The organism is Nostoc sp. C96, assembly GCF_059384975.1.
In genome coordinates this window covers 2,364,386-2,479,728 of the sequence record NZ_CM182020.1, presented here as the reverse complement: position 1 = coordinate 2,479,728, position 115,343 = coordinate 2,364,386, and the positions used below count along the sequence as shown (strand labels likewise).

The 115,343-nt window shown below is 40.1% G+C and carries 90 protein-coding genes and 1 pseudogene (1 of these 91 cut by a window edge); 42 read left to right on the top strand and 49 right to left on the bottom strand.

The window, feature by feature from the left end; genetic code table 11:
• The 3 genes from AC504W_RS10745 to AC504W_RS10735 form a co-directional block, all read left to right on the top strand.
• Positions 1 to 1,846, top strand: the 3' portion of a protein-coding gene (locus AC504W_RS10745) for a PAS domain-containing protein (RefSeq protein ID WP_494877715.1). The gene continues 635 nt to the left of window position 1, outside the view; the window shows 1,846 of its 2,481 coding nt (coding positions 636-2,481); its start codon lies beyond the left edge, outside the window; it ends in the stop codon at positions 1,844 to 1,846.
• 219 nt (positions 1,847 to 2,065) lie between these two features.
• The gene (locus AC504W_RS10740; protein WP_494877714.1) at positions 2,066 to 2,563 is read left to right on the top strand and encodes a response regulator; all 498 of its coding nucleotides are present in this window, start codon (positions 2,066 to 2,068) and stop codon (positions 2,561 to 2,563) included.
• Complete coding sequence (locus tag AC504W_RS10735) at positions 2,529 to 4,421, top strand: hybrid sensor histidine kinase/response regulator (RefSeq protein ID WP_494877713.1); 1,893 nt, start codon at positions 2,529 to 2,531, stop codon at positions 4,419 to 4,421. Before AC504W_RS10740 ends, AC504W_RS10735 begins: the two co-directional genes overlap by 35 nt.
• 46 nt (positions 4,422 to 4,467) lie before the next feature.
• On the opposite strand, the gene pyrR is transcribed toward AC504W_RS10735, so the two are convergent.
• The 3 genes from pyrR to AC504W_RS10720 all read right to left on the bottom strand — a co-directional run bounded on the left by pyrR (position 4,468) and on the right by AC504W_RS10720 (position 6,556).
• Positions 4,468 to 5,004: a bifunctional pyr operon transcriptional regulator/uracil phosphoribosyltransferase PyrR gene (gene pyrR / locus AC504W_RS10730; RefSeq protein ID WP_103124256.1), complete on the bottom strand. Its 537-nt coding sequence runs from the start codon at positions 5,002 to 5,004 to the stop codon at positions 4,468 to 4,470.
• Positions 5,005 to 5,085: 81 nt separating this feature from the next.
• Positions 5,086 to 6,045 carry an adenosylcobinamide-phosphate synthase CbiB gene (gene cbiB / locus AC504W_RS10725; protein ID WP_494877712.1) on the bottom strand — a complete coding sequence of 320 codons (960 nt, stop codon included), beginning with the start codon at positions 6,043 to 6,045 and terminating at the stop codon, positions 5,086 to 5,088.
• A gap of 67 nt (positions 6,046 to 6,112) precedes the next feature.
• Positions 6,113 to 6,556: an Rrf2 family transcriptional regulator gene (locus AC504W_RS10720; RefSeq protein WP_015113665.1), complete on the bottom strand. Its 444-nt coding sequence runs from the start codon at positions 6,554 to 6,556 to the stop codon at positions 6,113 to 6,115.
• Between the two features lie 657 nt (positions 6,557 to 7,213).
• On the opposite strand from AC504W_RS10720, the gene AC504W_RS10715 reads away from it, so the two are divergent.
• Positions 7,214 to 7,627, top strand: a complete 414-nt coding sequence (locus AC504W_RS10715) for an AbrB family transcriptional regulator (RefSeq protein ID WP_096575919.1) — start codon at positions 7,214 to 7,216, stop codon at positions 7,625 to 7,627.
• Positions 7,628 to 7,715: 88 nt separating this feature from the next.
• Here AC504W_RS10715 and AC504W_RS10710 read toward each other — a convergent pair whose 3' ends face one another.
• Positions 7,716 to 9,614, bottom strand: a complete 1,899-nt coding sequence (locus AC504W_RS10710; RefSeq protein WP_494879615.1) for a chloride channel protein — start codon at positions 9,612 to 9,614, stop codon at positions 7,716 to 7,718.
• 645 nt (positions 9,615 to 10,259) lie between these two features.
• Here AC504W_RS10710 and AC504W_RS10705 point away from each other — a divergent pair.
• Positions 10,260 to 10,640, top strand: a complete 381-nt coding sequence (locus AC504W_RS10705) for a hypothetical protein (RefSeq protein WP_494877710.1) — start codon at positions 10,260 to 10,262, stop codon at positions 10,638 to 10,640.
• Between the two features lie 431 nt (positions 10,641 to 11,071).
• Here the strand turns inward: AC504W_RS10705 and apcA are convergent, their stop codons facing one another.
• Positions 11,072 to 11,557, bottom strand: coding sequence for an allophycocyanin subunit alpha (gene apcA, locus AC504W_RS10700; RefSeq protein WP_494877709.1), 486 nt, complete (start codon positions 11,555 to 11,557; stop codon positions 11,072 to 11,074).
• Between the two features lie 699 nt (positions 11,558 to 12,256).
• Here apcA and AC504W_RS10695 point away from each other — a divergent pair.
• A complete protein-coding gene (locus tag AC504W_RS10695; RefSeq protein ID WP_103124259.1) occupies positions 12,257 to 12,658 on the top strand; it encodes a fasciclin domain-containing protein in 402 nt (133 codons plus the stop codon).
• Between the two features lie 203 nt (positions 12,659 to 12,861).
• On the opposite strand, the gene AC504W_RS10690 is transcribed toward AC504W_RS10695, so the two are convergent.
• Entirely contained in the window at positions 12,862 to 14,481 is a 1,620-nt protein-coding gene (locus AC504W_RS10690; RefSeq protein WP_494877708.1) for an ArnT family glycosyltransferase, read from the bottom strand.
• Between the two features lie 251 nt (positions 14,482 to 14,732).
• Here AC504W_RS10690 and AC504W_RS10685 point away from each other — a divergent pair, with 251 nt between their 5' ends.
• Both AC504W_RS10685 and AC504W_RS10680 read left to right on the top strand, forming a co-directional pair.
• Positions 14,733 to 16,337, top strand: coding sequence for a hypothetical protein (locus AC504W_RS10685; protein WP_494877707.1), 1,605 nt, complete (start codon positions 14,733 to 14,735; stop codon positions 16,335 to 16,337).
• 618 nt (positions 16,338 to 16,955) lie between these two features.
• A complete protein-coding gene (locus AC504W_RS10680; RefSeq protein ID WP_494877706.1) occupies positions 16,956 to 17,753 on the top strand; it encodes a sulfite exporter TauE/SafE family protein in 798 nt (265 codons plus the stop codon).
• Positions 17,754 to 17,777: 24 nt separating this feature from the next.
• On the opposite strand, the gene AC504W_RS10675 is transcribed toward AC504W_RS10680, so the two are convergent.
• On the bottom strand, positions 17,778 to 18,440 hold the full coding sequence (locus AC504W_RS10675; RefSeq protein ID WP_494877705.1) for a cadmium resistance transporter: 663 nt from the start codon (positions 18,438 to 18,440) through the stop codon (positions 17,778 to 17,780).
• Positions 18,441 to 18,463: 23 nt separating this feature from the next.
• Here AC504W_RS10675 and AC504W_RS10670 point away from each other — a divergent pair, with 23 nt between their 5' ends.
• On the top strand, positions 18,464 to 19,147 hold the full coding sequence (locus AC504W_RS10670) for a cadmium resistance transporter (RefSeq protein WP_494877704.1): 684 nt from the start codon (positions 18,464 to 18,466) through the stop codon (positions 19,145 to 19,147).
• Between the two features lie 555 nt (positions 19,148 to 19,702).
• On the opposite strand, the gene cysK is transcribed toward AC504W_RS10670, so the two are convergent.
• Positions 19,703 to 20,650 (bottom strand): cysteine synthase A, encoded by a 948-nt coding sequence (cysK, locus tag AC504W_RS10665; protein WP_494877703.1) that lies wholly within the window; start codon positions 20,648 to 20,650, stop codon positions 19,703 to 19,705.
• Between the two features lie 89 nt (positions 20,651 to 20,739).
• On the bottom strand, positions 20,740 to 21,195 hold the full coding sequence (locus AC504W_RS10660; RefSeq protein ID WP_096575894.1) for an RrF2 family transcriptional regulator: 456 nt from the start codon (positions 21,193 to 21,195) through the stop codon (positions 20,740 to 20,742).
• Positions 21,196 to 21,705: 510 nt separating this feature from the next.
• Between AC504W_RS10660 and cysE the strand changes: the two genes are divergently transcribed.
• Positions 21,706 to 22,440 (top strand): serine O-acetyltransferase, encoded by a 735-nt coding sequence (gene cysE / locus AC504W_RS10655; RefSeq protein WP_494877702.1) that lies wholly within the window; start codon positions 21,706 to 21,708, stop codon positions 22,438 to 22,440.
• Positions 22,441 to 22,709: 269 nt separating this feature from the next.
• Here the strand turns inward: cysE and AC504W_RS10650 are convergent, their stop codons facing one another.
• The 8 genes from AC504W_RS10650 to AC504W_RS10615 all read right to left on the bottom strand — a co-directional run bounded on the left by AC504W_RS10650 (position 22,710) and on the right by AC504W_RS10615 (position 36,462).
• Positions 22,710 to 23,723: a ferritin-like domain-containing protein gene (locus AC504W_RS10650; RefSeq protein WP_494877701.1), complete on the bottom strand. Its 1,014-nt coding sequence runs from the start codon at positions 23,721 to 23,723 to the stop codon at positions 22,710 to 22,712.
• A gap of 280 nt (positions 23,724 to 24,003) precedes the next feature.
• A complete protein-coding gene (locus tag AC504W_RS10645; RefSeq protein ID WP_494877700.1) occupies positions 24,004 to 24,225 on the bottom strand; it encodes a hypothetical protein in 222 nt (73 codons plus the stop codon).
• Between the two features lie 39 nt (positions 24,226 to 24,264).
• Positions 24,265 to 24,627: a hypothetical protein gene (locus AC504W_RS10640; protein ID WP_494877699.1), complete on the bottom strand. Its 363-nt coding sequence runs from the start codon at positions 24,625 to 24,627 to the stop codon at positions 24,265 to 24,267.
• A gap of 352 nt (positions 24,628 to 24,979) precedes the next feature.
• Positions 24,980 to 30,958, bottom strand: coding sequence for an nSTAND1 domain-containing NTPase (locus tag AC504W_RS10635; protein ID WP_494879613.1), 5,979 nt, complete (start codon positions 30,956 to 30,958; stop codon positions 24,980 to 24,982).
• 446 nt (positions 30,959 to 31,404) lie between these two features.
• A complete protein-coding gene (locus AC504W_RS10630; RefSeq protein WP_494879612.1) occupies positions 31,405 to 33,084 on the bottom strand; it encodes a hypothetical protein in 1,680 nt (559 codons plus the stop codon).
• Between the two features lie 32 nt (positions 33,085 to 33,116).
• On the bottom strand, positions 33,117 to 34,487 hold the full coding sequence (locus AC504W_RS10625) for a hypothetical protein (protein WP_494877695.1): 1,371 nt from the start codon (positions 34,485 to 34,487) through the stop codon (positions 33,117 to 33,119).
• A gap of 561 nt (positions 34,488 to 35,048) precedes the next feature.
• Positions 35,049 to 36,185 (bottom strand): AI-2E family transporter, encoded by a 1,137-nt coding sequence (locus AC504W_RS10620; RefSeq protein WP_494877694.1) that lies wholly within the window; start codon positions 36,183 to 36,185, stop codon positions 35,049 to 35,051.
• 85 nt (positions 36,186 to 36,270) lie between these two features.
• Complete coding sequence (locus AC504W_RS10615; protein WP_096575398.1) at positions 36,271 to 36,462, bottom strand: hypothetical protein; 192 nt, start codon at positions 36,460 to 36,462, stop codon at positions 36,271 to 36,273.
• A 361-nt stretch (positions 36,463 to 36,823) separates the two neighbouring features.
• Here AC504W_RS10615 and ftsH point away from each other — a divergent pair, with 361 nt between their 5' ends.
• The 6 genes from ftsH to AC504W_RS10585 all read left to right on the top strand — a co-directional run bounded on the left by ftsH (position 36,824) and on the right by AC504W_RS10585 (position 43,704).
• Positions 36,824 to 38,761 carry an ATP-dependent zinc metalloprotease FtsH gene (gene ftsH / locus AC504W_RS10610; RefSeq protein WP_494877693.1) on the top strand — a complete coding sequence of 646 codons (1,938 nt, stop codon included), beginning with the start codon at positions 36,824 to 36,826 and terminating at the stop codon, positions 38,759 to 38,761.
• A 380-nt stretch (positions 38,762 to 39,141) separates the two neighbouring features.
• Positions 39,142 to 40,422 (top strand): 3-phosphoshikimate 1-carboxyvinyltransferase, encoded by a 1,281-nt coding sequence (gene aroA / locus AC504W_RS10605; protein WP_494877692.1) that lies wholly within the window; start codon positions 39,142 to 39,144, stop codon positions 40,420 to 40,422.
• Positions 40,423 to 40,493: 71 nt separating this feature from the next.
• On the top strand, positions 40,494 to 40,940 hold the full coding sequence (locus AC504W_RS10600; RefSeq protein ID WP_494877691.1) for a DUF3598 family protein: 447 nt from the start codon (positions 40,494 to 40,496) through the stop codon (positions 40,938 to 40,940).
• Positions 40,941 to 41,057: 117 nt separating this feature from the next.
• A complete protein-coding gene (hisS, locus tag AC504W_RS10595) occupies positions 41,058 to 42,449 on the top strand; it encodes a histidine--tRNA ligase (RefSeq protein ID WP_494877690.1) in 1,392 nt (463 codons plus the stop codon).
• Between the two features lie 18 nt (positions 42,450 to 42,467).
• Entirely contained in the window at positions 42,468 to 42,917 is a 450-nt protein-coding gene (locus AC504W_RS10590) for an AAA family ATPase (RefSeq protein ID WP_494877689.1), read from the top strand.
• Positions 42,907 to 43,704 carry a tRNA(His) guanylyltransferase Thg1 family protein gene (locus AC504W_RS10585; RefSeq protein ID WP_494877688.1) on the top strand — a complete coding sequence of 266 codons (798 nt, stop codon included), beginning with the start codon at positions 42,907 to 42,909 and terminating at the stop codon, positions 43,702 to 43,704. Before AC504W_RS10590 ends, AC504W_RS10585 begins: the two co-directional genes overlap by 11 nt.
• Positions 43,705 to 43,763: 59 nt before the next feature.
• Here AC504W_RS10585 and AC504W_RS10580 read toward each other — a convergent pair whose 3' ends face one another.
• From AC504W_RS10580 to AC504W_RS10570, 3 genes are read right to left on the bottom strand one after another with little or no spacing between them, the layout of a single operon-like run.
• Positions 43,764 to 44,507 carry a maleate cis-trans isomerase family protein gene (locus AC504W_RS10580; protein WP_494877687.1) on the bottom strand — a complete coding sequence of 248 codons (744 nt, stop codon included), beginning with the start codon at positions 44,505 to 44,507 and terminating at the stop codon, positions 43,764 to 43,766.
• Positions 44,508 to 44,524: 17 nt separating this feature from the next.
• Positions 44,525 to 45,334, bottom strand: coding sequence for an alpha/beta fold hydrolase (locus AC504W_RS10575; protein WP_494877686.1), 810 nt, complete (start codon positions 45,332 to 45,334; stop codon positions 44,525 to 44,527).
• A 54-nt stretch (positions 45,335 to 45,388) separates the two neighbouring features.
• Positions 45,389 to 46,876 (bottom strand): amidohydrolase family protein, encoded by a 1,488-nt coding sequence (locus AC504W_RS10570; protein WP_494877685.1) that lies wholly within the window; start codon positions 46,874 to 46,876, stop codon positions 45,389 to 45,391.
• A gap of 136 nt (positions 46,877 to 47,012) precedes the next feature.
• Here AC504W_RS10570 and AC504W_RS10565 point away from each other — a divergent pair, with 136 nt between their 5' ends.
• A complete protein-coding gene (locus tag AC504W_RS10565) occupies positions 47,013 to 47,807 on the top strand; it encodes an aspartyl/asparaginyl beta-hydroxylase domain-containing protein (RefSeq protein WP_494877684.1) in 795 nt (264 codons plus the stop codon).
• Between the two features lie 81 nt (positions 47,808 to 47,888).
• On the opposite strand, the gene AC504W_RS10560 is transcribed toward AC504W_RS10565, so the two are convergent.
• Both AC504W_RS10560 and AC504W_RS10555 read right to left on the bottom strand, forming a co-directional pair.
• Positions 47,889 to 48,878, bottom strand: a complete 990-nt coding sequence (locus AC504W_RS10560; protein WP_494877683.1) for a DUF4437 domain-containing protein — start codon at positions 48,876 to 48,878, stop codon at positions 47,889 to 47,891.
• A 57-nt stretch (positions 48,879 to 48,935) separates the two neighbouring features.
• Positions 48,936 to 50,276 carry an aromatic ring-hydroxylating dioxygenase subunit alpha gene (locus tag AC504W_RS10555; RefSeq protein WP_494877682.1) on the bottom strand — a complete coding sequence of 447 codons (1,341 nt, stop codon included), beginning with the start codon at positions 50,274 to 50,276 and terminating at the stop codon, positions 48,936 to 48,938.
• 474 nt (positions 50,277 to 50,750) lie between these two features.
• Here AC504W_RS10555 and AC504W_RS10550 point away from each other — a divergent pair, with 474 nt between their 5' ends.
• Positions 50,751 to 51,149, top strand: coding sequence for a nuclear transport factor 2 family protein (locus AC504W_RS10550; RefSeq protein WP_494878628.1), 399 nt, complete (start codon positions 50,751 to 50,753; stop codon positions 51,147 to 51,149).
• Between the two features lie 20 nt (positions 51,150 to 51,169).
• Here AC504W_RS10550 and AC504W_RS10545 read toward each other — a convergent pair whose 3' ends face one another.
• A complete protein-coding gene (locus AC504W_RS10545; RefSeq protein ID WP_096575426.1) occupies positions 51,170 to 51,646 on the bottom strand; it encodes a hypothetical protein in 477 nt (158 codons plus the stop codon).
• Positions 51,647 to 51,871: 225 nt separating this feature from the next.
• On the opposite strand from AC504W_RS10545, the gene AC504W_RS10540 reads away from it, so the two are divergent.
• Positions 51,872 to 52,900: a 1-acyl-sn-glycerol-3-phosphate acyltransferase gene (locus tag AC504W_RS10540; protein WP_494878626.1), complete on the top strand. Its 1,029-nt coding sequence runs from the start codon at positions 51,872 to 51,874 to the stop codon at positions 52,898 to 52,900.
• Positions 52,901 to 53,607: 707 nt separating this feature from the next.
• Positions 53,608 to 54,657 carry an XDD4 family exosortase-dependent surface protein gene (locus AC504W_RS10535; protein ID WP_494879611.1) on the top strand — a complete coding sequence of 350 codons (1,050 nt, stop codon included), beginning with the start codon at positions 53,608 to 53,610 and terminating at the stop codon, positions 54,655 to 54,657.
• A 94-nt stretch (positions 54,658 to 54,751) separates the two neighbouring features.
• Here AC504W_RS10535 and rppA (AC504W_RS10530) read toward each other — a convergent pair whose 3' ends face one another.
• Positions 54,752 to 55,450 carry a two-component system response regulator RppA gene (gene rppA / locus AC504W_RS10530; protein WP_494877680.1) on the bottom strand — a complete coding sequence of 233 codons (699 nt, stop codon included), beginning with the start codon at positions 55,448 to 55,450 and terminating at the stop codon, positions 54,752 to 54,754.
• 76 nt (positions 55,451 to 55,526) lie between these two features.
• Here rppA (AC504W_RS10530) and hisG point away from each other — a divergent pair, with 76 nt between their 5' ends.
• The 4 genes from hisG to AC504W_RS10510 all read left to right on the top strand — a co-directional run bounded on the left by hisG (position 55,527) and on the right by AC504W_RS10510 (position 61,371).
• A complete protein-coding gene (gene hisG, locus AC504W_RS10525) occupies positions 55,527 to 56,171 on the top strand; it encodes an ATP phosphoribosyltransferase (RefSeq protein WP_096575432.1) in 645 nt (214 codons plus the stop codon).
• A gap of 246 nt (positions 56,172 to 56,417) precedes the next feature.
• Entirely contained in the window at positions 56,418 to 58,655 is a 2,238-nt protein-coding gene (locus AC504W_RS10520) for a GAF domain-containing protein (RefSeq protein ID WP_494877679.1), read from the top strand.
• A 17-nt stretch (positions 58,656 to 58,672) separates the two neighbouring features.
• Positions 58,673 to 59,098 carry a response regulator gene (locus AC504W_RS10515; RefSeq protein WP_494878624.1) on the top strand — a complete coding sequence of 142 codons (426 nt, stop codon included), beginning with the start codon at positions 58,673 to 58,675 and terminating at the stop codon, positions 59,096 to 59,098.
• A 5-nt stretch (positions 59,099 to 59,103) separates the two neighbouring features.
• On the top strand, positions 59,104 to 61,371 hold the full coding sequence (locus AC504W_RS10510) for a PAS domain-containing hybrid sensor histidine kinase/response regulator (RefSeq protein ID WP_494877678.1): 2,268 nt from the start codon (positions 59,104 to 59,106) through the stop codon (positions 61,369 to 61,371).
• Between the two features lie 72 nt (positions 61,372 to 61,443).
• On the opposite strand, the gene AC504W_RS10505 is transcribed toward AC504W_RS10510, so the two are convergent.
• Entirely contained in the window at positions 61,444 to 62,448 is a 1,005-nt protein-coding gene (locus AC504W_RS10505; protein WP_494878622.1) for an aspartate carbamoyltransferase catalytic subunit, read from the bottom strand.
• Between the two features lie 553 nt (positions 62,449 to 63,001).
• Here AC504W_RS10505 and AC504W_RS10500 point away from each other — a divergent pair.
• Positions 63,002 to 63,529, top strand: coding sequence for a YdcF family protein (locus tag AC504W_RS10500; protein WP_494878620.1), 528 nt, complete (start codon positions 63,002 to 63,004; stop codon positions 63,527 to 63,529).
• Positions 63,530 to 63,734: 205 nt separating this feature from the next.
• On the opposite strand, the gene AC504W_RS10495 is transcribed toward AC504W_RS10500, so the two are convergent.
• The 4 genes from AC504W_RS10495 to AC504W_RS10480 form a co-directional block, all read right to left on the bottom strand.
• Positions 63,735 to 66,131: a hypothetical protein gene (locus AC504W_RS10495; protein WP_494877677.1), complete on the bottom strand. Its 2,397-nt coding sequence runs from the start codon at positions 66,129 to 66,131 to the stop codon at positions 63,735 to 63,737.
• 1,755 nt (positions 66,132 to 67,886) lie between these two features.
• Entirely contained in the window at positions 67,887 to 69,239 is a 1,353-nt protein-coding gene (gene mgtE / locus AC504W_RS10490; RefSeq protein WP_494877676.1) for a magnesium transporter, read from the bottom strand.
• A gap of 606 nt (positions 69,240 to 69,845) precedes the next feature.
• The gene (locus AC504W_RS10485) at positions 69,846 to 70,202 is read right to left on the bottom strand and encodes a type II toxin-antitoxin system PemK/MazF family toxin (protein WP_015113711.1); all 357 of its coding nucleotides are present in this window, start codon (positions 70,200 to 70,202) and stop codon (positions 69,846 to 69,848) included.
• Entirely contained in the window at positions 70,202 to 70,474 is a 273-nt protein-coding gene (locus AC504W_RS10480; RefSeq protein WP_015113712.1) for a ribbon-helix-helix domain-containing protein, read from the bottom strand. Before AC504W_RS10480 ends, AC504W_RS10485 begins: the two co-directional genes overlap by 1 nt.
• A 678-nt stretch (positions 70,475 to 71,152) precedes the next feature.
• Here AC504W_RS10480 and AC504W_RS10475 point away from each other — a divergent pair.
• Complete coding sequence (locus AC504W_RS10475; RefSeq protein ID WP_494878618.1) at positions 71,153 to 74,407, top strand: phosphorylase b kinase regulatory subunit alpha/beta; 3,255 nt, start codon at positions 71,153 to 71,155, stop codon at positions 74,405 to 74,407.
• A gap of 259 nt (positions 74,408 to 74,666) precedes the next feature.
• Here the strand turns inward: AC504W_RS10475 and AC504W_RS10470 are convergent, their stop codons facing one another.
• The 5 genes from AC504W_RS10470 to AC504W_RS10450 form a co-directional block, all read right to left on the bottom strand.
• Positions 74,667 to 75,302, bottom strand: a complete 636-nt coding sequence (locus tag AC504W_RS10470; RefSeq protein ID WP_494877675.1) for an SAM-dependent methyltransferase — start codon at positions 75,300 to 75,302, stop codon at positions 74,667 to 74,669.
• Positions 75,303 to 75,344: 42 nt separating this feature from the next.
• Positions 75,345 to 76,700, bottom strand: coding sequence for an APC family permease (locus AC504W_RS10465; protein ID WP_494877674.1), 1,356 nt, complete (start codon positions 76,698 to 76,700; stop codon positions 75,345 to 75,347).
• A gap of 187 nt (positions 76,701 to 76,887) precedes the next feature.
• Positions 76,888 to 78,165 (bottom strand): sensor histidine kinase, encoded by a 1,278-nt coding sequence (locus AC504W_RS10460; protein WP_494877673.1) that lies wholly within the window; start codon positions 78,163 to 78,165, stop codon positions 76,888 to 76,890.
• A 19-nt stretch (positions 78,166 to 78,184) separates the two neighbouring features.
• Complete coding sequence (gene rppA / locus AC504W_RS10455; protein ID WP_494877672.1) at positions 78,185 to 78,865, bottom strand: two-component system response regulator RppA; 681 nt, start codon at positions 78,863 to 78,865, stop codon at positions 78,185 to 78,187.
• 295 nt (positions 78,866 to 79,160) lie between these two features.
• Positions 79,161 to 79,484, bottom strand: coding sequence for a YkvA family protein (locus AC504W_RS10450; RefSeq protein WP_494877671.1), 324 nt, complete (start codon positions 79,482 to 79,484; stop codon positions 79,161 to 79,163).
• A 218-nt stretch (positions 79,485 to 79,702) separates the two neighbouring features.
• Here AC504W_RS10450 and AC504W_RS10445 point away from each other — a divergent pair, with 218 nt between their 5' ends.
• Positions 79,703 to 81,880: an ATP-binding protein gene (locus AC504W_RS10445; RefSeq protein ID WP_494877670.1), complete on the top strand. Its 2,178-nt coding sequence runs from the start codon at positions 79,703 to 79,705 to the stop codon at positions 81,878 to 81,880.
• 70 nt (positions 81,881 to 81,950) lie between these two features.
• Here the strand turns inward: AC504W_RS10445 and AC504W_RS10440 are convergent, their stop codons facing one another.
• Complete coding sequence (locus tag AC504W_RS10440; protein WP_494877669.1) at positions 81,951 to 83,639, bottom strand: DUF3352 domain-containing protein; 1,689 nt, start codon at positions 83,637 to 83,639, stop codon at positions 81,951 to 81,953.
• Positions 83,640 to 84,081: 442 nt separating this feature from the next.
• Here AC504W_RS10440 and AC504W_RS10435 point away from each other — a divergent pair, with 442 nt between their 5' ends.
• The 4 genes from AC504W_RS10435 (at position 84,082) to AC504W_RS10420 (ending at position 90,329) form a co-directional block, all read left to right on the top strand.
• Positions 84,082 to 86,667 (top strand): M1 family aminopeptidase, encoded by a 2,586-nt coding sequence (locus tag AC504W_RS10435; RefSeq protein WP_494877668.1) that lies wholly within the window; start codon positions 84,082 to 84,084, stop codon positions 86,665 to 86,667.
• Positions 86,668 to 87,055: 388 nt separating this feature from the next.
• Positions 87,056 to 88,780, top strand: a complete 1,725-nt coding sequence (locus tag AC504W_RS10430) for an ABC1 kinase family protein (protein ID WP_494878617.1) — start codon at positions 87,056 to 87,058, stop codon at positions 88,778 to 88,780.
• A gap of 106 nt (positions 88,781 to 88,886) precedes the next feature.
• Positions 88,887 to 89,261, top strand: a complete 375-nt coding sequence (locus AC504W_RS10425) for a hypothetical protein (RefSeq protein WP_494877667.1) — start codon at positions 88,887 to 88,889, stop codon at positions 89,259 to 89,261.
• A gap of 288 nt (positions 89,262 to 89,549) precedes the next feature.
• Positions 89,550 to 90,329, top strand: coding sequence for a hypothetical protein (locus AC504W_RS10420; protein WP_494877666.1), 780 nt, complete (start codon positions 89,550 to 89,552; stop codon positions 90,327 to 90,329).
• 84 nt (positions 90,330 to 90,413) lie between these two features.
• On the opposite strand, the gene AC504W_RS10415 is transcribed toward AC504W_RS10420, so the two are convergent.
• From AC504W_RS10415 to AC504W_RS10400, 4 genes are all read right to left on the bottom strand, one after another.
• Positions 90,414 to 92,780 carry a two-partner secretion domain-containing protein gene (locus tag AC504W_RS10415; protein ID WP_494877665.1) on the bottom strand — a complete coding sequence of 789 codons (2,367 nt, stop codon included), beginning with the start codon at positions 92,778 to 92,780 and terminating at the stop codon, positions 90,414 to 90,416.
• A gap of 362 nt (positions 92,781 to 93,142) precedes the next feature.
• A protein-coding gene (locus AC504W_RS10410; protein WP_494873200.1) for an IS630 family transposase occupies positions 93,143 to 94,020 on the bottom strand; the annotation gives its coding sequence in 2 pieces (ribosomal slippage) (positions 93,143 to 93,688 and positions 93,691 to 94,020; 876 coding nt in all).
• Positions 94,021 to 94,314: 294 nt separating this feature from the next.
• Positions 94,315 to 94,623: a hypothetical protein gene (locus AC504W_RS10405; RefSeq protein WP_494877664.1), complete on the bottom strand. Its 309-nt coding sequence runs from the start codon at positions 94,621 to 94,623 to the stop codon at positions 94,315 to 94,317.
• A gap of 238 nt (positions 94,624 to 94,861) precedes the next feature.
• Positions 94,862 to 96,436, bottom strand: coding sequence for an alkaline phosphatase D family protein (locus tag AC504W_RS10400; protein ID WP_494877663.1), 1,575 nt, complete (start codon positions 96,434 to 96,436; stop codon positions 94,862 to 94,864).
• A gap of 110 nt (positions 96,437 to 96,546) precedes the next feature.
• Between AC504W_RS10400 and AC504W_RS10395 the strand changes: the two genes are divergently transcribed.
• From AC504W_RS10395 to dprA, 3 genes are all read left to right on the top strand, one after another.
• A complete protein-coding gene (locus AC504W_RS10395) occupies positions 96,547 to 98,001 on the top strand; it encodes an aminotransferase class I/II-fold pyridoxal phosphate-dependent enzyme (RefSeq protein WP_494877662.1) in 1,455 nt (484 codons plus the stop codon).
• Positions 98,002 to 98,028: 27 nt separating this feature from the next.
• Entirely contained in the window at positions 98,029 to 98,988 is a 960-nt protein-coding gene (locus tag AC504W_RS10390) for an Rpn family recombination-promoting nuclease/putative transposase (RefSeq protein ID WP_494877661.1), read from the top strand.
• Between the two features lie 110 nt (positions 98,989 to 99,098).
• On the top strand, positions 99,099 to 100,217 hold the full coding sequence (gene dprA, locus AC504W_RS10385; RefSeq protein ID WP_494877660.1) for a DNA-processing protein DprA: 1,119 nt from the start codon (positions 99,099 to 99,101) through the stop codon (positions 100,215 to 100,217).
• A gap of 11 nt (positions 100,218 to 100,228) precedes the next feature.
• On the opposite strand, the gene AC504W_RS10380 is transcribed toward dprA, so the two are convergent.
• On the bottom strand, positions 100,229 to 100,762 hold the full coding sequence (locus AC504W_RS10380; protein ID WP_103124716.1) for a hypothetical protein: 534 nt from the start codon (positions 100,760 to 100,762) through the stop codon (positions 100,229 to 100,231).
• 283 nt (positions 100,763 to 101,045) lie between these two features.
• On the opposite strand from AC504W_RS10380, the gene AC504W_RS10375 reads away from it, so the two are divergent.
• Complete coding sequence (locus AC504W_RS10375) at positions 101,046 to 102,119, top strand: DUF1350 family protein (RefSeq protein WP_494877659.1); 1,074 nt, start codon at positions 101,046 to 101,048, stop codon at positions 102,117 to 102,119.
• Positions 102,120 to 102,213: 94 nt separating this feature from the next.
• Here the strand turns inward: AC504W_RS10375 and AC504W_RS10370 are convergent, their stop codons facing one another.
• From AC504W_RS10370 to AC504W_RS10350, 5 genes are all read right to left on the bottom strand, one after another.
• Complete coding sequence (locus AC504W_RS10370) at positions 102,214 to 102,408, bottom strand: hypothetical protein (protein WP_494877658.1); 195 nt, start codon at positions 102,406 to 102,408, stop codon at positions 102,214 to 102,216.
• Between the two features lie 520 nt (positions 102,409 to 102,928).
• Positions 102,929 to 103,294 carry a photosystem II reaction center protein Psb28 gene (psb28, locus tag AC504W_RS10365; RefSeq protein ID WP_096575486.1) on the bottom strand — a complete coding sequence of 122 codons (366 nt, stop codon included), beginning with the start codon at positions 103,292 to 103,294 and terminating at the stop codon, positions 102,929 to 102,931.
• Positions 103,295 to 103,305: 11 nt separating this feature from the next.
• Positions 103,306 to 104,862 (bottom strand): serine hydrolase, encoded by a 1,557-nt coding sequence (locus AC504W_RS10360; protein ID WP_494877657.1) that lies wholly within the window; start codon positions 104,860 to 104,862, stop codon positions 103,306 to 103,308.
• A gap of 165 nt (positions 104,863 to 105,027) precedes the next feature.
• Positions 105,028 to 105,768, bottom strand: coding sequence for an RNA methyltransferase (locus AC504W_RS10355; RefSeq protein ID WP_494877656.1), 741 nt, complete (start codon positions 105,766 to 105,768; stop codon positions 105,028 to 105,030).
• A gap of 178 nt (positions 105,769 to 105,946) precedes the next feature.
• Positions 105,947 to 107,182: a PEP-CTERM sorting domain-containing protein gene (locus AC504W_RS10350; RefSeq protein WP_494877655.1), complete on the bottom strand. Its 1,236-nt coding sequence runs from the start codon at positions 107,180 to 107,182 to the stop codon at positions 105,947 to 105,949.
• A gap of 636 nt (positions 107,183 to 107,818) precedes the next feature.
• On the opposite strand from AC504W_RS10350, the gene AC504W_RS10345 reads away from it, so the two are divergent.
• Positions 107,819 to 108,262: a hypothetical protein gene (locus AC504W_RS10345; protein ID WP_494877654.1), complete on the top strand. Its 444-nt coding sequence runs from the start codon at positions 107,819 to 107,821 to the stop codon at positions 108,260 to 108,262.
• A 119-nt stretch (positions 108,263 to 108,381) separates the two neighbouring features.
• On the opposite strand, the gene AC504W_RS10340 is transcribed toward AC504W_RS10345, so the two are convergent.
• The 3 genes from AC504W_RS10340 to AC504W_RS10330 all read right to left on the bottom strand — a co-directional run bounded on the left by AC504W_RS10340 (position 108,382) and on the right by AC504W_RS10330 (position 109,943).
• The gene (locus tag AC504W_RS10340; RefSeq protein WP_494877653.1) at positions 108,382 to 108,711 is read right to left on the bottom strand and encodes a low molecular weight protein tyrosine phosphatase family protein; all 330 of its coding nucleotides are present in this window, start codon (positions 108,709 to 108,711) and stop codon (positions 108,382 to 108,384) included.
• A 286-nt stretch (positions 108,712 to 108,997) separates the two neighbouring features.
• A complete protein-coding gene (locus AC504W_RS10335) occupies positions 108,998 to 109,669 on the bottom strand; it encodes a hypothetical protein (protein WP_494879609.1) in 672 nt (223 codons plus the stop codon).
• Complete coding sequence (locus AC504W_RS10330) at positions 109,560 to 109,943, bottom strand: hypothetical protein (protein ID WP_494879607.1); 384 nt, start codon at positions 109,941 to 109,943, stop codon at positions 109,560 to 109,562. Before AC504W_RS10330 ends, AC504W_RS10335 begins: the two co-directional genes overlap by 110 nt.
• 296 nt (positions 109,944 to 110,239) lie before the next feature.
• Here AC504W_RS10330 and AC504W_RS10325 point away from each other — a divergent pair, with 296 nt between their 5' ends.
• The 5 genes from AC504W_RS10325 (at position 110,240) to AC504W_RS10305 (ending at position 113,016) form a co-directional block, all read left to right on the top strand.
• A complete protein-coding gene (locus tag AC504W_RS10325; protein ID WP_096575498.1) occupies positions 110,240 to 110,671 on the top strand; it encodes a DUF6006 family protein in 432 nt (143 codons plus the stop codon).
• Between the two features lie 171 nt (positions 110,672 to 110,842).
• The gene (locus AC504W_RS10320; RefSeq protein ID WP_494877651.1) at positions 110,843 to 111,352 is read left to right on the top strand and encodes a methylated-DNA--[protein]-cysteine S-methyltransferase; all 510 of its coding nucleotides are present in this window, start codon (positions 110,843 to 110,845) and stop codon (positions 111,350 to 111,352) included.
• Between the two features lie 235 nt (positions 111,353 to 111,587).
• The gene (locus AC504W_RS10315; protein ID WP_494877650.1) at positions 111,588 to 112,472 is read left to right on the top strand and encodes a TIGR02587 family membrane protein; all 885 of its coding nucleotides are present in this window, start codon (positions 111,588 to 111,590) and stop codon (positions 112,470 to 112,472) included.
• Positions 112,469 to 112,867 (top strand): TIGR02588 family protein, encoded by a 399-nt coding sequence (locus tag AC504W_RS10310; protein ID WP_494877649.1) that lies wholly within the window; start codon positions 112,469 to 112,471, stop codon positions 112,865 to 112,867. The genes AC504W_RS10315 and AC504W_RS10310 overlap by 4 nt, the downstream gene beginning before the upstream one ends.
• Before the next feature lie 26 nt (positions 112,868 to 112,893).
• On the top strand, positions 112,894 to 113,016 hold the full coding sequence (locus AC504W_RS10305; protein ID WP_494877648.1) for a hypothetical protein: 123 nt from the start codon (positions 112,894 to 112,896) through the stop codon (positions 113,014 to 113,016).
• A gap of 1 nt (position 113,017) precedes the next feature.
• On the opposite strand, the pseudogene AC504W_RS10300 reads toward AC504W_RS10305, so the two are convergent.
• Positions 113,018 to 113,876, bottom strand: a pseudogene (locus tag AC504W_RS10300) (acyl-CoA desaturase).
• 175 nt (positions 113,877 to 114,051) lie between these two features.
• Between AC504W_RS10300 and AC504W_RS10295 the strand changes: the two are divergent.
• Positions 114,052 to 115,269: a TetR/AcrR family transcriptional regulator gene (locus AC504W_RS10295; RefSeq protein ID WP_494877646.1), complete on the top strand. Its 1,218-nt coding sequence runs from the start codon at positions 114,052 to 114,054 to the stop codon at positions 115,267 to 115,269.
• Positions 115,270 to 115,343 lie beyond the last annotated feature (74 nt).

Below are 115,343 nucleotides of genomic sequence, written 5' to 3'. Positions count from 1 at the left end.
GCAAACAGACACAGAGTATGATGTGGAATTTCGCATTGTTTTACCTGACTTGAGTATTCGCTGGTTAGTTAGCAAAGGTGTAGTTTTTCGGAATGCGGCTGGGGCAGCAGTGCGAATGTCTGGGATAGTTATAGATATTACTAAGCGTAAACAGGCAGAAGCCGAACTGCGGCAAAGTGAAGAGCGATTTCAAATTATTAGCCGTGCAACTAACGATGTGATCTGGGATTGGAATTTGCTCACTAATCAAGTTTGGTGGAATCAAGGTGTACAAACACTGTTTGGTTATTCATTGTCTCAATTGAATGCTGATTTAAGCTGGTGGTACGAACGCATACATCCAGAAGATCAACACAGAATCGAGAGTGATATGTGGGATGCGATGAATCGCGGTCAACAATTCTGGTCGAATGAATACCGCTTTCGTTGTTATGACAATTCCTATGCCGACATTTTAGATCGGGCTTATATCATCTATGACCAGACAGGCAGCCCTGTACGGATGATTGGTGCAATGATGGACATCACAGAACGCAAGCGGGTACAGGCGCAACTACAATGGCAAAACTTGCGATCGCAATTATTTGCTGATATCACCTTAAAAATTCGTCAGTCTCTACAAATTGACGAAATTTTGCAAACCAGCGTCACGGAGGTACAAAAATTACTCCATACAGACCGCGTGTTAATTTTACAACTGCGCTCAAATGGTAAAGTTATCATCCTGAAGGAATCTGTAGTTTCTGGTTTAGCAACAGCAGCAGACCTGAAAATAATTAACCAGACAACTTTTGATCCAATGTGTCTGGCAAAATATGCTCAGGGAACGATTAAGGTTATTAGTAACGTCGACCAGGAGCAAGCTAACATCTCAATAGCTTATCTCCAATTACTGCAACAATGGGGGATCAAAGCCCAGCTCTCTGTGCCAATTTTTCTGCAAAATCAGATCTGGGGCTTGCTGGTAGTCCATCAGTGCGTCCATCCCCGTCAGTGGAACAACTGGGAAATTGAACTTTTACAACAACTCGCAGATCAAATCGGTATTGCATTAGCCCAAAGCCAAATTTTAGAAACAGAAACTCGTCAACGCCAAGAACTGATCCGTTCTAACGAAGAACTGCAACAATTTGCCTTTATCGCCTCTCACGATTTACAAGAACCACTACGGAAAATTAAAACCTTTAGTGAACGGCTGATTAGTATCTTTGGCGACGCTTTACCCGCACCTGCATCCGATTATCTAGAGCGAATGCAGAATGCCGTTGTGAGAATGCAGACTTTAATCGAAGATTTATTAACACTCTCACGGGTGACAACCAGAGCGCAACCTTCTATATCTGTGAATTTAGCGCAAATTACTCAAGAGGTATTGTCTGATTTAGAAGTGTTAATCCAGCAAACAGGCGCAACCATAGAAGTTAGAGATTTACCTACAATTCCTGCTGATCCTCTACAAATGCGCCAATTAATGCAAAATCTGATTGGCAACGCCTTAAAATTTCATCGTCCACAAATGCCACCCATTGTCAAAATCTATAGTCAATATTTCCATAATCAATCAGAGCAAGTTGTGGGCTGGGAACTTTGTCAAATTATCATTGAAGATAATGGGATTGGATTTGAACAAAAATACAGCGATCGCATCTTTCAGATTTTTCAAAGGTTACATGGTCGTCGAGAATACGAAGGTACAGGCATTGGTTTAACTATCTGCCGCAAAATTGTCGAACGGCATTTTGGCAAAATCACTGCTGAAAGTAAACCAGGACAAGGGACAAAATTTTTTGTAACTTTGCCGATGAATTCCCCTAGAGAATTTTTATTCCTAGAGAGGGATTACTAAAACTACTCAAAATAAGGTTTATTGAACAAATACAACCTTTAATTGCCAGCAAATGACAAAAAAAGCCACAAAATTAAACTCTTGAAAGCTAGACATAAAGGCTATTTTACTGCTGAATTCTGCCGTATATCCCCAACTAAATTCAAAATTGCGAATATGAGTTTTTTTCCCAACTTTAATTCATACTAATAACTAGATTGTAGAAGGAGAAATTACAGAGTGAAGGGTCGGCAAGCAACCGTGACTATCTTAATGGCTGATGATGATGATGATGACAGTATGTTAATCCGTGAGGCGATTATCGTCAGTAAATTGCCAATTGATTTACATGCAGTGAGTAATGGTGAAGAATTGATGGATTATCTCTGTCATCGTGGTCAATACGTTGATACCAGTCTGGCACCACGCCCAGGCTTAATTTTACTAGACTTAAATATGCCCAAAAAAAATGGTATTGAGGTACTTAAAGAAATCAAAACTGACCCCGAACTCCGACCGATTCCTATTATTGTCCTCACGACATCCACGGCAGAAGAAAATATTGATCACACTTACAGCTTGGGTGCTAATTCTTACATAGTCAAACCGATGACATTTTCTGCCTTAGTCGAACTTATGAAAACATTAGGGAAATACTGGTTTGAAACTGTGGAATTACCACTAGCAGTAGCTGGAGGAAAAAATGAACAAAAACCCAATCAGAGTTCTGCTAATTGATGATGACGAAGATGATTATATTTTGACTCGTGATTGGTTCGGTGAATTTCAAGCAGATGACTGTGAGTTGTCATGGGTGGATAATTATGCAGATGCAAAGCAGGTGATCGCTGCAAATCAACATGATATATATCTTGTAGACTATCGTTTAGGCATCCACAATGGACTGGAACTTTTACGTGAAGCCGTTGTCAATGGCTGTACTGCACCAATAATTTTGCTCACAGGTCAAGGTGATAGAGAAATTGACATCGAAGCCATGAAAGCCGGCGCAGCCGATTATTTAGAAAAAAGCCAATTAACAGCACCTTTATTAGAGCGTTCCCTTCGTTACGCCATCGAACGTAAACAAACAGAACAAAAAATCCGCGAACAAGCCGCATTACTAGATGTCGCTACCGATGCAATTTTTGTCCGCGATTTAGATGACCAAATTTTATTTTGGAACAAAGCCGCCGAAACTTTATATGAGTGGCGCAAAGACCAAGTAATTGGTAAAAAGACACCATCACTATGGCAAGAAAAAAACTTAGCTCGTTTGCAAGAAGCATTACGGTTATTGATGAAAAACGGCTCTTGGCAAGGAGAATTACACCAAATAACAAGATCCAATAAAAAAATTATTGTCGAAAGTCGTTGGACATTAGTGCGCGATTTTGCACATCAACCCCAAGCAATTTTGGTAGTAAATACTGATATTACTCAAAAACAACAACTAGAAGCACAATTTCTGAGGGCGCAAAGATTAGAAAGTATTGGCACACTAGCCAGTGGTATCGCCCATGACCTCAATAATGTTTTAGCGCCAATTTTAATGACCGCCCAACTTTTAGAATCACAGTTACAAGATGAGCGTTCTCGTAGACTAATACCAATATTAACGGCTAACGCCAAACGTGGGGCAAATTTAGTCAAACAAGTACTGTCTTTTACTCGCGGTATTGAGGGAGAACGCACACTTTTGCAGTTCAAGCACTTAATTCTCGAAATTCAGCAAATTGTCAAAGAAACCTTTCCCAAAACCATAGAAATTACAACTCGACTACCGCAAAACCTCTGGGTGATATCTGGTGATGCAACTCAACTACATCAAGTGCTGATGAATTTGTGCGTTAATGCCCGTGATGCCATGCCTAATGGGGGAATGTTGAAAATTACTGCTGAAAATCTTCTGGTTGATGAAAATTATGCCAATATGCACATTGATGCTAAAGTTGGCCCTTATATTGTTATTTCTGTGATTGACACAGGTCTGGGTATTTCTACAGAAATATTAGATCGCATCTTTGAGCCATTTTTTACGACTAAAGAACTTGGGAAAGGTACGGGACTAGGACTTTCTACAGTCCTGGGAATTGTGAAAAACCACGCTGGTTTTATCAGTGTCTACAGTGAAGAAGGGCAAGGTAGTCAATTTAAAATATATTTACCCGCACAGCAAGTTACAGAAACCCTGGAAGAACTAGAACCTGTATTTCCTAGCGGTAACGGAGAACTAATTTTGATTGTCGATGATGAACCTGCTATTCGGGATATTACCAAAACATCTCTCGAAAGCTACAACTACAAAGCCATCACAGCCAGCGACGGTATTGAGGCTATTGCTTTGTACGCCGAACATCGAGATGAAATTTCTCTAGTATTAACAGATATGGTCATGCCATCTATGGATGGTCTTACTACTATCCGCACATTGCAAAAAATTAACCCAGATGTCAAAATTATTGCCGTCAGTGGGCTGGCTTCTAGTGATAAGGTGAATGCCGCTTATGATATTGGGATTAAAGCTTTTTTGTCTAAACCTTACACAGCTAATCAGTTGTTAGAAGCAATTAGCTTGATTAAAAATCATAACTAAGAGTCAATAGTCAATAGTCAATAGTCAATAGTCATTTGTTCGTTGATTAATCTCCAATTAACTCCACTGCATCTCGTCCATCCAAATCTTGTAAATAAACTTTGACCACTTCTTCTTTAGCTGTGGGTAATTGCTTACCAACAAAGTCTGCTTGAATTGGCAATTCTCGATGACCCCGGTCTACCAACACAGCTAAACGAATGATTTCTGGTCTACCATACTCAGTCACAGCGTTTAAAGCTGCGCGAATTGTTCTCCCTTTGAAAATTACATCATCAACTAAGACAACGGTTTTTCCGGTTAGGTCAAAAGGGATATCGGTTTTGGCAGGAGTCCGCAAGCCAATTTTATCAAGGTCATCTCGATAAAAAGTAATATCTAAGGCTCCTACAGGCACGGTGACACCTTCTAGTATCTCAATTTGACGTGCCAATGATTCTGCTATAGGTACTCCTCTAGTATAAATACCCATAAGTACCAGTTGCGATAAATCACGCGTCCGTTCGACAATTTGCGAGGCTAGGCGGGTTAAGGTACGCCGCAAGTCTTCTGATGAGAGAATTTCAACTACTTTTGCACACATAAGGTATGGTCAAAGGTCAATAGTCAATAGTCAAAGGTCAACTTGAACTATAGACTATTGACCATTGACTTATTATTTCTATCATGACCTGTTTGGGAGACAGAATAATATAGCAATCGCTATTCCTAGCCACAATAAAAAACTATAGCGAGTTAATTGCAATGCCTGATCAATTGTTGTCGGTGTAATGGGGTAAATAGCATCTCCTAGCAATGGTTTTTCTTTAGCTACACCCCGATACCAATTTATCCCTCCCATCTGCACACCCAAAATCGCTGCATAAGCACACTCACTCCAACCAGAGTTGGGACTGGGGTCTAAAATGGCATCTCTGCGACATATCCGCCACACAAACAATGGTTTACCAGATAACAATGCCAAGGTAATTACAGTTAAGCGACAAGGTAGCCAAGTTAAATAATCTTCTAACCGCGCACAAAACCAACCTAAATAAGTGTATGGTGCTTCCTTATAACCCACCATTGAATCTAAAGTGCTGCTGGCTTTATATGCCAAAGCGAGAGGAACTGCACCTAAATTTGGTATACAAGCACCAACAATGGCATAAAAAAGCGGAGCCATCACTCCATCGGTAGCATTTTCGGTGACAGTTTCTAACACAGCACGCAAAATTTCTGCTTCTGATAAGTTTTGGGTATCTCGACCAACATAATTACTTAAAGCCTGACGCGCCGCTGATAAATTGCCGGCAATTAAGGGTTGTAAAACATCGGTTGCGGCTGTTCGCAAACTTCGTAACGCAAAACAGCTGGCGAGGATAATACTTTCTATAACTATTGCCAATATTGGATGTAACCATCCGGCAATTTGAACTGTTAACCAACCTATACAGCCACTACCAATGATTAAAATTATTCCCAGCCAAATTCCGGCAATTCTTTGTGTTATGGAATTTTGACATATCCGCAACCAAAATTTTGTGAGGCGAGAAATGATCCATCCCATCACTTGTACTGGATGAGGCCAACCCCAAGGATCACCTATTAAGAAATCTAAAATTGCGGCGATGATTAATGTCATACAATTTTGGATTTTGGATTTTAGATTTTGGATTGGATAAGGGTTGATTGGTGAGTTTGATCATTGACTAAACCACAAAACTCGCTTCTTCTCCTAACGATGCTTGCCAACTGCGGGCATCATAATAGAGATCTGCCAGTGTAATACTGTATAAAGCTTCTTTAAGTTTTTGATTGAGTCTTTGCCAGAGAGTGTATGTTACCCAATCTTCAGCCTGGATTGGTGTTGGATGACGGTCAGGAATATGGGTAATGGTTTCACCGACGGCTTCTAATATTTGTCCAATGGAGATTTCTCTTGGTTCTCTTGCTAGTTGATAGCCGCCAATGCTACCACGCATTGATTTAACTAACCCCGAACGACGCATTTCGATGAGCAATTTTTCTAAGTAAGGTGCAGGAATATCTTGGCGTTGAGCGATCGCTCTGACAGATACAGGCCCGTAATCTGGCTGTAAGCTTAAATCTAGCAATGCCTTGACACTGTAATGTCCTTTGGTAGTTAGTTTCATTATTTTTTAGTCAAGAGTCCATAGTCAAAAGTCTATAGTTAATCAATCAATAGTCCAAAACCTAGATTTTTGCATCTCCAGTCCGTAGTCGAAACTGTATATTCTCGAAGTAGAGAGTCAAAAATCCGTAGTTCTTAATCCCCATATTCATCGAGCTAATTTGAGATTTGAGATTTGGGATTTGGGATTGCATCTTCGGTACAAGACCCGTCGCCAGGGGACTTAACAAGTTTAAGAATGTCAATTTTAAATACTCAAGTTACATACACTTGTAGATACAGTCAATCTAAAATTGCAAATCTCAAATCCAAAATTGTTTGGCTATTGACTAATGACTTAAAGATCAGGGTTGCCTATCATTTTATGTTCCCAGAAGCAAGCTGACTGAGTAGATAAACTTTTATGCGTTAGTTTAAAAAACTTAAACAAGTATAGTTTAGCAGTTTTTCATTCACTATATATAGTGATCAGCATTGTCGATATCTAAACTATAGATTGTCTTGACATTATTGATAATTGTGCAACAATTCTGGCTAGGATTGTAATATACTTGGCTTGGTTGATATAAAAACTAAAGGATTTTGTTTCTATCAACTCAACCTCAGCTAAAATAAAATCGATTCAACTACTTCAACCATTCATTTTCCATCTAAGTTGATGCCTAAACAGAAAAAAATTGAACCTCTGGTCGGGGAAGAACTGCTCAAAAAAGTCAAAGAGCTAGAGAACCTTAGCAAAGAAGAAAAAGCCAAGCAGTGCGGCTACTATACCGTGACCAAAAATGGTATAGAGCGCGTCAATATGATGAAATTTTTAAATGCCCTCATTGATGCTGAAGGCATTCAGTTAGACAGTGCGCCCAATGCCAATGGACGTGGTGGACGCAGTGCCAGCTATCGTATTAGCGTACAATCCAACGGTAACTTACTGATTGGTTCAGCTTATACAAAACAGATGAATCTCAAACCAGGTGATGAGTTTCTGATCACTTTAGGGAAGAAGCATATTCGCCTGCGTCAAGTAGATCCAGAAGACAAAGAAGGTATTGAGGAAATAGAAGCCTCAGCATAGTAAATAGTCTAAAGTCAAGAGTCAAGAGTCAAGAGTCAAAAGTTGCAGTCGAAATAATGACCAATAACTATTGACCATTGACCAATAACTATTGACCATTGACCGTTGACTTTTGACTAAAAAAATATTGCTGGAGTGTTTTGCGGGTGAAGGCCAAATTGCATGTTAAGGCAATTTGCTCTTTTTCTAATAAACCTAAAATTCGTTCATGGTTGTCTCTAGCTACCACTGGTAACTGATGCAAACCACGTAAAGCCATGCGATCTAAAGCTTCAGATAAAGGTTCATCCCGCCAAGCATAAAGAATTTCAGTGGTGCAGATATCCATGATAGTTTGATTGGATAATTCACTCAAAATTTCTGTTGCAGAATTTTGGTAATTTTTCCAGCGGGCAAGAGAGCGATTAATATCTTCTAAAGAAATAATCCCGACTAATTGCTCGGCTTCATTAATTACTAAAGCACTGCGTGAGCGATCGCGGGTCATTTCCATCGCAGCTTCTAACAATCCTAAAGTTGCAGGCAATTTTTTGGGGCAGGAAAGCACAGCATCTTCTACCAAAATTTCCTGCACAATTTCTGCTTGCTCATCTTTCAAATCAGCCAAACCAAATTGTTGAAGTTTCGAGTTAGAGTTAATATTTGGTTTAATTTGATCAATTAACCACACACTTAAACCCACCGCTGCCATTAAAGGTAAAACAATGCGGTAATCACGAGTTAGTTCAAACAGCATTAAAATCGCCGTTAATGGCGCTCGCACACTAGCCGCCAGTACAGCAGCCATCCCCACCATTGCATAGGCTGGTGGTGCAGCCATATATGCGTCAATTCCCGGAGCGATGAGACACAAAATTTTGGCATAAGCCGAGCCAAAAGAGGCACCCAAAAACATGGCTGGGGCAAATAAACCGCCCACAAAACCACTCCCCGCACTAATAGCAGTCATGAATAACTTGACTACCAGCAAGGACAGCAATAGATTGAGGGAAAACTCCACATCCTGAAGCATGGCTTGGACAGTACCATAACCGATGCCTAAAATCTGCGGAAATTGCAAAGCTACTAGCCCTAAAATTACACCACCAATAATTGGATGAATTGACTTGGGAATACTTTTGAAAAACCCAAAGCCAGGAACCGAGCCAGCAAAGCAAGCTTTGGCTAACCGAATTAATTCTGTATAACTCAGAGAAATCAGACTGGCTCCCAAACCTAAGCCGAGATACAAAGGCAATTCTAGCGGGCTACGGACTTGGTATACAGGTAAGGCAAAGGCTGGTTGCGATCCCAAACCAATTTGGGCAATTAATGCAGCCACAACGGCGGCTAGTAGGACTACACTCACCGCTGAAGTGGCAAAAGATGTTGCCCCCATAACTACTTCTAAAGCAAAAAATACCCCAGCGATCGGTGCATTAAATCCAGCAGCTAATCCGGCAGCTGCACCAGCGCTTAAAAGTAATCGTTGGCGCTCTTGAGAGACTTGGAGAATGAGCGACAACAACATCCCGAAATTAGCACCAATTTCCACACTCGGCCCCTCCGATCCCAAAGAAGCGCCACTTCCCAAAGAAACAGATGCAGCAATCATCTTGGTGACAGGCCGTAAAGGTCGCTTGATTGCTGTTCCTTGGGAGGCTGCAATTAAAGATGACAAACTAGGGCCAAAATCTTGAGTGCGCCAGCGCATTAATCCGACAATTAATCCGCCCATAATGGGAACACAGGCTAAAGTCCAGCCTCCCCAAGCACCAATCACACTCATCAGATCTTCTAGCATCAGATGGTGAATTAGCTCAATTAAATAGTGAAACGTCACTACACCCATGCCAGTACCACCACCAATCAGTATGGCTAAAAACAGCACTACTGTTTCCGGTGTGGGTTGAAAACGGTTAATTAGATGTGTTAAGCGGTTAGAAGGTTTAGGAAATGCAGGTTGTTCCATTACCTTCCTTAAGTTGGTGGGAGGCAAGAGAGTCATTGAACGTTGGGGTAAATGTAAGAAAAAAACTTAAATCATTTATCTGTTACTTCTCATTGTGAGCCATTCTTGATCAACCAGACAAGTGAGTTAGATTTACTGGATTTATAAAGCTTTGATTAAAAAAATTTGTTGGGTGAAAATTTTCTGTGAGAACAAGTATATGAAAGAAAATTAATATTTAACGGTCGGCGATCGCTGGTATGGTACAAATTAGGAGTTTCGGAATTTTTTATAGATAAAATACAGTATCGATAAATTGAGTAGATGTACTATATGGGAGCAACCAACAGCAGTCATCTTCACTTAAATCTAGCTATACTCGTGTTGCGACCCTTGAGTTATTCCTGGTAGAACACTGGACGGATGATTGACTATGCCAATTTTAGATTTTAGATTGCTGATTTTAGATTTTTTTGGTTCACACTTCATCCCTAGTGGGCAGAACGAATCAAAAATCCAAAATTTAAAATCCTCTAGCCCTGTACTCTCATGGTTAGAGTCAATCTAAAACCCCAACATCCAAAATCCAAAATTGCTAGGCTAAGATTGTCATCCCCAACTAGCAAGCCTACTAAGCATTACTCAGAAATTCAATATAACTATTTTTATAGAGCGAGTAGATGGACTAGGCGGACAAGGTAAATGAATACACCCATCTTTGATAATCATTATGTTACTTGCCCAATTTGCCAAAGAAATGCTAGACCCAAACCAATCAAGACTTACATAGGTTTGTTTACCTGTCCGTATTGCCAGGAAAGATTAGTAGTCTGTCGTAGCGGTCATTATGTCCGTGATCCGTTTACTTTTAAGCAAATGATTCTGGCTTCGGCATTACGCCGCCAAAGCAGTCCTTTTGCCAGAATTATTCGGGATTTTTTACCGCTTAAACGCCCTTTAGTTGCCCTAGCACTTGGCGGTGCAGTTTTATTAAGTGCGATCGCCATGACTCAGCAACACACAAACCATGATGAGTCAGTGCTACCGAAAAACGAAAAACTCCAAGAAAGGAATCTGGATTAAGAATGTTGATTAGGTACTGGGTACAAGAAAATTTGATAGAGTGACGGCAACATTTTTGCTCATAGTCTAGTCCGAAATCATTCATGAACAACACGATACCCGACTGTTTTGAGCAGTCGGGTATCTATGTTTATCAATTTTCAAAAATCTATGTAGGGGTATAAGTTCCGTTTTTCCGCAAGTTACGGACGTTAGCTTTTTAGGGAGCCATTGCTTAGCAACCTAGGCATCGCCTACTACTCTCGTTCAAAAATCAAATATGATTTGTATATAGTTATTGACTTCACCCATCATATCTATTCGGGTCTTTTTTCTCCTTTTTTTTCTGAGGATCTTTTTTTTGTTTTTTGACTTCTCTATTACCTTTTTTTTCTTTTGACATAATTAATTTCCTATGGAGTGTTAGCTCAAGTAACAGTTGAAACCATTAACTACTGAAGACTAGCGATGAGGTAGTCAAAGTAACCACTGACTTCTTGAGAATCTTCTGATGACATCATTGAGATAGTGGCATTCTTCATTCCGCGAATACCTTCCACCACCCCTTCAATTGGAGTACCCAGAGACCGATACATTTCACGAGCGCCTATCACCCCAATCTCTTGGATAGGTGTGCTATCACCAGCGACGATACTGTAAGTGATCAAACGCAAGTAATAATCCATATCACGCAAGCAAGTAGCAGTCATTTCCTGACCGTAAGCATTCCCACCAGGTGAAACAATATCTGGACGCTTTTGAAACAGCTGATTTCCCGCTTGCTTAACTATGCGATCGCGATTTTCCGTTAAACTTTGAACCAACCGCAGACGGCGTTCACCACTCTTGACAAAGCTTTTAATCGGCTCTAGTTCTCCGGGGTTAAGATAGCGAGCGTCCGCATCTGCATTAAGAATTGATTTGACGATCAGGCTCATTATTAACGACTCCTTAAAAAATGAAATTATGTTCGTTACAATTACTAGTCAGCCTAGAAATAGCTACTAGTTAAAAGTTTTATTTATTTTGCATCAAAACTTATAAGCTGAGAGTTGTCAGCAAAAAAGTAATTATTTGGTGCTGATGAAAGTCCGTCCAAGCAATTACCAAATATTTAGAGTAACTGATATATCACCAAGGACTTTTCAAACAACCTCTTAACAAAGCTTATGTTCGCTGCTTTTAAATTTACTCAATATTGATTGGCATTACCTAGATAGATGTTGGTTGCTGAAATTTCGGTTTGTCAGTTTTCAATCTCAAAAACTGATGCCTGAAAATTAGCTGTAATTATTTTGAATTTCTCAAAGACTCCAACTTTTTATGACTTCTCTGGTCTCAAAACTTGGTTGTAATCCTCGTAATGTGATTTTTACTTGTTATTACTAATATATGTAGGTTATTTTTAACCTTACCTGTTTAGTATAGCAGTTATATTTTACTTTTTTTACAGATTAGATTTTTTGGCATTAATTAAGGAGAAAAGTAAAAAATAAAATTAGATTTTTCTGTATAAAATACATCCAGTAATCATGCAGCTTTCAATTTAATTTATGAGATAAATCTGTAGCAAGAAATACTATTTTTGAGAAAGTAGGCTATAGTAATGAATAGATTCCACAAACTAGGTAAAAACCTTGGCTGACATAATTGATACTGCCGTTAAGGCTGGTTCTTTCAATACCCTAGTTGCTGCAATCAAAGCTGCTAATCTGGTAGATACTCTCAAAGGTGCTGGCCCATTTACTGTTTTTGCACCTACTGATGAAGCATTTGCTAAACTACCAGAAGGCACAGTAGATAAATTACTTCAAGACATTCCAAAACTTACGAAAATTCTGACTTACCATGTCGTTTCCGGCAAGGTGCTTTCGGGTGAAGTGGTTAAGCTAAAGTCAGCTACCACAATTGAAGGTTCTGATGTGAAAATTGATGCTTCTCATGGTGTCAAAGTAAATGATGCAACTGTTGCCACAGCAGATGTTGCTGCTGATAATGGTGTGATTCACATTATTGATACTGTATTGATTCCTGCCTAAGTAAATGCTTAGATAGTAATGATGAATATGTGGGGCAGTGACTATTTATTTATGGTCATTGCTCCACATAATTTTAGATGTATTTTAGGCAAAAATTTTCTACATCATTACATTTTTAGTGAGGGTAAGGAATTGAATATTAGGGATTATGAAGCAGCAGAGAATGAAAATTTATCTATCCTCAAAAGTAATTTTTGCTCTTTTTATAAACGAGGCGTTTCTTTTGTAACGAGTTTCCAACCTTCAGCTTGATCAATAATCTTCATTGATTCTAGCTGGAGGTTGCGAAGAGCATCTGCATTGAGTAAAAAGTATGGTTTACTGTCGTAGTGCCAATAATATTGTAGTTCGTCCACCTTAGCAGGAATAATAGTGCGATCGCTATAAAAATCTAAGGAAGAACGATGCTGGGGAAAAGACGTATAAATCTTTTTCACGGCGGGATTAACACGGGATATCATCGTCGCTACAGGTTTGACTGGATAAGCTTCGGATAATTCCCAAGCCCAATAATTAGATTTCACTAATAAAAATAGTGAAATATAACTTCCCCAAAATAAAATCTTCAAAAATTGGTTGTCGCCGCGTTCTGCTAAAATTGCTGCCAAAATCATAGTTATACCAACTGCGGCAAAAATGAGTTGCAAATCAGTTTTTGGCGGTATACCCCAACTGAAATACATACTACTAGCAGAAGCAATCACAGCAAGAACAGATAAACCACCTACCCAACTACGGGGATAAGATGATAGTAAAGGTAAGTTTTCTGTCTCGGCTAACAGCGCCCCAAAAGCCAAAGCTAAACCAGGGTAAATGGGGAAGATATACCAAGGTAGTTTGGCATCTATGAGGGAAATACTTAACAAGTAAACTCCACACCATACCTGAATTAATTTAGCCCAACTCAGGTTACGATTTTCCCAGATGTAACCCACAGTTTGTGGTAAAAACAGTAACCAAGGCCATGTCCACTTCAAAAGCTCAAGAATGTAATACCAAGGTGCTTGGTAACTTTTGATGACAAATGTCTCAACTTGGTTGCGAGATTGATTCTGTAAGCCAACTTCTACAAAAGCATAACCATAATGCCAGAGTTGGGCAACATACCAACCCACAGCAGGCAAAATACCGATGCAGATACCTGTCCAGAAATAATAACTGGTAAGCAATCTGGGGGTATCCCAAAACAAAAATATCACGGCGATCGCACCGAGAAAAATGCCTAAAAAACCTTGAGTTAGGCAAATCAAGCCGAAACTTACACCTACTCCCAAGCAATAACGCAAATCACGCCGCGATCGCAATACGCACAGCATCATCACTAGCAAAAAACAGGCTACCACCCCATCTATCATTGCTAATCTGCCATAACGCACCACAGGCAGCATTGTCAAATAAATTAAAGCACTATAAATAGCCGCCCAACGTTGGCGAAATATTTCTCGACCAATGCAGTAAAGCAAAGGTATAGACAGTGCTGTTAACATTGCGCTGGGTAAACGTGTTGTCCACTCATTTACACCAACAACAGAGTACACCCCAGCAATTAACCAATGGGTCAGCGGTGGCTTGTTATAGTAAGGTTCGCCACCTAAAGTGGGATAAAGCCAACGCATGGAACCTGCGGGCGCACTCCAAATTTCGCGGGAAACTTGGGCGACAGTCCCTTCATCCCAATCTCGCAGTGGTAAGCCTCCCAAATTGATGCTAAACAGTAGCACCGCCGCCACCAGCAATACCAATATCCAGGCTCGATCAATCCATTTTTCCAGCGCACGATGCTGCTTTTCTCGATGACCCCAAATAAAGCTTCCTTGTTGCATATTCTACGATCATCATTTTACTTGCTAGTTTGACTGCATAGAGAGCAAAGTGCATCTCTAAATGTTGCACCCTATTACAACATTTGTCTTGACAATTACTAGATTCCCAGGTTAACTCAATTTTCTCTGATTAGCGATAATTTTTTTGACCAAGCATACTATTTTTTTCACTTTATTTAACACTCATTGGTTGATAAAAATGATACAACTGTTACCAAACAGGTGTGCAAATTACTCGTTAGGAAACATCAATGAATCTACCTTTTATACTAGATATAACAATTGGATTAATATTTATTTACTTAATATTAAGTTTATTAGCTTCAGAAATACAGGAATTAATTACAACAATCTTGCAATGGCGGGCTGTTCACTTAAAAAAATCCATCGAAATTCTCATAGCAGGAGATGTCAGTAAATCAGACGATGATAATGTACTTCAATTAGTCAATGACTTATATAATCATCCCTTACTGCAAAGCGTCAATCAAGAAGCCAAAGGATTTTTAACTGTATTACCTCGAAAGTTTATTTGGTTATTATCTTCTCTGCTAAATAAATTTACCCCACCCGGAGAAAAAAGAACAAAAAGTATTTTTGGCTATATTAGAAATGGTAAAGAGGATGTGAGAAAGCAAAAGCACAGTGCGCCTTCTTATATACCTGCTGATACTTTTGCTACAACTCTGATGGATACATTAGGATTGCCAAAGTTAGTCCAAAAATTAACAGAATCAAGATTGATAAATTTTACACATCAGCAATTAGATGAAATTCAAACTATCCTATCAAGATTATCAGCAAAAATAGATAATACTGATGATCATGTCAGACAGTTTTTAGAAAACACTCATGATGAGTTCAATAACACTGTAGAAGCTAGTTTCAAACTGATTATTGTCGATTTTCAGAAAGATAAAATAGATTTATTAACTAGTCTTAATCGTATGGCTAAGAGTTTTGATAAATATATCGGCTGTTTTGCAGCCGATATGCCTGATCATGAATTAATTAGTAATACTCTCCAGCGATTAAAAGTTTTAAGAGCCGATATTTTTGATGATATTGAACAGACAATCTGTTTAAAAGGCTTGCGTCCGAATATTAACGAAGTTGTGCAATTAATTAGTGTTGGTAGTGACATTCAGCAAGAGTTTATCAATGAGTTTCAAGATAAAGACAGCGAAGCATACCAGACATTTCAATACATCAGCCAAAGATTAGAACAGTTCAGTCAAAAACTACCGCCGTCTGTTGTAGGTAACATGGCGACATTAGCAAGACGCGCTCAACTCAAAGCCAAGTCAACGGAGGACGGCGTTAATATATTACGTCGAGAAATTGAGCAAACCTTCAATAATTCAATGGAACGAGCCTCTGGTGTTTACAAGCGTAATGCTAAAGGTGTGGCGCTGTTAATTGGTTTTGCGATCGCAATTCTCGCTAATGCAGATACATTTCACATAGTCAGTAGATTATCGAAAGACACAGCTATCCGCACAGCCATTGTGAATAATGCAGGACAAATTGTAGAAGTTAATACATCGCAAGATTTACAATCACTCAAAAAAGCTACCGACGAAGTTTTGACAGATATCTCTCTACCAATTGGCTGGAACCCAGTTAACCTAGACCAGCAACTGCCAAAAGCAACTAATAGTGGCAAATCTAGCATATCTTCTATCACAAACTACTTAACAATGGTTGCTGGTTGGTTCATCAGTGGAATTGCGATTTCGATGGGTGCGCCTTTTTGGTTCGACTTACTCAGTAAGGTGGTCAATGTACGTAATTCCGGTAAAAAACCCCCAGAGACTACTTCTAAACCGACTACTGAAGGAGAAAACACCTATTAGCACAGAATTGAAAAACATCAAACTTTAAAGCATCGATTCACTCATCAAAAACCTACACCTGTCAGGTAGCTCAACTCCCCTCTCCGCGTCGGAGCGAAAAGTTTGCGCGTCCGGGTTTCCCGGCGCAAAACTTTTCAAGACAGAGGGGTTGGGGGAGAGGTTCTTCCAGGATTACTAAATTGGTGTTCTAGCAGTCAGATGTGAAAAATCTGGGGGGAACAACCGTACCCTGCGGTAATGCTAAGAGCGAACGCCCATTCCTTTGGGGAACTATAGTGCAGAAAGTATTTAAAAAACATAAATTCCACTTATTTTAGTGAGAATTGGACAGATTTAATACCAAAAATTTTGGTAATTTTAGTCTAGCCGAAGTAAATCTGGTCTTTTCGCTACATATAGTCAGACTAGGCTAGACGTTTGATCATGTTTATAGGTAAAATACGGTAAACCAGTCGGCTTACAGTTCTTTGCTTAAAGCACTGTAAAAAATCTGTTCTTCATCTTCAACAAGGATTATCACTTACCACCAAGTGCTAGGCAAGGTACTTGGCGGTAGTTTCTCCTGCGCTGCTGTAGACAGATGTGATTTGACTAGCAAACCGCATTTTTGGAAGGAGTATGGATTATTTATTACTGCCAGTATTAAGCTTCTTGGTGGGCATCATTGTGGGTTTAACAGGAATTGGTGGAGCCTCTCTCATTACCCCAATGTTGATATTTATTTTTCAGGTTCCACCATCAATTGCCGTCAGTTCCGACGTTGTAGCCGCCACCTTAATGAAGGTAGTTGGTAGCGTCAAGCATTGGCAACAACAAACTTTAGACACTGAAGTCGTCAAGTGGTTGGCATTAGGTAGCGTTCCTGGTTCGCTATTTGGTGTAGGAATATTACACTACATCAAGCACACTGGAGAGCAGAACCTAGATAGTATTTTGCTGCACTTATTAGGAGTAACAATTTTATTAATTACTGTATTGGCGCTGGTACAACTTTTACTCTTAACTTTCTTTCCTAAGCTCACTTTGCCAGAACTGCCAAAGCTAGACTTAAACACCAATGTAGGGCGTTTTTTAACAATGCTTTTAGGGGCAATTTTAGGCTGTTTGGTAGGGCTGACGAGCGTCTCTTCCGGTTCTATGTTTGCCTTGGTACTAATAGGCTTTTTCCGTCTCGATGCACGTAAGTTAGTCGGTACAGATATTACACAAGCAGCAATTTTATTGTTCTTTACCTCCCTCGGACACCTTAGCTTAGGTACAGTTAATTGGAACTTAGTATTACCAATATGGTTAGGCTCTGTTCCTGGAGTATTATTAGGTGCAAAAATCTGCCAAATTACTCCTCAACGCCCACTGCGGTTTATTATTTATGCAATATTGATGATGGTGAGTTGGAAGTTAGTTTATCAAGCTTAGTGAATGTAAAATAGACAATCACTATTAACGATTAACCCAAGGTAATAGGCTAAATGTACCTCTTTCGTACATAATGAATAAACCTAAGCCAATTAAAATAAAAGGTACAATAATTTTACCGTAGCGACTCAAGAAATAAGCAATGGTAGTATGTTGGCTTAACCAGTAAGCAACAGTACACCAAACTCCTACCATTAAAAAGAATACAGTTAAAATTACTCCCAAGCTGGCAACATTTTGACCAGCAAATAAGGGAATATAAATACTAATATTATCTCCACCATTGGCAATTGTTACCGCTGCAACTTTATAAGTTTGGGGATGCAGAATACTCAAAATTAAAGATAATACAGAATTAACTGGTGAATGCTGTTTAAATTCAGTGTTTACTGCTTGAATTTCGATAGCTTCTTGTTCTCGATTGAGTAATTGCATTAAACCGATCGCTATTGGTAATATGCCCAATAATCCTATCCATTCTCGTTGTACAACCAAACCACCAAAAAATCCTGGTAAGCTGGCAATGATAATAGCTAAAAACCCCAGATACTGACCAAATATGATATGCCGCCGTCGAAAATTAACATCTACCTGAGAGAAGAGAAGTAGCAAAATCATGATGTCATCGATATTGGTAGCGCTGAAGGCGACTATCCCTTCAATAAAAGATGTACCTAGATTACTCATGCTGAATTTTTCGTCAAAAGTAAATGAATGAGTTAATTACTGCAATTAGCACAGGTGTAGTTGCATTTATCGCCACTAATATTGATGATATTGTGATTTTGCTACTATTGTTTTCGCAAACTAATGCTAATTTTCGACCGCAACATATTTTTGTGGGGCAGTATTTAGGTTTTATTGTACTGATAATTTTGAGTTTATCTGGTTTATTTGGCGGTTTTGTTATAGGGGCAAATTGGACGGGTTTATTGGGATTAATTCCTATTGCTATCGGTATTAGTAGTTTGATTAATCCTGAAGATGAATCACCAGAAGAGTTCGTAGGGGAAAATCTTCTATCTTCAGATGAGTATATTCCTAGTTTTATTGCACCCCAGAGTTACACTGTAGCGGCAGTAACTATTGCTAACGGTAGTGATAATATTAGTGTGTATATACCTTTGTTTGCTAGTAGTCAATTAGCGAATTTTTGGGTAATTATTGGAGTATTTTTTCTATTATTGGGAGTTTTATGTTACACAGCATATAAATTAACTCATCAAAAAGCGATCGCAGAAATTTTAACTCGCTATATTAATCATCTCATCCCTTTTATTTTAATGGGTTTAGGTATTTTTATTGTCTTAAATACTGGTGCTTTAAGTTTAATCAAATTAGCAGCAAGTTGTTGTTGCTTAATAGTTTTGATAAGAAAAGACGAAGCAAAGTAAGACTTGATACCTTTCAACTTTAATTTTGATACAAATAGACCGCAGGGAGCAGGGAGCAGGGAGCAAGGGGAAAGAATGAAAAATCTATGAATTTGTATCTTTTTTCGTGAAATGGTATGACTCTATACCTAATAGACCTCTTGCACGAATGTTATAAAACACGAATTTTAAGTCTCACGCAAAGGCGCAAAGGCGCAAAGAGTTACAGAAAATTCGCTTGTTTAGTAGGCATAATCTGATTTATGCAAGAGGTCTAATAAAATGAAACGAAAAACCAAGGGTTTAGAGCAGAACACAGGTGTATAAGTGTTTCAAGCCAGTACGCTCTAAACCCTGAAAACCATTATCAATAACTAACTTTGGTGCGTAAGTTCTAAACTTGTGATTAATCGGGAATTGGACAAAATTAAATTCATTGTTAGAGATATGGAACGAAGAAAAGTGTGTTTCATGAATTCTGTTGAATTATCGAAGGTAATTGTTTTAGATTTAGCCGTTACCTACTGTTTTTAAATGGATCTAAAGATATTAAATCAGGCATGAAATTTGATTCCCCTATTCACTCTCATCTAATTGTTGAAATAGCGGGGTGCTGAGGTAACGTTCACCGAAGCTAGGCTGTACCATCACAATCAAACGCCCAGCATTTTCTGGTCGTTTGGCGATTTCAATTGCAGCATATAAAGCAGCGCCAGCAGAAATTCCTGAGAGTAATCCTTCTTCTTTGGCTAAACGTCGGCTATAAGCCATCGCCTGTTCATCGGTTACTTGAATAACTTCATCTACTAGTTCTAGGCGGAAAATTGCTGGGATAAATCCTGGGCCGATACCTTGAATTTTGTGTGGCCCTGGTTTTCCGCCGATGAGTACAGGACTGTTGCTTGGTTCAACGGCGATCGCCTGAAAACTTGGCTTGCGCTTTTTAATAACTTCTGCAACTCCGGTAATCGTCCCACCAGTACCAACTCCCGCCACTAAGATATCTACTTTTCCGTCGGTATCAGCCCAAATTTCTTGGGCTGTGGTTTCGGCGTGGATTTTGGGGTTAGCAGGGTTACGGAATTGTTGCAACATATAAGCATCGGGAGTTTTGGCGACAATTTCTTCCGCCAGGGCGATCGCGCCGCGCATTCCTTCTACACCAGGAGTTAACTCCAGTTGTGCGCCATAGGCTTTTAACATTGCTCGTCTTTCTTGGCTCATAGTGTCGGGCATCGTTAGAATAAGATGGTAGCCTTTAGCAGCCGCCACCATTGCCAACGCAATTCCTGTGTTACCAGAGGTAGGCTCAACTAAAGTAGTTTTTCCAGGATGAATTAAGCCTGCTTCCTCCGCTGCTGTCACCATGCTGATGCCAATTCGGTCTTTTACAGAAGCAGACGGATTCATACTTTCTAGCTTCACGAGAATCTCTGCAACCGCACCAGCAGCTTGGGGAATCTTATTTAATCGGACTAAAGGTGTTTGTCCAATCAACTCCGTAATATCTTGCGCTATTCGCATAGTGACACTCCTTTTGTTAAAGACATTCAAAAATCAATGTTAGTGGTTAAAAAATTATTGACTCTGGACTATTGACCATTGACTATTGACTAGATGTAATACATTGGACTCTGCTGTAAACGAGCTTCTCTTTCTTGACATAAATCTTGGAGTGTATAGCGGCCTAAAACATCCATAGAAGCCACGTTAGCTTGATCCCAAATTTCATACACTAAACGTCTTTCTAATGTCGGCGCTTCAGAGTGTTCTTTCTCTTTGCGTTCGCCTTCTACTAAAGTAACAATCTCCAACACAGTAATTTGCCAAGGCTCACGAACCAACACAAAACCACCTTTTGAGCCACGTTGACTTTGTACCACACCTGCACGCCGCAAATTGGTGAGAATTTGCTCTAAATAGCGCTCAGGTATAGGTTGTTTAGAGGTGATTTCGCTCATAGTCAGAGGTACTTTTTTTTCATGGTGGTTAGCCAGTTCTAAAAGTGCTAGGAGCGCGTATTCAACTTTGGAAGACAGATCCAGGAGAGCGTAATTTTGGCTATTCAAGATTTGTACTCAATCAAAATACTACGGTTAATCGATGGCTTTTTCGCATTTTATGCGAAATTAATTTTGTCTTGGTGTTGGATGTGATAGCATCCGATTTATCAAAGACTAATAACCATAAACCTATCGCCTTACCGTAGATTATCTTACAAAATGCGGCAAATGAGTTCATCTTTCACAGGAATTATTTTGGTTTCGTGATTTTTACCGCATCTACCCAAAATCGGCCTCAGCCTTGACAAACAAAAAGCAGGGGGGCAGCGGAGCAGGGGAAGGAGGGGAGGCGGTAAGGGGGAAGAATTCAAGTTTTCCCCTGCCAACAGGAATACAAGCCCACGCCAGTTTGCTTAAGTCGAGCCACTCCGTTGTGGGCGTTCCCCCGTTGAAGGAAGTGGCGTGGGAAAGCCGCCCACGTAAAAGGCTCCTAAATTTATGTATGGGGTTTTCCCTCTCCCCTGCTTCCGGCAGTGACCCTATTTCTTCTCCCATCAACTACAACCTCAAAAGAGTATGCTATTAACTGACTTGCGAACAATTTATGAGCGCGACCCCGCCGCCCGTAACTGGCTGGAAATATTATTTTGCTATCCTGGACTCCAAGCTCTAGTGTTGCATCGTTTATCCCACTGGCTGTATAAAAAAGGTGTTCCTTTTCTCCCTAGGTTTATATCTCATCTCAGTCGGTTTTTTACGGGAATAGAGATACATCCTGGTGCAGTGATTGGTAAAGGAGTATTTATTGACCACGGAATGGGTGTGGTAATTGGTGAGACAGCAATTGTTGGTGATTATGCGTTAATTTATCAAGGTGTAACTCTTGGTGGTACTGGTAAAGAAAGCGGTAAACGCCATCCCACTATCGGTAGCCATGTAGTTGTCGGCGCTGGCGCGAAAGTTTTAGGCAATATTAATATAGGCGATCGCGTCCGTATTGGAGCCGGTTCTGTAGTGTTACGTGATGTGCCTAGTAACAGCACCGTTGTCGGGATTCCCGGACGGGTGACTCGGCAAAATAATCTAAATATTGATGCGCTGGCGCATCATAAAGTTCGAGACGTAGAAGCGGAAGTAATTCGCGCGCTATTTGAACGGGTTAAAAATCTTGAAAAACAGTTAGAACAATTAGAAACTCAGCCAGCATTAGAATTACCAACTGATGTACATAATGAACTGGAAATACTCTACAACAGTAAAATAAATAGCGATTCTGTAATTGAAGACTTTCTCGATGGTGCAGGCATTTAGTCAAAAGTAGAGGCGTGATTTATCACGTCTCTAAATATTTTTTGGCAAAAAATAAGGACGGGTAATCAAACCCATCCCATAAACATCACTCCTTAATTGTGCAAGACCAAATTTTAATTATCTCAATAACGCGATGTGCGACTTATTCTCAAAACCCCTCTCTAAACCTCTCCCCGCAGTGGAAAGAGGCTTTGAGTATTACTCCCCTTCCCTGGTAGGGAAGAAGTTGGGGGTTAGGTTTGAAATAAAGTTGCACACCGCGTTAAATATTAATAAATTAGAAAATCTGGGCCATAATTACCACTACCATCAGGTAAGGGAATTTGCATAAGTTTAACAGCAGAACCTTGCAAATTATACATTAGACCAATTGCTTGACCAAGTTTAGATTCATCGCCAGTAGTCCAGGCAAGTTCGAGGTTATCTAAGACTAATTTAAAAGCATTATTAAATTCATCTAAAAGTGTGCGAACTTCTTCAGATGGATTTGTCCAACCACCTTGAGGAACTTGCGCCATTGGGTATGTATCGGGAAAGGGAATAACCTCACCTGCATATTTCCACTGTCCATCAATTTGCTTTATTTCCCGACCCTGAAGAATTTCATCAAATTTATAATAATGGGCTAGTTGATCACCAAATCCTTCTGCATCTGGTGATAGAGAAGTTCCCTCTCCTTGTACTTTAATTTCGGTAATTGCTTTCTCTACATCAGCCAGTGTTTTTATCGCAAATAGTGCATGACCACCAACATCGTAACCACCATTAGTTAGCTGATTGTTGCCAGTCATAGTTGGCTGTAAATCTTGAAATGCTCCAAGGATGGCATCATAAAAAGCACCGATGGTAGCAAAGGTTTCTTTGGCAAAGCTAATAGGAATGGGATTTTCAGGAAGTTCAATTGGCTTACAAACTTCTTCTAAATAAGTTTTGCTTAAACCTGCTAAATATACAGTTAAACCAGGTCTTACACCTCCTGGCAAACCGCTGGGATAGCTTGGTAAAACTGTGCTGATTCTTGGTGTACCGCCAATAGTTGTTAACATATTGGCGACTAATCCCATGTGCAGCATTTCTTCCATCAAAATGCTGCGAATTAACCCAGCAGCAGACGCACCTAAATCTTTAATAGACCACCACGCACAAAGATATGGTGGTAAAGTAGCTAACTCTAGTTCTATAGCTGCATTTAAACTACTTTTGAGCCAATCAATATCTCTGTTTGCACTTTCAGTTTGTAAAAGCTCAGAAATTGAAGTGTTCTTGATTGTAGTGAAACTCATAGATGCGCCTTGACTATTTATTGTAAGAAATCAGTCAATACACGGAAATTACCGTATATTCCGGCTACAGGATAGCTTTAGCTTGATCATTCAGAGTTCAGTGATAGTACTGATAATTTGGTAGATTTAAAGTCAAGATTTATTGAGGACTGTGAATGTTATCGCACAAATGGCGATCGCTTTCTTCTACTGCCGGGTTATTCTGGAGATAATCTTGCGCCAAGCCCTTGTCCCCGGTTCAGCTTGAACATCATCAAGAATGGTATTATTTAACCCTGGTTCAAATCGCAAACTTACCTGTGCAGCTTGCATTTCCATTGATTGCTTTTCGCAATTTCGCCCCATCTATTAGCGCAATCAGTTTTTGTCGGGCTTCCATAAGTTCTTTTAACTCACGGTAAGGGGCGCGTTCTGACAATAATTTCTCAAATTGCTCTAAACCATATTGAATTTCGGCGTTAGTCAAGTCTCTATCTAGTTGATCACTAAATATATGCAGCATAAAAGGGGAGAGTTTTCCCCTTCTGTGTTAACAGTTGTATTAAGCCGCAGCCTCTTTTTTAGATTTTCGCATAGGACGCTTGCGATCGCTTCGACGAACGCCCCCAGCCATTTTGTACTCATTGCTATTCTTGCCATACTTGGCAGCTACACTGAGTAACGTATGTTCTATAAGTTCATTTAGTGACTTTTCTGCAAGTTCTAAAGCTTCTTGAGCCATATCTACAGTAGAAAGGCTAGAATTATATGCTTCTAATTTGTCTTGCGTTGTTTTGATAGCAGTTGCAAAGTATTCAATTGAAACTCCATTGCCTAAGTCTAAGGTAGAATTGATTGATTTTAAAGCCGCAATCCGACGTTGTGCTTTATCAAGTGTTTTAGAGCCGCGTTTTGGACGTGACATAAATTACTTTGCTGTTTTTAATGATGTGCCAGGATAAAAGCTGACTTCTAACCTGATCTGTACAGCACCAAGATAGACAAAACTCAAGTGACCTGACACCCGCAATATTCAGTATAAATTGAATTATTTATTACAAAAATGGTGAGTATACCTGTGTAAATTCTTGGTATTTGCCCAAATTCAAGAAACGTCCGCCCGGAATCAAGAAACAACTGCCCGAAATCAAGAAACGTCCGCCCGAATTCGATAAACGTCCGTCCAAATTCGATAAACGTCCGTCCAAATTCAAGAAACGTCCGCCCGGAATCAAGAAACGTCCGTCCAAATTCAATAAACCACTAAACGACCAGCTTTATTGAGCTAGAGAAATATCATTGCAGATTTTGCGATCGCTTCCTTCTACATCATCACTATTAGCTAAGTAATCTTTTACCCATTCACAAGCACTAGCCAGCAACTTATTTAAGTCAGTTTCTTCAATATTCCACAATCGCACAGTATTATCCCAACTACCAGAAGCCAGAGTTTTGCCATCGGGACTAAACGCCACAGTTGTAACGAGAGCCTCATGACCAAAATATGTGTTTAAAAGACGACCATCTAAATCCCAAAGTTTAACAGTTTTATCCTTGCTACTAGAAGCCAAAGTTTTACCATCAGGACTGAAAACTACACTTGTTACCTTTGATTCATGTCCTTTTAGAGTATGTAAAAGATTACCATTTAAATTCCAGAGTTTGATATTTTTATCATTACTAATAGAAGCAAGTGTCTGGCCATCGGGACTAAAAGCTATTTGTGTAATTTCACTTTTATCAGACAATGTTTTTACAAGTTTACCATTTAAATCCCAAAATTTGATAGTTTTATCATTACTAATAAGAATTAAGTTTTGACCATCAGGACTGAAAACTACTTGTGTAATTTCACTTTTATCAGACAATGTTTTTATAAGCTTACCGTTTAAATCCCAAAGTTTAATAGTTTTATCGCTACTACTAGAGGCAATTGTTTTACCATTAGGGCTAAGAGCAATGCTAGTAACTAAACCTTTATGCTCATCATTTAAATTTATATCTACTTTTTGTGAGTCATTGCCATGTGAACGCCAGAAAAAAATATTTTTGTCATTAGTAGCTGCGACTAAATGTTTACTATCAGCAGACAAAATTATTTTTGTAATTATTTTGGCATCTTTAAAAGATGGGGAAATAGAATTTACCAATGTTGGTTCTGTACCATCTAATTTCCAAATGTTAATACTTTTATCATAACCACCAGAGGCTAAAGTTTTACCATCCCGACTAAAAACCACACTTGTCACTGTGTCTGAATGCTTGAGAACTTGCCCAATTTTGTTTAGCTTCCAAAATTTAATGGTTTTATCTTTACTAGCACTAATCAACATTCTTTTGTAAGGATGAAAAACAACACTAGTCACTGCTGCTTGATGTCCTCGAAAAGTTTGCAGCATTGTGCCATTTAAGTTCCAGTATTTAACTGTGTTGTCTTCGCTTGTGGATGCAAAAGTGTTAGTTTTAGAATCAAAAACAATGCTAGTAACAGCCGCTTGATGCCCTGTTAAATTACGTATCTTTTTACCTTGCATATCCCAAAGTTTAATAGTCCCATCTACACTGCCAAAGATAACAGTTTTATCATCAGGACTAAAGACTAGACTTGTAACAGTCGCTAAATGATATTGAGGTTTAATCAATGATGGTGATAGTTTATTTTTCTGTACATTCCAAAGTTTAAGCGTGCCATCTTCGCTGCTAGAAACTAAAATTTTATCATCATGGCTAAAAGCAATATTTGTAACGGCTGCTTGATTATCTTTGATAGTTTGTAGTAACTCGCCTTGAAAATTCCAGAGTTTAATGGTTTTGTCTTTACTGGCTGTAGCTATAATTTTATTTTTGTGACTAAAAACAACACTGGTAATTGCATACTTATGACTTCTGAGAGTGTGCAACAAATTACCATTTACATCCCAAAGATTAATATTATTATCACTACCAGCAGAAGCTAAAATATAACCACCAGGACTATAAACAAGATTTGTCAGTGAATAGTTATTTTTTGTCAGCTTATGTATTAATTTACCATCTAAGTTCCAGAGAATGATTGTATTGTCAGTGCTAGTAGAAGCTAAAGTTTGATTATCGGGACTAAAAGCAATATTTGTAACCGCATATTTGTGGCCTGTTAATGTATGTAGAAGTTTGCCATTTAAGTCCCAAAGTTTGACTGTATTATCATCACTGGCAGAAGCTAAAATTTGACCATTAGGACTGAGAGTAACATGATTAACTGCGGCTTCATGTCCTGTAAGAGTATTTAAAAGTTTGCCATCTAAGTTCCACAGAATAATAGTATTGTCTCCACCTGCTGAGGCTAAAGTTCCACCATCAGGGCTAAAAGCAACACTATTAACATCAGCTTGATGACCATTTAAACTAGTTTGTAATTTTTCAGTATTTAAATTCCATATTTTAACAGTTTTGTTATCACCATAAGCCAGAGTTTGACTATCTGGACTAAAGGCTAATAAATCTGTAGCAATATTAATATCTTCACCGTTCTCTTGAGTATTAATTGGCGGCTTGAAAGTTTTTTGAAGTTTACTTTTTAATTGTTTTAAATCCCAAATTTTTACTACATGATCTAAGCTTGCAGAAGCTAAAGTTTTATTATCTGGACTAAAAACTACATTTGAAATTGTATTTTTCTGGGCTGCAATAAATTTAGTGATTTTTTTGGGTTCATCTTCTAAACTCCAAAGTTCTATAGTACTATCTTGAAGAGGAGTATCATCAAAACTAAAATTTGTATCTTTTGCCTTGGCAATTGCTAATATTTTACCATCTGGGCTTAGGGATACACTTGTAATAACTTTATTGCTTTCTTCCTCTATATTGTTTTCTTTCTCTATCAGCGATATTCCTTCTTTATCCAGTTCTTTTAAGTCCTTAATTTTGACATCAAACAAACCAGAAATAATTAATTTTTGACTATTAGGAGTAAAGCTAATTTTTGTAACAGTATCTTCCGTTAAAGTTTTATTTGAGATTAAATTTTTATTTTTATCATCTAAATGTTCCACGTTCCAGATTTTTACCTCACCATCTTCACTAGCAGAAGCAAGAATTTTTCCATCAGGGCTAAACGCAAGACTTGTAATAGTAGCTTGATGTTCTCGGATAATTTTTAACTCTTTACCGTGTAAATCCCAAAGTCTAATAGTTTTATCAACACTACCAGAGGCTATAATTTGGCCATTAGGGCTAAAAGCAATTGTTTGAATAGCAGCTTCATGTTTAATTAGGCGATTGCGTTCTTTAATTTGATATACTGCCTTTTGCAAAGCTTCGATAACTACAGGTTGAGATTGATCTAGCTTTTGCTTGCTTTTGCCTACATTAATTGTTTCTAGGATTTCTTTTAATGGTTCTGGAGGATGAATCAGTGATAATGGTTCGGAAAATAACAATTTAAAGTTATTTTGTGCCTGTCGTTTTTTACCTGCCTTAATTGCTAAAATAACTGACTTTAACTCTTGATGAGAATTAAACAGTGCCAAAGAATTTAAACTACTAGCCTTAGTTTCATTCAACTCTCCTTTGTGCCATAGGTCTAATGATTTAATTAGCAACCCTGTAATAATCAAGGTGATAATTGTACCGCCACTGATAATAAAGATTGTGGTAATATCCCGACGGCGACGATTGATTTTTTCTTTTTCTTGGCGTAAATGAAATGCTGCACAAGCAGAGACATATTCTGATTCAATTTGATTTAAAAATCCCGATTGTTGTAATAGTTCTTGGGCTTCTTGTAATCTACCGCCGCGATGGGCAAGATAATTTTCGTCTTTTTGTTGCTTATCCCACTCTAAAGCTGCTTGACGAATTGTTTCGCGCACTTGCAAACTTACACGGTTTTCATCTAACCATGTAATCAACCTCGGCCAGTAGCGAATTAAGGCTTCGTGGGCGACTTCAACTTCTTCTTGAAATGTGGCTGAGTCTACGCTAACTACTATCAGTCGCGCACCTTCACCAGCTAACCGCTTCAAGAGATTTTTAGTTAATGCTTGCTTGTCGCCAGCGGGAATTAATTCTTCTAAACCAACTCTGCGGCGTGTGTCTCTGCGCCTTTCACCTTGAACGGCGTTTTCATCTAAGCGAGTTAACCGGATGAAGATATTTTTGACTTGTTCTTGTTCATCCGCTGACAAACTATTGTAAACTTCATCGGCAGTTTGGGCGATCGCTTTCTGCACTCCCCCAATTGCTTCATATTCTAAAACCCGCAACCACCGCCCATGTCGGCGTTTCCACAACTCTAACAAAGCGTGTTGCAACAATGGCATTGCCCCTGGTTCGCCTTGCACATCATCTAAAATGGTATTACTCAAGCCAGCTTCAAAGCGTAAACCCACCTGTGCGGCTTGCATTTCCATCGCTTTTCGTAATTCCGCCGAGTCCATCGTCCCGATTAATTTTTGGTGAGACTCCATTGACTCTTTAAGTTGGCGGTAATTTGCACACTCACCCCAAAAATCTGCCCGCATGGTGACAACTACGGGTTGTTGCTTGGTTAAATTTAATAATTGCTGGATAAATTCTAGGCGCTGAGTTTCATCGCTACACAGAGTAAAAAGTTCTTCAAATTGGTCAACTACAATAATTGACGGTTGATTCTGCACCGCCGCTAAACTGACTTGTAATTGTTCCGTGGGGTTATTGCTGGGGGTAAGATAAGCCAAGGCTAAACCAGGTTGCTTTTCTTGCAGAGTAGGAATTAACCCCGCTAACACAACTGATGATTTACCACTACCCGACGCACCCAACACCGCCAAAAAGTTATGTTCAGTTAGTTTTTGTTGGAGTTGGGAAATTAATTGTTCTCGCCCAAAAAAGAACTCGCGGTTTTGTTGACGGAAAGGATACAGACCCAAAAATGGACAACGGCTATCGTAAACAGGTAATTGCTTATTTAAAGCAACAGCATTAAAACTCAAATCGAGAACTTCCAGCGCCAAATTGTTGACTTCAATTAAAGCTTGTTCCCGTTCCTGGTTAGCTTGGGGACTTAAAGTTGTGTTATCTGTGCCAAAAGTATTGATTAATTGTTGTGCTGGGGTGTGCAGCTTGGGGTAAAGTATAGGCGATCGCTCTAACAATAATTTTTTTAATTGTTCTAAACCAAACTCTATTTCTGCCGTTGTCAAGTTTCTATCAAGTTGGTCACTAAATAGCGGTCTTCCGCCCAACCGACTAAACAAAGCCGGAACTGTTACGTCTTGTCTTTCTGCTAAAGAAGCCGCCGCCTCTTGTAGCGCTGTGTCTACTTCCCCAGACTCTCGCAGTTGTTTATAAAAATGTTCTCCTAAAGCTTGGGCTGTCTTAACAGTGACTTTCTCTGTCATTGCTATGACTGCTGGCATACCCAAGTCTCGCACCAAACGCTGCCCTAAACCACCTAATCCTGCTTCCGCATCTGGATGGGCGCTTTCGCAAGTACAAAGAAAAGCAAAATGCGGTAGTCCCTTCGCGCCGCGTAATAAGCGCATTCTATCTAACAAGCGCGTGGCTGTAACTGGCTCAACTGTATCATCAGCCTTTGACCAATACAGAACTGTTTCGCCATTGTCTAGCAATTTGCCGTGACTAACAAAGTGTAGTAATGTATACTGCTTTGTTCTATCAGTTAATTGAGTACAAAGTTCATCTAAAGTAGGTAAACCAATCGCCCCATCAACATTTGCCAAGACATCACAGGGAATATCACCCAAGGCAGAACGCACACTTTTTACAGTAGCTTCCACATCAAACAAATCTAATTGATACTTTTTAGAATCCGAGGGACTTGCTACTAATACTAAAGCGCGTAAATCTCGCCGTCCAATAGGCGGAAAGCGGCGGTCTGTGGTGGCGGGAATATATAAAGAAAAAGGCACTCGCTGATCAAGTGCTAACATTTGCCAACCTTCATCTAAAGGAGCGCATAACCTTTCCCAGCGCAGAGTTCGCAGTTCTTTATCTACAGCTTCAATAAACAGCAAAACCCGCAAACAGTCGTCACTCTCGCGGATAGCAGCAGTAAAAGCATCACGGATTTCATCTTGGAATAAAGCTTTCCCCAAGAATGTGCCGTATTTTTGTGGTTGTCCCTGTAAGCTTAATAGTTGTTGTAAATCTGTCTCAGTTAGCTGGAGATTACCTTCCGCACGCAGTGGTAAAAGTATCCCTGGCCGACTATATTCGACCACAATCGGCCAGCTATCTCCTGATTTGCGTTGAATGATAATTTCAAAAGTGTTCATTTGAAGTGTCAAGGGTGAAATGTGAAGCGCAACTAAAATTTATCTTGGTGTTAGGTAAAACAATTGGAAGCATTTTAGCTCTGTCGTGCAACTAAAAAAGCTAGAGACAAAGAAGTTATCTAGCCCCTAGCTTTAGCCCCTAATACCATTTCTTGATGAAGATGCAATTTATTGGTTGTTGTAGAGACGTTGTATACAACGTCTCTACAATAGAACTTGGATAACTAACGCGATGTGCGACTTATTTTTGAAACCCCACTTCCATTCCTCTCACGCCAGTTGCTACAACGGGGGGAACCCTCCGAAGTTTGCTCAACGGGGGAAACCCCCGCACGCAACTTCTCTCCGCAACGGAGAGAGGCTTTGATTCTTGCTCCCCTTCTCTTGTAGGGAAGGGGTTGGGGGTTAGGTTTGAGATAAAGTTGCACACGGCGTTAACTTCTGAATTAACCCAATTTCTTCAGAGTCTCTAGTAAACTCATCACCGTGGAAACTGTGACTTGGAGTTTTTGAGTGCGATCGCCTGAAGTTTGATCAACGGCTTTGACAAACTGTTCTAGGGCTTGAGTTAAGTTTGTCTGAGCTTGTTGAAGTGCAGGTGTATCAGCGGATGTCTGCGTTGCTGTAGGTGCAGCAGGTAATTTGATCGATTCAATGACAGAGCGATCGCCTGTAGAATTATCACCAACAACTAGCCTAACTGCGGGGTCGCCAATAATTGCATAACTACGAGCATCATTATTAGCTGTCCACATTCCCGATAAACTGACAGGATTAGCCATCGCCCCATATTTAATTTCTTCCAATTCTGTACTTAAATCAGAAGATAGTTCAGCATAGCGTTCGTTGAAATATTCCACCGCTGACCCAACAGGGTGTCCTTCTAGTAGACGCTTTAAGGTACTTTGAAAAACTGCCAATTGCTTACCAGTTTTCTCCCAAACAAAAGAGCAACCCCAAGCCCGTTCTACGTGACCAATCACCGCCAAAGCGCCGCCATTAGGATGACTCAGCAACCGTCGAGGTAAAGGTGCGATGAAAGATTTAGGTGCAATTTCTAATCTTTGATTGGAATTTTTTTGATGAGCAAATTCATCCAGTTTAGGAGTCCCTGCACCATAACAAGCAAAGTGAAAAGCAATCAACCCTAATAAACGTGCATCTTTGCCAATATCATCAGCAGAAAAGTAAAAATCTTCGGGAATTGCTTCACGCCAAGTCAACGGGCCGGGCCAATCTTGACACAATAATGCTCCTTGGTGGCGGAGTTGCTTTTCATGACCGTTGGGAAAACCCATACCATGACTAGCAGTAAACAACAAAGCTGGTGTTTCTTCCCCACCTAATAATTTGCCTAAGCGAGCTTTAGTAGCTTCTTCAGCCAAAATACTGTTAACTGTCCACTCATTGTCTTTTTGCTCATTTAGCATCCACTCGGCTAAAGGCTGAATCAAGTTTTCCGCACTAAGTTTAGTAGCTTGGTCAGCGGCGTTATGTACCCCAAAAAAGCTGGCGCGGCGAGGTAAAGATAAATTAGTGGTTTCTGCTTGAACTACACTCCGGGCATACTGGGCATATTCCTCTAACGTATCAAAGTAAATCCGACCTACCGCATACTGTACATCCAGCTGATATTGAAAACGATAGGGAATCGCTTCTGGATCACCTACAATCATTAGATAATAAGGCATTTTTTCTGGGTCGGCTGGGCCTGGGCCAACGCTATGACGCGATAAAAATCCACCTTTTGATTCCCCTGGACGATAACCTTTAGGGCCTATGTATTCTTTATAATAATGCTCGTGTTTTTTCGTCGCTTGTCTTTGACGATGCTCTAATAATTCTTTGAGTGCTTCTTTAATTGCTGGGTCAGCATTAAAAGCAAAAATTACACCCCAACCTGTTTCTGCTAGGTTTTTTGGGTCTACCCCTTCCATTGGGGCAAAATGACCCTGTTGATAGCGCGGATCTTTTTGCTTAAGTTCATCAAGTTCATTAGGATCAAACTCTTCACCCTGAGCAATTCTCGCTACCTGTTCAGCTGTTAACGGTGGTAATAAATAGCTACCAGAAGCCCCATCAATACCATTGAAATAAAGTTCATCAGTTAATTGTTCTACGCTCATGTTAAGTACACCCTGTGATTTTGATTGTTGAATTAATTACCAAAAGCCGCCGCCCAAACAGCATGAGCTACTTCCGGCTTATCAATGCTGTTGTGAGCGTCATCATCTTTACCGTCTTTGAGGTTACGGATAAACTCACTGCTTTCTAAGTTGTAAACTTTACCTGCTTGGAAATTGTATGGCTTGTCACAAGGGTACATTTTCAGGCTGATACTTTCGTTGATACCTTGAATGCCAAAAGTCCCAATACTGCCATACTCAGGAAATTCTGAGTTAGTCTCAGCAAAGTTAATATCTTGACCTTGAAACCTACCTAGTACACTGGCTGCTGGATACAGTTTTGTCACAGAACTATCGTGAATAGACCGAGTAGTAACAATTGGGCCTGTGACTTTGCGGTCTTTGAGGATGGAAGTAAAACAACCAGATAAATTTTTGCGGCGGGGAATATCAGGACAGTAAGACCAAAGTGATAAAGCACCTTGAATTAATACTAAAGAATCAACTGGGCGGACTAGCTGATTATTGCCTTTCCCGTTAACAATTGAAGAAACCACAATACATCCAAAACTATGTCCCACTAAATGAAATCGGACTGTTTTAGCTGCGGCTTTTTGCAGTTGAGTTAACAACCTAAACCCACTAGTACTACCAATTTCCCGCGCCCGCGCTTTCATCTTCCAATAGGAGACATAACCTAAAACATCCAGAATTTTATTGTCAGCAGCATCACCAATTCCAAAACTAATTTCTTGGGTTTCTGATTCTTCTGCTTTCAGCGATTGATAAATATTTGCTGGGTTTAAGTTTAAGGATGCACCATCTTCTGCATCTTCGTTTAAAGAAGCTTCTTTGATTAACACCTCATAAGCTTGATTTACTTGCGGCGGTAATGTTTCTGGTGGATAGGCATATTCTATAGAAGCTGTAAAAATTGTTCTGAGTGCATCACGCGCTGCTTCTGTATCAGCCACATCTTGAGCATATTCGTCAATTAAATTATTTAACTCTGACCCTGATGTGTCAAAAGATGTGGTTTTAGGTTGAGCATTTAAGTCTTCATTACCCCAAGGTTTGCTCGGCCAATGCAACCCAATTAATAATGGGCGAAATTCTTGGTTTTGTGACTGGCGTAATTCTTTGATTTTTTGGATATCAGCAGCCCTACTTCCCATAGCTGTTATCCATTTGGTGTATTGTTCTTTCGCCGCGGGAATGTCACCCATCCATCCGTGGCTAATAAAAAAAACATCTGTAATGGGTTGAGTAGCTAGTATATTTGCTAACTTTTCGCTCATGAAACCAGTCGGTTCAAGACGTTCATTACCGTTAGCATCAAAAGCAACGAGATAATAATCTAACGATAAGGTAGTGGTAGTAATGTTTACAGTTTCAATTGGCATGAAAAAATTTTGGTGTGGATGTAATTTTGATTACTGCATTAAGTAATTTAGTTAGCGATCACTATCTCTCAACGCAGACTCACAAGTGTTGAATGCACCGCATAAGTACAATCTGAATACTCATCTACTTATTAGGCTTGTACTTCTTATATACTTAGTTATGCTTACACACTTGAATACACATTAACCATAAAAAAACCGTAAATCCTCAGTGATAATACGTGCTTTTTTGGAGAGTAAATCAGAAAAAATATTATGTTTGGTTAAGATTTATACACCTAAATTTTATACATAGATTTTGCTCTATGTATACTAATTCGTATGAACCAAAAGATACCCGACTTTTTTAAGAAGTCGGGTATCTGAGCCGCTTAATTTTCAAAAATCTAATTAAATGCTTAGACTTGACCTTTTTGCAGGTTGTACCGTTTCACTTTAAGGTTGATACATTTAGGCAAGCAGAGGAGCAGAGGTAAAAGAATTTGTATCAGGATTTTAGTGAAATGGTATTACAAGCATTCGCTCTTACCAAAGATAAATCACATCTATATGTAAACATAATTAATCTTCTTTGGATAAAGTATCCTCAACAGAAGTAGCTGAATTTTCTTCCGGCCAATCATCATGATTACCAGGAGAATTACAAACTATAACTACCTCAGCGTCTTGTGAATGATGAGTTCCCCATTCATCCAATACATCTTTGATTAAAATTTCTTGTACCCAAATTTTGGCAACAACTGTTAAAGGTAAAGCTAAAAATAATCCTAAAAAGCCAAAGAAAGTCACAAAAAACAATTGAGAAATTAAGGTGACGGCGGGTAACAAGGAAACTTGCTGCGCCATGACATAAGGTGTGATGAAATTACTTTCTGTTTGTTGAATAATAAAGTAAAGAACTAAGACAGCAACAGATTTCCAAGGCGCATCTAATAAAGCGATCGCCATCGCGGGAACTAAACTTAGTGTCGGGCCAAGATTGGGTATTAAGTTTAAAAATCCTGCCAAAACAGCTAAAGCTAAGGCCGCTTTCACACCCAAAATTGATAAGCCAATCACACTCATCAATCCCACAACACCCATTGCAATTAACGCACCTGTGACCCATCCGCCTAATGAGACTTCGCATTTATTTAAAATGCCCTCTACTCGTCGGCGATAAAAGGAGGGAAATAAGCGAATAAAGACTTTGCGGTAGGCTAAAGGATCAGCTAACAGCATTCCCGTCCACACCAGCACCAACAAAACTTTCAGGACAACTTCTAAAGAACTGGAGACAAAGGCAAAAGAACTCCCCAAAACGCGATTAATAAAAGGCTGTGCTTGCTGAATCAGGCTGTTGAGATCAGGTATGTAGGGAATTAACTGACTGGGAACTCTAGTTTTTAGTTCATCCAACCAACTATTGAAGCGTTCCAAACCTTGGGGAACACGATAAGTTAATTCATGAAACTGTTGGGCAAAAGGTGGCACAATCAACAAGAAAAAACCCACCACAACAGCAAAAAAGATAGCCACCGATAGAATGACAGCGAAGCCACGCTTTATTCCTAAGTTTTGGAAGCGCTTTGCTAACCGATTTAAGGTAGTGGCTAACACCACGGCGGCAAACATGAGTAACAATACTTCTTTGATTTGCCACAATATATATAGAGAGAGAACTATGGCGATTAAGCCAATCCATTGACCAAGGTTCACAGGCTGACTCCCGGCTGTTGGTGTGATGCTTTTAGTAATGCAGTTAGGTTAGCTGATTTTAGCGATAACGCCCAGATGATTTAAATTAAGTTTGTTTCTGGGTTTGGAATCGCCAGAATAAAGCGATCGCCATAATTATAGTAGGCAATAAAACTAAAATTAGGGCGTTTGTTGCTGTCGCCGGCAGCGCCACGTTTGGCAGTACATACTTAATTAACAGCGAGATCAACGCTGATAGTACAAGTAGTTTGACAATAAAACTGAGTTGATTTTCCATAGCTGTACGGCAATTCACCTGTTTCTGTAGGGTATACCCGAATCTAGGCGCAATGGAAGACTCTCTACAATATTCATATAAATACACAACCTAGAGGCTAGTACAACAAGGCAAAAGTCAAAAGGAAGAATATTTACACCACAAGCTTTTTAGCTATTCCAGATGGTCTGTTTATTTACTCCGACCTGTACTAGTGTGTTTTGCGCTGCACTCAGAAAAATTTTGAGTTTAACAACTTCAGCCAAAAACATCTCTTTATTAGTCAAAGGTCAATTGTCAATGGTCAATGGTGATGAATTTTTTTAACTATGGACAATTGACTCTGGACTTTTGACAAAAAATTAATTGAGGATACATCAAAATGCCTGTAGAAAAAAATAATAAAAATTCCATCAAACCGCCGCGAATCAGGCAGTTTGGGGGTAGCTTACTAATTTTGTTTACTCTGTTATTACTGCTTAATTTTATAGTTCCTAGTTTCTTTGGCCCTCGATTACCACAAGTACCTTATAGTGACTTTATTACTCAAGTACAACAGGGTAAAGTAGACCGTGCCGTTGTGGGAGGCGATCGCATTGAGTATACTCTCAAAACGCCAACTGCGGATGGTAAAAAGACTGAACAAGTATTTGCAACTACACCAGTCGCCCTCGATTTAGATTTACCTAAAATTCTGCGTGAGAATAACGTTGAGTTTGCAGCACCACTCCCAGACCAAAATGGTTGGATTGGAACTCTCCTCAGTTGGGTTGCACCACCGTTAATTTTCTTTGGGGTTTGGGGCTTTTTAATGAATCGCCAAGGTGGTGGCCCGGCTGCACTCACAGTTGGTAAAAGCAAAGCTCGCATTTATTCTGAAGGTAGCACTGGGGTAAAATTTCCCGATGTAGCTGGGGTGGATGAAGCCAAAGCCGAACTCGAAGAAATTGTAGATTTCCTCAAAAATGCGACCAAATACACCAACTTAGGCGCAAAAATTCCTAAAGGTGTGTTGTTAGTCGGCCCTCCAGGTACAGGTAAAACATTACTAGCAAAAGCGATCGCCGGGGAAGCAGCCGTTCCTTTCTTCAGTATTTCTGGTTCAGAATTTATTGAATTGTTTGTTGGTGTGGGTGCGGCGCGTGTGCGCGATTTGTTTGAACAAGCCAAACAGCAAGCACCTTGTATTGTCTTTATTGACGAATTAGACGCATTAGGTAAATCTCGCGGTGGTGCGGGTGGATTTGTCGGCGGTAACGATGAAAGGGAACAAACCCTTAACCAATTACTTACCGAAATGGATGGCTTTGATGCCAACACCGGAGTAATTATCATCGCCGCTACCAACCGTCCAGAAGTGCTTGACCCAGCTTTACGCCGTCCCGGACGCTTTGACCGTCAAGTTGTGGTCGATCGCCCTGATAAAATTGGTCGAGAAGCAATTCTCAAAGTTCATGCACGTAACGTCAAATTGGCGGATGATGTTAACCTCGCCACCATCGCTATTAGAACTCCTGGTTTTGCTGGTGCAGACTTAGCCAACCTTGTCAACGAAGCCGCATTATTAGCAGCACGAAACAATCGCCCAGCGGTGATTATGGCAGATTTCAATGAAGCGATCGAACGTTTGATTGCTGGGTTAGAAAAACGCTCTCGTGTACTCAACGAAACCGAGAAAAAGACCGTCGCCTATCACGAAGTTGGTCACGCTATTATCGGTGCATTGATGCCGGGTGCTGGTAAAGTTGAGAAAATATCCGTTGTTCCCCGTGGTGTTGGGGCGTTGGGTTATACAATTCAAATGCCTGAAGAAGACCGCTTCTTGATGATTGAAGACGAAATCCGCGGTCGCATTGCTACCTTATTAGGTGGACGTTCCGCCGAAGAAGTCGTGTTTGGCAAAGTTTCCACAGGCGCAAGTGACGATATTCAAAAAGCCACAGACTTAGCCGAACGCTACGTCACCTTATATGGGATGAGCGATAAATTAGGGCCAGTCGCCTTTGAAAAAACCCAACAGCAGTTTCTTGATGGTTACGGTAACGCCCGTCGTGCTATTAGTCCCCAAGTCGCCCAAGAAATTGACCACGAAGTCAAGCAAATAGTAGATAATGCTCACCACATTGCTTTAAGCATTCTGCAACAAAACCGCGACTTGTTAGAAGAAACCGCCCAAGAACTACTGCACAGAGAAATTCTCGAAGGAAAAGATTTGCGCGATCGCCTTACGCAAGCCAAAGCCCCTGAAGACCTGACAGAATGGTTACGATCAGGGAATGTATCACCTGATAAACCACTCTTGCAATCTGTGTTGAATTAAATAATTAAATGCGTGTGGTGCGTTGTCACAAAAGACAACGCACCATATTTTTTTAGGACTTATGCAATAACTCTCAAACTCTCATGTCTCCGTGTTGCGCCAGTGAGGGAGTCGGCTGTTTATCGAATTCGGGCTGTCGTTTATTGAATTCGGGCTGTTGTTTATCGAATTTGGGCTGTTGTTTATCGAATTCGGGCTGTCGTTTATTGAATTCGGGCTGTCGTTTATTGAATTTGGGCTGTCGTTTATCGAATTTGGGCTGTCGTTTATTGAATTCGGGCTGTCGTTTATTAAACGCAGTCGAAGTACACTCCCCATATTTCTTAATCCTGCGAACTCACGTATATTTAAGGTGTAGCTGACCATCTAAGAGGTATAACGTGGATACCATTGCTATCCCTACTCTCAATCGCCCAGTGGATGCCACGGTAGAGATTCCTGGTTCTAAAAGTATTACAAATCGGGCATTGCTTATCGCTGCTTTGGCACAAGGCGACACAATTTTAGAAAATGCCTTGTTTAGCGAAGACAGTGAATATTTTGCCAAATGTGTCGAAAATTTGGGCATTCCCATCACTTTAAATCCTGAACTAGCCCGGATGCAGGTGTCAGGAAAAGGGGGGGAAATTCCCGCAACCCAAGCGGATTTATTTGTAGGTTTAGCAGGTACAGCCGCACGGTTTATCTCAGCTTTGGTAGTACTAGGTAATGGTGAATATCGCTTAGATGGTGTACCCAGAATGCGGGAAAGACCAATGGGCGATATGTTGACAGTGTTTCAAGCAGGCGGAACAACTGTTAACTTTGAGGGTAACGCTGGTTATATGCCCTACACTATTTACGGTCAGCAATTCGCTGGTGGACATATTCGCATCAAAGCTAATCAAACTAGTCAGCAACTTTCAGCTTTGTTGATGATTGCGCCTTATGCTCAACAAGACACAATTATTGAAATTGAAGGCACATTAGTTTCCCAATCTTACGTAAAAATGACTTGTCGCCTCATGGCAGATTTCGGCGTAGAGGTGAATCAAATCGGCGACAATCAATTTCATATCAAAGCGGGACAGCGTTACCAGCCGCGACATTACACCATAGAACCAGATGCGTCGAATGCGTCGTACTTTTTCGCCGCTGCTGCTGTTACTGGTGGACGGGTGCGGGTGAAGTATTTAACGAAGCAATCATATCAGGGTGATATTCTGTGGCTGAATGTGCTGGAACAGATGGGTTGTCAAGTACGTGAGGCTGATGACTATATCGAAGTGACTGGGCCAGAACAGTTACAGGGTATCGATATTGATATGAATGATATATCTGACCTGGTACAAACATTAGGTGCGATCGCTCCTTTTGCCAGTTCACCTGTTACCATTCGTAATGTCGAACATATCCGCTACAAAGAAACTGAACGTATTCGCGCTGTAGTGACAGAATTGCGTCGCTTAGGTGTCAAAGTTGAAGAATTTCCAGATGGGCTAAAAGTTGAACCTAGTTCCATCACCCCAGCCGCCATCGAAACTTATCACGATCATCGCATGGCAATGGCATTCGCTGTCACTGGCTTAAAAGCTCCCGGAATTGTCATTAAAGACCCAGGTTGTACGGCTAAAACTTTCCCCGACTACTTCACCCGATTTTTTAAAATGATAGAACAATAACTGGCTAATATTTAGTTCCTACCTTATCTTAACGATTATATTCACGCTAACCTACTTATAGGAGTTGCATCATGTCTAACATACGTGAAGAAATGCCTGTACTGGCACGTCATGAAGGCGATTGGGTAGGAACCTATACACTTGTAGATACAGAAGGCAAAATTTTAGATAGACACGAATCGCATTTAAGCTGTCAGTTCCCCGATGACAGTCCTTATTCTTATTACCAAATCAATCGCTATAAGTGGGCTGATGGTAAACAAGAAGAACATAAATTTCCCGCAACCTATAGTGATAAAGTCCTTTGGTTTGATACAGAACGCATTGAAGGCAAAGCTTGGGAAATAGATGATTCCACTGTAATTTTGTGGTTTTCTTATAAGACAGTTCCAGTAGCATACTTATATGAAATGATTCAAATCAGTCCCGATAATAATCATCGCGCCCGCACATGGCATTGGTTTAAAAATCATCAAATTTACCAACGTACTCTCATTCAAGAACAAAGAGTTAGATAGTCATCTAAAAATTCAAAAATAGTATCAAATTAAAGTGCGTTAACATAGTTTAACGCACTACTTTATGACATAATAGATAGTTCAATATATATAAATTTAAATATATAACTTACGGATATGGCCAAAACTGACAAAATTAACTTCTCTACTCCTAGCGGTTTCCCAGAATTTTTACCTAGCGAAAAACGCTTAGAATTACATTTGCTAGATACTATCCGGAGAGTTTACGAAAGTTACGGATTTACCCCTATTGAAACACCCGCAGTTGAAAGGTTAGAAGTATTACAAGCCAAAGGTAATCAAGGCGACAATATTATTTATGGTATTGACCCTATTCTGCCACCAAATCGCCAAGCCGAGAGAGATAAAGCTGGCGAAACAGGTTCAGAAGCACGCGCTTTAAAGTTTGACCAAACTGTTCCTTTAGCAGCGTATATTGCTCGTCATCTCAATGAATTAACCTTTCCTTTTGCTCGTTATCAAATGGATGTAGTATTTCGGGGAGAAAGGGCAAAAGATGGGCGCTTCCGGCAATTTAGACAGTGTGATATTGATGTAATTGCACGGCGGGAACTCAGCTTATTATATGACGCGCAAATGCCAGCCATTATCACCGAAATATTTGAAGCAGTTAACATTGGTGACTTTATAATTCGCATCAACAACCGCAAAATTCTAACTGGATTTTTTCAGTCGTTAGGAATTGTTGAAAATCAAATTAAAACTTGTATTAGTATTATTGATAACTTAGAAAAAATTGGCGAAACTAAAGTAAAACAAGAATTAGAAAAAGAAGGAATTTCACCAGAACAGACAGAAAAAATTATTGCCTTTATTAAAATCAATGGCAGTACTGATGAAATATTAGATAAACTCAAACACCTGTCACAAAACCTACCAGAAGCCGAGCAATTTAGTTTAGGTGTGACTGAATTAGAAACAGTAATTACCGGGGTGCGTAACTTAGGCGTTGCCGATAAACGGTTTTGTATTGATTTAGCGATCGCCCGTGGTTTAAATTACTATACAGGCACAGTCTACGAAACCACCCTCATCGGTCATGAAGCATTAGGAAGTATCTGTTCTGGTGGTAGATATGAAGAATTAGTCGGGATGTTCATCGGTGAGAAAATGCCGGGAGTTGGCATTTCTATCGGCTTAACTCGCTTAATTAGCAGATTACTCAAAGCAGGAATTTTAAATACTCTACCTGCAACGCCAGCGCAAGTAGTAGTAGTAAATATGCAAGAAGATTTAATGCCAACTTATTTAAAAGTATCCCAACAGTTACGCCAAGCTGGCATTAATGTCATAACTAACTTTGAGAAACGCCCATTAGGTAAACAATTCCAAGCCGCAGATAAACAAGGAATTAGATTTTGTGTAATTATTGGTGCTGATGAAGCCGCAGCGCAAAAATCCTCACTCAAAGATTTGCAATCAGGCGAACAAATAGAAGTAGCGTTAGCAGATTTAGCTGAAGAAGTTAAACGGCGATTAGAGCTTTGATTAAACGTTAAATTAACTGTGCAATTAATCATTTTTATTGGTATACAGGCAAGCGGCAAATCAACCTTTTACAGTCAACGTTTTTCTCATACCCACATCAGAATTAACCTGGATATGCTTAAAACTAGACATAGAGAAAAGCGCCTGATAGAAACTTGTCTGGAAATTGGTCAAGCATTTGTTGTAGATAATACAAATCCTACACCTGAAGAGCGAGAACGCTACATTGTGTTAGCTAAAAATCAAGGATTTCGGATTACTGGCTATTATTTTGAATCAAAAATTGCCGATTCAATCCAACGTAATCAAAACCGCAAACCGGAACAGCAGGTACCAGACAAAGGTATTCGAGGGACTCACGCAAAGCTGATACTTCCCAAATATGAAGAAGGTTTTGACGAAATCTATTATGTTCGGTTAATACCAAAAGGAGAGTTTGCTGTACAGGAGTGGCTTGATGAAGTTTGAAGAGTTAGACACAAGACTGAGAGTTTTTGAAACAGCCCACGATTTATGCGTATTGCCAGGGCTATTTATGGTTGCTCGAATTGATGGGCGTAACTTTACTCGCTTGACAAAAGAAACTCACAAATTTGAAGCTCCTTTTGATGTTCAATTTCGAGATTATATGGTGTCTACAGTAGAACACCTAATGAATTGTGGATTCCGTATCATTTATGGCTATACGCAAAGTGACGAAATCTCACTTCTATTCCACCGAGACGAGGAAAGTTTTAGTCGCAAATTGCGGAAACTAAACTCTATTTTGGCAGGAGAAGCAAGTGCAAAACTTTCACTACTACTCAATAGCACTGCCGCCTTTGATTGTCGAATTTCTCAGCTTCCTACATTAAATCTAGTAGTCGATTACTTTCGTTGGCGCAATGAAGATGCTCATCGCAATGCCTTAAATGCTCACTGTTACTGGATGTTACGCAAAGCTGGTGAAAGTGCCGGAGCCGCTACAGAAAAGCTGGATAGGCTTTCAGTAAGTGATAAAAATGAATTACTTTATCAGCAAGCAAACATCAATTTTAATAACTTACCTAATTGGCAGAAACGAGGTATAGGAGTATATTGGGAGTCCTATCAAAAGGCAGCAACCAATCCCCAAACGGGAGAGGCAGTCTTGGCAATGAGAAGACGCATTAAAGTTGATACAAATCTGGCGATGAAAGATGATTACAGTAAATTTGTTCGAGATATGGTACTGCGGGAGCATCCTGATATTGAATTTAGGAAGCTAGACAATTAAATGCTGGAGGATGAAAGATAAATGATGCTGTGAAGAAAACAATTTGTGATGCACAGTCTTTAAAATTCTCGCAAAAGTCTACCACAGCCATATACTTGATCATGAATGTCGTTTTGTCGCAAAGCATACCACCAAGTTGCAGCATTAATAGCAATTACTGGTTTACCCAGCCATCTTTCTGCTTCGTCAGCCAACCGCAGCATACTTAAATTAGTACCCATCTGTATAATTGCCTCTACATAATCACTATCCAGTTCCTGAATATGCTGGCGTAAAGTATCTTCAGATACCTCTGCAATAGAAAGCGCAGTAGGACAACGGAGACTCTTTAGGCGAATAACTTCTATCCCAATGTCACTAAAAAAGCGGCGTATTTTGTCGTCAGCTACAGCTTGATAGGGAGTAATCACAGCAATTTTTTTGACTTTAAATGCTTCTAATGCAGACTGACACGCCGATGCACAAGAAGCCACCCTAACACCCGCATAATCTTCAACTCGTTTGATAAACCCTGTGTTTCCCTCCTTTCCTTCCCAAAAAGTTTCCGCACTCATAGCCATAATTAAGTAATCGACACCCGCTGTCATTACCCGATCAATTGCAAAGAACATTTCTTTGGCGATCGCTTCTAAAAGCCGCACCATCTTTTCATCACTACTCAAGTCTTGATCTCGTACATGAATCCGCGATATATGAGATGTCACACCCGGTACAGTCATTGCGTGAAAATCAGGTTCAACAATCGTATTTGTGCTAGGCGCAAGCACTCCAAACTTTTTTCGCCATCCTAATACATCTGTCATTATCTACTTGACTATTTTTACAGAAAATCGATGACTGATTTTACTATTTCTGTTGGCATTTGATTCACCATCCACAAAGTTCCACCTTCTAGTTCTACTCTTTGGCTATGAGGAATTACATCTTTGAGCCAATATTGATTTTCAGCTTTTGCTAAACCAGCTTTTTCTAATGGTTCTAAGGCCTTTTCCCCTGATAAAATCAGCGTCGGACACTGAATTAAGCGAAATCTTTCTGGAGCAGTAAGACAATAATTAGCTATTGCAATCCCAGGATACACAGGAGAGCCAAAACACTTCAAATCCTCTAAAACACAACGATGATTTAATTCTCCGTTACCAATGTAATTCACACGAGATAACCATTGTTCCATCAAATGAGAGCCATCTGCTTTAATTGCAAATCCTTGAGAATATCTGTAGAGAATTTTATCTTTTTCTTCTGCATCAAATCCAAATAAATTACAGAGAATCAGTTTGTCAACCCGATTTGGATAAGCTGCGGCTACTTCCCCGGCGATATAACCTCCTGTCAGACTACCGAAAATATTTGCTTTTTGAATGCCTAATTCATCCAAAAGGGCGATCGCTGTTTTAGCATAGTCAGCAACAGAATAAACTCTAGGTGGTTTGTCAGAATCACCCAAACCCATCAAATCCATTGCAATGACTAAATTTTTCTCTGCCAAAATACTCATCAATTCCTGAAATTCATCACTACTGCGAGGAATCATGTGCAGTAAAAGTATGGCTTCACCTTCTCCACCTATCCGGTAAAGAATTTGTCCATCTTCTGTGTCTAAAAATGCTCTTTTGATCTGTTGGCTCATTTTTATACTTTCTACTTTACTAGAGTGTAAATTCTGATTTAATCTTATAGATATCTATGTCTTGATTGCCGAATGAGCGCGTTTCAAATAACACCCAGTTGGTGAACCCAAAACTTGTCCATTGTTATAAATTAAATTTCCTCTTAAAAACGTACTCTTCACCCGTCCTGTTAACTCCATTCCCTCAAAAGGTGTGTAACCTTGTTGTGATTCTGACTCAGCCGCACGCACCACAAAGCTTTCATTAGGGTCTACTAACACCAAATCAGCATCATAGCCAACAGCAATATCCCCTTTTGCTAACAATCCAAACCGCCGCGATGGGTTCCACGATAACAACTTAGCCATCTGGTTGTAAGACATTCCTCGCTTGCTACCTTCACTCAATACACCCGAAAGTAAATATTCTGTACCACCAAAACCAGACTTTGCTAACCAAATATTATTTGGGTCTTTTGCACTGCGTTTTTGTTCAGCAGAACAGCAAGCATGGTCACTCACAATCCAATCTACTTGATTAGTTAGTACCGCTTGCCATAAATATTCCACATCAGCACGGGGACGAATTGGTGGGTTAACTTTTGCCCAAGTACCATTAGGAGTATCAACATCTAATAATAAATGTCCCACCGTAACTTCTCGCCGAAAATTGATATGTGGAAAAGCAGTTTGCATCGTCAACGCTGCTTCCATTGCTTTGCGCGAACTTAGATGCAACAAATTGATATTTGCACAGTTAGTTTCATTCGCCAAATAAGCAGCAATACAAATTGCTAAACCTTCCGAATGGGGTGGACGCGCTGCACTGTAAGCGTGCAGTCCACTCAGACTAGAATCATTTTCTACGATTTTGGTATAAGCATTGAGAATTTCGGCAACTTCACAATGTAAACTCAAACTAATAGAATCTCGCGCGGCTGGATGTTTTTCTATTAAGCGAGTTATCCCACGCATGATAAATTCAAAATGTGCAAAGTCGTAGCGTTCTTCTTTATTTATCATCAAAAACAAGTTTTGCTGTTCTGATAAACCATGCAAACCATAGCCGCCATAAAACATAAAAATTTTAAACGAAGATACGCCATGTTCTTCAAACAATAAAGGTATTTCGTCGATATGTTGACTAGCTATAGGTGCAACGTGATAGCTGTAATCAACAAAAAAATTACCTGCGGATAATGCCAATACTTCGGGAAAAAAATCGCGGTAGGAACCACCTTTATTTAGATAATATTTTCCTGTGCGAATGTAATTGAGAGTTGTAGTTACTCCCCCCATTGCGGCGGCTTTACTTTCCGTCACTGCATCTTTATCCAGTGGTTGATAAATCCCAATGTGTGTATGAGCATCCATCACCCCAGGAAAGCCTAGTAGATTATTGGCATCAAATACTTCTATGGCTTGATTTGCGTTAATATGAGGAGCAATTTCCGCAAATTTACCGTTTTTAATGCCTATATCGAGTAGTTCGGCAACATCAGCATGAGGACGAACAACTCGCACATTTTTGATAATTTTATCTAGTAAAGGAGGTTCAGACACAGTAGACCCCACACTAAAATGAGTATATAAGCTTAAGTTCTAGTTAAACTAGGAATTTCAACATAGTACCGGAACCTAAGCTAAAACCCATTATTATGTAACAGTTTTTTATTCAATCATCTTGAGGATAGAAACAATGGAAACTTTTAATGAGTATCATCTTGACCCAAAACAATTTCCTTTTCTTCAAAGCTTTCAAGATGAATGGGAAGTAATTAAAGATGAGTTTACTATCTTTATTCAGCAAGCATCGCCTGAAGAGTTAAAGTTTGCTTACGATGTTTTAGGCCCTAAAAGTAAAACTATTAAAACTAAAGGTGATTCAAAATATAGTGCTTTTGGAATTTTATTCCAAGGTTTATTTATTGAAGAATATATTCAATTACATCAAATACAATATCCAGATTATGGAACAGATGAAGCCTCAGCAAAAGCACTTGCCTTAAGAAATAAATATTTCCCAAATCTAGCTGATGCTATAGATAAAGTAAACTTTAACGATGATAATATCCTGAGAAACGTTTACTTTGGTACATTTCATCCGGGTTTAGATATCAAGCTGCACGTAAACTATAATCCTCACATGAATCGTGGCTATTTAGGTTTGATTGTGCCTGAAGGTGATGTGGCAATGAAAATATGCTATGACAAGCTTTATTGGCATGAAGGAAAATTCTTGATTTTAGATCACAGCTATCCACACTGCCCACATAATTACACTGATTATGATAGAACTGTTTTAGTTGTAGACTTTTTTAAACCAGATAAACTTAGAGATGAAGTAATAGGGTTTGAAAAAGAACAAGTTACACAACGTATGCAAGAGAATCCTTACAGTTTAGGTGTTTTTGGTAAGAGTGATAAAGCGAAGCAAGAAGATTTTATTAAATATGGTTTATCTCATCAATTAGAGTGGGATAAAGCTTTGTAAGTTGAATTAGATAACAGGAAAAAGCCAACTAGATTATTGAATTTTGAATTTTGAATTTTGACTTTCGCCTGTTATTGCTACTCACTGGTTATGATTCAGAGCAGATTGGAGACGCGCCTCATCTTGCTGGGTAATATCTGGGTTATGTAATATCCAATAACAGTCTAGACGATCACTAGTCCGAAACAAAAGTAGTGCGCCGCTTTCTGTCCAAAAGGGGCCGTGCGGTACGTGGGCTGGTCGCCAATAATAACCATCTTTGCACATAGCTGCATAGCGTCTATTAAATGGATCATCGCTCATAGACCAATGTCCTAGAACATCTCCACTGATGACATAAGCTTCTTCTGTAGTAGGATGACCTGCATAAAAATTACCTTCAATCCACATGGGGACTAAGCCAAGAACCCATGTGGCGCGTCCGGTTTTTTTATTGGTATACAAACTTTTCCGTGCTGAACCAGGAGGTAAAAATGTTGTGCTTTCCCATTTCATGGCGTGGAGTTCTTGTAATGGTACATACTCAGCCATCCGTGGATGAGTCTGCATATTTGTGTGATATACAGAAGTTGCGGGAATTTGTGCCAGGTTGGCGTATTCTTCGGTAATGTAATTAGGGGTAGCATCGGGCATCCACAAGAAAATCGTGTCTTCTTCGGTTTGCCAAGGGCCTGTAGGTATACCAGCGGGAATAAATGAGTAACTGAGATTACGTAATTTAAACCCACCTTGACAAAGTGTCCCAGTGAGTACAAAAAGTTCTACATCAGTGGTGAAATGACCGATAGGTGCGTTCCAACCTTTTTTGAGGATAACTCGCTGTGTCGATTCTCCTGTACTTTTGTTGATAGAGAGAATCTGAGCAGTACCATGTTCAATAGTCACAAAGTTTTTCACCTCAAAAGGCACTTGGGCAAAGTTGCGAACTGAATTGAGTGACTCTTCAGTTTCTACATGGTTGCGTCCTATTGAGGTTTGATTATTTATTTGTATATTTGTGTCTGTCTGTGAAAGGTTCACATTGTTAGGGAGGGAATATGCGCTTTTATTATCTTCCGGTGCTTGAACCATATTGATTACTTGCATCCACTAATTTATTCATAACAAATGTTTTATTTAGTTTAAAAACTAATGCCGAGTATAAGCACGTTCAAACTTAGTTTTTAATTTTTGTGCTGCGAAGGCTAAAGCTACTGCGAATAATGCAGATGCAACAGCCACAGGGGAAACCCAAGAGTTATCTGTAAGTATAGCTAAAGCAGCGAGGGCGATCGCTCCCCCAAGGGAAATTTGTTTGACTAGCTGTGTCACCTGATAAGCTTGATTGCAAGAACTACATATTTGGGTATGTTGTGACAGTCTATCTAAGGTCAACGAATTTTCTGGTAACTCATCTGGATGAAAGTTTTTAGCCGAAGAATAACCTTGATAAAATGGTAAACCCTTACCAAATCTGTCTAACCATTTACGGTACTCAATTACTAAGGTGTCAGAAGTTTTGATTGGTAAATAAACTTCTTTGAGGCTTTTACCCAATCGCTGAAGTTGTCTTTTTTGTTCGACAACAACCTGTAAATCACCTTCTAAAATTAAATTGCGTACCAAGATATGGTCTAGCCATTTCGGCATTAACTTCATTTGCCAAGGAAACATATTTCCATAATTTCTCAAGAAAATTCGGCATCTTTCTTTACTCAAAGGAAGTGAATATAAAACTGTTCCACCAAATCTACCTTTTTCTTGATTACCAAACTTATAAATAATTAAATTTGGCGCAATAAAATCTATGACAATCCAAGGCTGGTTTGGCTGTCGTATTCCCCGCCAGCGGCTGCAAATTCCCTGAATTGAACTCTCAATAACTTCTATTTCTAATGGTTGGGCATTTTCTCGCTTGCCGAGGATACCATCATGGCTAATAAAAACATGGGCTGGGTCAATGATATTTTCAATAAAATATGTCTGGTCATAAGGTAGATCTCTAATGTAATCTGTACAGAACAAACCTGGCTGATCTAACTCTGGTATTGTGGGAATTAATTCCTCAGCAGGTTTTTCTTCTCCAGCCCACATCCAAACAATACCTTGACGTTCTACAATTGGAAAAGATTTCACACAGGCATTTGCGGTAATTTTGGCATCTTCAGGTAATTGTGGAATATGCAAACATTGACCATCAGTCCCAAATTGCCAACCGTGATATAAGCACTCAATTTTACCATTAATAATTTGTCCATCAGAAAGTCTAGCAGCACGGTGGGAGCAACGATCTATTAAACATCCTAATTTTCCATCCTGATTTGTAAACAAAACCAAAGGTTCATCATAGAGAGAAAATCTGTAAGGATATTCTTTTGGTAAATCTTGGACAAAAGCGATAGGATACCAGCAGTTTTTCCAATCAAATACTTGATTGTTATCTGGTGTTGCTAAAGCATCAAGTCCTGGTTGATGCGGTATGGTTGTCATATCTTTTTCCGCGTGTTTTAGCTAAATAAATACTAAAAAATTGTAAGTTATATTCGTTGGATTTGTGATTCACCATAAATCACAAATTTTGCGTCAGGAAATATTTATTTTTTGTATAGATATCCATCATAGACAATTTGATAGGAATAAGAAGAACTAATTAGGCGAATAAAATTCGCTACTACACAAACTAAAGTCCACCTAAGTGGACTAATAAAATAACCTGCGTAGGCTGGTTATGTCTGTATAGCCGCGATTTCTAATTGCCAAGGCTGAATAAAATGTGACTCTTAGTTTTGATATCAAATTTTCTCATAAGTCAATTCGGATTGCTATATATTCTAGATTAATTGAGATTTTTATTGACAATGCCTACCCTACGGGATAATGTACCTTGTGATGTGCTGGTGCGTTAGGCTACTTAATATTTACGAAAACGAGAAACGCTATAACTGCCATAACTAATCGAGTATGATGACACAAGACCCTACAAATACTTTAAAAATTGCCCAGCAAGCATTTGAGCATTTTACATCTGGTCTAGCTACGGGAGACTGGCAAGCATTTCTCGATATGCTTACAGAAGACTTTACCTTTTGGTTTCCGATGGGAAAGTTTCACGGGTTGAATGAGGGGAAAGAACGCGCCCAGGAGTTTTTGCAATATGTTTCGGAATCTTTTGGTTCGGGAATTACGTTAACGTCTCTAGACCGTGTTACTAGTAATGAGACAACGGTTGTCTTTGAGTTTCGTGACGAAGGGTTATTATTAGGACAACCTTATAAAAATCGTGTTGCAGTTTCTTTTGATGTGTGCGGCGATAAAATTTGTAGATATCGAGAATATTTTGGTAGCGATGGAAAGTCTTATTAGTCAAGGGTCAATGAAAAATGTTAATTGAGTTCTTTTAACTCTTTGCATTTAGCTTCTGCGGCTTGATAAGCAGCTAAATATTCTTTACCGCCCAACATCACATCACCATAGTATTCATAAGGTGTTGTACCGTAAATTGGTAGGGGATCATCTTCGGGATAATCTTCTTTTGATTCTTCGATGATGGCTTTTAGTTGTTTGGCGGTCAAACTTTGTGCTGAAAAATACCAGATTTCTTGGTTGTTTTTACGTATGTGGGGTAAATTGGGGTCAATGATGCGTGTGATAGAGTCTTCCCCAGAGGTATCTTTTAACTCAATCCAACCATGTTCAACAGGGCGATAAGGTTTACCTGAATAAACTAAAAACCCTTGAACATAAATTGCTCCCTCTGTGGATAATGCTGCTTTGTAAGCATTATCAAAAATTTTATCTTTTTTACTTTTGATGCGTTTAGCAATTTCCAGCGAAAGGGTTTCGTCCAATGCTTTATTCATTTACAGCGGAAATTTAAGTGCGTACTCATATCTATTCTACCACCGACCCACTCTTGATTTAGTGGACTTATGTATGAGGCGATCGCTCTTATCTACCAAGAAACACTACTCATAAAAAACATTGCTGAATGTAAATAATTTTACATCTATAGCTGGATGTCTATTCTAAATTTTAGAACTTAAGATATACACTTAAGTATCTGTTGTCTAATCCGTATGACCGTTGTGATTAATCAACATTCCGATAGCATCATCGATCAGCCGTTAGAAATATCCTCAAACAAAAGTTATCAATTTAGCTGGTTTGATTGGTTTTGTCTTTGGTATCCGCCAGGATGGTTAGTTTTGTTTAACCGTCATTGGCAACATTATCACAGCGACCCGGATGGTTGGAATTGGTGGGAATATATCTTATTTTTGCTACCTTGCGGGTTTTATTTAGCACTATTGATGCGATGGTTGCGCTTGGGTTGTCGTTCACCAAGAAAAGAAGTCGGAGAATTTAATCCCAACTATCAACAAGCTTTTCGCCAAGAAATATTAGCCCCTATCGTTAAATATTATTTTCGGGGAGAATTGCAACAGATTAATAACTTACCGCAAACAGGGGCGATGATTGTCGCCATGAATCATGCAGGGATGTGTTTTCCTTGGGACTTTCTCACTTTAGGTTATTTATTAAGTGAAACACGCGAATGGGTAGTGCAACCATTAGCCAGCGTATCTTTATTTGAACATCCTTGGATAATTTGGTGGCTACCTTCGCAATGGTCACAGGTTTTAGGTGGAGTGCGGGCAGAGATTGGTGATTTTGAAACGGCGATCGCTCAGGGTAAAATTTTACTATATGCACCTGAAGGTATTCGCGGGCCGGGTAAAGGTTGGCAGAAACGCTATCAACTGCAAAAATTTGATATCAGCTTTATGCAGTTGAGCGATCGCTATCATATTCCGATTCTGCCAGTAATTTGCATTGGTAGCGAGTTTTTACATCCTTGGGCTATTAATAGTAAAAAATTACAACGCATAGTTAAATTACCATTCTTACCCATATCTCCATTAATGCTGATTTTGCTTTTATTTCCCTCAATGGGAATTTGGGCAATGAAAACTCGCTTACAATATTTTATCCAGCCTTTAGAACAACAGATTAATTCGGGTAAAGAACGTGCAGATACTTATCAACAAGCACAGAAATTTCGAGATAAACTACAAACTAAACTTAATCAAGTGTTGAAGAGTATAAACATATAAAGATGCAAAATTGAATTGAAAATTTTAGATGTTAATCCTCGCCTACATAATTTCTGGATTTGTTTATAGTATTTAGGTCTTACACCATTTCACTAAATAAATGATCCGAATAATTTCTCCTCTGCTCCTCTGTTCCCCTGCGGTCTATTTGTATCAAACTTAAAGTGAAACGGTATTACGCAATTCACAGAATAAAGAACTGCAAAGTACATATATACGCGTTAGCGGATTTCCCAAGGGTAAGACATCTAGAAAAGAGGGCTGTAGAGTAATTTTGCGTAAGCCCTTTTCTAATTCGTAATTTTCAAAGCAGATATTGTGTAGTAATTTCGGTTTAAGATTTGAGTATAAATACTTAAATAGTATTATTTTTATTCTTTAGATTAAAGTTCTGATAAAAGAACAGAGAAACTATAGACTAATAAGAAGTCGTTGTGCCAAATTGTATTTCTCAGGAACTTAGAAGCATAAATTCAGAAATTAATTTAGGTGCATCCTCCCTTAAACTCACTACAAATAGAAATTGCTATTAGGCAAACTAAGTGAGCTAACAGAAATTAAATACTGATTTACAAGAATAGATTAGCTTTCCAGAAGCAATTGACAAACTCAGTTTCTTATAGATTCAAAATTTAATTTTGAAGTAGATTTTATGCTGCCAAGTGTTTTTATGAAACTTTTTAGAATCTGAAAGGAGTTGTAAAGAAATGGCTCAAATTAATTCACAAAAACTAATAGGTTACATCACTTATGGTTTATCGTCATTAGCTATAACTATAGCTGGGCCAATGTCTCAAGCAAATGCAACCGCCTTGTCATATCAAGGTTCTGATTCTGCTGGTCGAGAAGCAACAGCATCATTTGATTTAGTCGGTAGTTTATTGACAGTAACACTAAGCAACACTAGCCAGAGTGATGTTTTAGTTCCCATAGATGTCTTAACTGGTGTTTTCTTTAAACTTGATAGCAGCATTAAGCTTGATCCAATTTCTGCTGTTCTTGGTAATAGTTCTCAAATAGTTTACGGTAGCCAGACAGGTGGAGATGTATCCAGCCAATGGGCTTATGATGGTGGTCTCAACCGTGATGGAGCTAACAGTGGTATAAGTGCTGCTGGTCTTGGCCTATTTGGTAAGGATGACACTTTTAGTACCTCAAAATCTGGCGTTGGGGGTTTAGACTACGGCATTCTTAGTGCTGGCGATAATTCCAGCACTGGTAACACAGGTGTTACGAAAGAACCTTTAATCAGCAGTTCAGTTATATTTTCTTTTAATGTTGCTGGTTTAACAACAGGGTTTGATTTGTCTAAGTCTCTGAGTAATGTCTTCTTCCAATACGGCACTGCTACAAGTGAACCAACGGTTAATGCAAAGCTAGTATCACCAGCGCCAGCACCAGCGCCAGCGCCAGCACCAGCACCAGCGCCAGCACCAGCACCAGCGCCAGCGCCAGCACCAGCACCAGCACCAGCACCAGCACCAGCACCAGCACCAGCACCAGCACCAGCGCCAGCGCCAGAACCTGCACCAGAACCTGCACCAGCGCCAGCACCAGCGCCAGCACCAGCACCAGCGCCTGCACCAGTGCCTGCACCTGCACCCGCACCCGCACCTGTACCAGTACCTGAAGCGCCTACTTCTCAGACTCAACTTAAGTCAGTACCTGAACCCAGCACAATAGCCGCTTTAAGCCTATTTGGTCTAAGTACTATAAGGCTGAAGAAGAAAAACACAAAAGATGACTTGCAAGCATAAGTAATACTGTTAAGTTCTCATATTTAGCTAGATATTAGGTTGAGAAGTTTGTTTTACTTCTCACCCAATTTTTTTAAGTAAGTCTTGTTGTCTCTCACATTGACTCGACAAAAGCAGCACCGAAGCGATAGCCTTTACCATAAACTGTGTGAATCAAAGTAGTTTCTTTACCTACCTCGATCTTCCGGCGCAATAGGCGAATTAATGCAGCTATAACATTACTACTTGGTTGTTCTTCATCTTGCCATAGATGTTCCATGATTTGAACATGAGTTAGCAACTGTCCTGTATGTTCCATGAAATATTGCAGCAGTTGGCTTTCTTTTTGCGATAGTTCAATAATGCGTCCTTGACGGTAAGCTACTTGGTTGTCGCAATCAAGTTCTAAATCAGCAACAACTAGCCTTCCGGGAGTCGTTTCATAAGTTTGGGTTCCACTACGACGCAATAAAGCCCGGACTCGTGCTAACAATTCCCGTAATTCAAACGGTTTGACTAAATAATCATCTGCACCAGCATCTAAACCTTGCACGCGATCGTCTAAAGTATCTTTGGCAGTGAGAAACAACACAGGGGTATTTTTGCCTTGTCGCCGCAATTCATGGCAAATTTCTAACCCGGTTTTTCCTGGTAACATCCAATCTAAAATTAGTAAGTCATAATTACTGGCTGTTGCCAATTGACTACCATTTGTCCCATCATAAGCCGCATCTACGGTGTAACCTTCACGGGTTAACACGCGACTTAAGGGGTCAGTTAATTCTACTTCATCGTCAACTAATAAAATTCTCATGCTGCTTATGGTAAGCAATCGAGATATTCTCAATAATAAATGAACTGCCAACACGCTAAGGATATCAAGAAAAAGAATGTTGACTGTTGCACTACCGAAAGGGGAACTACTAAAAAATAGCATCCGCCTGTTGCAATCTGTAGGATTAGATTTTAGTGCTTTTTTAGATTCTGGAAATCGCCAACTTCAGATTCTTGATGCTAGTGGACAAGCTAAGGGTTTGTTGGTACGCGCACAGGATGTACCTGTCTATGTAGAATATGGTCAGGCACAGTTGGGTATTGTTGGTTACGATGTGTTGCGAGAGAAACAGCCACAAGTTGCACATTTGGTTGATTTGCAATTTGGCTATTGTCGCATGTCAGTGGCAGTTAAAGCATCAAGTCCTTACAAATCACCTTTAGATTTCTCACCGCATTGTCGAATTGCTTCTAAGTATGTGAATTGTGCTAGAGAATATTTCCAAAGTCTAGATTTACCTGTAGAAATAGTGCCATTGTCCGGTTCAGTGGAACTTGGCCCAATTACAGGAATGTCAGAAGCAATTGTAGACTTGGTTTCTACAGGGCGGACTCTGCGGGAAAATGGTCTAATTGAGCTTGAAACTTTGTATCACAGTACAGCGCGGTTGATTGGACATCCTTTAAGTTATCGCATCAATACAGGTAATCTGTGCGAATTGAGTGCGAAATTGCGAGAGGTGGCTTTGGTGGGGGTTTAGACGTTTAGAGGGTTAGGGTGTGGGATTTTCTTACCTAGTTTCTATTGCCCATTCCCTACTCCCTAATTTATTGCGTCTACACTAGAATTATGCCCAATTTTAAAGTGTGGGGCGATCGCTTTCTTGTTTACAACCCAAAAATCTCAACCAACTCTGCTGAAAAGTCAGAGTTAGTTAACTGATTATAAAAAAGCACATTTTTCAAAACTTTTAATCAAACCTTTTTTAAGCTTTTCCCAAAAATTAATGCCAGATGAATCTTATAATCACGAACAGGCGAGGCTAGAAGCCCTGCGCCGATATCAGATTTTAGATACTGAACCAGAGCAAGCCTACGATAATCTTGCCCGATTAGCGGCCTTTATTTGTGGTAGTTCTATCGCTTTGGTAAATTTCATTGATGAAGACCGTCAATGGTTTAAAGCCAAACTTGGTCTAGATGCGTCAGAAATGCCTCGAAATGTGGGATTATCGTATCTTTGCTTAGAACGCAAGGAAGTTGTAGTTGTAAAAGATACATTAGAAAATCAAGAATATGCTGTCAATGCCGCAGTAACTGGCTATCCATATATCCGGTTTTATGCAGGTGTACCTTTGATTTCTCCAGACGGACAGATATTAGGAACTCTGTGTGCAATTGACCCAGTACCACGGGAACTAAACCAACAACAAGTAGAGGCGCTGTTGGCTTTAGGTCGTCAGGTAATTAGTCAGTTAGAACTGAGGCGTAATTTAGCCGAAAGGCAGCAAACTGAGGCATTTTTGCGGGAAAGTGACCAACGGCTGAAGTTAGCCTTACAGGCGGCTAAACTTGGTTCTTGGCAACTCAACCTCAAAACATGGGAATTATCAGCTTCTAGTCAGTGCTATCTCAACTTTGGTCTGCCTTCAGAAACTGAGTTCACCTATAATACGCTATTGGAATGTATTCATCCTGACGATCGCTCGAATATGCAGGAGTGTGTCAGACAGGCTATAGAAAATCACGGCGATTATGAAGCAGAATATCGCTGTATTTGGCCGGATGATAACAGTATTCATTGGATATTAGCACGGGGTACTGTCATCTACGATAGTGAAAATCAGCCAATGCGGATAATTGGTGTGACTCTAGATGTCACTGACCGCAAGCAAGCAGAAGAAGAACTTAAACGGCAGAATTTGCGATCGCAATTATTTGCCGAAATCACCCTCAAAATTCGAGAATCGTTACAATTAGAAGAAATTTTGCAAACGACAGTTCAAGAAGTTCAAAAACTGCTGCACGCTGACCGAGTATTAATTTTTCAGCTTTGGCCTGATGGTTCAGGCACAGTAGTAAAAGAGGCCGTTTTACCCGGTTGGCCTGTGGTTTTAGGAAAAAACATTCTTGACCCTTGTGTTCAAGCAGACTACGTAGAAAAGTATCGTCAAGGACGCATCGGTGCAATTTTCGATATTGAAAAAGCTGATATCCAAGACTGTCATCGAGAATTTCTCCAACAGTTTGGTGTCAAGGCGAACCTCGTAGTGCCAATTCTAATTCGAGATGGGATTTGGGGCTTACTGATTGCTCATCAATGCGCTCACCCCCGCCACTGGACAAACTTTGAAACCCAATTATTGCTACAGTTAGCCAATCAAATTGGCATAGCTTTATCCCAAGCGCAACTTTTAGAACAAGAAACCCGCCATGTTCAAGAATTAGCACGTTCCAATTCGGAATTGGAACAGTTCGCCTATGTAGCTTCTCATGATTTGCAAGAACCGTTGCGGATGGTGACAAGTTATTTACAGCTACTAGAGAGGAAATACAGTAACCAACTCGATGCAACTGCGGATCAGTTTATCAATTATGCCGTAGATGGAGCGCGGCGGATGCAAAGCCTGATCAACGACTTGTTAAATTATTCACGGGTGACGACACGCGGACAACCTTTTGTGCAAGTGGATTGTGCAGAAATTTTACAGCAAGCGATCGCTAACCTAAAATTTGCTATAGAAGATAGTGGCGCAGAAATTACATCTAACCATTTACCAACAATTACAGCCGATCCTATACAACTAACACAAGTCTTGCAAAACCTCATCGCTAACGCCATTAAATTCCGCAGAGAAATACCACCACAGATTCATATTGAGGCTGTGAGAGCAGACGAAGCAGGGGAACAAGAAAGCAGGGGAATATATACTACTACTCAAAACTCAATTACTCCCCACGGGCTGAACGCCCCGCTACCGCTAACAGCACTCCCCACTCAAAATGAATGGCTATTCTCTGTCAGAGATAATGGAATTGGCTTAGAAGCACAGTACGCTGAACGTATTTTTGTCATTTTTCAGCGCCTGCATGGTAGAAGTAAGTATCCAGGTACTGGTATTGGTTTAGCAATTTGTAAGAAAATCATAGAACGCCACGGCGGACGTATCTGGGTTGAGTCAGAACCGGGTCAAGGCTCGAACTTCTGTTTCACAATTCCAGATCAAGCAGGTCAACAATCGTGAATAATAGACCAATAATTATGCCAATTGAGGTTTTGTTAGTCGAAGATAATCCTGGCGATGCTGAACTTACACGCATTGCTCTCCAAGATAGCAAAATCTCTATTAACCTGAATATTGTAGAAGATGGCGTAGAGGCAATGGCATTTTTACGCAAGCAGGATAACTATGCCAAAAAACCTCATCCCGATATTGTCTTGTTAGATTTAAACTTACCCAGAAAAGATGGGCGAGAAGTACTTGCAGAAATTAAATCGGATGACAATCTCAAACGAATTCCTGTCGTTGTACTGACCACTTCTCAGTCAGAAGAAGATATACTTAAAGCTTATAACTTAGCTGCCAATTGTTATATCACCAAGCCGGTCGATTTTGATCAATTCGTTAAAATTGTACAATCCATAGAAAATTTCTGGTTTGCGATCGTAAAACTGCCGCCGGAGTAAGGGATATGGCAGGAGAATTAATAAAAGTCTTATTAGTAGAAGATAACCCTGGAGATGTTTTTCTCTTACAGGAGTTATTAAAAGAAATTAATACTGTAAAAGTAGAGTTGTGTCCCGTTGAGCAATTGTCAGCAGCGCTCAAGTTGTTAGCGCAAGATAATTTTGATTTGATGTTGCTAGACCTATCTTTACCTGACAGTCAAGGTATTGACACCTTTGTTAAGGCTACCAGCCAAGCAAAAGCTACGCCAATTATTGTCCTAACAGGCTTAGATGATGAAACTTTAGCACTCCGTGCTATGCAAGAAGGAGCGCAAGATTATTTAGTCAAAGGAAAAGTAACTGGTGATTTGTTAGTGCGTTCTATGCGCTATGCTATTGAGCGTCAACGCATTGAACATGCCCTACGTCAAAGCGAGGAAAGATTTCGCGTAGCCCTGAAAAATTCACCGATTTTCGTTTTCAATCAAGATAGAGAGTTACGTTACACCTGGGTTTATAACTCTATTTCTGGGTGGACAACACAAGATATGTTGGGCAAACACGACTCAGAACTGCTCCCAGATGAAGATGCTCAAAATTTGACCACTATTAAAAAAGGTGTGCTGACTACAGGTATAGGTACCAGAGCAGAAGTAGCCTTAACTACTCCTCAAGGCATTCGTTATTATGATTTGACTGTTGAGCCATTGCAGAATGAATCGCAAGATATTGTGGGGATAACTTGCGCTAGTATCGACATCAGTGAAAACAAACAAGCTGAAGCAAAAATCCGCGAACAAGCCGCATTATTAGACATTACTACCGATGCTATTTGTGTGCGCGATTTAGAAAATAAAATTCTTTTTTGGAACAAAGGTGCAGAAAATCTTTATGGTTGGCAAGCATCAGAGGCTTGGGGGAAAAATGTCAGTGAGTTATTGTTTGATGAGTCTTGTCCAGAATTTGAAGTAGCTTGGTTAAACGTTATCAGCAAAGGTAAGTGGCAAGGTGAATTAACCAAACGCACTAAAACAGGCAAAGAAGTATTAGTTGCTAGTCGCTGGAGTTTAGTCCGTGATTCCCACGCAAAACCCCAATCAATTCTCACTGTTGATACAGATATTACTGAGAAACAACATTTAGAAGCGCAGTTATTTCGCGCCCAACGAATGGAAAGCATTGGGACTTTAGCCAGCGGTATCGCCCACGACCTCAACAATATCCTTACGCCGATTTTAGCGGGAGCGCAACTACTACCGCTGAAATTTCCTGATGCTGATGAGCGAACCCAACATTTATTAGAAATTTTAGAAATTAATGCCAAACGAGGTGCAGATTTAGTTAAACAAGTATTATCGTTTGCACGGGGTGTTGAAGGTCATCGCATCAATTTACAACCTAGACACTTAATTGTGGAAGTTTCCAAGATTTTAAAAGAGACTATACCAAAATCTATTGAGGTTCGCCTTGACTTATCACCTGAATTGTGGGTAGTTTCGGGAGATAGTACCCAACTCCATCAAGTGCTGATGAATCTCTGCGTCAATGCCCGTGATGCGATGCCTGATGGTGGTACTTTAACTATTACGGCTGAAAATTTGTTAATTGACGAAAATTATGCCCGGATGAATTTAGATGCTAAAGTCGGCCCATACATAGTGATTAGTGTCTGTGATACTGGGATTGGCATTCCAGAGGAAATTTTAGATAGGATTTTTGAGCCATTTTTCACCACTAAAGCGGTAGGACAAGGTACAGGTTTAGGACTTTCCACAGTTTTGGGAATTCTCAAAAGTCATGGTGGCTTTGTGAGTGTAGAAAGTCAAGTAGCAACTGGCACTTGCTTTAGGGTTTATTTACCAGCAGTGGGTGAACAAGAAACCTTTTGCCAAGAAGAAGTGACACTGCAAGTAGGTCATGGAGAATTAATTTTGGTAGTGGATGATGAACCCTCAATTCAGGAGATTACGAGAACATCTCTAGAAACTCATGACTACAAAACTTTAATTGCCAGCGATGGTATTGAGGCGATCGCTCAATATGCCAAAAATGCCGATAAAATTAGTGTCGTCCTCATGGATATTATGTTGCCCTCATTAGATGGGGTAACTGCAATCCGGACTTTACAAAAAATTAACCCCAAAGTCAAAGTTATTGCCACAAGCGGACTCATGCCTAAAGATAAATTGGCAGAGATTATGAAAATGGGTGTCAATAAATTTTTATCTAAACCCTACACGGTGAATGAATTATTGCTCAGTTTGCAAGAGATTATCAACGAAGTTAGTTAATAGTCAATGGTCATTTGTTATGAGTTTTTCTTTCCTACACCCCTATACTCTTAAACTCTTATACCCTTTCTACTAAGTCTTACCACTGCCAATCAAATATAACAGCGCCATCCTTACGGCTACACCACTGGTAACTTGTGACTGAATCAAGCTAAACTCTGGGTCATCCATTAAATCAGAGCTAATTTCCACACCGCGATTCACGGGGCCGGGGTGTAAAACTTTAACGTTAGGTTTGCAAAGTTGTAATTTTTGTCGGGTAATGCCAAATAACTGATGATATTCTCGCAAACTGGGGAGTAAATGGGCTGTCATCCGTTCTTTTTGTAGACGCAAAGTCATGACAAAATCAGCATCTTGCAAGGCGGGTTCTAATTGCCAGTGTAAAAATAATTGCCCATTCAAGGTGTCTGTTGTCTCACTATATATATACTCAGCAAATAATTTGGGTAAAAGTGTAGGTGGTGCAGCGAGATGCACTTGTGCGCCACTGGCAATTAAACTCCAAATATTCGATCGCGCTACACGAGAATGTAAAATATCCCCAACGATCGCAATTTTTTTCCCAGCCAACATTTCTATATTGGGGCGATCGCGGTCAATTAAAGTACAAATTGTAAATAAATCAAGCAATGCTTGGGAAGGATGTTCATGTTGACCATCACCAGCATTCAACACACTAACTCGCACACCCAAACGATCCATTTCTTGAGCGATCGCATTTGGTACACCCGCTTCTTTATGACGGATGACCATAATATCAGTACCCATCGCTAAATAAGTCTTAGCAGTATCCAGAATAGTCTCGCCCTTGGTCATTGAAGATGTCGAAGCCGCAAAATTTAAGGTATCTGCACTTAAACGTTTCGCCGCCAGTTCAAAACTACTGCGAGTCCGAGTAGAAGGTTCAAAAAATAAATTCGCCACCACCTGTCCTTGCAAGGTTGGTACTTTCTTTGTCCGTCGTGATAGCACTTCTTGAAAGCTGGCAGCAGTCTGTAAAACAGTATTGTATTCAGCAGGAGTAAAATCAGCTAGGGAAATTACGTGATGACGGTTCCAGGCGGTAGTAGGCATAAACTGTGCGTTGCGGTGTAAAGATGCGTAGACGCGTAGCGGCTTGTCCGTAGACATCGCTTCTCTACCAATATTTACTTTAAGTATGCAGAGGTAATGATAGCACTTGATTTAAACATAAAGACCAATATCGCATGGCACTAAGTTGAGCAAAAACCTCGCATTTGGTTCTTGGTTGGGTGTATTTCCATAGAAATAACGCCTTGTGCAACTTTCTTTCAAACCTAACCCCCAACCCCTTCCCTACAAGGGAAGGGGAGCAAGAATCAAAGCCTCTCTCCGTTTCGGGGAGCCAGTGCGTTGCAGAGAGAAGTTGCGTGCGGGGGTTTCCCCCGTTGAGCAAACTTCGGAGGGTTCCCCCCGTTGTAGCAACTGGCGTGAGAGGAATGGAAGTGGGGTTGTAAAAATAACCTGCACATCGCGTGAAATAGTATTAATCGATGTTGAATTTTATTGCTGCAAATTGCAATTAGTATAAGACAAAACTTCTCAAACTTAATCACACAGAGCAGGAGTTATGAAATTGCCAATATACCGACTGAGAAGAAAATTGATGTGGTTACTAGTGGGTTTGATTCTCGCTTTACTACTGACTATTCCTGTCAGACTAGCAATTGCTTACTACCAAACTCCTCAACCCCAAGCTATCTTAACCCTCGGTGGTGGCTCAAACCGACAAGAGTTTACTGCCCTATTTGCTAAATTTTATCCAGGTATAAAAATTTGGGTTTCTTCTGGTCTTCCTCCCCGCGAAACACGAGCAATTTTTCATGCCGCAGGTATCACTGATGATAGATTTTACCTTGACTACCGTGCTACGGATACAGTGACTAACTTTACCACTTTAGTAGAAGTTTTCCAGCAGCAGCGCATACAACATATATTCCTCATTACTTCTAAATTCCATTTGCCCAGAGCAAAGGCGATCGCTACATTAGTCCTTGGTAGTCGAGGTATTGCTTTTACTCCTGTCTCTGTACCATCTGAAGCCAGTGAATTAGAATCTACTGACATCATTCTTCGTGATGTTGCTCGTTCCCTTCTTTGGATAGTTACAGGGTATACAGGAACCGAATTGTAATCAGTAGTCAAACACACAAATTATACTAGGATGCAGAAGGCAGGAGGTAGAAGGAAGAATCTTACAATTTCTGGCATTCAAGCTTTCAAGTTGTCTTAACATATCTGACTACGCTATGTGACAGGTCAGAGACAAAAAAAGAAGGGACGTTTTCAAAACGCCCCTCTGTTCAATCTTCAAACACTAAATGTCAGATCAAGAAGCTTTACAACTCTCTCAAGAAGGCGATAATTGCTCTTTGATCATCGCGTGTGAGAGAACGGAAACGAGCCATAGCTTCCCGTGCTTCACTTCGATTAGTAGTTGAAAGAGGACTGTTATATGGTGGGCAAATGACATTCTGAGGCGATGGGCCGTAATCTACAACAATCTTGTCACTGCTGGTAAGACTACCGTCATAGCCAAGTTTGTCGACTACTTTACCACCTGGAGGAACAGGGCATCCACCACCTGGCAGAGTAGAAGTCTTAGAGTCATCGGGTGCAGGTAGGTCATGTAACTCAATCGCGGCTAGAAGCGCTTCGTCTACATTGCGAACAACCAAAGGTTCATTCGTTGCGTCCCTATTGGTAGTTACAGTACCCGCTGGTGTAGTGTCACGGGTGAGGATACTTAAGAAAACACGCGCATCGTGCATGAATGGAGGGCCAACTCTACCAATCCCCATCAAAGGTGGTGTGCGGAAACGATCGCCTGTAGCAGTTCCGCGTACGTTGGAGAAGGAATCACTAGCAAAGTTACGCATTAGGTCATAGGTCATGAAGGTAGCGACATTATTACCACTTGGCCTTTGACCAAACGCATCTGCGCGGCTGACAAGAAATGGATCGCGGGGAATTGGGGAATTTCTCTCAACATCAATAACTGGGCCTCTATGGATATTAATATCCGAGAAAATAGGCGCCCAACGGTAGCTGAGAGCATCAATCAGTGCTTGTGCGTCAGGCCCCAAGGATGGGTCGCCAACAGCCGGAGACTGACCAGTTCTTTGAACGGGAATATGACAGCTAACGCAACCAACCATGCGATCGCTCTGGTTAATAGCATTGGGATCTAGACCATCGCCGCCTCTAGGCATCTTACCGGGAATCATCCGGTTACTAAAGGCAACCAAGTCAACACCAAACAACTGCGCTCCTCTTTGAACTCTCGCAGCTGGATTGTTTCCAGGTAGAGGTCTAGAAGGATCTTTAGCTCTGAGGACGGCTAACAGGTTTCTGCCGAACTCTGGGGGAGCCAACGAGCGGATAAAGTTGCGCTCACTAAATGGTCTGCTAACAGGCAATTCTGGGTCAGGTATTTCGTTTCGACAACCGGCATTATAAGGAGCAATGGCGGGGTTAGCAATATTTTGCTCAAAAGGAGAGATGCGGTTAGTCATACTCAGACTACCAAACATACCTCCGACAATAAACTGCATCATCTCCGTACCATTGGCACGTAGACCAAAACGTCCTAACCCTTGGGCGAGTAGATCCTCTCGGCCAGAAGGCACATTCTGAGGAATTGTATTGGTCACGCCTGTGACGCAATCACCCGTACAATTTTGGAAGAAAGGAGTTCTGAGGGAAGAATTGTCACCTCTAATATCGTTGGGGTCAGAAACGTTCATAATATCCTGGTTAGGAATCGCTTCTATCAACCCACGACCAATGTATGGAGGGCCAGCAAGTTCAGTAATAGCACGTCTAAATCCACTTGCACTCTTGCCAGTAGCTTTATCGAAGCCAATGAGGTTTCTATCTTCTGCAACGCTGGGAATAGCATCTGGTTTGCAATCTAGACCAAACCGCGCTCTCAATTCTTCACTTGGAGGGCGTACGTGCTGTAAGAAACCACCAAAATCTTGACCACTAGGACTGGTAGCATTTAAAGCATCAAAAATAACTGGTGATGCTGAAGCGTTAAAGTCTCCAAATACCGTAAATGCGGCGGTTCTTCCTGTACTATTTACCGCATCTAGTTCCCGATTTTCAGGATTGGTGGCTAGACTACGACGATTTAAGTCAACCGTACCATCTGGATTGACCGGATCTAATCGTCTACCGGGCGCTCTACCACCATTAACTTGGGTATCGCCAGATACAAAACTGAAGTTAGTAGGTGTTGACCTGTTAGCTCTACTAACAGTAGAAGTACCTGTGAGCAGTCCTTCATTAGGAACTGACTCAATGTTATTCAAGTGACAACCCGCACATCGAGTTTGCATGGCCATCGACCCAAAACCATTCTCAACTCTGTTTGGGGTAGTAAAGAACTCAGCTCCTTCTAGTTCTCTTTCCTTCACTGAGTTTGGCAGAGAAGGATAAACCAATCTATCCAACTGAGCCACAGTATTAACGGGTCTGAATCTTGCACCGCTATCCAAATCTACATCGCCAAAAGTATCACGACGTACACGCTCCACCGGACGCAGAGGGCGAGTAGGAGGTTCAACCACAAAGTTAGTGGCTACTTCGGCTCGTCTGCGGGCAAATAAGGTTTCTTCGTCAGGTAAGGCAATCTGACCGAAGACCTTTTGTGGGTTTATATAGCCAATGAGTACTGAAAGGCCTAATGATAAACCCACTATCAATAAGAGAAATCTTTGTTGTTTTCGCATTAACTAAGTTCCAAGCTTATTTAATATTTGAGTAATACAAACTCAAGGCTACCGATTCCGTATTAGGAGTAATACAAACTTAAAGCTACCTATTCCGCATTGGATTTGTAGCTTTTTCGTAACTGAGTACGAAGAAAACAAGCAAAGCATTTATCCCAATACTTTAGAACTTAAGTTCGCAAATACCTGGGTAACTAATTACACTGTATATTACTACAATATCAGAGTAAAAGGAAATTTTTATTAAGTATATACTGTTAAATATTTCTACATAAACTATCGAGAATACATCAAGATATTATGAAGTTAATGTCACGCTAAAGCTCAGTTTATGTAATCTTTAAATTCAAGTTATTTCCCTCACAAAGTTAAAAAAATCTTTAAAGAAAGAACCATTAAGAAAGAATATGCTGCTAGAAAGTGAATGCTTGCAGGCTTGATATCTACAGCTAAAAATTGGGCAGAATAGCGCAAATTAGAGACTTTACTATAGTATGCTTTATTTTTACATTACTTAATTAAGCCAAGCACATTGCTTGCCCCACAATAGTTTTGTCAACTGTAAATGAATTGATATAGCAGAGCGAAAGATACTCTACCTCTAAGTTTGCTGATGAATTTGCTAGTTAACTAATAGACAAACAATACAAGGCTGTTATATCTAGCCTCGACATTGAATCTTTGTATCTATTAAGGTTGACTTTCCAGCAATATTATGTGTTAAGAACCTTGATGGATTTTGCTTATCCATAATCTATTTTAAAAAAGCATATAGCTTTCAATCAGTAAATAGATTTAACAAAATTTCACTCACAATATTAATCAATAGTTATTGTTAAGAAGTATTCTCAATAACTAATATGAGACAAAACTTGTGAGACAAAACTAAAGTCAGATCTAAATCTAACTAAATAGCAGGTATTCCTCACCTATTGCATTTATGCAATATGAATTCTTCGCGCCGTTGCTCGAAGTAAAATTTATTCCACTAATCAGTAACACCTAAATTGGGGTGGTTGCATTAATAGTATTGACGCAATGGTTTGAAGGTTTTGAACATTCGCTGTTCACCCCAAACATTGATGTCTTCGTCATTAACATGCTTAAACTCAAGACTTACATACAGGAAATGGAAAACAGAGCGACAGAAGACACAGAGCAAACGTAGGGAATAGAGTTGTAGCAGTTTTTTGCGTAAGCCTTAGCATCAAATTATCATACCAAACATCATACGCTATCAAACTGAATTTCACATTAAGTTAAGATGCGTTTGCTGTGTAATATCGTGTCCGGTGAAAGACTTATTATTAAGTTTCTCTTTATGGACGCTACAAATATAGGTGTAGAGGCGATCGCCGTACGTGGTGGGAACGCTAAGAGTAAATGCCCGTATGAGTTCTTGTCAGTAATGGGACAAAAATATTTATAATCATTGCGAGCGTTAGCGTCTTGCAATGTAACGTGATGTGCGACTTATTTTTGAAACCCCACTTCCATTCCTCTCACGCCAGTTGCTACAACGGGGGGAACCCTCCGAAGTTTGCTCAACGGGGGAAACCCCCGCACGCAACTTCTCTCCGCAACGCACTGGCTCCCCGCAACGGAGAGAGGCTTTGATTTTTGCTCCCCTTCCCTACAAGGGAACGGGTTGGGGATTAGGTTTGAGAAAAAGTTGCACACGGCGTAATGTATGTCTGACTACTTATATGTGTCAAGATTTTGGTGAATTTGTATGACTTCTGAATTATGCTGTAATTATTGCGGTAGATGAAAAACATGTAAAGCTACAGAAATTAAAGTCAGGAAGGTTAAAAAGCCAATAGTATCTAGCATAGTGGTGACTAACGGCCCACTTACCAAAGCTGGATCAAGCTTGAGGCGTTTTAAACCCATTGGTAGTAGTGTACCGAGAGTTACGGCCACCATTGTATTAGTAGCCATGACTGTGCCTGCAATTAAACCTACCCACCTTTCTTGAGGTTTCGCCCAGATCATTGAGAGCGCCATCATGGTTAAAGCTAAGACTACTGCTGTACCTAACCCAGCGAGAATTTCTTTACGAAGAATTTTGAAAGTATCTCTGGGTGTGACTTCCCCTACACCTAAACCTCTAATTGTCACAGTTAAGGCTTGAATTCCCACAGTCCCGCCTGTGTTAGAAAAAATTGGCATAATCACGGCTAAAACTGGGACAGCTGCAATTACAGATTGAAAAGGTGCGATCGCACTTGCCGCACCTATATATAATGCCATAATTGCCAACAACCACGGTAAGCGCTTACGCATCGTGACTAGAGGCGCAGACAAAGCCTCTTCATCACCACTCACCCCGGCTAACTTTTGGATATCTTCGGTAGCTTCTTCTTCCAAAATATCAATCACATCATCAATAGTGATGATGCCGACTAATCTCTCTTCCCGGTCAACCACTGGGATAGCGATTAAGTCGTAACGCTTCATAATTTGGGCAACTTCTTCTTGCGGAGTTTCCGTTTTTACCTTAATGACGCGATCGCTAGAAATATCACGAATATAGACATCGGGAAAGGTAAATAATAACTGACGCAATGAAACTACTCTGACAAGTTTGCGGTTATTATCTGTGACGTAAGCATAGTAAATTGTCTCCTTATCTTCGTCTTGGCGGCGAATTTTGCTTAAGGCTTCCCCAACAGTCAAACCTTCTTGCAACCGCACATATTCTGTGGTCATTACCCGGCCAGCTGTACCTTCGGGATAACCCAGAATTGTGGCTGTAGCTTGTCTTTGTTCGGGACTTAGCTGTTGTAATAACCGTTTAACAACCCCAGCCGGTAATTCATCAAATAATTCCGCCCGTTCATCAGGACTCATCGCCTCGACGATCTGCACTACTTGGACATCATGCAGAGAATTAATCAATTCTTCCTGCAAATCGGTGGGTAGATATTCAAAAACATCTATTGCTTGAGCTTTATTTAAAAGACGAAAAGCGATCGCTCGCTGTTTTTCTGGTAATTGTGTAATATATTCCCCGACATCTACGGCTTGTAACCCATTTAAATCACACTTAAGTTGATTTAAATCACTGACATCAAACAGTGAATCACGAATGTCTTGTATGAGCATGATACCTCCTATGTGCCTCCCCCGCGCCGAGAGACACGCTCACTAGCTTAGAGGAGGTTCGTACTGCCGTCTTGTGGACTTTTGTCCATAAAATCTCAACAACTCAATATCGATAGCCCATCAAGGCATCGCTAAATGATCATCGTAACTTGGAATCACGCGATCTGATCAATTTTCAGTATCTCTGTACCGAATATGTAGTATCCCGTACAAGTACATTATGGATTACCTTGATTTTCTGTTAGCTAGTGTCGATTTTACTATTGCTAAAATTTGTGTCAAGCAAATGTAGCGGTTTGCTGGCAAAATTTACAGAGTTAAAATATTTACATATACTAATTAGAATTTGCTTGAAGATGAAGGGTAAATTGATAATTCTCAAACCTAGCAAATTCTTCAAGTTTAAGCTTTATAGCTGATGAAACTGTCTTCCTGAAGACAACTATAAAAGTAACAGCAGTATCTTTAGGGGCAAATTCCAGATAATGTAGCGTATCAGGAATTATATATATTTAGCAGTGTTGAGTCAATCAATTTTTGATTTTAGATTACACCATCTTTGAATCTAAAATCGGCAATCTAAAACTATTCTGCTGTTCCCCTGTTTCATTCCTCTTCTGGCATTGGTAAATCTAAGGCTATCAACAAAGCCTGAGATAAATGAGCCATTACCAATTGTGAAACTGCGCCTCTTAAACGTAAAAAGCGGGTTTTAGACAACACCCGCACTTGATCTGCCATTGCGATCGAATCTCTCTTGAGTCCACCATCAGGTGCTAAAATTAACACCTGGGTTGGGTAAACTCGCTTTCCTGATTGATAAGTAGTGCAGGGAACGGCTAAAACGACCGGACTCGAAGAATTAATTGCATCACGACTGACAATAATCACTGGGCGAGTCCCTCCTTGCTCTGAACCTTCATTGGACTCTAGTCGAGCATCATAGACCTCACCCCTTCTCATTACAGAGATTCCTCTAACAGAAAAGCCTCCCACTGAGCAGCGGCGAATTCAGTTTCTAGTTTGAGTACCTCTGCCTGATAATCATTATCGCTGGCCATTTCTGCCAAAGCAGCATCAATTGCGGCTCTTTTCTGTGCTGCTAATTCTCGACGTATTGCTTGCACCATAAAATCATTACGACTTCTTGCTTTGCCTTCTAAAACTGCCTGGTCAGTTGCTTCTAAAAGTTCCCGTGGTATTGCTAGTGTAGTGCGAACGGATTCGGCTTTCATGTAGTGATGATTATTTTGATGTCTTCAGTGACGACTTCTATGATATCACTCTTAATCGCACTCCGACCCTTGGAGTTCTACTGAAGACCCTGTAGCAACTAAAATTTTGACCCTACAGTAGTACCTAATCAGTAATAGAAAAGACTTTTGGTCTCAGTAATGGCATGTTCACATTACATATTGAGTTACAAAACTGAGCCATAGGAAAAAGTTCAGATTCCATCAATATCTTAGGAATCTGGACTAATGTCGAGCTACTATTTTCTACTTAAGTAGAAAGAGTTAGCTTGTGGTTAATCTTCAGTAATTAGGCAGAAAATAAATTTTTTTTGTGACTTTGCTTGAATCAATGGTTTTTTGCGTGAACCATCGGCATAAAGTTCAAACTGTACTAATTCGATTTTGCCGTTAATTCATATCTTGCACCTAAGAAATCGCGGCGGTAAAAACAAAGTCAGTCTGCGCGGAATAGTGAGTATAAAATTGGTTGCGTATTTATAAAGCTTGCCACAAATCTCCATTTCTGTGAAAAATTCATTCACAACTGTGTAACTAAATGGCTACTAACGCGAGATAATAAGTAGTCTCTACTACCCTTAGCTGTAATCTCATTACCCATTACAGAACAATTCTCTGCACAGCCACAGGGTGAAATTTTGCCAGGTTTCTTGAATGAGTATGAAAACAGCCACCGAATTACAAACTCGACTGGAGCATTACTACCAGCAAATCAAAACTATTATTCTCACGCGTCAAAATCCGATTACTGGTTTGCTACCTGCGAGTACCGCCATTACGGCTCATGGTGATTATACAGATGCTTGGGTAAGAGACAATGTTTACAGTATTTTGGCGGTTTGGGGTTTGGCGCTGGCGTACCGCAAAGTGGATGAAGATAAGGGACGCACTTACGAACTAGAACACAGTGTAATTAAGCTGATGCGTGGGTTGCTGTTTGCGATGATGCGACAGGCGCATAAAGTTGAGCAGTTTAAACATACTCAATCACCTTTAGATGGCTTACATGCCAAATACAATACTGCAACTGGAGATATTGTAGTAGGTGATGATGAGTGGGGACATTTACAACTTGATGCCACATCTATATTTATACTGATGCTGGCACAAATGACCGCTTCAGGATTGCCGATTATTTATACAATTGATGAAGTAAACTTTGTGCAGAACTTGGTTTACTACATTGGACGAGCTTATCGCACACCCGATTATGGTATCTGGGAACGAGGTAATAAAATCAATCATGGTAGTGCTGAGTTGAATGCTAGTTCTGTTGGGATGGCGAAAGCAGCACTAGAAGCAATAAATGAACTAGATTTATTTGGGGTGCGTGGAAGTCAAGCATCGGTAATTCATGTGCTACCCGATGAGATTGCCCGCGCCCGAAGTACCTTAGAATCACTATTACCGAGAGAATCTGCATCGAAAGAAATTGATGCGGCACTGTTGAGTATTATTAGTTATCCGGCTTTTGCGGTGGAGAATGTAGATCTGCGTGATTCTCCCAAGGAGACGCTGCGTGATTCTCCCAAGGAGACGCTGCGCGAACGCACTTTTAACGATATCATCAAAAAACTCCAAGGCAAATACGGCTGTAAACGCTTCTTGCGTGACGGACATCAAACTGTTTTAGAAGATAACCAACGCTTACACTACGAACCTTGGGAATTAAAGCAATTTGAGCATATCGAATGTGAATGGCCATTATTTTTCACTTATTTACTGCTTGATGGTTTATTTCGCAATGATCAAAAGCAGGTTCAACAATATCAAGAGCTTTTAACATCATTATTAGTAGAACGCGACGGTTATTATTTGCTGCCAGAGCTATATTATGTCCCAGCAGAAAACATAGAAGCAGAAAAGTTAGCACCCCAAAGTCAACCGCGATTACCCAATGAAAATATCCCTTTAGTGTGGGCGCAAAGTTTATATTTTCTCGGACAAATGTTAAGTGAAGGTTTACTGGCTGTGGGTGATATTGACCCATTAGGTAGACATTTATCTATAGGCAAAACCCGCGAAGCCCTAGTACAAATTGCGTTGTTAGCAGAAGATGATGACTTACAAGCAAAACTAGCAGTTCAGGGAATTGAAACTCAAACCCCCAAGCAAGTAGAACCAATTCAAGTCAGAAAAGCTGGGGAATTATCAACTATTTATACCCAAATTGGACGCAATGATAAACTTGGTTTAACTGGGCGACCAGTGCGAAGATTGCGGAGTTTAACAACATCCCGCATCTTTCGGATTTGTGGTGAAACGGTGGTATTTTTGCCGTCATTTTTAGATGCTCAACAGTTTTATTTAACTCTGGATTACCATTTTTTAGTCGATCAAATTAGAAGCGAACTCGCTTACATTCAACAATATTGGAGTGATTTAGGTCGTCCGATTTTAACTTTAATGTTGACGCACACCATGTTAGAAATTGGTGCGGAAGCATTACTTGAATTGATGCAGGAACTCAAAGATGGTGTTTGCAATGGTGTGCGCGTCAAATTAGGTAGACTGAATCAGTTAATGCTGACAGGTGCGATTCAAAGAATTGATTTTCTGCAAGATGCCGAATTTTATCAGTCAGCAATGCAAGATGCTGCACCACATTGCTATTATTTAGCTTATCATCCTGGCAAAAGTTGGCGCTTAGGGCATACCCAAGAATTTCAAATGGAGTGCCAAACTAACTTAGGATTTTTATTGTCTGCTTTACGAGCTTCCGAAAATCTTTATGAGCAAATTGAGTTATTGCAGACTTTAACTCGCTTGCAAGGATTAGAATTTGACACTGGGTTTGCTGGCCCCCATACTCGCGTTACAGTTGCTAGTCTACTGGATGAAGTTTACACCAAAGCCGGCGATTTAGGCCTCTGGGCAGTAGTGCGTCGGGCGGCTGGGTTACTACAGATGGTTGATATTGGCTTATCAGATGCAGTCACTAGTATTTTGGTGCGTGGTAAGCAGATAGCTGTAGGGAGAGCGTACAGCGAAGCATCATTGATTACTGTACCGATGCCTCATAACGAAATTGCTGAGAAAATCAAGCATTTTTGTCGTGAAGATATTCGCGATCGCGTTCTCACACAAGAAATATTACTGTATCTAGGGACTCTGATTCGCTCGGAAACAGAATTATTTCAAGGACTGTTAACTTTACGCGTTGGTTATCTCATCTTATTAATTACCAGTGAACTAGCACAAGAATTGCGCGTTACTCAAGATGAAGCCTACGAACAGTTAATGGAACTTTCGCCCTTTGAAATCAAAATGCGCTTACGTCAGGTATTAACTGGTTATACAGGAATGAGTAACTTGTTGCGCCAGCAGGAATCATTACACGTTAAGCAAAAAGAAAGCGATATTGAATGGGTAGTGCTACCTACAATTGCGGAAGAAATTGAAGTACCCGCAGGTGGTTGGCGACGTTTCCGCCAAGCCGAAGGAGCTATTAACCGTGTACCCAAAAACTTTTTTCAGCAAGTTTGGCTGTTGATGAAACATTGCAAAGGTTTAGTCATTGGGGATAAATTAGAGCGCCGTAACCGTTTAGATAGCGAGGTGATGTTATCGGAAATGACGGCTGGCGAAAAGAACTTTGCGCTGCGAGTTGAGCATTTATTAAATAAAATCGAAGCGCCAGAATATCGCCAAGTTAATATTGAAGCATTAATAGAATTAGGCGCGATCGCATCTAAAAACCCCAGCTTGCAAATTGAAGAATATATTGTCTTAGATGTATTAATCGGTCATGCGGTGCGCTTGGCGTGGTTAGATGCACACCCAGAACGCGGCGATCGCTATGATGAAGATAAAGCAAACGCGTGGCGATCTTTCTACAATACTTCACCGCAAGATTGCGCGACTTATATTCTTAAAGCCTTCAGATTCTTGACACAATTTGTCAGAGAACATTAAACTCACATTCCGCAAATGAAGGGTTTGGAAAAGGGTATGGGGGTGTAAGTATTCAAAACCCTTACACCCCTACACCTATAGGAATCCGATTTGATTTATGAAAAAATTTCAGTATATGTAGGGTGTGTTAGGCGTAAGCCGTAACGCACCGAGAACTTTACAGTAGATGCGTTACGCTGTCGCTAACACATCCTACGTAGATTTCAGAAATCAAATATTAGTCCTATATATACCCTTAGACCCAGCCTTGTAATATTACTTATCGCAAATTAGCTGGTACTTCTTTGGGAACTACCCAATAGTAAATAGTCTTTCCATCTACCTGTAGTGTCTGTTGTGGTTTCCAGTCGCCCATATCAAAAGCGTGGGAAACAATTCTGGTACCCGGTTTGAGTTTTAATAATTCCGGGCGGAGTTTTTGGTTAACTTCGGGTAATAGGTACAGTGTAATGACAGTCGCTTCACTTAAATCAGTTTTGAATAAATCTTGTTGACGAAACTGTACGCGGTCTGTTACTCCTGCTTGTTGAGCATTGGCGTTAGCTTCTTGAATCCGTTCGGGATTAATATCTATACCTATGCCGCGTGTGCCATATTTTTGCGCGGCTGTCACAACAATTCGCCCATCACCACTACCCAGGTCATAAAGTATATCATTTTTACCTACCTTGGCTACTTGCAACATTGCATCAACGACAGGCTGTGGTGTTGGTACATAAGGAACATCACCAGGGCGTTCTTGAGGTTGAGTTGTTGTCGGTGCTTCAGTTTGAGCAGTTAAAACAGGCGGTTGTACTTCTGCTGCTGAGTCTTGTTGTTGGGCGGTACATCCGGCAATTGCTAAAGTGGTGACACTCACACCTGTAATTAATGAAAGCAAAATTTTTTTAAACATGAATCTACTCCTAAAGCAAAAATAGGTGAATGATGGGATGAATTACGCTCTACCTTGGCGGTAACGATTCCACAGCAATAGCGGAATACCTGCGGCTACAACTAAAACCCCCACACCCGCGCCCACCCCGGTATACACCAAGCTGGAATAAAGTAAGTAGCCGCAAACTGCACAAAATAATAATGGTGTCAAGGGATAAAATGGGACGCGGAATGGTCGCTGAATTTGCGGTTCTCGGTGGCGTAGCAATAGTAGCGATATACCTGACAGTAAAAAGAAAAACCAAAATATGGGTGCGGTATAGTCCACCATTGTTTCAAAGCCTTTGCGGGTGAACGTACCTAACAAAACCAACGTCAATGCGATCGCAGCTTGCAACAATAAAGCATAACTAGGAGTGCTAGGACGTTGCCGCCAGTGTCCCATAAAACCGAAAATAGCAAAATCTTGACCAAGAGCGTAATTAGTCCGCGCCCCGGTGAATAAAGTGGCGTTCAGTGCGCCCAAAGTGGAAACCGCAATCAACAAACTGATAAACCAAGCCCCCGGTTCGCCCCAAAACGCCCGCATTAAATCGGCGGCTACGGCTTGGGAGTTGGACATATTTGTTAACCCCAATCCCCGCAGATAAGCCAGATTAATTAGCAAGTAAATTACAGTAATTGTGCCAATACTCCAAAGCAGCGATCGCACAATATTCCGTTGGCGATTTTGAATTTCGGCGGAAATATAAGCGGCTTCATTCCAACCACCATAAGACAGCAGGACAAACACCATCGCTAGTCCCCAGGTTCCTGATGCGGGAGATTCCACAGCCGTGGGAGCATTGGGCGTAATAGTTAAGCCAATTAACACCACTAGTAACAAACCCAGGACTTTTGCCGCCGTGAGTAAGTTTTGCGTCCACTTACCTTGTTGTAAGCCAATGATATTTAACGCAGTTAATAATGCGATCGCCATTGCCGCATAAATCGAAGTTGACAAGTTTCCTAACTGCCAAATTTGCGAAGCATAGTCACCAAAAACAAATGCCAACAAAGCAATTGAGCCAGTTTGAATCACCGTCATGCGCGCCCAGGCAAATAAAAAGGCAATTTCTCGTCCAAAGGCACGTTTGAGATAATAATAAACTCCACCCACATCAGGATATGTTGTGGCTAACTCTGCATAGCACAATGCACCCACCAGAGAAACCAAACCACCAATGAACCAAAACAGCAGTACAGCAAAACTGCTTCCGGCTTGGGTTGCTACTAAAGCAGGAGTTTCAAAAATTCCTGCACCAATTACAATACCGACAATCAACGCCACAGCATCTGATAGTGTCAGTGATGGCTTGGGTGCTGCTTCCGTAGTCGCTAAACCTTCAAGTAATTTGTACTTTTCATGTCTACTCACATCGACTCCTGCTCGGTATTGAGTGTAATGAGCAATGTTGTGAAAAAAATATCAATTACTTTTGATGGTGCAGGATAAATGTGACGAGAAAATGACAAATAGAGCCATCAACCATATTTTGGGAAAAACTAGATACCCGACTTCTTAAAGAAGTCGGGTATCTGAATTTCTTGGTTCCTGTTTGCTGTTAAAGTGGCAATTTAATTTGAAATACAGAACCCTTATCTAGTTCGCTTTTTACACTCAGATGACCTTTGTGTGCTTCAATAATTTGTTGAGCGATCGCTAATCCCAAACCAAAGCCATTCACCGAATTTGTTTGGTGTTGTTCTACTCGATAAAATTGTTCAAAGATATGTGGTAAATCTGTCGTAGCAATTCCAATACCGTTATCTTCTACTTCAATAATCGCCTGACTGTACTTACTAAATAAACGTAACTCTACCACCCCCCCAGCCGGAGTATACTTACAGGCGTTACTTAGCAAATTCATCACAACTAAACAGATTAACTCGTCATCTAAACGCACCATAATTGGGATTTGTGGTAAATCACTCTTGAGATTTAAATGTTTAGTAGCAGTCTTCACAGATGAGGAATTTAATACTTCCTTGAGTAAGTCTCTCAAGTCAAATTCTTTTAAAGATTCTGGAGTTAAATGCCCTGTGCGGCGTGCCAGAAATAGTAAATTTCCAATCAATGTATTCATTGATTTAGCTACTTCTGCCACTTTTTCTAGACGCAGATGTTTACTAGCGCTATCTTCCATTGGTGCGAGTAAGCCAACTTGAGCATTACTCAAAATTGCTGCTAAAGGAGTGCGTAATTCATGGGAAGCATGGGCTGTAAAGCGTTCAAGTTGTCTGTAACTCAGTTGGATAGGTTGCATTGCTATGCCGCTGAGAAACCATCCTGTTAAACTGGTTATTCCTAAAGCAATAAATACCGTTGATATTAATAAGAATAAAAATTTATTGAGTAATTCTTGGACACGAGTCATAGGCATTGCCATTTGCAAATAGCCAATTAACTCACCTTGATACTGCACTGGTAAAGTAATTTGTCTTAACCAAATAACTGGTAATGTAATATCTGAAGAATTAGTGAATTTTAATGTCTCATATACAAATATTGGGTTTAATTTTTTGTGAGGAACCTGACCAAAATAACGCTTTAAATTACCTTTGGTGTCATACCAACGAGCATAAATAATGTCACTATCTTCTGGTGGCGGATTATTGCCTAAAACTGGTAAATTTTTGAGAAATACTCGTTTCTCTCCTTGATACTCTTTATACCGCACACTAGAAGTAATCACTCTCGCTTTTTTGTAGAGAATTAAATCTATAACTTCTAGTTGCTGAATTGATTCTTGATAATAAAGAATCCCAGCAAAAATTAAGAGAATACTGCCCATTGAGAGAGTAAACCAACTAGCCAAGTTACGGCGGCTACGGTTGAACATAACCAAAAAAATTTAAACGTTATTTTTTCTGATCAGGATTGAGACGATAGCCCATCCCATAAATAGTTTCTAGCCAGTCTGCTGCATCTAGCAACTGTAAACGCTGGCGCAAACGCCGCACTAAAGCTGTTGTGGCGTTACTTTCTGGTTCACTACCCCATTCCCATAAAGCTTGTTCAATTTGATCGCGGCTTAAAACTTGATATGGATGACGCATCAAATATTCTAGTAACTGAAATTCGCGGGTAGATAACTCTACCGTGGCTTCACCGCGTTCGACAACCAGTGTGGAAATGTGCAATTTTAGATCTGCCAGTTGGAGTTCTTCACCTTGCCAAACAGGCGATCGCCTACCTAAAGCCCGCACTCTGGCTAATAATTCAAATAAATCTGTAGGTTTGACTAAATAATCATCTGCACCAGCATCTAAGCCTGTGACTTTTTCGCCTGTGGTATCTTTAGCCGTCAACATCAATACAGGTGCTGTTTTCCCTGCTTGGCGATATTGCCGACATAAATCTAAGCCACTAATTTCTGGTAGCATCCAGTCTAATATCAATAAATCATAGTCTCGCTGGGTAATTGCCCACTGAGCGATCGCGCCGTTTTCTAGACCATCTACAATATGTCCAGCTTGAGACAATGCTGTTTGTAATGGTTCTAATTGGGCAGTGTCATCTTCTACCAGAAGTATTCGCATTGTTAGCTAGTGTCAGTTTTTCCATGCCTGATTGTAGAAAATCTGACTCAGTAAAACTTCTGTCATCAGTGAGATTTTTTATAAGCTCAAGAATAAGCCACTGGTAATAGGTAACTTACAGCCAGGAACAGACAACAGGACAAAAATTTGTGTAATCAATTCTATCTGACTACTTATGGAAATTAACTCCTAACGTTGACTAACATAAAGCTGATTTGCTAAAGCTTTCTATGTAAAAAAATATCCTCCATTTGAACAACCAAACAGAGGAGTGATGTATTTTTTGTAAAAAAAACTATTTAACTGACACAGCATCAACATCAACGGTTTTAGCACCAGCAGTATCATCTGAAGTATTGACTGTATTAGCAGTATTTACAGTTGTCTCTACACCTTTACGGGCTTTCCAACCTTCAATTACTAACCCAGATACCTCAGTTACTAACAGTGTCATTAGTAAAACATCATCAATTTCACCGACGATAGGAAAAATATCAGGAACAATATCAATAGGGCTGACAAAATAAACTAGTGTTCCTAAAATTACCCACCAGCGATATTTTGGGTTACGAATCAAATTACGATACCAATTGTATACAGCCTCGATTGAAAATTTCATTTTTTAGCCCTCAAGTTACCTTTTATTTTGACAAATTCTGTTGATAATTTCCGGTGGGAATAACCGCCCCAAATTAGTCTGGAAGACGCTACATCAGATTATCCGTAATTTATAAAAAGTAATTTTTACTATAAATGTTGAGTTCGCTAGTACCTATGGGAATACTAACTCACGGAGTATAAATTTTAATCTATCCAATATTGGAGGATAGAAATTGAATGAGTATAACTGACTCTCGCAAAGTTAAAGCTTTTCCACTACAGCTGGTGCTGATTATTCCCTTTACCTTGCAAATATTTGGAGCCGTTGGTTTAGTTGGCTATCTGTCATTTAAAAATGGGCGACAAGCAGTCAATGACTTAGCAGATCAGTTAATGAATCGTACTAATACCATAGTACAACAACATCTGGATGCTTATTTATCTATTCCCCACAAGGTAAATCAGATTAATGCCGATGCGATCGCAATGGGATTATTGAATGTACGCGATCGCCAAACTATTAGTAAGTATTTCTGGAAACAAATGCAAGCCTATGACCTCACCTACATTGGCATAGGATTGACCACAGGTGAGGGACTAGGAGCCGCCCGCTACGATGGCAAAACTGTCACAATTGACGATTGGACGGCTAAACTACCCAACAATGGACGCAACTACGCCACCAATCAACAAGGCGATCGCCTCCGCATCAATAATACTTTTGAATACAATAACTTCAAGGAAAATTGGTATACAGAACCAATGAAAGCGGGTAAACCGATTTGGTCGCGTATTTACACTTGGAATTCTCCTAATGGTGCTTATATCACTGCTGCAACAGGCCGTCCAATATATGACGTAAATCAGCGTTTATTAGGAATGGTTGGTGCAGACATCCATTTATTGAAGTTAAGTGAATTTTTGCGGCGTTTGGATGTTAGCAATTTTGGACAGGTGTTTATTGTAGAACGAAATGGTATGTTAATTGCCAACTCTAGTAAACAAGAAACTTTTTTCGTAGTTAATGATGAAGTTAAGCGAATCAAAGCTACAGAAAGTACTGATCCAATAGTTAAAAATACTGCTAAATATATTGAACAAAAATTTCATGGGTTCCAGTCAATTACTGAACAAAAAAAACTAGAATTGAAACTTCTGAAGGAAACACAATTTTTATATGTCACTCCTTGGCGTGATCAATATGGACTTGATTGGTTGGTCATAGTGAGCGTGCCAGAAAATGCCTTTATGGCAAAAATTAGTGCCAATACTCAAATTACAATCTTGCTCTGTTTAGCTGCATTAGTTGTAGCAACAGTCATCGGTTATTTCACTTCTAGCTGGGTAATACAACCGATTTTGCGGATAAACCGTGCTAGTCAAGCAATGGCATCAGGTAACTTAAAACAAACCGTAAATATTGGACACATTGCAGAACTCAATACACTAGCTCAATCTTTTAATTATATGGCAGAAGGATTACGGCAATCTTTTACTGCTTTAGAAAAAAGTAAAGCAGAATTAGAAGACCGAGTGGAAGAACGTACTGTCGAACTAAAGACAGCATTAAGCGAATTGACCCGTACCCAAGCACAAGTAATTCAAAATGAAAAAATGTCGAGTCTTGGTCAATTAGTTGCAGGAGTTGCCCATGAAATTAATAATCCAGTAAATTTTATTCACGGTAACATTACTCATCTGAGCGAATACACTCAAAGTCTGGTTCAAATACTTCGTCTTTACCAAGAATGCTATCCTGATGAAGACCAAAAAATACAAGCACTAGCTGAAGAAATTGATTTAGACTTTTTGATAGCAGATTTAGATAAGATTCTGCCTTCTATGAAAATGGGAACTGAGCGAATTCGTAATATTGTGCTGTCGTTGCGAAACTTTTCGCGCATGGATGAAGCGGATTTTAAAACAGTTGATATTCATGAAGGTATTGAAAGTACATTATTAATTTTGCAATATCGCCTGAAAGAAAAGCCAGACTTTCCGGGAATTGAAGTTATTCGAGACTATGGTAATTTACCTCCAGTAGAATCTTTTGCTGGGCAGATGAATCAAGTTTTGATGAATATATTAGTAAATGCAATTGATGCTTTGGAAGAGTCGTTTTTTAATAGTCAAAAGTCTACATCAGAAAAACCGCAAATTACTATTCGCACCTCAGCTATTGATGGGCAATGGATAGAAATTGCGATCGCTGATAATGGAACAGGAATGCCAGAACAAGTAAAAAACCGCATTTTTGACCCCTTCTTTACAACTAAGCCTGTGGGGAAAGGTACAGGTATGGGTATGGCAATTAGTTATCAAATTATTACCGAAAAGCATCACGGCAAGTTAGATTGTTTCTCTACTCCCGGCCAAGGAACTGAGTTTAGAATTCAAATTCCTGTAAAACAGTAGTGCTAACAAAGTGCTGAGTGTAAACAATTAAGGATTGAGTCCGAGAAAACTCTTTCCCAATCCCTACACCTTAATTTTTACTTGGTTTGAGCGCCAACAGCACTTCTAGTTGACTAGTAGATTTGTCGGGACTAGTGGCGGTTGCAGCCAAACCACGAATCGAATTTAAAAGGGCAGTAGTCTCAGGTGGAATTGGTCTACCTTGGGCAGCAAAACGATTAACTAAAGATACAGTTTTATCCATATCTAAGTAGAAGTAACCACCGTTAGGTTGTTGCAATGAACTAGTAACAGTTTTAAAGGTATCGCTTTGAGCGAGAGAAGGGCTTTTACCAGCTGCTAAAGCGTCAGCAACAGGGCCGCCAAGTGCTAAAAAGACGGTATCTTGATCTAACCAACCATGAGCTAATAATGCTCCTTGTTGGGGTATTTGCCATTCTGTGACATCTTTACCGCCAATTTTGCGGGTGGCGATGTTAATTCTTTGGGCTTTAGCTAGGTCGTCAAGTTTAGTAAAGGTTGCTTCTGCGGTTTTGCGATCGCTTGTATCAAACACAAAAGCACCACCAAAACCCACACTTGCTAACACGCCTTGATTAGAGGGAATCGCCCCAATGCCAAATTCCCCATCCATCCAACCAAAAATTTCTTTATCTAAGTCAATATTGGCTAATTTTAATTGACTGCGGACTTGTTGCAGGGTTTGTTGAACTTCTGGATAATCTTTTGACTGTTCTACGAGTGTTTGCCAGCCGCGACTGATACCATTACCATTAATCAACGCAAAGGTATCACTGGGAAATTGTGCCAATATCTTAGCTGGTGTGTTTTGATACTGAAATTTGCTTAGTTGCGGATCTAAATTAGCGATCGCTTTTACCCGCACGCCCTGATCATCTACACCAACACCAGCCACCATTGATTTTACCTGTTTCAACTGTGACAATGTTTGTGGCGGTAATGCTTTGCCCTGTCCATTGGCTACTGCAAATTGCTGTATCATGCCAGCATAGTCTGGTACATAAATTTGCGCCAGGGTATTTTGCAGATTTACACTCTTGCTGAGAAGACTATTAACCCCTTCTTTATTAGCAAAGGAAGGTTGCCCTTTTAAGGTATCAATTGCTTTTTCTACAGATTGTTTTTCTGGAGCTAATAACAAATAACTATTATTTACAACTACATTATATGTTGGCCTTGAATTTTCTATTGTTTCTGTAATCTTTTCACCTTTATAATCATATTCTTTACTTTTCACTCCTTTTTGGCTTTTTAATTTATTGGCAAAATTCAAAGCAGTAAGTTTATCTTTGATCCCTACCACCATTAAAATATTTGTTTCTTGTTGTAATTTCATTGGGGGCTTGGCTGCATTCCCCGGAGTTGGGAACTGAGCCGGTTTAATTGTACTGGGGGGCAATACGGCAAACATCACACCACCAACCCAAGGCTTGATATCTTTTTCGTAAGAAATATCACTGTCTTTAAACATATCTTTGTTCAAGTCTTCTAGACTTTTTGTCAGCAGCTTTTGCGCTTCTGGTGTACCGAACTGCTGCAATTTTGACCAAGCTTGTGCATCAGTAGAGATATATGTAGCCATCAATGCTGATGCTGGAACTAATTTAGCACTACCTAAAGCACCAGAAATATCTCCAGCAGGCCCTTTAAAAAGATAGGTATAAACTGCCACACCCCCTACTACTGCAACAACTGCACCAATAGCAGGAATTAAAAACTTCGATTTACGTTCAGGCATTGTTACTGTCCTCTTTTCCTCAGATTTTTACTGAGGTTAGTAAAAACGTCATTGTTGAGTTCGCGGAATTATGAATAAATTTCACTAAGCATTCGGTTTATACTGATAAAATTAGTGAATCTACACATAGATCTGGGAAAAAACTCCAAAAAAATACTTCAAAGAAATGAGAGGCAAATCCGTAAATGCTAGGTTATTCATCTTGAGAGATAGCTTGTGGTAAAGAGGCAGGCTATCCTAAGCTAATAAGGAAATTTGCCGAGTATTTGTACTCAAGGAAAAATCATCAAGCATATCCCCACAGAAGATTCATGAGGATGTCTCCAACAATTGCAACGATCGCATATTTTCTATCCGCTGTTTAGATGAGCAAACATCACCGATAGCATTATTCTCGTAAACTTACCTAGATTTTTTAGGATTACAAGGTCAGTCAGCATCAATGACACATTCCTATTTTGATACAGATAATAACGGACACAAATCTTTTGAGTTACCAGGAGCCAGACCACACTATAATCCAGATCGCCCTGGACAGGTAGAGCATATTTTTCTCGACTTGCACTTAGATATACCCAAGCAAAGTTATCGCGGTAGTTGTAGTATTCGCCTATTACCGATTCGCTCTGGGATTGACCGTTTGATACTGGATGCAGTGAATTTAAATATTCAGTCTGTGCAAGTAGATGAGGTGGCGCAAAAGTTTGACTATGACGGCGAACAGCTTTCGATCAAACTTGACCAACCCACAGAACTGGGTAAAAGAATTTTGATTGCGATCGCCTATTCAGCCGAAAAACCCCAACGCGGTATCTATTTTATCCAACCAGACAAGCACTATCCCCACAAACCCACCCAAGTCTGGACTCAAGGGGAAGACGAAGACTCACGTTTCTGGTTTCCCTGTTTTGACTATCCCGGACAACTCTCAACATCAGAAATTCGGGTGCGGGTTCCTAAAGCATTAGTAGCCATTTCCAACGGTGAATTAATTGATACCGCTGAGGAAGGTGCAGAAAAAATTTATCATTGGTCACAACAGCAAGTTCATCCTACTTATTTAATGACTCTAGCTGTGGGTGACTTTGCCGAAATTCGAGATGAATGGAAAGGTAAACCTGTCACCTACTACGTCGAAAAAGGCAGGGAAGCCGATGCTAAACGCAGCATGGGTAAAACTCCCCGTATGATTGAATTTTTGAGTGAAAAGTATGGTTATGCTTACGCTTTTCCCAAATATGCTCAAGTTTGCGTTGATGACTTCATTTTTGGCGGGATGGAAAATACTTCCACCACCTTATTAACAGACCGTTGTCTTTTAGATGAACGCGCCGCTTTAGATAACCGTAACACCGAAAGTTTAGTTGTTCACGAACTAGCGCATCAGTGGTTTGGTGATTTGCTGGTGATTAAGCATTGGTCTCATGCTTGGATCAAAGAAGGTATGGCTTCTTACTCCGAAGTCATGTGGACAGAACATGAATACAGTGCCGCAGAAGCAGCATATTATCGTTTATTAGAGGCGCGGAGTTACTTAAGCGAAGATAGTAGCCGCTACCGCCGCCCAATGGTAACGCATGTTTACCGCGAAGCCATTGAACTATATGACCGTCACATCTACGAAAAAGGGTCTTGTGTTTATCACATGATTCGGACAGAATTGGGAGACGAATTATTTTGGCACGCTATTCAAACATTTGTCCAAGATAATGCCCATAAAACTGTGGAAACAGTAGACTTACTCCGCGCCATTGACAAAGCTACAGGACGAAATTTAGCTTTTTTATTCGACCAATACGTTTATCGTGGTGGTCATCCTGATTTTAAAGTGGCTTACGCTTGGGATGGCGATGCAAATTTAGCCAAGGTCACAGTTACCCAAACCCAAGCTGATAAAAAAAGCAGTAAAAATTTATTTGACCTAAAAATCCCCATCGGTTTCGGCTTTACCCAAAAGGGAGAAGCAGCAAAGCTGACAACTTTTACAGTCCGGGTAAACGAACCTGAACAAAGCTTCTACTTTCCACTCTCAGCCAAGCCTGATTTTATTAGCTTTGATGTCGGGAATCATTTCTTGAAAACTGTAACTTTGGAATATCCCCTTCCAGAGTTAAAAGCACAGTTAGAATTTGATCCTGACCCCCTTTCCCGCATTTATGCAGCTGCGGCTTTAGCGAACAAAGGCGGTTTGGAAGCGACTAAAGCCTTATCAACCTCATTGAAAAACGATCCTTTTTGGGGTGTGCGGGTAGAAGTGGCGAAACAACTAGCAGAAGTCAAATTAGATCAAGCTTTTGATGGGTTAGTGACAGGATTAAAAGATAAAAATCCTTATGTGCGCCGTGCTGTAGTTACTGCATTGGCGACCATTAAAACCCATGACAGTTATAAAGCTGTGAAAGAAATAGTGCAGGAAGGCGATCGCAGTTATTATGTAGAAGCCGCTGCCGCCCGTGCAATTGGAGCGATCTCATCTGCCAATCTCGATGACAAGCCTAAAGAAGAAAAAGTCATCAAGCTGCTGAAGTCGGTTTTAGAAGAAAAAGCAGGGTGGAATGAAGTAGTGCGTAGTGGCGCAGTTGGCGGTTTAGCCGAACTCAAAACTTCCGAAGCAGCTGTAAATTTGTTGCTGGAATATACCAAACCTGGAGTTCCGCAGGCATTACGTTTAGCAGCTATCCGGGCTTTAGGTAAAATTTCTGTCGGTCAAACACCAGTGAATCTAGAACGGATTTTAGACAGATTAGCCGAAATCGCCAAAGAAACTTTCTTTTTAACTCAAATGGCGGTGGTTGCAGCCTTGGGACAGATGGAAACACCAAAAGCGATTGGGGTTTTGCGATCGCTTGCTGAACAAACCCCAGATGGACGGGTACGCCGCTATGCTGACGAAGAAATTGCCAATGTCCAAAAGCATATCGGCTCAGAAACTGCCCTGCGTCAATTGCGCGAAGAACTCGACCAACTTAAACAACAAAACCAAGAACTCAAAAGTCGTTTAGAAAATTTGGAGGCCAAGTCTAAGTAGAGGCTAGAGGCTGGGGGTTAAAGGTTAGTTATACCTGTAGGGTGCGTGACATTTCATTCACGCACCTTTTGAATATTGAGAGCTTGGTTTCTCGCCAGCTAGAATGATTAGTAAAAAGCCTTTTCTTAACAATTCTTTAATTATTGACAGTTTGTTTTCGCCCCATTTGCGGGGATTTTTTGTACTTTTATAAAGTATAATTAAGAAAAAGATAAAAAAGTTAGGTAAGCACGGTAGGCTTTTATCGCCGAGTGAGTACCCGATAAAAGGTAAAGTTTAATAGTTTTTTATAAAAAACTAAGGTTATCCTCAACAAGCAATTAGCTTGTAATTTGGGATGCCAAAAAACAACAGTGTAGATTTCCCAGTTGAAGAGGCAAACAAAAGCGTGGGTCAGTATCAACCTGCTCAGCTAAAGCGCTACAATCCAGAAGCGATCGCTCGTCACTATCGTTACCGCCCCTGGTTAGCATGGGGACGCTTGCTGAGAATAATCTGGTCTTTTGCTGGATTCATTTTGAGTCTAAAGTGGGATGAATGGCAAAATCAAGTAGAGCAGAATCGGGGAAAACGAGCTACCCAGTTGCGACAACTACTCACTAGCCTAGGCCCCACCTTTATTAAAGTTGGTCAAGCCCTCTCTACCCGGCCTGACCTAATCCGCAAAGATTTCTTAGAAGAGTTGGTCAAACTACAAGACCAACTACCAGCCTTCGATAATGCGATCGCTTACGCAATTATCGAAAAAGAACTCGACTGTGCGATATCGGCTGTTTACAGCGAATTATCTCCATCACCGGTAGCTGCGGCTAGTTTAGGTCAAGTTTACCGTGGTCGTTTGCTCAGTGGTGAAGAAGTAGCGGTGAAGGTACAGCGCCCAAACTTACGACCAATTCTCACCTTAGACCTTTATTTAATGCGGTGGGCTGCGGCTTGGCTGGCACCTTGGCTACCCCTAAATCTTGGCCACGACTTGACCTTAATTGTGGACGAGTTCGGTACTAAATTATTTGAAGAAATTGACTACATCAACGAAGGTCGCAACGCCGAAAAATTTGCCAATAATTTCCGTAACGACCCCCAGGTGAAAGTCCCGGCGATTTACTGGCGTTACACCAGCAATAGGGTTTTAACCCTGGAATGGATTAACGGCTTGAAGCTAACAGATACAAAAAGTATCCGCGCTGCTGGGTTAGATCCTGAAGCTATTATCCAAATTGCTGTCACCTCTGGTTTGCGCCAACTGCTAGAGTTCGGTTTCTTCCACGCTGACCCCCATCCTGGTAATTTATTTGCTATGCCCGATGGTCGTATGGCTTACATCGACTTTGGCATGATGGATCAGTTAGAAGAAAACAGCAAAGAAAATTTAGTTGATGCTTTAGTACATTTGGTTAACAAAGACTATCTGGACTTAGCCACAGATTTTGTCAATTTAGGTTTTCTGACTGCCGACACGAATATTTGCCCCATTGTACCGGCATTAGAAGCTGTATTGGGAGATGCTATTGGTAAGAATGTCGGAGATTTTAACTTCAAAACAATTACCGATGAATTTTCGGAATTGATGTACGAATATCCTTTCCGAGTTCCTGCCAAGTTTGCCTTAATTATTCGTTCGTTGGTCACACAAGAAGGGATTGCCCTCAGCCTCAACCGGAATTTTAAAATTGTAGAGGTTGGTTATCCTTATGTTGCCCGACGCTTACTCACTGGCGAATCTCCTGAATTACGGCGACGGTTGCTGAACGTCTTGTTTAAAGATGGGAAATTTCAGTGGCAGAGGTTGGAAAATTTGATTACGATCGCCCGTACTGATGGTAACTTTGACGTATTACCCACAGCCCAGATGGGACTGCAATTCTTGTTATCAGAAGAAGGTAAATTTCTGCGGCGACAATTAGTCTTAGCCCTGACAGAAGATGACCGCCTGCATACCGAAGAAGTGCAACGTCTATGGGATTTAGTCAAAGATGATATTAAGCCTAATCGTTTATTAGATGTAGCGATCGGCTTGTTAACAGAGTTTTCTAGAGAAGGTGTAGCCGCCATTTTACCAAAAGCTACAGCCTTGGCTAATCTGGGAAATTCTGCATCAGGTGTAATGCGTTGAAAGTTCAAATTGCAGTCTTAGATCAGGAGGTACTTTTACCTCCTATTTTTTGACTAGCACATTATTACAAAAAATTTTCTCCCTTTTAATATATTTTGGAGTTTACATGTACTATTTTCCCGAACAACCACCTTATTTGCTCCTAGCTGTTGGGTTATTTATAGCTATAACTTCTGGCTTTGGTTTAACAGGAACACTCAAAGTAATTGTACAGAAATGGCGCAAAGATAGCGCAGAAAAAGCCGAATCTAATTTTTACTCTAGACAGTTATTAGTGCCATTTTTAGGCATAACTTTTGGCATTATTCTCTTTCTTTATTCCGGTTTAGCAATCTTTGGCTTTCCTACCTTACTCGCCTTGGGAGTTGGTTTACCACTTGGGTTATTAACTTGCTTGCTGTTATGGTTGCAGTTAAGTAGTATGTTGAGTTTTGCCAAAGATAAAGGAATGCAAGCCCTTGATTTAGATTCTTTGTCTTAGACAAAATAAAACTACATAACTAGTAAAATCATTCAAGTAACTGCTCACTGTAACTACGATTATTTAGTTAACGGGGCAGTTTTTTTACATAAACTTCAGAAATATCTAGATAGAGTTATGATAAATTTCAATATAATTACTGATATGCGGATATTTAAAAGCCTAATAAAATAAGTGAATTCATGGTAAACCTAAAAGCATTTAATAAAGTTGCTTTATCCAGCAGGAAGCTCTACCAAATACACCCAAGTATCTTGCTCAAGCTAACTTTTGTTACTACTTTAGTATATGTCTAATTACTTAAGTCAAGATTTCTGCTTTTGTATCCTTGCTTTTAGAGCTAAATATCGTATCTTAGCAAAAGAACTGGCCGAAACTCTGGACAAATACTCTCCAGGAACTACATTAGTAATTGGCACAGACCAACCTGAAGAATTCCAAAACTATTCTAATGTCTTTGCTTTTAAGTTACACCAAAAAGGCATCTTGCATTGTTATCATGATAAGCGATTTGTAATTCAAGCAGCTTTAAAAAAGTTTCCCACCGCTATCCAAATTGATGCAGATACAAAAATTATTGCTGATATATCACCAGAAATCCCCTATTTAGAAGGTTTGGCAGCAGGACATATAGAAAATATCGTAGAACACGCACAGAAATATAACCCAGAAAGGTTGATATATCTTCAGAAAATAGCAGACAAGCTAGATTTATCTTTAGAGAATGTTAGCTATGTTGGAGAATCTTTATTTGCCGTTACCGCAGATAGCAAAAAATCTGAAGAATTTATCAAATATTGGGATTTTATAGCGCGTTATTTAGAAATACATGGAATTCATTCTGGTGAAGGTAATGCTATTGGTATGGCAGCAGCTAAAGCCGGATTAAAAGTATATAATCCCACCTGGTTAGGTAAGATTAATTCAGTCAGAAGACATCTAGATGCTTCTGATCGTAAATCTCAAAGGACACAATGGGATCTTCTGCAAAGAAAATTGGCTTATCATTACCGTTTAAACAAAGCCAGAATTATTTCTTTGAAAGACTTTGATTTTTTCTATAGTTAGTTATTATGGAAAATTGAGAGTTGGGCTGTGGAGTTTCCTCGTCTACTGTAAAAAGTTCTCTGCATAGTAATTACGAACTACAAATTATAAATTAGCAGCACAAGAAGCCGGATTGAGTAATGGACTATGGGGTGTAACAGTTGGTGCTTGTGTAACTAAAGTCACATTACCTTTACCATCTCTCACCCATCCTTGGGCGGGGATAATTTGAGTTTCTTGATGGGCATAATCTAATTTTTGTTTACTTACATGATGAGACAAATAACTTGCGCTATTCTCACGTTCAGCATGGAGAGTAATCCAATTTACTAAGACTGAATCATCCATAAAAGGTTCTGTGGGACTGGGTACAATTCCCCCCCTACCAGTGGCGATAAGAGAACCTTTTTTGAGTTTACTCCCTGGTTTACAATCTGCGGCAATTTGACGCGAAGCATCAACTGTTTCTGCGGGGAGTTCTAATAAACCTCGACTGGGGTCAACATCGGGTGTATTAATTTGAATAGTACCGTTTAATGAAGGGTTTTGTTGGGAAAAGGCGGTAATATCGCTGGTGGGGAGTCGGTTGGGGTTTAGTTGTCTGGAATCTTCAGTACCTAACAGTTGTACTAAATCAGCGCGACTCCGTTGCACAAATCCAAATATACTATTAGCGTTGATGAAAATCCTACCACCAGCACCAGAAAAGGCATTGGCTGTAATGTCATTATTCCCTTGGGGAGTAGCGACGATAAAACCATCAGGTGCATTAACAGTAATATTACCACCATTCCCCGGAGCGTTGGCTGTACCTGCATTAGTGGAAATTTGACTATTGCGGCGTAATAATAATACATCTTGCACCTGCAATGTAATATCCCCACCTCCACCACCTTGACTATTAGAAGATAGTTCTCCTTTGTTATCCAGCAAGATATAACGAGCGTTGATATTAATTTCACCTGCTGTACCTAATTCATCAACCTTTCCTGAATATCTAATAGGAGGTCTAAGTCTAGGAATTCGACTAGTTACAGCTATTGCACCGCCGTTGCTCACCAATAATTTTTCTGTATTAACACTCACTTTCCCTGCTGCGCCTGGGCCTACCGTTGTAGCTGCCACATTGCTAGGAAAACCAGTTACTACAAAACCAGTGATCTCTACAGATTCTGCCGCATTGATGATGATATTTCCGCCATCGCCTGTAGCTGCGATAAATGTCAACGTTAAAGGGTTGACAAAACCACCAGAGCCTGATGAAATTTCTGCTCCATTTTGAAGACGCAACCTGCCAGTTTTAACTGTGATATTACCTGCATCTCCATCACCAGCAGTTACACTAACTAATGCACTTGGTATAGGATTATTACCTGGCACAATCAAACTACCAATTAAATCTACAGAATCAGAAGCATTAACGTTGATATTTCCCCCATTACCCTTATCGAAAGCCGAAACACGAACTTGTGCGCCATCCCGAAGAATTAGGTTTTTAGCGTTAATTGTTATGTCTTGACCTTTTCCGCTACCTAGAGTTTGACTAGTGAGGATTGCACCGCGGCTAATTAGTTCCACAATGCTACCTTGTACTGTGATGCTGCCACCACCATCTATCCCATTAACTGGAGAACTACTATCTACAACAGCACCAACCTCTGTATTACCTACTGTGCGCGGCACTAGTCGAATATTTTGGAAATTATTTACACTTTCATATCCTAATACCCAACCCTGGCTAGAAGGCTTGATACTAACTAAACTATTAGGTGCAACACTCCCTAATTCAATGTTGCCTGATCTGGCTGTGACATTTCCGCCATCCAAGAGCAAATCACCACCCACTAATGCTAAAGTTTTGCCTGAACCTACCTGTAAACCAACAGGTTTACGAATCACATTCTTTGCACCATTTGGACTAGCTTGAGATTGATTAAGGATAGGAGCCGCCGTTACTCCAAATTGTAATCCCGTGGGAATAGTAACAGATAACAGAGACGAGCTTTGTGGAGCTTTGGCACTAAATTGCTTTCCATCAGCAAAGTTAATACTAGTAGCTGTACTAGCTAAGAAAGAACCACGAATATCTAATGCAGCGTTCGACCCAAACACAATTCCATTAGGATTGATCAAAAACAGGTTAGCTGTTCCTTCCGTTTTCAGAGTGCCATTAATATTAGAAATAGAATTACCAGTGACTCGACTGATAATATTTTGAATATCGACAGGATTTTGAAAACTAACTGTACTACCAGAAGAAACAGAAAAATTCAAAAAACTATGAAAGAGATTATCTCCAACACGAGTACCACCTGTAATTGCTGTAATCTGATTATTCAGAGGTGTCACTTGAGAATTATTAGGTAATGTCCCATCCTGCATAATTTGAGCAAAAGCTGAGTTAGCAGAACAAAGTATAATACTGCCTATTGCACTTCCTAGAGTTCTCAAACAGAAACCAAGATTGTTCATATTTTCACAAAACACACAGAACAACTGTGATTTTACTTTTTTTCTAAGTAAATATTGCGCTCAATAGCCAAAATTTTTGCTGCTGAGTTAGCCACATACACAAACTACATTGAAATGAATATTATTGTTATATTTTTTAATTCAAATTATTTTGATGGTACTGAACCAGATTTGGTAAAATCAAAAATAATATTTTGTTTACCTTTTAAAAGCTTTTTAATGCGTCTGAATAGTTTCATGTAAATAAAAAGCGGTATTGTCAGTATTAAGTACTAGACAATACCGCGATTCATTTTTCTTCGTAAATATTCTTTGATGTACTTATAGTAATTTATTGGCATTTATAGCTGTAGCCAACTTCGTTAGGACGCTGCTTGTTTGAGAACAGTTTCCATTGCATCACGTAAATTATTAGAATGAGGTAATAGCTTGCGAACCTTACTCTTCAAAGTTGCCCAACACTTTTCAATACGATTGAGGTCTGGCGAATAGGGTGGCAGATAGATTAACTGACAGCCTGCGGCTTCAATTAATTGAGCAATCCTACCGCCCCGATGAAACGTGGCATTATCTACAATCACCCACTGGCCTGAACATAACACCGGAATCAAGCAATTTTCTAACCAAGTCTCAAACACGGTACGGTTACAAGCCCCCTCGACAGTAAATGGCGCAATCACTTTTCCTTGTCGATACCCAGCAATCATATTAATGCGACCCTGCCGTCTACCTGATTTGAGGTCATAGAATCGCTCCCCTATTGGGGAGTATCCGTAGCCGTAGTTGTCGCGTTCATCCATGCCAGACTCATCAACATATACTAGATGCGATGCTTTCGGATTTTCCAGTTGTGCTAAGAACGCTGCCCGTTTGGCTTCGTCTCGTTGACTATATCCGTAAGTTTTTTTTTACGCGAATTTCCTATCTTTCCTAACGCTCTGGAAATCGTGCGCTGGCTAATCTCTCCCTCCCATACCTGTGCCATCTCAGTCTGAGTTTTATCCCCATGCTCTTTAACAAAGGTGCGAAACTTCTCCCAATCACCGATTTTGCCATTGTGCGGCGATACTTTCCTCTGTTTAGGCTTGACATCACCTGTTTCGGCTTTGCGTTGAAACCACAAGTTAATTGTGTTGCGACTGATATTGAACAGAAGGCTTGCCTCGCACTTTTTGAGACCATCTAATTCAATCGCTTGCATAACTTTTCGCCGGAAATCATCACTATAAGCTTTTGCCATTGGGATGAGGTAGATGCAATGCTAACTCTTATAGTTTACGTCCTAATCTTTCTGGCTATGGCTATAGGTAAAAAAGTTTTTATCCTCCAATACTTACTATAAGTACATCAACTTACTCAAGCCTCTTTTTTGGTTTAATTACATCTTGCAACAACTACTTTATTCTAATTAGAATCAGGTGGCAATATTCTTAAGTCACTTATTACGTGATTTTAAAATTTTGAATATTGCTCATCTTATGATTATTGAAAATGGTGCAAGATACAAATTTATCTAGTCAATTAAAAACTAGTTTTATGGATAACCACAGCTATAGTATTGTCCGTTATAATAATACCCCTGTAATTTAACTTTTGGAGGGGTAATACTCGGCAATATTCCTTGATTTAGCTGACTTTCAGATTCTCCATTAGAGTTAACTTTACTTAGATCAATGAGAAACTGTAATTCAAATGATTCATCATTTGATAGACCATATTTTTCTAACAAATTACCTACATTAACTTGAGCTAGGCTATTATATATTTCTTTGGACAAATCAGCGTGCAATTGCTGAACTTGAGCAGAATCAAGAACTGTTGTTTCTGTTTCTTGGGATGCCATAGATTTTGGTTTACCTTTTAATTTAGTAGACAAATGAATTTAACGGTTTAGCATTGCAGAGTTACAAGTCACAAGCTTGAAGTGTGAACTTTTTCTCTCTATTTATAACTTCAGAGTGACTCCGAAGAATTACGCATTGCTTAACAAAACTTTAGATTTTCCTCTATGAAATTACGCAAAAAGTGTAGGTGGGCAAATACCACCTACAACAATCTAGTTATTAACAGGATCGCCAGAATTAAGCTTGCCGATATGCTCCTGGTTGCCCATCTTGGACAACGAAGGAAGCTAAGGTTCTAATAGTTGCATTGGGGTCAATAATGCTAGAAACTGCCCGATAATCACTTTGCCACTGTTTAGGAGTGACTTGACAACGGACATAGCCCCGGAATGCACCGTCGAAAAACTTGGTATGGGGATTAGCACTCAAAGCGGCTTGGACTGGTGCGATGAATGAGGTGGGAAAGTCGGAAGTAATGGAAGTACCGACAAACTCAGTCGCTACAGTTGCAGAGGACGGGTTATTAAAATCAACTTTTACGTCGTGTACCCAACTCGAATGGATATCACCAGTAATCACCACAGGGTTAGAGGGACAGCGCTGGTTGAGGAAATTCACGATTCGCTGACGTGCTGCTAAATAACCATCCCATTGATCTAAGTTAAACACCCCAATCTCTGTACGAGGATCAAAATCAAATTGAGCAAACATAGTTTGCTGGGCAATAATATTCCAACGGGCGGGGGATTTATCTAAACCTTGGAATAGCCAGCGTTCTTGCTCTAAGCCTGTCATGGTTGCCTTTTCATCAAAGGCTTGCAGACAACGGGGCTTGAGTCCATCATTACAAGGTTGGTCTGTGCGGAATTGACGAGTATCTAAAACGTGGAACTGGGCTAGATTCCCATAACTCAAACGCCGATAAAGCTGGGCGTTAGCACCAATAGGCAGTGAAGATAAGCGCAGTGGCATGTGTTCGTAGTATGCTTTATAGGCATTGGCGCGTCGTTGGGCAAATTCTTTTGGGTTGACATTATCTTCAGAAATTAAGTTGGCGTAGTTGTTTTCTACTTCATGGTCGTCCCATGTGACTATCCAAGGAAAGGCTGCATGAACTGCTTGCAGATTTGGGTCAGTTTTATAAAGGGCGTGACGGTTACGGTAGTCATTTAAAGTCATAATTTCTGGGCTATTATGCTGACGTGGCCCGCCTGTTTCTGGCCCGTACTCATAAATGTAATCACCCAGATGTACAACTAATTCAATATCTTCTTCAGCTAGATGTCGGTAAGCTGTGTAAAAGCCATTTTGCCAATCTTGGCAAGAAACAAAAGCATAGTTAAGTTGTTTGATAAAACTATAGAATGCTGGTGCTGTCCGAGTTCGACCGATGGGGCTAAGTTCATTCCCGACGCGGAACTGATACCAATACCAACGATTAGATTCTAACCCTTGAACATCAACGTGTACTGAATGGGCTAAATCTGCGATCGCTAAAGTTTTACCACGTCGGACAACTTTTCGCATATTCTCATCTAGGGCAACTTCCCAGTGTACCACCACGTTTCTTGGTGGCATTCCACCACCATTTAAGGGGTCGGGTGCTAACCTTGTCCATAACACCACACTATCTGGTAATGGGTCGCCAGACGCTACACCCAAGGTAAAGGGATAGCTAGAAAATCTCGATGTTGCTAATGCTGGTTCCCATTGGCTGGTTAATGCTAAACCTGTAAAAAATCCCGCACCAAGTAAAACACTCCGCCGTTTATAACGATTTGCTAATAGGCGATCGCAATTGATAAAATCCATATCCACCCTTAATGAATTTGCTGTATAAATGCGATGAACTTATCAACCGACAATCAAGCAGAGATTAAGAAAATATTAAAAGTATGAAGTGTGAAGTCTGAAACTTACTCATGCCTGATCAATACCAAACACCTTTATTAGATGCGCTCAAAGCTTGTACAATCAAAGCTCACGCGGCGTTTTACACGCCTGGGCATAAGCGGGGTCAAGGAATATCGCCAGTCTTGGCTGATTTACTGGGCGAAAAGTTATTTCGGGCAGATTTAACCGAATTAGCTGAGTTAGATAGTTTGTTTTCGCCCCAAGGTGTAATTCAAGCCGCCCAAACATTAGCAGCAGATGCGTTTGGTGCGTCACAAACATGGTTTCTTGTCAATGGTTCTACTTGTGGCATTGAGGCGGCAATTCTCGCTACCTGTGGTATGGGCGATAAAATCATTTTGCCGCGCAATGTGCATTCTTCAGCGATCGCGGGTTTAATTCTTTCTGGGGCGATCCCAATTTTTATCAATCCTGAATATGACCCAGTTTTTGATATTGCTCACAGTATCACGCCCAATACCCTAGAATCTGCCTTACAACAGCACCCCGATGCCAAAGCGGTGTTGATAGTGTTTCCCACATATTACGGTGTCTGCGGAGATTTAGGTGCGATCGCCAACATCACCCATCAATATAATATTCCTTTGTTGGTAGATGAAGCCCACGGCGCACACTTCGCTTTTCATGCTGAATTACCTACCCCAGCTTTAGCCGCAGGTGCAGATTTAACTGTCCAGTCAATTCACAAAGTTCTTGGTGCAATGACACAAGCATCGATGCTGCATATTCAAGGAGAGAGAATCGATAGCGATCGCATTAGTAAAGCTTTGCAACTAGTTCAGTCTACCAGTCCGAGTTACATACTTTTAGCTTCGTTAGATGCCGCACGTCAACAAATGGTGCTGAATGGTGAACAACTCATGTCGCAGACTTTGCAACTTGCAGATATAGCGCGAACCAAAATCAGCCAAATTCCTGGTTTATCAATTTTGTCGCCAAAATTATCACCTGGTTTTCGGGAATTAGATAGAACTCGCTTAACTGTAAACGTTACTAACTTAGGTTTAACTGGATTTGAAGCTGAAGAAATTTTAGACGAAAAGTTTTCTGTAACGGCAGAATTCGCCTCATTGCAGAATCTGACTTTTATTATTAGTTTGGGAAACACCGCCAGGGATATTGAGCAATTAATTCAAAGTTTTCAAATTCTTGCAGAAAAATATCACCGTAACAGAGTAATTATCAATCCTTTTTTGAGGCAGAATTTTGCGGAGTATACTATGCAGATATCTCCTCGTGACGCTTTTTTTGCAGCTAGTGAAACATTACCAATAGAACAAACAAGCGATCGCATTTGTGCCGAAATTGTTTGTCCTTATCCTCCCGGAATCCCAGTTTTAATGCCGGGAGAAGTAATTACTACAGCAGCTTTAGCATATCTGCAACAAATTCAAACAATGGGTGGGATAATTAGTGGATGTGCAGATTCAAGTCTGCAAACTTTAAAAGTTGTGCAAAATTAGGGTGCTGCCGCATAAAAAGGGATTGAAATGCCAGAACATGATCGCCTGTTTAAAGAATTACTTTCGACTTTCTTCATTGAATTTCTGGAATTATTTCTACCGCAAATTGTCAGCACAATTGATCGTAACTCTATCCGCTTTCTACCCCAAGAATACTTTGCTGACCTCACCGCAGGGGAAGATAAAGTAATTGACTTGCTGGTTGAGGTCAAGCAAGCAGGAGAAGAAGTTGGCTTTTTAGTACATATCGAAACCCAATCTTACATCGAGCGAGAATTTAGCCGTCGGATGTTTTTCTACTTTGCACGACTGTATCAGAAATATTTGCAGCGTGTTTATCCGATTGTGGTGTTTTCCTTTGATCAACCATACCGAGAAGAACCTCATAGCCACATAGTTGAGTTTCCCAACTTGAAGGTATTAGAATTCAACTTCACAGCGATTCAACTCAATCGGCTGAACTGGCGTGATTATCTCAATCAAGCCAATCCAGTAGCAGCGGCCTTGATGTCAAAAATGCAGATTGCAGCATCAGACCGACCGAAAGTCAAAGTTGAATGTTTGCGACTTTTGGCAACCTTAAAGCTAGATCCCGCCCGCACCCGCTTAATTTCTGGGTTCGTTGATACCTATTTACAGTTAAACCAGCAGGAGGAGCAGGTGTTTCAAGAGGAGATTGATAGACTGGAAATGAATAGCCAGGAGGACGTGATGGAAATTGTCACCAGTTGGATGAGACAGGGGATTGAACAAGGTATTGAACAAGGTATTGAACAAGGAGCCGAGAGAGAAGCCCGATCGCTCGTTTTGCGATTATTAAGCCGCAAGGTGGGAGAATTACCAGAAGAAGTGCGATCGCAAATTGATGTTTTATCTCTACCTCAACTGGAATCTTTAGGAGAAGCCTTGTTAGACTTTGCCAATCTGTCTAATTTAACTGATTGGCTCAAACAAACTGATCAAGATAGCAATAACCCAGGTACTTAAGACATCCTTTGAACTCTGTCCCCTGTAACCTGTCTTCTATTTTTGAAAAAACTGTAGCTACTGCGGATGATTTGGGAATAATCAAAGAGAGTGGGTGTGAGGATCAGCAAGTGGTAGAAGAAAGGGCGTATTGGTTAGCTTGGGCGCAAATTTCGGGAATTGGCCCGGTTTTATTGCAACGGTTACAACAGCATTTTGGCAGTTTATCTACAGCTTGGGAAGCTAGTAAAGCCGAGTTGGGAGAAGTTGAAGGTTTTGGTTTGCAAACCTTGAACAAAGTAATCAAAATGCGATCGCAGTTACATCCAGAACAATTACTTATCCAACACCAGCAAGAAAATCCCCATTTCTGGACACCAGCTGATGCAGACTATCCTCGCTTGCTATTAGAAACACCCAGTCCGCCACCAGTTTTATACTATCGAGGCGAAGTTGATTTACAAGAAAATCTTGGACAAAAACCGATGGTGGGAATTGTCGGAACCCGTCAACCTTCAGAGTATGGTATTCGTTGGACTCGTCAAATTAGCATCGCTTTAGCTAAAAATGGCTTTACAGTTGTTTCGGGGATGGCGGAGGGAATTGATACAGAAAGTCACAGCGCCACTATCAAAGCTGGTGGACGCACCCTCGCAGTTTTGGGAACAGGTGTAGATGTGATTTATCCTCACAAAAATCGAGATTTGTACAAGCAAATTTTAGATGCAGGTTTAGTTTTAAGTGAATATCCAGCCAAAACCCCACCTGACCGCGCTCATTTTCCTCGACGCAATCGAATTATTGCAGGTTTAAGTCGGGCAATATTGGTAATGGAAGCGCCTTTAAAATCTGGTGCATTAATTACTGCTACATACGCTAACGATTTTGGCAGAGATATCTATGCACTACCGGGAAGATTAGATGATTACCCGTCTCAAGGTTGTTTAAAGTTAATCTCCCAAGGCGCTTCCATAATTTTTCGAGAATTAGATGAACTATTAACTTTGTTAGGTGCAGTCCCAAAACTAGATCCAGTGGCTACTTCTCCAACTACAGAAAAGTTAAGTTTGCCGAACTTATCACCGCAAATGCAACAGATCATCGATGCGATCGCCTGCAATATTTTATCTTTTGATGCGATCGTCCAAACCACAGGTATTCCCGCTAGTGCTGTTTCTGGTCTTTTATTACAACTAGAACTGATGGGTTTAGTCTCCCAACTCCCTGGAATGCGGTATCAGAAAAGTTAAATTAACTTTTTCTAACTACTTGATGAGGTGGATTCTTCGGGAGCTTTTACTATTCTTCTACCCCAAGGTTTCAGCACGGAAATACCGATGATAGCAAGTACACAGGAAGTTTGAATTGCACCGCCGATCAGAACTCCTTTGATATCAAATGTATATAATGGATTACTTAATGCTTGCGATCGCTCTATATCCGAAATACTAGTAGCTGCATTTAACCAAGGCCCTAACCACACAGTTCCCGTACTAATCAAAGTGACTGTCGCAATCCATTTGACAATTACCCAATAGTGTTTGAAAAATCCCCAAATCGTTAGCCAGCAAAGCAGTCCGCCAGTTAGTAAAGATAAATTGGCTGAGGGAATAATGACGAAATCATCTAGTAGTTTTAAAGCTGCATTAATCGCATATAGTTCATCACCGTTAGTAGTATGAGTATTTTTCCAGGCGATCGCTATCATACTCAACGCTGTACCAAACCAAATACTACCAGATGCAACATGGACTGAAAGTAACCAGTTTTTCTGCTTAACGTTGAGCTTGGGCATAAAGTCTCCAGATTTTCACCGCGACGATCATTAATTTTATATTGAGGCGATCGCAGATTACAACGCTACAAGACAAAGCACTTAATTGTAAATAAAAGTTACAAGCAGCGTAATAAGCAGTTAATGCGAAGTATCTAATGACAAATCACAAACATAATTACCGCAACTTCTGAATCAAATGAGATTCTTAGAAGTTACATAATTTTATCTGGGTAGATGATTATCAAGGTGTGTTCTCATGACTGATAACAGCCTCAATTTGTACTGTTACTCAATTACAAACATGACGAATTTAAAGTTGAGATTTAAACCTGTTTCTTTTAGTTGGGTAGCGCTGCATCCGCAACCTAAAGGCGTAATTCAATTTATTGGTGGGGCTTTTTTTGGTACATTTGGCCCGATGTTTTTTTATCGCCATCTGCTGGAATGTTTATTTAAGCAAGGCTATACAATCATTCTCTTGCCATTTAACTTTACTTTTGACCATTATGCAGAGTCAGGTTTTCTCATCAGAGAACAATATAAACTCATGCCAGAATTAGTCAGAATGGCAGAAGTAGCAGGTTATGAATATAAAACCTATCTAGACGATTCTAACTTTTCCTGGATAGGTCATAGTATTGGTTGTAAATATATTGCACTATTAGAATCTTTTAGTGCTTTACCTAAAAAAACAGAGCAACTAGAAGCGTTTATTGGGGAAATAGTCAAACAAACTTCTGGGAATTTATCTCCAGAAAAACAAGCTAAAAAAGTTCAAAGTATTATCAATGATTTAGAAAATCTCCGTCGTGACTTAGAAAATCAAAGTGCAAAGGCTAAAAAATTAACATCTTATTATGTCAATCAAGATGTAGACCAAAGCCAAACTTATTTTGATGAGTCAAATGTCAAAATTAACAGCATCTTTATTAAAAGCCAAGCATCTCTATTATTAGCACCAGTCAATACTGGACTGGACAGCGCTATTAAACCTAAAGCTTTAGCCGATTTTATTATCAGACTTGGTTTTAATGTCAAACCAACCCCCGCAGAAACCGAGGCTTTAATCAAAAATAGTCATTTATTTAATTTACTAGGCTTAGTTTATTTTCCTTTAGACAATATTGGCAAATCTACACGAGAGTGGTTCTTCAATCAATTGAAAAAGCCCCCAGAAGATTTTCGTATTAAACTTAAAGGAGGACATTTACGACCTTTAGGATTACGTCTAGGAAATATAGTTTTTAATTTTCCAGATACTTTTTCTGTTCCGCCTATTGAATCTGTCAACCAAAGAAATGCAGAATTTGAAGTTTACGTAGTTAAATTACTGAATTATCTAGAACAAAAGCGCCAAGACCAGAAGAAAAAGTAATCGGTTTGATTTAGGTGTGCAAAGCCTTGCACACCTAATATATTTTATGTGATGTAATTAATATTGTAGACAAGCCAAAGTAATGATTACTTGCCTAAATTAACTGAATTTTGATCATTATATTATTAGTCTGGTGATGTTCAATTGTCGGTGGTTCGTTTTTGATCAGTAAGTCTGCAAAATCATAGATTGTAACTTGTGGTTCTAGCTCTACTTCCGGCTTTGCTAAGGGTTCCGATGTGATTTGAGTACTACCTAGACCTATCGCTTCTCTTAGGTATGCTTCCATCAGTATTACTCCGTAATGGTTTTAGGTATTATTCCCCTTCCAACCCAATATCTACCAGAGTACTCCCTAAAAACCCTGACCCTTACTCGCATTTTCACCACCTATTTACCTAGATGAGTACCATTCGCCGCTGCTTTTTCTTGGAAACAACCTGACCAAGATACTCTCCTGCACCGAGTCCTACCATTCCGGCGCTCACTCCGTACATTGTGTCTCGTCCAAATATTTGAACTCCGAAATAGCCTATGGATATGGCCGCTAAGGTGCCTATGGTACTTGCTATGATGATTTGATTACGTCGCATAAATTTTTATTAACCTTTTAATTGCGATGAATTGTTACTGTTGTCTGTATGGGAGAACTTCTTAATAGTCTTGTTATTTCCTATTATTCATCATAATTAAAATCTTGCTTTTTACTTTTTATTTCTGCCTTGTTTGATTAGCAAACTATCAAAGAAACACTTTTTATTCCCTGACATCCCTAAACCCTGGTTTCTTGAGAGTGAACGAACAGACAGTCACCCTTGATATTCCATCCCATTAGCTTCAGCATACCGCTGCATAAAGCGCATAAAGCGTTCCCAATAATCATCTTGTTCGATTTCAAACTGGCATTCTACCCGTTGTAATTCATCACCCTCATCACCACCAAAAATAAACCGCGTTGAAGAAGGAGTAACACTAATTTCACCTTCTTCATCAGTCAACAGCAAGGAATTTAAAGACGGTTTTGTAAAACTATTCAATCCTTCTAAAGCCTGCAATTTATTAAAAGTCATGGCGACGATGCGTTTACCTGAAACTTTGCCACGTCGTAAACTAACATTACTGAGTTCTTCAAAAATGCCTGCGAAAAACTGAATTGAAGGTGTGGTAGATGTCATGATAAATGCAATTATCTTGGGAGGTAATATTGTGATTGTGGATTAACAATGGGTGATTGATAACCACTTATGGGTATGTTGTTAGGTATAGCAGGATTAATTATAGGTGGTTGATAAATATTGGGAGGCATTACACTAGTTGTCGTATTAGGTACTGGAGAACTAATAGTTGGGGACGGATAACTAGTCGTGGGGATATTGTTGTTGATGATGGTAGGTGGAGGACTTTGACTCAAGCTTTCGTAAGCAGTACGAGAAATGGAACTGATGAATTTTTCGGCGCGTGGGTCATTATTGGGACGTTTTACCATTACAGAAATGATGTAACGCTTGCCGTTGGGAATATCAACTAAACCTGTATCTGCCAGCATTGTGCCAATATCGCCTGTTTTATGATATATTCTGGCACCTGAGCCTAAACCCGATGGCAATAGATTATCTCTTTCCGTACGACGCATAATATCCAGCATAATATCGCGCGATCGCAGACTCACAAAGTTACCTTGATTCACCATCGCCATCAAATTCCCCAATTCTCTGGGGCTGGTGATGTTTGTTCCTTGTAAATCTGGCAGTTGATTTTTAATTACTGTTGTGGTTAATCTCCAACTGCGAAAACGTTGATTTAATGCTTCTATACCTCCTAGTCGCGCAATCAGCATATTTGTAGCTGTATTGTCGCTGATGGTAATCATTTTGGTGGCAACTTCTAAAGCGCTGTACTGTGTCCCGACTGGTTTAAATTGGAAATTTCCGGAACCGCCAGCTACCATATCTTGCTGCATGGTCAGCATTTCATCCAGACGGATTTTACCTGCATCAACATCTTGGAAAAACGCTACTAAAATTGGGACTTTAATGGTGCTGGCGGCGGGGAAACCAACGGAGGCATTAATATCTACATAACCACCATTATCTAAATCTACTAAGAAAATACCTGGAGTGAGATCTGGGGTAGTTGCTGCTAAATTTTGAACATTATTTTTTAGAGAGGTAATTTCTTGGGATAGATACAAACCTGACGTGGGAACTGCGGGATTAGGAGTGCTTTGTGGCTGAACTTGAGCAGAATTATTGGCGTTAGATGATACGGAAGAATTTGAATTGATGCGATTAGCTGGGTCTAAAACTGATAATACTGTACCAACGATCGCTCCCATGCCAACTCCTACGATTAACAACCGCAGGATATATAACATCGTTCTGGCCATTGGCTTTAACCGCGTCTTTTTCGATACTCTTCTGGTTACTTTGGGTTGTGGCGGCTTCTGTACCCGCACCGTTTTTACTTTGACAGTGCTGGATGGGGAGGGGGGGACATTAACTGGTTTTTTGGGGATAGGTTTAACAGCTGTTGGCATCACTAGCCCTTGTCTTGACCGAGGAATTCCTGAGCCAACTGCGATCGCATTTGGTGCAAGCATGGCTTCTCTCACCACAGGACGTTGCTGTGGTTGCGGAACTTTGGCTTTCTTTGGTTCCACTTTAGGAGCTTTGCGCGATCGCTGGCGGCCATTTACGGGTTGTCGCCGCGAGAAAGCTCTTAGTTTGTCACTTGATTCTGTCACTGCTACTCCTTGTGACTCACTCGAATTTTTTCTTGCAGACTCCCGGCCTAAAACTGACTGTTCATGCAGCTTGATGCTGAAATCAACTTTTACTACTCAGTAGTTTGTTTAGTCTAAGCCATATTATCTATTTTGGGGGAGATTGCGTATATATTAATCGATACATCATAAGTTTTCATCATCATTACGATTATTTAGCGCCCATTCTACCTGGCGAAACACCCCACGCAACATCGCCACTTCATTAGTTGTGAGTCGGGCGCGATTATATAGCTGCCGAAATTTCTCCATCCGACTAGCTGCTGTATGGGGATAGATATAACCAATATTTAACAGTAGTGATTCTAATTGTTGGTAGTAGGCTTCCACAAGTTCAAAAGGTGCTAATTCTCTCTCTTGGGTAGTCTGAGGTTGAGCGATTTCTACTTGTTGCCCCAGTTCGTAACAACAAATCCCGACGGCGGTTGCTAAATTTAAAGATGGATATATGTCACTGGTGGGAATACGAATAAATCGCTGGGCATAATTTAATTCTTCATTACTTAATCCTCGGTCTTCTCTGCCAAAAATTAGGGCAGAGGGTTTTTCTGGTTCTTCTAGTAACCACGGTAAGGCGTTGCGAGGGGTTTCTAGAGGTGTTTCCCAGTCACGCACACGCGCAGTAGTGGCGATCGCTCTGACACATCCTTGCAACGCCTCTGGTAAAGTTGCCACTACTACCGCAGATTCTAAAATATCCTTGGCATGGACTGCCATTTTCATGGCTTCTGGCGATCGCGGGTCACATTGGGGGTTAACTAATATTAGGTTGTACAAACCGAAATTTTTCATCACACGAGCGATCGCACCCACATTAATTGGGCCAGCTGGTTCTACCAACACAATCCTGACCCCAGTTAATGCCATTTTCTATCTCTCCATATCTTTTACTTTGTGCATTTTACATAATTAGTAATTCCAAACTATAGAAAATTTCCGAGTATGAATGAATAGTGCTGAGTAGAAAGTGCTGAGTGCTGAGTGTGGTAACAGGTTCTTCTCATACCCCAAACCTATTCTTAGCGATATTAGCGAATCAATCTTTTTATTCTGTAACTTGAGCAGAACGCAACCGACGTTGACGACGCAAATAAGCTAAACCAACTCCTGCTAACAACGTACCCCCCATTGTGATTGGTTCTGGTACAGGTTCAGCATTTCTGGGAGTTAGTAAGAAAGGACTTATAGCATTAGGTTCAATTGAATTGCGCTTGCGCCCATAACCAACAATTTCACCTTTGTTATTAATGCCGACCAATCCATCTAATTTCCAATCTACAGTAGGATCAAAAGAAATATCGAGGTTGCTTACGCCAGTCTCAGGACTCCATAAACAAAATTCCGTCCCTACTCCAGGACAATAACCTACTACTTGACCCAAGTCATTAATATCAGATGCCCTGATTGGGAGTGGGACTATACCAGCCTCTTGAGTCCACAAAAAGCTACTCCCTCCATTGCTACTACGAGAAAAGCCCAACACCTGACCTTGATTATTAATAGCAGAGGCCGTACTGTAATCTTCTCCTGGCAAAGTGCCAATTTCTTGTATCCCAGTCTCTGGACTCCAAAAAAAAGCACGATTATCATTAAAACTATTGTTTGAATCTCCTACTACTTGACCAGAATCATTGATGGCAGTTGCATAACTTCTTTCTCTACCAGGAAGAGTTCCAAGATCAATTCGTTCATTGCTACTATTCCACAGAACAGCATGATCTTTGCCATCAACGTCTATTAAATCTCCGAAATCGTTGTATATAGGCTCAGAAGAAAAATTTGAGTAACCTACCACTTGCCCAAGATTATTAATGCCATAGGCTGCATTACTCTGAAGGTAAAAGCTTCTTTCTAAAGGAGTAAGGCTACCGCTTTCGCTCCATACACCACTCCAGCTACCATAATCAGCACTCATTCTATATACTGATACCTGTCCTAAATTATTGATACCAGATGGGACAATTGCAATGGTATCTACCTGCCCAGAACTATCATTAATCCAAACTCTGCCGTTCTCACGACTCCACAGCCAGCCAGGCCGATAACGATTATTATAAAAAGCGTTTATATATCCTACTATTTGACCAGCATCATTAATGTCAGTAGGCAAATAATTGTAAGGTGGATCACCAACAGAATTGTATTCTGGACTAAGATCGATTAAGTCATACAAAATTGCTGCCATTGCAGAGGTACTTATTCCCAGTGTCATCAAAACAGCGCTACCACTGACAATCGCTAGATTTTTGATTTTCGTTGTTAATTTTTGGATTTTCCACATATAGTTTACTCCTCCTTAAATATCAGTTTTTAGTCACAAGTTTATAAAGCTATCTTTTGGTAGTTGCGTTGCGTAAGTTTTCCCAAAGGTTATATTAACCAAGAATTTTGCGCGAAGTTTTGCAAATGTTTAGATTGTAGAATTCAGCGTTTTTTCTCCTGATTAAAGTATTTAATTTTCACGAAAAATTTATAAAAAGAACACAAAAAATTTATACTCTTCAATACACCTGTTTGTGTTCTTATAAAAAATATTTCTTTTTATAACAAATCATCTTAATTAATTAAGATTTACATCAAGTTTGATCAACTAAGCCAAAACACATCCAAATACCATACCTTATCAGAAGTTTGTCATTAGTGTTGACAAAGAACAAATTAAAAGCTTCTGATAGTCAAGCGATCGCCTGTGATTTTGCTCAACGAAAGGTATAACTTTAAGTTTTGTTAAATTCGTTACCTTAAATACGCATCTTCAGAAACATGCAGTATAACTTAGCAGGGCGAAAAGTAAGTTAGACGCAAAAGTTAAATCATTATTTAAAACTCATAGCTTTCAGAAGTATTTTTGCTGTGACTGATTTGCTTTATCTGCCTATTGTCTGAGATTAAGATATTATGTAGGAGACCCAAAAAAATGCAAAGTATTGTTAAAAGAACTATTATACTTTCCACCACAGCAGCGATCGCCGTTATATTTGCAGGCTGCGGCGAAAGCAAAGTAGCTCAATGCAACAAAATCATCAAAGTTGCCAATCAAGCAGTAACATTAAGTCAAGAATTGAGCAAAAATCCGCCAAAAGAAAAAGGTTCTAAAGCTTTAACTGAAGTTGCAGGTAAAATAGACACTTTGGCTAGTGAAATGAAAGCATTAGAAATTAAAGATGAAAAACTGCAAGGCTTTCAAGGACGCTTTCTTAAGTTATATCAGGATACGAGTAAGGGTTTTCGTGATACCGCTACTGCTTTTGATAAAAAAAATCTCAAAGCAGCCAACGCTTCTTTAGCATCTTTAAAAAAGAGTAGTAGTGATGAAAGTGCAATAGTTAGTGAAATTAACACCTATTGCTCTGGTAAATAACATTTTTTGTCGGAAAAATGTGCAGCATATAGTGGTTATTTTAGAGTGTTCAGATAAATAGTCGAAGATATTTTGTATCGCACACTGTAATTTAAACCGCTATATTGGGCTGTTTTTCTTTAATAAATTCCTAATAAAGGCAGCACTTTTTTCTTTAATATCTCGATTAAAACTGGTTCCATATATGCAAATTCATCTGGTATATCTAAACAGATAATTTTTTTATCTTTGAGAAAAGGTTGAAAATTTTTTGTCAATTTGCGTTTATGGGATTGTTCCATCACAAAAATGATATCAGCCCATTCAATAGCTTCTGTGGAAACTGGAACTTCCGCGTAGTGGTCTAACCCTGCTGAGTCAGTTTCCAGTCCTTCATATTCAGCGAATATAGCCTCAGCAGTAGGACTCCGCAATTTATTTTGACTACAGATAAATAATAGCTTCTTCATTCATTAATCTAGCCAATTAAATACTTGTTTTACTATTAATTTCAGTGCCATTACCTCTCAACTAAATAAATAATTTTTCTGCGTAGCAGTTCTGATATTGTTGTGTCTTTATAGAGTGTGGTAGAGGAGATTAACAAAATTTTGGATTGAGACTATCTTGCAAAACTCAAATAATACAGCAGATTGCAGGTGAATGAGGTAAAAATTTTCAGAACCAAGGCATATATTAAAAACCTTTTAACCATGTTTTCTGCTGTATTTGCAACGTTAATAGTAGTACTAGCTTTTAAGAACGAATTAACATTGGATCATAAATTTGACACTCTTGAACACCATATTTGCTCAAAATTAAGCTAGATATATCAAGCTCATTGTCTGTACCACTAACAATCAGAATATAATTGCCTTGTTCAATTTGCTCATCGTAAAAACGTGTCCACTCATCTGCTATTCCTAGCCGCATTGCATCAAAGCGATCGCTTAAAGTGATGTCTGTTGAACCAAGTAATTGAGAAAAGTCTTTGCAAATTAAAGAAATCTGGCTGGCTGGAAAACCTGCCATACGTATCTCATTAATCGCCGCTTCAGCATTCTCTATGTCATTAAAGTAACTAATTCCATACTTGGTCATTATCCCACTTTTATGAGGAAGAGTAGTATGAGAAGTGGTTGGAGCCAAATAATGTGTATTTTCCAGATCACTGTTGAGATGTTCATAAATACCAAATTCTTCAACACCCCAACGCTTGAGAATGGCTTCGACTTGAGCAATTTCTAGAAATGTACAATCGACAATGATTAAATAGTTTCCATTTGCTACGCGATCGTTATATGCTCTAGCTTGCTCCTCAGACATTCCCCAACCAACTAATGCACCAGCAAAAGTCCCAGTAGCAGCACCAAGACTGACTCCGGCAAGGGTTGTCACAAAAGCTGTAGCGGCCGCTCCCGCCAGCATGATTGGCCCAACTCCAGGTATTGCTAAAGTCCCAAGATCCTACTAATAAGCCAGTCAAACCACCAACAGCGCCCCCTGAAAGTCCTCCTACTGTTGCACCTTCGTCAGCCTTATCATGCGTATATTCTTTAATTTCAGGATCATCTGCATTCTGTACAACTACAGATACTTGATCCATCGCTAAACCAATATCTCTCAATTCATAAAGTGCCTGTTCTACATTTCGACGATCAGTAAATACGCCTACAGCACGTTGATTTCGGCTTACAATCATGATGGCTCCTTGTTAGCAGGGAAGGTTAATTACCTGCAAATTTAGTATTTCAGTAGTTGTAATCTTAAATACAAGTTGGTTTAACTGAAAATTATCTTAAGTCATAAAATAAATTCAGTAGACCAATACCTTTGCCAAGGCGGAGAGGCAAGGTAGTTCATCAATCTTCATACTCGTCAATTGGCTAAGGTATTGGTATTTATTTTTGATTTTGTAATTAGCTGCATAAATTAGGAATACCAATACATATAAGTGAATAGAAAGTACAGATTAGCCTTAAATACAGGTACAGCAAAATGAAAAACATCACAAAGTGGCTTTTAGGCTTGGCGATTGTTCCCGCAAGTTTGGTATTGATATCGAGTCATGCTAAAGCCAGCCAAATTGCTGGCGAGTGGTTCTTTGGGTTGTGGGATTGTAATATTGACGGTAGACCAGCCCGAATGCAATGGAAGGTAGTAGATGACCCACAAACTAGTTGTAGTGGAGATGTCTGCTCTACTACTTCAGGCGTGCGTCTGGTTGGGCGATTTAGTGACAACGGTAGTGCGTGGGTTCCTTTAGCAAAGCGTTTTTCCAACAGCCGAAAACAGGATTTAGGTATTCGTTATTTAGGTGCAGAGCAAGATAATTGGTATCTGAGATACAACAGTCGTACCAAGATTGCTGATGGTTGGACAACATGGCGAGGGAATCGCTACCCACTACAATGCCGCAATCGCAGATAAGTAAGCTGGTGTGGGTTCAAGTTGTACATTCTCTATTGAAGATGGTCATGAGTCATTGGTTTTTTATTAAGACAAATGACTAACAACAAAGCGCAAAGTTTGAGCGCTGATTTCCGGCGTTCAAATTTTGCCAGGTACAAATATTTCTTCGATGTGAGTACTCAATAAAATATGAAATTAGTAATTGACAAAATCAATTCCGCGATTGGCACAATTTTAATTGTCACGGATGGGGAAAAACTTTGCGCTCTGGACTTTGCTGATTATGAGCCAAGAATGCTGAAGCTGCTTAATAAGCGTTATGGCAGTTTTGATTTTCAGTATCTCAAAAATCCCCAAGGTTTTAGTAATCAAATTCAAGCTTATTTTGATGGCGATCGCACAAGTTTAAACAATATTCCCATAAGCACTGGTGGGACTGTGTTTCAACAGCAAGTGTGGCTTGCACTGCGAAACATTTCTTGGGGAAAAACTATTTCCTATACTGAATTAGCCGCGAGAATTGGTAAGCCAAAGGCTTATCGCGCTGTTGGGATGGCAAATTCACTTAATCCCATCGCACTCGTACTTCCTTGTCATCGAGTTGTTGGCGCGAATGCTACACTCACTGGTTATGCAGGAGGGTTAGAGCGTAAGCGTTGGTTGCTCAATCATGAAGATTGCGAACTACCACAGAATTGAAAATTTAGGAGCCAGAATTCTGAAGAATAGGCTGTATATTCGGTCTTTATTCCTAAAGTAAATTTAGGAATAAATTTTACACGACTAAAAAGCAATTTTTTGTCTATCTATCAAAAGAAGTAGTTAAATAATATATTTAGAAAATAACCAAGGATAGATGTGAAAAATATCTATTCATGAGAAATATTACAACATATAAAAATCTGACAATCAAATAATCAGGTACATATTAGTAGTGGCTAAAAAACAAAATAAAAATAGTTGGAAACAAGAAATAAATGATATTGTACGTGGTATTTGTGGAGGTTTTTTATTTGGGATTCCCCTAATCTATACTATGGAAGTATGGTGGATTGGCTCACTAGTAAAACCAAAATTAATTGCTATAGCGATCGCCCTCATGTTTATTGTAGTTTTTTTACTCAATTATACAGATGGTTTTCGTAAACGCAGAAATACCTGGCGACTTGATGAAGCCGCAATAGATACCGTAGAAGCAATGGCAATTGGATTTGTTTGTTCTGCGTTTATGTTGTGGTTATTGCAAGAAATTACGCCAGAAACATCATTAAAAGAATCACTAGGAAAAGTTGTATATGAAGGTGTACCATTTACCCTAGGTGTGGCATTAGCTAACCAATTTCTCCAATCAGGTAATCAAAATAATTCCACATCAGATAGTCATAAAGGTAATGGTAATAGCAAACCTCAGCAACATCATTTGCACGCCACATTAGCTGATTTAGGTGCCACGGTGATTGGCGCAATTGTGATTGCTTTTAATATTGCCCCAACTGATGAAGTTCCTATGTTAGCCGCAGCTATTTCGCCTCCCTGGCTGTGGGCATTAATGGCTGCATCTTTAGTAATTTCATATACTATTGTCTTTCAAGCTGGTTTTTCCGACCAGAAAAAACGGAGACAGCAAAAGGGAATTTTTCAGCGTCCATTAAGTGAAACTACTATATCGTATTTAGTATCTTTACTGGCAAGTGGAATAATGCTATTTTTCTTTCAAAAGTTAACTTTGTCAGACCCTTGGACGATGTGGTTAGAACATACTTTAGTATTAGGATTACCTGCAACCATTGGCGGCGCGGCAGGTAGGTTAGCAATATGATAGAAACAGAACCACAACCAGAACGTTCTCTAGCTGAGTGGATCACATTCGGGATTGCTTCATCTATTCTTGCAGTCGTTATTAGCTTAGTAGGATATATGTGGCTGAATGAAAAAGATCAGCCTCCCATTTTATCGCTAAATCAAAAACCAGTAGTTAGAGAAATTGATGGGAAATTTTATGTTCCTTTTGAAATAGTTAATACTGGTGGTGAAACGGCTGAATCAGTGCAAATTATTGCTGAATTACAAATTGCTGATCAAGTAGTTGAAACAGGAGAGCAACAAATTGATTTTTTGTCTGATGGCGAAAAGGAAGAAGGAGCATTTATATTTAGTCAAAATCCTCGTCAAGGAAAATTAACTATGCGAGTTGCTAGTTATAAGTTGCCATAATCTAATTAAATAATTTTGAGGATGCGGTGACTCATGCCTCTGCCAAATCAGCAAGTACAAAAGCAATTGTCACCCGCAATATTAATGATTTTCGTCTGGCCACTATTCTTATTATTCTGCCAGAAGTTTGCTTGACTACTATCAGTTAATTCATCTTTGACGTGCAATTTGTGATGGTGGTAAGACGACTTTTTTCGCTAAACCCAATGCTTTTAAAGCTTTAATACTCCACCAAGTGATATCAATTTCCCACCACTGGAAACCAGCTTTGGCTACGTGGGGAAAAGTATGATGGTTGTTGTGCCAACCTTCGCCATGAGTTAGCAGTGATACCCACCACAAGTTACGTGCTTCATCATTGGCATCAAAGGTACGATAACCCCAAATATGTGATGCAGAATTGACAAACCAAGTGGAGTGCCACAATAAGACTGCGCGGACAAACATTCCGTAAACTACAAAAGGCCAACCGCCCAAAGCATACAGCAATATTCCCAAAGGAATTTGCAATAATAAAAAGTAGCGATCTAACCAGCGGTAATAAGGTTGTCTTTCCAGGATCAGGCGCATATTTTTTATAGATTTCATAATCAAAAAACTCAGAACGGGGATACATAATCCACAGTAGATGGCTCCACCAAAATCCCCGCTTGGCAGAGTAAGGATCTAAGTTGATATCTTCTGTATGGGCGTGGTGCTGGCGGTGTCCACCAATCCAAAAAATTGGCCCACCTTGAAGTGCTAAGGCTCCGATCAAGGCGATCGCATATTCTAACCACTTGGGTACTTGGAAACTCCGATGGCTTAACAGTCGATGATATCCTAAGCAAATGCCAATACTCCCAAACAGCCAATGGAGAAATACTAGCAATCCTAGCGCTGACCAAGAAAAAAACCAAGGAGCCAACAGAGCTAAGGCATGAATAGTAGCAAAAAATACCACATTCACCCATCTGAGGCGAGGTGAATTTCCTGTCTCAGGAGCAACCGCCAGATATTTTGCAGTCATAAACATTTCCGTTGATGGATCATGAAGTGATTTGCTTTGGATGTGGGTAAACTTCCCAATAAATTTTTCCATTCTGTAGACTAGTTCGTTACAGTGGACTTAAGCAAGTATCACTTACATTAGGCATCGTAACAACTATTGGTATTTTATGCAAGTGGCACTTGCATTATTTCTTATGGCATCTCAATCAATTTCAGCCCGTCAACGTCTTATTCAAGCGGCACTAGAATTATTTACTACTCAGGGAGTTAGTAGTACTACCACCCGTCAAATCGCCGAAAAAGCTGGAGTCAATGAAGTGACGCTGTTTCGCCATTTCGGAAATAAACATGGGTTACTTTTAGCGGTGTTAGAAGAATCAGCAGCTTTTAAGGATTTGGGAGAATCCTTAGTTAGGCGAGCTACTCCTCCTGGCAACGTTTACCAAGCCCTGAAAGATTATGCAAGTGATAGCTTACATACATTAGAACGAGTCCCTGAGTTTGTGCGGTCTGTAGTGGGTGAAGCAGACCAATTTCCCGCCGAAAATCGCCGAGCATTGGGAAGAGGATTAACCGAAGCTAACCGCTATGTAGCGCAGTATTTAGCAACCCTCATCCAACAGGGAGATATCAACACCTATCTACCAGCAGAAAAATTAGCCAGTTTACTCAATGGCATGATTTTGGGCTATGCGGTGATTGAATTTACTAGCGAATTTCATGAACTGTGGGAAGATCGAGATGACTTTTTAGAGAATCTAGTGGAGTTGTTTTTACACGGAGCAATGTCCGCTGCTCCCCAATTAGCAAGAGAAGCTGTCATTACCCAAGAAGTAGATGATTTGCCTGCGATTTTAGTGCATAAAATTCTGCAAAATTCTAGGAAGTCAGGAATACAAGACTATGCTTTAGCATACCTGTTATTTGGTGCCGGCTTATCTGTTCCAGAGATAGTGGGATTGCAGCGATCGCACCAAATATCTGATCCCCAAGGGCTAATTTTGCAAATCACCACCCCAGGTTTACCCCGCCAAGTCCCGGCAAATCAGTGGATTTTGGGCAAACACTACGGTTCATACACCAACAATCCTTTAATTAAATGGCTCAAAAGTCGTAAAGATCATCATCAGGCTATGTTTGTTGACAATGTAGGTAATCCTATTTCTGACTCACAATTGCTGCAAAGTTGGGAAGTTTGGACTCAGGGACTGCTAACACCCCAAGGTAAACCACCAGAAATTGTTCAAGCACAACAAACCTGGCGTGTAGAAATGTTAATGCGAGGCATGAGTTTGGAAGAATTGAGTATTTTGACAGGTGGCGATCGCGCTCAATTACAGCCTTATGCTCGCCGCGCCAAAGAAAAATCTGCTCTAGAGGCTGCTATTCGTTTGGATCATAAGCCAGCTTAACTTAATAAGGCAAAAGTAAAAACTTAAAAGGCAAAAGGAATAAAAATGGCTTTTAAATACCTATATTTATCAAA

What these genes read in the sequence shown, in the direction of transcription:
- AC504W_RS10735 (WP_494877713.1), top strand. Translation starts at nt 2,529, where the DNA reads ATGAACAAAAACCCAATCAGAGTTCTGCTAATTGATGATGACGAAGAT.
- pyrR (WP_103124256.1), bottom strand. Translation starts at nt 5,004, where the DNA reads ATGTGTGCAAAAGTAGTTGAAATTCTCTCATCAGAAGACTTGCGGCGT.
- cbiB (WP_494877712.1), bottom strand. Translation starts at nt 6,045, where the DNA reads ATGACATTAATCATCGCCGCAATTTTAGATTTCTTAATAGGTGATCCT.
- AC504W_RS10720 (WP_015113665.1), bottom strand. Translation starts at nt 6,556, where the DNA reads ATGAAACTAACTACCAAAGGACATTACAGTGTCAAGGCATTGCTAGAT.
- AC504W_RS10715 (WP_096575919.1), top strand. Translation starts at nt 7,214, where the DNA reads ATGCCTAAACAGAAAAAAATTGAACCTCTGGTCGGGGAAGAACTGCTC.
- AC504W_RS10710 (WP_494879615.1), bottom strand. Translation starts at nt 9,614, where the DNA reads ATGACTCTCTTGCCTCCCACCAACTTAAGGAAGGTAATGGAACAACCT.
- AC504W_RS10705 (WP_494877710.1), top strand. Translation starts at nt 10,260, where the DNA reads ATGAATACACCCATCTTTGATAATCATTATGTTACTTGCCCAATTTGC.
- apcA (WP_494877709.1), bottom strand. Translation starts at nt 11,557, where the DNA reads ATGAGCCTGATCGTCAAATCAATTCTTAATGCAGATGCGGACGCTCGC.
- AC504W_RS10690 (WP_494877708.1), bottom strand. Translation starts at nt 14,481, where the DNA reads ATGCAACAAGGAAGCTTTATTTGGGGTCATCGAGAAAAGCAGCATCGT.
- AC504W_RS10685 (WP_494877707.1), top strand. Translation starts at nt 14,733, where the DNA reads ATGAATCTACCTTTTATACTAGATATAACAATTGGATTAATATTTATT.
- AC504W_RS10680 (WP_494877706.1), top strand. Translation starts at nt 16,956, where the DNA reads ATGGATTATTTATTACTGCCAGTATTAAGCTTCTTGGTGGGCATCATT.
- AC504W_RS10675 (WP_494877705.1), bottom strand. Translation starts at nt 18,440, where the DNA reads ATGAGTAATCTAGGTACATCTTTTATTGAAGGGATAGTCGCCTTCAGC.
- AC504W_RS10670 (WP_494877704.1), top strand. Translation starts at nt 18,464, where the DNA reads ATGAATGAGTTAATTACTGCAATTAGCACAGGTGTAGTTGCATTTATC.
- cysK (WP_494877703.1), bottom strand. Translation starts at nt 20,650, where the DNA reads ATGCGAATAGCGCAAGATATTACGGAGTTGATTGGACAAACACCTTTA.
- cysE (WP_494877702.1), top strand. Translation starts at nt 21,706, where the DNA reads ATGCTATTAACTGACTTGCGAACAATTTATGAGCGCGACCCCGCCGCC.
- AC504W_RS10650 (WP_494877701.1), bottom strand. Translation starts at nt 23,723, where the DNA reads ATGAGTTTCACTACAATCAAGAACACTTCAATTTCTGAGCTTTTACAA.
- AC504W_RS10645 (WP_494877700.1), bottom strand. Translation starts at nt 24,225, where the DNA reads ATGCTGCATATATTTAGTGATCAACTAGATAGAGACTTGACTAACGCC.
- AC504W_RS10640 (WP_494877699.1), bottom strand. Translation starts at nt 24,627, where the DNA reads ATGTCACGTCCAAAACGCGGCTCTAAAACACTTGATAAAGCACAACGT.
- AC504W_RS10635 (WP_494879613.1), bottom strand. Translation starts at nt 30,958, where the DNA reads ATGAACACTTTTGAAATTATCATTCAACGCAAATCAGGAGATAGCTGG.
- AC504W_RS10630 (WP_494879612.1), bottom strand. Translation starts at nt 33,084, where the DNA reads ATGAGCGTAGAACAATTAACTGATGAACTTTATTTCAATGGTATTGAT.
- AC504W_RS10625 (WP_494877695.1), bottom strand. Translation starts at nt 34,487, where the DNA reads ATGCCAATTGAAACTGTAAACATTACTACCACTACCTTATCGTTAGAT.
- AC504W_RS10615 (WP_096575398.1), bottom strand. Translation starts at nt 36,462, where the DNA reads ATGGAAAATCAACTCAGTTTTATTGTCAAACTACTTGTACTATCAGCG.
- ftsH (WP_494877693.1), top strand. Translation starts at nt 36,824, where the DNA reads ATGCCTGTAGAAAAAAATAATAAAAATTCCATCAAACCGCCGCGAATC.
- AC504W_RS10600 (WP_494877691.1), top strand. Translation starts at nt 40,494, where the DNA reads ATGTCTAACATACGTGAAGAAATGCCTGTACTGGCACGTCATGAAGGC.
- hisS (WP_494877690.1), top strand. Translation starts at nt 41,058, where the DNA reads ATGGCCAAAACTGACAAAATTAACTTCTCTACTCCTAGCGGTTTCCCA.
- AC504W_RS10585 (WP_494877688.1), top strand. Translation starts at nt 42,907, where the DNA reads ATGAAGTTTGAAGAGTTAGACACAAGACTGAGAGTTTTTGAAACAGCC.
- AC504W_RS10580 (WP_494877687.1), bottom strand. Translation starts at nt 44,507, where the DNA reads ATGACAGATGTATTAGGATGGCGAAAAAAGTTTGGAGTGCTTGCGCCT.
- AC504W_RS10575 (WP_494877686.1), bottom strand. Translation starts at nt 45,334, where the DNA reads ATGAGCCAACAGATCAAAAGAGCATTTTTAGACACAGAAGATGGACAA.
- AC504W_RS10565 (WP_494877684.1), top strand. Translation starts at nt 47,013, where the DNA reads ATGGAAACTTTTAATGAGTATCATCTTGACCCAAAACAATTTCCTTTT.
- AC504W_RS10560 (WP_494877683.1), bottom strand. Translation starts at nt 48,878, where the DNA reads ATGGTTCAAGCACCGGAAGATAATAAAAGCGCATATTCCCTCCCTAAC.
- AC504W_RS10555 (WP_494877682.1), bottom strand. Translation starts at nt 50,276, where the DNA reads ATGACAACCATACCGCATCAACCAGGACTTGATGCTTTAGCAACACCA.
- AC504W_RS10550 (WP_494878628.1), top strand. Translation starts at nt 50,751, where the DNA reads ATGACACAAGACCCTACAAATACTTTAAAAATTGCCCAGCAAGCATTT.
- AC504W_RS10545 (WP_096575426.1), bottom strand. Translation starts at nt 51,646, where the DNA reads ATGAATAAAGCATTGGACGAAACCCTTTCGCTGGAAATTGCTAAACGC.
- AC504W_RS10535 (WP_494879611.1), top strand. Translation starts at nt 53,608, where the DNA reads ATGGCTCAAATTAATTCACAAAAACTAATAGGTTACATCACTTATGGT.
- rppA (WP_494877680.1), bottom strand. Translation starts at nt 55,450, where the DNA reads ATGAGAATTTTATTAGTTGACGATGAAGTAGAATTAACTGACCCCTTA.
- hisG (WP_096575432.1), top strand. Translation starts at nt 55,527, where the DNA reads ATGTTGACTGTTGCACTACCGAAAGGGGAACTACTAAAAAATAGCATC.
- AC504W_RS10520 (WP_494877679.1), top strand. Translation starts at nt 56,418, where the DNA reads ATGCCAGATGAATCTTATAATCACGAACAGGCGAGGCTAGAAGCCCTG.
- AC504W_RS10515 (WP_494878624.1), top strand. Translation starts at nt 58,673, where the DNA reads ATGCCAATTGAGGTTTTGTTAGTCGAAGATAATCCTGGCGATGCTGAA.
- AC504W_RS10510 (WP_494877678.1), top strand. Translation starts at nt 59,104, where the DNA reads ATGGCAGGAGAATTAATAAAAGTCTTATTAGTAGAAGATAACCCTGGA.
- AC504W_RS10505 (WP_494878622.1), bottom strand. Translation starts at nt 62,448, where the DNA reads ATGCCTACTACCGCCTGGAACCGTCATCACGTAATTTCCCTAGCTGAT.
- AC504W_RS10500 (WP_494878620.1), top strand. Translation starts at nt 63,002, where the DNA reads ATGTGGTTACTAGTGGGTTTGATTCTCGCTTTACTACTGACTATTCCT.
- AC504W_RS10495 (WP_494877677.1), bottom strand. Translation starts at nt 66,131, where the DNA reads ATGCGAAAACAACAAAGATTTCTCTTATTGATAGTGGGTTTATCATTA.
- mgtE (WP_494877676.1), bottom strand. Translation starts at nt 69,239, where the DNA reads ATGCTCATACAAGACATTCGTGATTCACTGTTTGATGTCAGTGATTTA.
- AC504W_RS10485 (WP_015113711.1), bottom strand. Translation starts at nt 70,202, where the DNA reads ATGAGAAGGGGTGAGGTCTATGATGCTCGACTAGAGTCCAATGAAGGT.
- AC504W_RS10480 (WP_015113712.1), bottom strand. Translation starts at nt 70,474, where the DNA reads ATGAAAGCCGAATCCGTTCGCACTACACTAGCAATACCACGGGAACTT.
- AC504W_RS10475 (WP_494878618.1), top strand. Translation starts at nt 71,153, where the DNA reads ATGAAAACAGCCACCGAATTACAAACTCGACTGGAGCATTACTACCAG.
- AC504W_RS10470 (WP_494877675.1), bottom strand. Translation starts at nt 75,302, where the DNA reads ATGTTTAAAAAAATTTTGCTTTCATTAATTACAGGTGTGAGTGTCACC.
- AC504W_RS10460 (WP_494877673.1), bottom strand. Translation starts at nt 78,165, where the DNA reads ATGTTCAACCGTAGCCGCCGTAACTTGGCTAGTTGGTTTACTCTCTCA.
- rppA (WP_494877672.1), bottom strand. Translation starts at nt 78,865, where the DNA reads ATGCGAATACTTCTGGTAGAAGATGACACTGCCCAATTAGAACCATTA.
- AC504W_RS10450 (WP_494877671.1), bottom strand. Translation starts at nt 79,484, where the DNA reads ATGAAATTTTCAATCGAGGCTGTATACAATTGGTATCGTAATTTGATT.
- AC504W_RS10445 (WP_494877670.1), top strand. Translation starts at nt 79,703, where the DNA reads ATGAGTATAACTGACTCTCGCAAAGTTAAAGCTTTTCCACTACAGCTG.
- AC504W_RS10440 (WP_494877669.1), bottom strand. Translation starts at nt 83,639, where the DNA reads ATGCCTGAACGTAAATCGAAGTTTTTAATTCCTGCTATTGGTGCAGTT.
- AC504W_RS10435 (WP_494877668.1), top strand. Translation starts at nt 84,082, where the DNA reads ATGACACATTCCTATTTTGATACAGATAATAACGGACACAAATCTTTT.
- AC504W_RS10425 (WP_494877667.1), top strand. Translation starts at nt 88,887, where the DNA reads ATGTACTATTTTCCCGAACAACCACCTTATTTGCTCCTAGCTGTTGGG.
- AC504W_RS10420 (WP_494877666.1), top strand. Translation starts at nt 89,550, where the DNA reads ATGTCTAATTACTTAAGTCAAGATTTCTGCTTTTGTATCCTTGCTTTT.
- AC504W_RS10415 (WP_494877665.1), bottom strand. Translation starts at nt 92,780, where the DNA reads ATGAACAATCTTGGTTTCTGTTTGAGAACTCTAGGAAGTGCAATAGGC.
- AC504W_RS10405 (WP_494877664.1), bottom strand. Translation starts at nt 94,623, where the DNA reads ATGGCATCCCAAGAAACAGAAACAACAGTTCTTGATTCTGCTCAAGTT.
- AC504W_RS10400 (WP_494877663.1), bottom strand. Translation starts at nt 96,436, where the DNA reads ATGGATTTTATCAATTGCGATCGCCTATTAGCAAATCGTTATAAACGG.
- AC504W_RS10395 (WP_494877662.1), top strand. Translation starts at nt 96,547, where the DNA reads ATGCCTGATCAATACCAAACACCTTTATTAGATGCGCTCAAAGCTTGT.
- AC504W_RS10390 (WP_494877661.1), top strand. Translation starts at nt 98,029, where the DNA reads ATGCCAGAACATGATCGCCTGTTTAAAGAATTACTTTCGACTTTCTTC.
- AC504W_RS10380 (WP_103124716.1), bottom strand. Translation starts at nt 100,762, where the DNA reads ATGCCCAAGCTCAACGTTAAGCAGAAAAACTGGTTACTTTCAGTCCAT.
- AC504W_RS10375 (WP_494877659.1), top strand. Translation starts at nt 101,046, where the DNA reads ATGACGAATTTAAAGTTGAGATTTAAACCTGTTTCTTTTAGTTGGGTA.
- AC504W_RS10370 (WP_494877658.1), bottom strand. Translation starts at nt 102,408, where the DNA reads ATGGAAGCATACCTAAGAGAAGCGATAGGTCTAGGTAGTACTCAAATC.
- psb28 (WP_096575486.1), bottom strand. Translation starts at nt 103,294, where the DNA reads ATGACATCTACCACACCTTCAATTCAGTTTTTCGCAGGCATTTTTGAA.
- AC504W_RS10355 (WP_494877656.1), bottom strand. Translation starts at nt 105,768, where the DNA reads ATGGCATTAACTGGGGTCAGGATTGTGTTGGTAGAACCAGCTGGCCCA.
- AC504W_RS10350 (WP_494877655.1), bottom strand. Translation starts at nt 107,182, where the DNA reads ATGTGGAAAATCCAAAAATTAACAACGAAAATCAAAAATCTAGCGATT.
- AC504W_RS10345 (WP_494877654.1), top strand. Translation starts at nt 107,819, where the DNA reads ATGCAAAGTATTGTTAAAAGAACTATTATACTTTCCACCACAGCAGCG.
- AC504W_RS10340 (WP_494877653.1), bottom strand. Translation starts at nt 108,711, where the DNA reads ATGAAGAAGCTATTATTTATCTGTAGTCAAAATAAATTGCGGAGTCCT.
- AC504W_RS10335 (WP_494879609.1), bottom strand. Translation starts at nt 109,669, where the DNA reads ATGCTGGCGGGAGCGGCCGCTACAGCTTTTGTGACAACCCTTGCCGGA.
- AC504W_RS10330 (WP_494879607.1), bottom strand. Translation starts at nt 109,943, where the DNA reads ATGATTGTAAGCCGAAATCAACGTGCTGTAGGCGTATTTACTGATCGT.
- AC504W_RS10325 (WP_096575498.1), top strand. Translation starts at nt 110,240, where the DNA reads ATGAAAAACATCACAAAGTGGCTTTTAGGCTTGGCGATTGTTCCCGCA.
- AC504W_RS10320 (WP_494877651.1), top strand. Translation starts at nt 110,843, where the DNA reads ATGAAATTAGTAATTGACAAAATCAATTCCGCGATTGGCACAATTTTA.
- AC504W_RS10310 (WP_494877649.1), top strand. Translation starts at nt 112,469, where the DNA reads ATGATAGAAACAGAACCACAACCAGAACGTTCTCTAGCTGAGTGGATC.
- AC504W_RS10295 (WP_494877646.1), top strand. Translation starts at nt 114,052, where the DNA reads ATGGCATCTCAATCAATTTCAGCCCGTCAACGTCTTATTCAAGCGGCA.